Source organism: Coraliomargarita algicola, from assembly GCF_033878955.1.
Lineage (GTDB): Bacteria > Verrucomicrobiota > Verrucomicrobiia > Opitutales > Coraliomargaritaceae > Thalassobacterium > Thalassobacterium algicola.
The window spans coordinates 2,306,860-2,422,202 of the sequence record NZ_CP138858.1; the positions used below are offsets into that span (position 1 = coordinate 2,306,860).

At 53.2% G+C, this 115,343-nt stretch carries 99 protein-coding genes, 1 tRNA gene and 3 pseudogenes (2 of these 103 only partly in view); 47 read left to right on the top strand and 56 right to left on the bottom strand.

Going from position 1 to position 115,343, the window contains the following annotated elements; genetic code table 11:
• Nucleotides 1–725: pseudogene (locus SH580_RS09130) on the bottom strand (Fic family protein); its annotated part reaches 4 nt to the left of the window's first position; the annotation flags it as partial.
• Nucleotides 726–969: 244 nt separating this feature from the next.
• On the opposite strand from SH580_RS09130, the gene SH580_RS09135 reads away from it, so the two are divergent.
• Nucleotides 970–2,112, top strand: coding sequence for an ATP-binding protein (locus SH580_RS09135; RefSeq protein ID WP_319834690.1), 1,143 nt, complete (start codon nucleotides 970–972; stop codon nucleotides 2,110–2,112).
• An 18-nt stretch (nucleotides 2,113–2,130) separates the two neighbouring features.
• On the opposite strand, the gene SH580_RS09140 is transcribed toward SH580_RS09135, so the two are convergent.
• The 6 genes from SH580_RS09140 to SH580_RS09165 all read right to left on the bottom strand — a co-directional run bounded on the left by SH580_RS09140 (nucleotide 2,131) and on the right by SH580_RS09165 (nucleotide 10,725).
• A complete protein-coding gene (locus SH580_RS09140; protein WP_319834691.1) occupies nucleotides 2,131–3,588 on the bottom strand; it encodes a phytoene desaturase family protein in 1,458 nt (485 codons plus the stop codon).
• A gap of 502 nt (nucleotides 3,589–4,090) precedes the next feature.
• Complete coding sequence (locus SH580_RS09145; RefSeq protein WP_319834692.1) at nucleotides 4,091–4,534, bottom strand: hypothetical protein; 444 nt, start codon at nucleotides 4,532–4,534, stop codon at nucleotides 4,091–4,093.
• 46 nt (nucleotides 4,535–4,580) lie between these two features.
• Nucleotides 4,581–7,733: an efflux RND transporter permease subunit gene (locus SH580_RS09150; RefSeq protein ID WP_319834693.1), complete on the bottom strand. Its 3,153-nt coding sequence runs from the start codon at nucleotides 7,731–7,733 to the stop codon at nucleotides 4,581–4,583.
• 1 nt (nucleotide 7,734) lies between these two features.
• Nucleotides 7,735–8,883 carry an efflux RND transporter periplasmic adaptor subunit gene (locus tag SH580_RS09155; RefSeq protein ID WP_319834694.1) on the bottom strand — a complete coding sequence of 383 codons (1,149 nt, stop codon included), beginning with the start codon at nucleotides 8,881–8,883 and terminating at the stop codon, nucleotides 7,735–7,737.
• Nucleotides 8,884–8,887: 4 nt separating this feature from the next.
• A complete protein-coding gene (locus SH580_RS09160) occupies nucleotides 8,888–10,162 on the bottom strand; it encodes a TolC family protein (protein WP_319834695.1) in 1,275 nt (424 codons plus the stop codon).
• A gap of 143 nt (nucleotides 10,163–10,305) precedes the next feature.
• The gene (locus tag SH580_RS09165) at nucleotides 10,306–10,725 is read right to left on the bottom strand and encodes a hypothetical protein (protein WP_319834696.1); all 420 of its coding nucleotides are present in this window, start codon (nucleotides 10,723–10,725) and stop codon (nucleotides 10,306–10,308) included.
• A 171-nt stretch (nucleotides 10,726–10,896) separates the two neighbouring features.
• On the opposite strand from SH580_RS09165, the gene SH580_RS09170 reads away from it, so the two are divergent.
• Both SH580_RS09170 and SH580_RS09175 read left to right on the top strand, forming a co-directional pair.
• A complete protein-coding gene (locus tag SH580_RS09170) occupies nucleotides 10,897–12,006 on the top strand; it encodes a DEAD/DEAH box helicase (protein ID WP_319834697.1) in 1,110 nt (369 codons plus the stop codon).
• Between the two features lie 134 nt (nucleotides 12,007–12,140).
• Complete coding sequence (locus SH580_RS09175) at nucleotides 12,141–12,965, top strand: 5'-nucleotidase, lipoprotein e(P4) family (protein WP_319834698.1); 825 nt, start codon at nucleotides 12,141–12,143, stop codon at nucleotides 12,963–12,965.
• Between the two features lie 15 nt (nucleotides 12,966–12,980).
• Here the strand turns inward: SH580_RS09175 and SH580_RS09180 are convergent, their stop codons facing one another.
• The 3 genes from SH580_RS09180 to SH580_RS09190 all read right to left on the bottom strand — a co-directional run bounded on the left by SH580_RS09180 (nucleotide 12,981) and on the right by SH580_RS09190 (nucleotide 15,185).
• The gene (locus SH580_RS09180; protein WP_319834699.1) at nucleotides 12,981–13,232 is read right to left on the bottom strand and encodes a hypothetical protein; all 252 of its coding nucleotides are present in this window, start codon (nucleotides 13,230–13,232) and stop codon (nucleotides 12,981–12,983) included.
• Nucleotides 13,233–13,243: 11 nt separating this feature from the next.
• Nucleotides 13,244–14,242, bottom strand: coding sequence for a dihydroorotase (gene pyrC / locus SH580_RS09185; RefSeq protein ID WP_319834700.1), 999 nt, complete (start codon nucleotides 14,240–14,242; stop codon nucleotides 13,244–13,246).
• Between the two features lie 67 nt (nucleotides 14,243–14,309).
• Nucleotides 14,310–15,185 (bottom strand): hypothetical protein, encoded by an 876-nt coding sequence (locus SH580_RS09190; protein ID WP_319834701.1) that lies wholly within the window; start codon nucleotides 15,183–15,185, stop codon nucleotides 14,310–14,312.
• Between the two features lie 352 nt (nucleotides 15,186–15,537).
• Here SH580_RS09190 and SH580_RS09195 point away from each other — a divergent pair, with 352 nt between their 5' ends.
• On the top strand, nucleotides 15,538–15,741 hold the full coding sequence (locus tag SH580_RS09195) for a cold-shock protein (RefSeq protein WP_308983669.1): 204 nt from the start codon (nucleotides 15,538–15,540) through the stop codon (nucleotides 15,739–15,741).
• Nucleotides 15,742–15,965: 224 nt separating this feature from the next.
• Here SH580_RS09195 and fmt read toward each other — a convergent pair whose 3' ends face one another.
• On the bottom strand, nucleotides 15,966–16,937 hold the full coding sequence (fmt, locus tag SH580_RS09200) for a methionyl-tRNA formyltransferase (RefSeq protein WP_319834702.1): 972 nt from the start codon (nucleotides 16,935–16,937) through the stop codon (nucleotides 15,966–15,968).
• A 15-nt stretch (nucleotides 16,938–16,952) separates the two neighbouring features.
• Nucleotides 16,953–17,612, bottom strand: coding sequence for a 3'-5' exonuclease (locus SH580_RS09205; protein ID WP_319834703.1), 660 nt, complete (start codon nucleotides 17,610–17,612; stop codon nucleotides 16,953–16,955).
• A 771-nt stretch (nucleotides 17,613–18,383) separates the two neighbouring features.
• Between SH580_RS09205 and SH580_RS09210 the strand changes: the two genes are divergently transcribed.
• Entirely contained in the window at nucleotides 18,384–19,301 is a 918-nt protein-coding gene (locus SH580_RS09210; protein WP_319834704.1) for an ABC transporter permease, read from the top strand.
• The gene (locus SH580_RS09215) at nucleotides 19,294–20,178 is read left to right on the top strand and encodes an ABC transporter permease (RefSeq protein WP_319834705.1); all 885 of its coding nucleotides are present in this window, start codon (nucleotides 19,294–19,296) and stop codon (nucleotides 20,176–20,178) included. The genes SH580_RS09210 and SH580_RS09215 overlap by 8 nt, the downstream gene beginning before the upstream one ends.
• A 6-nt stretch (nucleotides 20,179–20,184) precedes the next feature.
• Here the strand turns inward: SH580_RS09215 and SH580_RS09220 are convergent, their stop codons facing one another.
• A complete protein-coding gene (locus SH580_RS09220; RefSeq protein ID WP_319834706.1) occupies nucleotides 20,185–20,646 on the bottom strand; it encodes a hypothetical protein in 462 nt (153 codons plus the stop codon).
• A 193-nt stretch (nucleotides 20,647–20,839) separates the two neighbouring features.
• Here SH580_RS09220 and SH580_RS09225 point away from each other — a divergent pair, with 193 nt between their 5' ends.
• The gene (locus SH580_RS09225; protein ID WP_319834707.1) at nucleotides 20,840–21,571 is read left to right on the top strand and encodes a PEP-CTERM sorting domain-containing protein; all 732 of its coding nucleotides are present in this window, start codon (nucleotides 20,840–20,842) and stop codon (nucleotides 21,569–21,571) included.
• A 233-nt stretch (nucleotides 21,572–21,804) separates the two neighbouring features.
• Here SH580_RS09225 and SH580_RS09230 read toward each other — a convergent pair whose 3' ends face one another.
• Both SH580_RS09230 and SH580_RS09235 read right to left on the bottom strand, forming a co-directional pair.
• Nucleotides 21,805–22,665: a DUF2971 domain-containing protein gene (locus tag SH580_RS09230; protein ID WP_319834708.1), complete on the bottom strand. Its 861-nt coding sequence runs from the start codon at nucleotides 22,663–22,665 to the stop codon at nucleotides 21,805–21,807.
• Nucleotides 22,666–23,083: 418 nt separating this feature from the next.
• Nucleotides 23,084–24,193 carry an AraC family transcriptional regulator gene (locus tag SH580_RS09235; RefSeq protein ID WP_319834709.1) on the bottom strand — a complete coding sequence of 370 codons (1,110 nt, stop codon included), beginning with the start codon at nucleotides 24,191–24,193 and terminating at the stop codon, nucleotides 23,084–23,086.
• A 148-nt stretch (nucleotides 24,194–24,341) separates the two neighbouring features.
• On the opposite strand from SH580_RS09235, the gene SH580_RS09240 reads away from it, so the two are divergent.
• The 3 genes from SH580_RS09240 to SH580_RS09250 all read left to right on the top strand — a co-directional run bounded on the left by SH580_RS09240 (nucleotide 24,342) and on the right by SH580_RS09250 (nucleotide 27,256).
• Entirely contained in the window at nucleotides 24,342–25,439 is a 1,098-nt protein-coding gene (locus tag SH580_RS09240; RefSeq protein ID WP_319834710.1) for a PfkB family carbohydrate kinase, read from the top strand.
• 126 nt (nucleotides 25,440–25,565) lie between these two features.
• The gene (locus tag SH580_RS09245; RefSeq protein WP_319834711.1) at nucleotides 25,566–26,189 is read left to right on the top strand and encodes a bifunctional 4-hydroxy-2-oxoglutarate aldolase/2-dehydro-3-deoxy-phosphogluconate aldolase; all 624 of its coding nucleotides are present in this window, start codon (nucleotides 25,566–25,568) and stop codon (nucleotides 26,187–26,189) included.
• Between the two features lie 74 nt (nucleotides 26,190–26,263).
• Entirely contained in the window at nucleotides 26,264–27,256 is a 993-nt protein-coding gene (locus SH580_RS09250; RefSeq protein WP_319834712.1) for a peptidylprolyl isomerase, read from the top strand.
• Between the two features lie 60 nt (nucleotides 27,257–27,316).
• On the opposite strand, the gene rlmN is transcribed toward SH580_RS09250, so the two are convergent.
• Nucleotides 27,317–28,426: a dual-specificity RNA methyltransferase RlmN gene (gene rlmN / locus SH580_RS09255; protein ID WP_308947937.1), complete on the bottom strand. Its 1,110-nt coding sequence runs from the start codon at nucleotides 28,424–28,426 to the stop codon at nucleotides 27,317–27,319.
• A gap of 91 nt (nucleotides 28,427–28,517) precedes the next feature.
• Here rlmN and radC point away from each other — a divergent pair, with 91 nt between their 5' ends.
• Complete coding sequence (gene radC, locus SH580_RS09260; RefSeq protein WP_308947939.1) at nucleotides 28,518–29,237, top strand: RadC family protein; 720 nt, start codon at nucleotides 28,518–28,520, stop codon at nucleotides 29,235–29,237.
• 114 nt (nucleotides 29,238–29,351) lie between these two features.
• On the opposite strand, the gene SH580_RS09265 is transcribed toward radC, so the two are convergent.
• Nucleotides 29,352–30,101 carry a class I SAM-dependent methyltransferase gene (locus SH580_RS09265; protein ID WP_319834713.1) on the bottom strand — a complete coding sequence of 250 codons (750 nt, stop codon included), beginning with the start codon at nucleotides 30,099–30,101 and terminating at the stop codon, nucleotides 29,352–29,354.
• A gap of 175 nt (nucleotides 30,102–30,276) precedes the next feature.
• Here SH580_RS09265 and SH580_RS09270 point away from each other — a divergent pair, with 175 nt between their 5' ends.
• The 4 genes from SH580_RS09270 (at nucleotide 30,277) to SH580_RS09285 (ending at nucleotide 36,045) form a co-directional block, all read left to right on the top strand.
• Entirely contained in the window at nucleotides 30,277–32,004 is a 1,728-nt protein-coding gene (locus tag SH580_RS09270) for a hypothetical protein (protein WP_319834714.1), read from the top strand.
• A gap of 9 nt (nucleotides 32,005–32,013) precedes the next feature.
• Nucleotides 32,014–33,588, top strand: coding sequence for a coiled-coil domain-containing protein (locus SH580_RS09275; protein ID WP_319834715.1), 1,575 nt, complete (start codon nucleotides 32,014–32,016; stop codon nucleotides 33,586–33,588).
• Between the two features lie 263 nt (nucleotides 33,589–33,851).
• Nucleotides 33,852–35,639: a PAS domain-containing protein gene (locus tag SH580_RS09280; protein WP_319834716.1), complete on the top strand. Its 1,788-nt coding sequence runs from the start codon at nucleotides 33,852–33,854 to the stop codon at nucleotides 35,637–35,639.
• Nucleotides 35,632–36,045 carry a response regulator gene (locus SH580_RS09285; protein ID WP_319834717.1) on the top strand — a complete coding sequence of 138 codons (414 nt, stop codon included), beginning with the start codon at nucleotides 35,632–35,634 and terminating at the stop codon, nucleotides 36,043–36,045. The genes SH580_RS09280 and SH580_RS09285 overlap by 8 nt, the downstream gene beginning before the upstream one ends.
• 6 nt (nucleotides 36,046–36,051) lie before the next feature.
• On the opposite strand, the gene SH580_RS09290 is transcribed toward SH580_RS09285, so the two are convergent.
• From SH580_RS09290 to SH580_RS09300, 3 genes are all read right to left on the bottom strand, one after another.
• Nucleotides 36,052–37,701, bottom strand: coding sequence for an ABC1 kinase family protein (locus SH580_RS09290; protein ID WP_319834718.1), 1,650 nt, complete (start codon nucleotides 37,699–37,701; stop codon nucleotides 36,052–36,054).
• Nucleotides 37,702–37,806: 105 nt separating this feature from the next.
• A complete protein-coding gene (locus SH580_RS09295; protein ID WP_319834719.1) occupies nucleotides 37,807–38,121 on the bottom strand; it encodes a phasin family protein in 315 nt (104 codons plus the stop codon).
• A gap of 55 nt (nucleotides 38,122–38,176) precedes the next feature.
• Nucleotides 38,177–38,767, bottom strand: a complete 591-nt coding sequence (locus tag SH580_RS09300; RefSeq protein WP_319834720.1) for a riboflavin synthase — start codon at nucleotides 38,765–38,767, stop codon at nucleotides 38,177–38,179.
• A 149-nt stretch (nucleotides 38,768–38,916) separates the two neighbouring features.
• Between SH580_RS09300 and SH580_RS09305 the strand changes: the two are divergent.
• Nucleotides 38,917–39,710: pseudogene (locus tag SH580_RS09305) on the top strand (transglutaminase domain-containing protein).
• Nucleotides 39,711–39,756: 46 nt separating this feature from the next.
• On the opposite strand, the gene SH580_RS09310 reads toward SH580_RS09305, so the two are convergent.
• The 7 genes from SH580_RS09310 to SH580_RS09340 form a co-directional block, all read right to left on the bottom strand.
• Nucleotides 39,757–40,779: a S1C family serine protease gene (locus SH580_RS09310; protein WP_319834722.1), complete on the bottom strand. Its 1,023-nt coding sequence runs from the start codon at nucleotides 40,777–40,779 to the stop codon at nucleotides 39,757–39,759.
• A 30-nt stretch (nucleotides 40,780–40,809) separates the two neighbouring features.
• A complete protein-coding gene (locus SH580_RS09315; protein ID WP_319834723.1) occupies nucleotides 40,810–41,124 on the bottom strand; it encodes a hypothetical protein in 315 nt (104 codons plus the stop codon).
• Nucleotides 41,114–41,320 carry a hypothetical protein gene (locus tag SH580_RS09320; protein WP_319834724.1) on the bottom strand — a complete coding sequence of 69 codons (207 nt, stop codon included), beginning with the start codon at nucleotides 41,318–41,320 and terminating at the stop codon, nucleotides 41,114–41,116. The genes SH580_RS09315 and SH580_RS09320 overlap by 11 nt, the downstream gene beginning before the upstream one ends.
• Before the next feature lie 89 nt (nucleotides 41,321–41,409).
• Nucleotides 41,410–42,342, bottom strand: a complete 933-nt coding sequence (locus tag SH580_RS09325; RefSeq protein WP_319834725.1) for a metal ABC transporter permease — start codon at nucleotides 42,340–42,342, stop codon at nucleotides 41,410–41,412.
• Between the two features lie 52 nt (nucleotides 42,343–42,394).
• Entirely contained in the window at nucleotides 42,395–43,714 is a 1,320-nt protein-coding gene (locus SH580_RS09330) for a metal ABC transporter permease (protein ID WP_319834726.1), read from the bottom strand.
• A gap of 8 nt (nucleotides 43,715–43,722) precedes the next feature.
• Nucleotides 43,723–44,550, bottom strand: coding sequence for a metal ABC transporter ATP-binding protein (locus tag SH580_RS09335; RefSeq protein ID WP_319834727.1), 828 nt, complete (start codon nucleotides 44,548–44,550; stop codon nucleotides 43,723–43,725).
• 71 nt (nucleotides 44,551–44,621) lie between these two features.
• Nucleotides 44,622–45,644: a metal ABC transporter solute-binding protein, Zn/Mn family gene (locus SH580_RS09340; RefSeq protein WP_319834728.1), complete on the bottom strand. Its 1,023-nt coding sequence runs from the start codon at nucleotides 45,642–45,644 to the stop codon at nucleotides 44,622–44,624.
• A gap of 263 nt (nucleotides 45,645–45,907) precedes the next feature.
• Here SH580_RS09340 and mntR point away from each other — a divergent pair, with 263 nt between their 5' ends.
• Nucleotides 45,908–46,369 (top strand): manganese-binding transcriptional regulator MntR, encoded by a 462-nt coding sequence (mntR, locus tag SH580_RS09345; protein WP_319834729.1) that lies wholly within the window; start codon nucleotides 45,908–45,910, stop codon nucleotides 46,367–46,369.
• A gap of 12 nt (nucleotides 46,370–46,381) precedes the next feature.
• Here mntR and SH580_RS09350 read toward each other — a convergent pair whose 3' ends face one another.
• Nucleotides 46,382–51,850, bottom strand: coding sequence for a lamin tail domain-containing protein (locus SH580_RS09350; RefSeq protein ID WP_319834730.1), 5,469 nt, complete (start codon nucleotides 51,848–51,850; stop codon nucleotides 46,382–46,384).
• 675 nt (nucleotides 51,851–52,525) lie between these two features.
• On the opposite strand from SH580_RS09350, the gene SH580_RS09355 reads away from it, so the two are divergent.
• The 4 genes from SH580_RS09355 (at nucleotide 52,526) to SH580_RS09370 (ending at nucleotide 59,343) form a co-directional block, all read left to right on the top strand.
• Entirely contained in the window at nucleotides 52,526–55,984 is a 3,459-nt protein-coding gene (locus SH580_RS09355) for a LamG-like jellyroll fold domain-containing protein (RefSeq protein WP_319834731.1), read from the top strand.
• 65 nt (nucleotides 55,985–56,049) lie between these two features.
• Complete coding sequence (locus tag SH580_RS09360) at nucleotides 56,050–56,883, top strand: peptidylprolyl isomerase (RefSeq protein ID WP_319834732.1); 834 nt, start codon at nucleotides 56,050–56,052, stop codon at nucleotides 56,881–56,883.
• Nucleotides 56,880–57,863, top strand: a complete 984-nt coding sequence (locus SH580_RS09365; protein ID WP_319834733.1) for a HupE/UreJ family protein — start codon at nucleotides 56,880–56,882, stop codon at nucleotides 57,861–57,863. Before SH580_RS09360 ends, SH580_RS09365 begins: the two co-directional genes overlap by 4 nt.
• 70 nt (nucleotides 57,864–57,933) lie before the next feature.
• Complete coding sequence (locus tag SH580_RS09370; RefSeq protein ID WP_319834734.1) at nucleotides 57,934–59,343, top strand: MBL fold metallo-hydrolase RNA specificity domain-containing protein; 1,410 nt, start codon at nucleotides 57,934–57,936, stop codon at nucleotides 59,341–59,343.
• 96 nt (nucleotides 59,344–59,439) lie between these two features.
• Here the strand turns inward: SH580_RS09370 and SH580_RS09375 are convergent, their stop codons facing one another.
• From SH580_RS09375 to SH580_RS09390, 4 genes are all read right to left on the bottom strand, one after another.
• On the bottom strand, nucleotides 59,440–60,330 hold the full coding sequence (locus SH580_RS09375) for a hypothetical protein (RefSeq protein WP_319834735.1): 891 nt from the start codon (nucleotides 60,328–60,330) through the stop codon (nucleotides 59,440–59,442).
• 79 nt (nucleotides 60,331–60,409) lie between these two features.
• Nucleotides 60,410–61,417: a hypothetical protein gene (locus SH580_RS09380; protein ID WP_319834736.1), complete on the bottom strand. Its 1,008-nt coding sequence runs from the start codon at nucleotides 61,415–61,417 to the stop codon at nucleotides 60,410–60,412.
• Between the two features lie 84 nt (nucleotides 61,418–61,501).
• Nucleotides 61,502–62,017: a hypothetical protein gene (locus SH580_RS09385; RefSeq protein WP_319834737.1), complete on the bottom strand. Its 516-nt coding sequence runs from the start codon at nucleotides 62,015–62,017 to the stop codon at nucleotides 61,502–61,504.
• A gap of 23 nt (nucleotides 62,018–62,040) precedes the next feature.
• Nucleotides 62,041–62,847, bottom strand: a complete 807-nt coding sequence (locus SH580_RS09390) for an ABC transporter ATP-binding protein (protein WP_319834738.1) — start codon at nucleotides 62,845–62,847, stop codon at nucleotides 62,041–62,043.
• A gap of 219 nt (nucleotides 62,848–63,066) precedes the next feature.
• Here SH580_RS09390 and SH580_RS09395 point away from each other — a divergent pair, with 219 nt between their 5' ends.
• Nucleotides 63,067–63,219 carry a hypothetical protein gene (locus SH580_RS09395; protein ID WP_319834739.1) on the top strand — a complete coding sequence of 51 codons (153 nt, stop codon included), beginning with the start codon at nucleotides 63,067–63,069 and terminating at the stop codon, nucleotides 63,217–63,219.
• A 107-nt stretch (nucleotides 63,220–63,326) separates the two neighbouring features.
• Here the strand turns inward: SH580_RS09395 and galE are convergent, their stop codons facing one another.
• On the bottom strand, nucleotides 63,327–64,316 hold the full coding sequence (gene galE, locus SH580_RS09400; protein ID WP_319834740.1) for a UDP-glucose 4-epimerase GalE: 990 nt from the start codon (nucleotides 64,314–64,316) through the stop codon (nucleotides 63,327–63,329).
• 147 nt (nucleotides 64,317–64,463) lie between these two features.
• Here galE and SH580_RS09405 point away from each other — a divergent pair, with 147 nt between their 5' ends.
• The 5 genes from SH580_RS09405 to SH580_RS09425 all read left to right on the top strand — a co-directional run bounded on the left by SH580_RS09405 (nucleotide 64,464) and on the right by SH580_RS09425 (nucleotide 68,225).
• On the top strand, nucleotides 64,464–65,702 hold the full coding sequence (locus SH580_RS09405) for a beta-ketoacyl-[acyl-carrier-protein] synthase family protein (protein WP_319834741.1): 1,239 nt from the start codon (nucleotides 64,464–64,466) through the stop codon (nucleotides 65,700–65,702).
• A gap of 46 nt (nucleotides 65,703–65,748) precedes the next feature.
• Nucleotides 65,749–66,000 carry an acyl carrier protein gene (locus SH580_RS09410; RefSeq protein ID WP_308949174.1) on the top strand — a complete coding sequence of 84 codons (252 nt, stop codon included), beginning with the start codon at nucleotides 65,749–65,751 and terminating at the stop codon, nucleotides 65,998–66,000.
• A 142-nt stretch (nucleotides 66,001–66,142) separates the two neighbouring features.
• A complete protein-coding gene (locus SH580_RS09415) occupies nucleotides 66,143–66,391 on the top strand; it encodes a type II toxin-antitoxin system Phd/YefM family antitoxin (protein ID WP_319834742.1) in 249 nt (82 codons plus the stop codon).
• On the top strand, nucleotides 66,391–66,798 hold the full coding sequence (locus tag SH580_RS09420; protein ID WP_319834743.1) for a putative toxin-antitoxin system toxin component, PIN family: 408 nt from the start codon (nucleotides 66,391–66,393) through the stop codon (nucleotides 66,796–66,798). The genes SH580_RS09415 and SH580_RS09420 overlap by 1 nt, the downstream gene beginning before the upstream one ends.
• Nucleotides 66,798–68,225 carry a phytoene desaturase family protein gene (locus tag SH580_RS09425; protein ID WP_319834744.1) on the top strand — a complete coding sequence of 476 codons (1,428 nt, stop codon included), beginning with the start codon at nucleotides 66,798–66,800 and terminating at the stop codon, nucleotides 68,223–68,225. Before SH580_RS09420 ends, SH580_RS09425 begins: the two co-directional genes overlap by 1 nt.
• Before the next feature lie 61 nt (nucleotides 68,226–68,286).
• Here SH580_RS09425 and SH580_RS09430 read toward each other — a convergent pair whose 3' ends face one another.
• From SH580_RS09430 to SH580_RS09465, 8 genes are all read right to left on the bottom strand, one after another.
• Complete coding sequence (locus SH580_RS09430; RefSeq protein ID WP_319834745.1) at nucleotides 68,287–70,512, bottom strand: NADP-dependent isocitrate dehydrogenase; 2,226 nt, start codon at nucleotides 70,510–70,512, stop codon at nucleotides 68,287–68,289.
• Nucleotides 70,513–70,569: 57 nt separating this feature from the next.
• Nucleotides 70,570–71,760 carry a pyridoxal phosphate-dependent aminotransferase gene (locus SH580_RS09435; protein ID WP_319834746.1) on the bottom strand — a complete coding sequence of 397 codons (1,191 nt, stop codon included), beginning with the start codon at nucleotides 71,758–71,760 and terminating at the stop codon, nucleotides 70,570–70,572.
• A gap of 122 nt (nucleotides 71,761–71,882) precedes the next feature.
• Entirely contained in the window at nucleotides 71,883–72,764 is an 882-nt protein-coding gene (locus SH580_RS22015) for a CopG family transcriptional regulator (RefSeq protein WP_345786258.1), read from the bottom strand.
• Nucleotides 72,765–72,868: 104 nt separating this feature from the next.
• Complete coding sequence (locus SH580_RS09445; RefSeq protein ID WP_319834747.1) at nucleotides 72,869–73,714, bottom strand: hypothetical protein; 846 nt, start codon at nucleotides 73,712–73,714, stop codon at nucleotides 72,869–72,871.
• Between the two features lie 86 nt (nucleotides 73,715–73,800).
• The gene (gene secG / locus SH580_RS09450) at nucleotides 73,801–74,319 is read right to left on the bottom strand and encodes a preprotein translocase subunit SecG (RefSeq protein WP_319834748.1); all 519 of its coding nucleotides are present in this window, start codon (nucleotides 74,317–74,319) and stop codon (nucleotides 73,801–73,803) included.
• Nucleotides 74,320–74,452: 133 nt separating this feature from the next.
• Nucleotides 74,453–75,442, bottom strand: a complete 990-nt coding sequence (locus SH580_RS09455) for an RluA family pseudouridine synthase (protein WP_319834749.1) — start codon at nucleotides 75,440–75,442, stop codon at nucleotides 74,453–74,455.
• 457 nt (nucleotides 75,443–75,899) lie between these two features.
• Nucleotides 75,900–76,997, bottom strand: a complete 1,098-nt coding sequence (locus SH580_RS09460) for an outer membrane beta-barrel protein (RefSeq protein WP_319834750.1) — start codon at nucleotides 76,995–76,997, stop codon at nucleotides 75,900–75,902.
• 147 nt (nucleotides 76,998–77,144) lie between these two features.
• Nucleotides 77,145–77,732, bottom strand: a complete 588-nt coding sequence (locus SH580_RS09465) for a tol-pal system YbgF family protein (RefSeq protein WP_319834751.1) — start codon at nucleotides 77,730–77,732, stop codon at nucleotides 77,145–77,147.
• A 128-nt stretch (nucleotides 77,733–77,860) separates the two neighbouring features.
• Between SH580_RS09465 and SH580_RS09470 the strand changes: the two genes are divergently transcribed.
• Both SH580_RS09470 and tal read left to right on the top strand, forming a co-directional pair.
• Nucleotides 77,861–78,241 carry a DUF423 domain-containing protein gene (locus SH580_RS09470; RefSeq protein WP_319834752.1) on the top strand — a complete coding sequence of 127 codons (381 nt, stop codon included), beginning with the start codon at nucleotides 77,861–77,863 and terminating at the stop codon, nucleotides 78,239–78,241.
• 86 nt (nucleotides 78,242–78,327) lie between these two features.
• Nucleotides 78,328–79,284 (top strand): transaldolase, encoded by a 957-nt coding sequence (gene tal, locus SH580_RS09475; protein ID WP_319834753.1) that lies wholly within the window; start codon nucleotides 78,328–78,330, stop codon nucleotides 79,282–79,284.
• 106 nt (nucleotides 79,285–79,390) lie between these two features.
• Here the strand turns inward: tal and SH580_RS09480 are convergent, their stop codons facing one another.
• On the bottom strand, nucleotides 79,391–79,933 hold the full coding sequence (locus SH580_RS09480; RefSeq protein WP_319834754.1) for a hypothetical protein: 543 nt from the start codon (nucleotides 79,931–79,933) through the stop codon (nucleotides 79,391–79,393).
• Nucleotides 79,934–80,320: 387 nt separating this feature from the next.
• Here SH580_RS09480 and SH580_RS09485 point away from each other — a divergent pair, with 387 nt between their 5' ends.
• Genes SH580_RS09485 through glyA form a run of 4 tightly spaced genes read left to right on the top strand, consistent with a single transcriptional unit; the run spans nucleotide 80,321 to nucleotide 84,460 of the window.
• Nucleotides 80,321–80,782 carry an acyl-CoA thioesterase gene (locus SH580_RS09485; protein ID WP_319834755.1) on the top strand — a complete coding sequence of 154 codons (462 nt, stop codon included), beginning with the start codon at nucleotides 80,321–80,323 and terminating at the stop codon, nucleotides 80,780–80,782.
• Nucleotides 80,783–80,797: 15 nt separating this feature from the next.
• Nucleotides 80,798–81,583 (top strand): 5'/3'-nucleotidase SurE, encoded by a 786-nt coding sequence (gene surE / locus SH580_RS09490; RefSeq protein ID WP_319834756.1) that lies wholly within the window; start codon nucleotides 80,798–80,800, stop codon nucleotides 81,581–81,583.
• 38 nt (nucleotides 81,584–81,621) lie between these two features.
• Complete coding sequence (locus tag SH580_RS09495) at nucleotides 81,622–83,136, top strand: hypothetical protein (RefSeq protein ID WP_319834757.1); 1,515 nt, start codon at nucleotides 81,622–81,624, stop codon at nucleotides 83,134–83,136.
• Between the two features lie 40 nt (nucleotides 83,137–83,176).
• Nucleotides 83,177–84,460: a serine hydroxymethyltransferase gene (gene glyA / locus SH580_RS09500; protein WP_308949158.1), complete on the top strand. Its 1,284-nt coding sequence runs from the start codon at nucleotides 83,177–83,179 to the stop codon at nucleotides 84,458–84,460.
• A gap of 245 nt (nucleotides 84,461–84,705) precedes the next feature.
• On the opposite strand, the gene SH580_RS09505 is transcribed toward glyA, so the two are convergent.
• A complete protein-coding gene (locus SH580_RS09505) occupies nucleotides 84,706–86,262 on the bottom strand; it encodes a PhoH family protein (RefSeq protein WP_319834758.1) in 1,557 nt (518 codons plus the stop codon).
• Nucleotides 86,263–86,395: 133 nt separating this feature from the next.
• On the opposite strand from SH580_RS09505, the gene rnc reads away from it, so the two are divergent.
• A complete protein-coding gene (gene rnc, locus SH580_RS09510; protein WP_319834759.1) occupies nucleotides 86,396–87,085 on the top strand; it encodes a ribonuclease III in 690 nt (229 codons plus the stop codon).
• A gap of 4 nt (nucleotides 87,086–87,089) precedes the next feature.
• On the top strand, nucleotides 87,090–90,557 hold the full coding sequence (mfd, locus tag SH580_RS09515; protein ID WP_319834760.1) for a transcription-repair coupling factor: 3,468 nt from the start codon (nucleotides 87,090–87,092) through the stop codon (nucleotides 90,555–90,557).
• Here the strand turns inward: mfd and SH580_RS09520 are convergent.
• Nucleotides 90,554–91,804, bottom strand: coding sequence for a uracil-xanthine permease family protein (locus SH580_RS09520; protein WP_319834761.1), 1,251 nt, complete (start codon nucleotides 91,802–91,804; stop codon nucleotides 90,554–90,556). The two genes, mfd and SH580_RS09520, sit on opposite strands and share 4 nt — an antisense overlap.
• 181 nt (nucleotides 91,805–91,985) lie before the next feature.
• Between SH580_RS09520 and SH580_RS09525 the strand changes: the two genes are divergently transcribed.
• The 6 genes from SH580_RS09525 to SH580_RS09550 all read left to right on the top strand — a co-directional run bounded on the left by SH580_RS09525 (nucleotide 91,986) and on the right by SH580_RS09550 (nucleotide 99,021).
• Nucleotides 91,986–92,792 carry an outer membrane protein OmpK gene (locus tag SH580_RS09525; protein ID WP_319834762.1) on the top strand — a complete coding sequence of 269 codons (807 nt, stop codon included), beginning with the start codon at nucleotides 91,986–91,988 and terminating at the stop codon, nucleotides 92,790–92,792.
• A gap of 39 nt (nucleotides 92,793–92,831) precedes the next feature.
• The gene (locus SH580_RS09530; protein WP_319834763.1) at nucleotides 92,832–94,157 is read left to right on the top strand and encodes an NCS2 family permease; all 1,326 of its coding nucleotides are present in this window, start codon (nucleotides 92,832–92,834) and stop codon (nucleotides 94,155–94,157) included.
• A 342-nt stretch (nucleotides 94,158–94,499) separates the two neighbouring features.
• Nucleotides 94,500–94,877 (top strand): GntR family transcriptional regulator, encoded by a 378-nt coding sequence (locus SH580_RS09535; protein ID WP_319834764.1) that lies wholly within the window; start codon nucleotides 94,500–94,502, stop codon nucleotides 94,875–94,877.
• Between the two features lie 91 nt (nucleotides 94,878–94,968).
• On the top strand, nucleotides 94,969–95,814 hold the full coding sequence (locus SH580_RS09540; protein ID WP_319834765.1) for an ABC transporter ATP-binding protein: 846 nt from the start codon (nucleotides 94,969–94,971) through the stop codon (nucleotides 95,812–95,814).
• A 5-nt stretch (nucleotides 95,815–95,819) separates the two neighbouring features.
• Nucleotides 95,820–97,451: a hypothetical protein gene (locus SH580_RS09545; protein WP_319834766.1), complete on the top strand. Its 1,632-nt coding sequence runs from the start codon at nucleotides 95,820–95,822 to the stop codon at nucleotides 97,449–97,451.
• Between the two features lie 34 nt (nucleotides 97,452–97,485).
• Complete coding sequence (locus SH580_RS09550; RefSeq protein WP_319834767.1) at nucleotides 97,486–99,021, top strand: ABC-2 transporter permease; 1,536 nt, start codon at nucleotides 97,486–97,488, stop codon at nucleotides 99,019–99,021.
• A gap of 236 nt (nucleotides 99,022–99,257) precedes the next feature.
• Here the strand turns inward: SH580_RS09550 and SH580_RS09555 are convergent.
• The 3 genes from SH580_RS09555 to SH580_RS09565 all read right to left on the bottom strand — a co-directional run bounded on the left by SH580_RS09555 (nucleotide 99,258) and on the right by SH580_RS09565 (nucleotide 101,438).
• Nucleotides 99,258–99,332, bottom strand: a tRNA-Arg gene (locus SH580_RS09555).
• 244 nt (nucleotides 99,333–99,576) lie between these two features.
• Nucleotides 99,577–100,050, bottom strand: a complete 474-nt coding sequence (locus SH580_RS09560; RefSeq protein ID WP_319835002.1) for a GreA/GreB family elongation factor — start codon at nucleotides 100,048–100,050, stop codon at nucleotides 99,577–99,579.
• Nucleotides 99,936–101,438, bottom strand: a complete 1,503-nt coding sequence (locus SH580_RS09565) for a hypothetical protein (protein WP_319834768.1) — start codon at nucleotides 101,436–101,438, stop codon at nucleotides 99,936–99,938. Before SH580_RS09565 ends, SH580_RS09560 begins: the two co-directional genes overlap by 115 nt.
• 53 nt (nucleotides 101,439–101,491) lie before the next feature.
• Here SH580_RS09565 and SH580_RS09570 point away from each other — a divergent pair, with 53 nt between their 5' ends.
• Entirely contained in the window at nucleotides 101,492–102,784 is a 1,293-nt protein-coding gene (locus tag SH580_RS09570; RefSeq protein WP_319834769.1) for an RsmB/NOP family class I SAM-dependent RNA methyltransferase, read from the top strand.
• A 9-nt stretch (nucleotides 102,785–102,793) separates the two neighbouring features.
• A pseudogene (locus SH580_RS09575) lies at nucleotides 102,794–103,464 on the top strand (DUF2293 domain-containing protein).
• Between the two features lie 58 nt (nucleotides 103,465–103,522).
• Here SH580_RS09575 and trpB read toward each other — a convergent pair.
• Nucleotides 103,523–104,734: a tryptophan synthase subunit beta gene (gene trpB / locus SH580_RS09580; RefSeq protein ID WP_319834771.1), complete on the bottom strand. Its 1,212-nt coding sequence runs from the start codon at nucleotides 104,732–104,734 to the stop codon at nucleotides 103,523–103,525.
• Between the two features lie 59 nt (nucleotides 104,735–104,793).
• Nucleotides 104,794–105,546, bottom strand: a complete 753-nt coding sequence (kdsB, locus tag SH580_RS09585) for a 3-deoxy-manno-octulosonate cytidylyltransferase (RefSeq protein WP_319834772.1) — start codon at nucleotides 105,544–105,546, stop codon at nucleotides 104,794–104,796.
• A 30-nt stretch (nucleotides 105,547–105,576) separates the two neighbouring features.
• Here kdsB and SH580_RS09590 point away from each other — a divergent pair, with 30 nt between their 5' ends.
• Nucleotides 105,577–105,897, top strand: coding sequence for a rhodanese-like domain-containing protein (locus tag SH580_RS09590; RefSeq protein ID WP_319834773.1), 321 nt, complete (start codon nucleotides 105,577–105,579; stop codon nucleotides 105,895–105,897).
• Between the two features lie 18 nt (nucleotides 105,898–105,915).
• Here SH580_RS09590 and SH580_RS09595 read toward each other — a convergent pair whose 3' ends face one another.
• The 4 genes from SH580_RS09595 to SH580_RS09610 are packed head-to-tail and all read right to left on the bottom strand — an operon-like array spanning nucleotide 105,916 to nucleotide 111,156.
• Entirely contained in the window at nucleotides 105,916–108,288 is a 2,373-nt protein-coding gene (locus SH580_RS09595) for a CHASE2 domain-containing protein (protein WP_319834774.1), read from the bottom strand.
• Nucleotides 108,289–108,296: 8 nt separating this feature from the next.
• Nucleotides 108,297–109,202 carry a hypothetical protein gene (locus tag SH580_RS09600; RefSeq protein WP_319834775.1) on the bottom strand — a complete coding sequence of 302 codons (906 nt, stop codon included), beginning with the start codon at nucleotides 109,200–109,202 and terminating at the stop codon, nucleotides 108,297–108,299.
• Nucleotides 109,203–109,204: 2 nt separating this feature from the next.
• On the bottom strand, nucleotides 109,205–109,639 hold the full coding sequence (locus tag SH580_RS09605) for a tetratricopeptide repeat protein (protein ID WP_319834776.1): 435 nt from the start codon (nucleotides 109,637–109,639) through the stop codon (nucleotides 109,205–109,207).
• The gene (locus SH580_RS09610) at nucleotides 109,633–111,156 is read right to left on the bottom strand and encodes an O-antigen ligase family protein (RefSeq protein WP_319834777.1); all 1,524 of its coding nucleotides are present in this window, start codon (nucleotides 111,154–111,156) and stop codon (nucleotides 109,633–109,635) included. The genes SH580_RS09605 and SH580_RS09610 overlap by 7 nt, the downstream gene beginning before the upstream one ends.
• Nucleotides 111,157–111,295: 139 nt before the next feature.
• Between SH580_RS09610 and SH580_RS09615 the strand changes: the two genes are divergently transcribed.
• Nucleotides 111,296–112,009: an exosortase-associated EpsI family protein gene (locus SH580_RS09615; RefSeq protein WP_319834778.1), complete on the top strand. Its 714-nt coding sequence runs from the start codon at nucleotides 111,296–111,298 to the stop codon at nucleotides 112,007–112,009.
• Here the strand turns inward: SH580_RS09615 and SH580_RS09620 are convergent.
• The 3 genes from SH580_RS09620 to SH580_RS09630 all read right to left on the bottom strand — a co-directional run bounded on the left by SH580_RS09620 (nucleotide 112,006) and on the right by SH580_RS09630 (nucleotide 114,006).
• Entirely contained in the window at nucleotides 112,006–112,638 is a 633-nt protein-coding gene (locus SH580_RS09620) for an acetyltransferase (protein WP_319834779.1), read from the bottom strand. The two genes, SH580_RS09615 and SH580_RS09620, sit on opposite strands and share 4 nt — an antisense overlap.
• A gap of 2 nt (nucleotides 112,639–112,640) precedes the next feature.
• Nucleotides 112,641–112,883 carry an acyl carrier protein gene (locus SH580_RS09625; protein ID WP_319834780.1) on the bottom strand — a complete coding sequence of 81 codons (243 nt, stop codon included), beginning with the start codon at nucleotides 112,881–112,883 and terminating at the stop codon, nucleotides 112,641–112,643.
• 91 nt (nucleotides 112,884–112,974) lie between these two features.
• Nucleotides 112,975–114,006, bottom strand: coding sequence for a 3-oxoacyl-[acyl-carrier-protein] synthase III C-terminal domain-containing protein (locus tag SH580_RS09630; protein ID WP_319834781.1), 1,032 nt, complete (start codon nucleotides 114,004–114,006; stop codon nucleotides 112,975–112,977).
• A 234-nt stretch (nucleotides 114,007–114,240) separates the two neighbouring features.
• Between SH580_RS09630 and accB the strand changes: the two genes are divergently transcribed.
• Both accB and accC read left to right on the top strand, forming a co-directional pair.
• On the top strand, nucleotides 114,241–114,702 hold the full coding sequence (gene accB, locus SH580_RS09635; protein ID WP_319834782.1) for an acetyl-CoA carboxylase biotin carboxyl carrier protein: 462 nt from the start codon (nucleotides 114,241–114,243) through the stop codon (nucleotides 114,700–114,702).
• A 9-nt stretch (nucleotides 114,703–114,711) separates the two neighbouring features.
• Nucleotides 114,712–115,343, top strand: the start of a protein-coding gene (gene accC / locus SH580_RS09640; protein ID WP_319834783.1) for an acetyl-CoA carboxylase biotin carboxylase subunit. It continues 733 nt past the right edge of the window; 632 of the gene's 1,365 nt are visible here — the first part of the coding sequence; its start codon is at nucleotides 114,712–114,714; its stop codon lies beyond the right edge, outside the window.

Genomic DNA, 115,343 nt, shown 5'->3' on the forward strand with positions numbered 1-115,343 from the left:
GCTTTAAGATAAATCTCTAAGGAGCGATCGACTGCCGCTTCGATTACTTTGCGGTAGCCATCTTTTGCCCCGCCTAACTGTGCCTTTTCCAGGCCACCGAAATATTTCAATCGATCGCGTGTTCGGATAATGGCGGGCGGATAGCCGTTCTGCATCAAAATCAAATTCATCAACAAGCGAGCGGTGCGCCCGTTGCCATCCACAAAGGGGTGAATCGTCACTAATTGATAATGCGCTTCGGCGGCCAACTCCACCGGATGCAAATCCGCGCCAGAGACGATCCATTCGATAAAGGCATCCATCAGGTCGGGCACTTTAACTGGATTGGGCAGCACAACTGGTGAGCCTGAAATGCGAACAGGGATCGTTCGATAATGCCCCGCGTTGGCATCATCAATACCGTGCAGCACGGTTTCGTGCAGCTGCAGGATGTCGAGTCCACGAACTTGACTGGTGGGCGTCCGGGAAAGGCGCAGCACATCTTTTAAGGCTTTTGCGTGATTGGTCGCCTCCAAGTGTTCGACCAAAGTCTTACCACCGACTGTAAGCCCCTTCTCCACCACCGCGGCCGTCTCTTTGCGCGTCAGCGTATTGCCCTCCAGCGCATTACTGGTGTAGGTCAACTCCACGAGAAACCACTCCTCGAGATTGCGCACAAGCGCAGATGGCAAAGGACGAAGTGCATCCAGCCGCTCTTTCTTAGTCGTTAACCTTTCAAAATTCACATGCAAACCATAAAGCGTCACTTCACGGTTTGTCTATGCTCAAAAATAAAATGGCCAAGCACGTCACGGACAGGAAAGAACATCCGTGCAAATACTCGCTTATTCTGCTGTGCGAATATTCGCTTATTGTGCAGAAGTGCGCCTTGCATGCGCATAATCGGGAAAAAACGGCGGATGAGTCACGCCGCTACGAGGTAAAGCCATTAATCTTGCAATTGGGGAATACATTCCCATTTTACAAGAAATGATTCAACGTGGCCACATTTTAGAGATAAAGCGGAAGCTTTCCCAATTTCCGGCGGTGGTCATCCTCGGCCCGAGGCAATGTGGGAAAACGACTTTAGCGCAAGACTTGGGCGGGCGCTACTATGACATGGAAACGGAAGGGAGCTCCGCTCGACTGGATGCGGAATGGAATGAGGCGGCTGCGGGTGAAGAACTGACCATTATCGACGAGGCACAGGAAGTGCCCGAAATCTTCAAACGCCTGCGTGGCACAATCGACGCGGACCGGAAACGAAACGGGCGCTACTTGCTACTCGGTTCTGTATCTCCGAGCCTCATTTCGGGAGTCTCAGAGTCGTTGGCCGGGCGAGTCGCTTTTGTGGAGATGAGTCCACTCTCGCTCTGCGAACCCACGGGGCAGACAATGGACTCACTTTGGCTCTATGGAGGCTACCCTGACGGAGGCGTGCTCGACCCAAGTCTTTTCCCCGCTTGGCAAAACAGCTATTTGACGGCCTTAACCACGAGCGACCTGCCTAAATGGGGGATGACCGCCTCGGCTCAAATGACTCGGCGGCTATTACAAATGCTAGCAGCCCATCACGGCCAGCCCTTGAACGCCTCTCAAATCGGACAGGCACTCGGGATCGACCACAAGACCGTGCAACGCTACATCGATTTCCTTGAAGGTGCCTTTCTCTTACGCAACCTGCCGCCTTACTATGCGAATATAAAGAAGCGGCTGGTGAAGCGTCCTCGCATTTACATCCGCGACAGCGGCCTACTACATGCTTTAATGCGTATTCAGGATATGGATATGCTCTACGGTCAACCTTGGCTCGGACAAAGCTGGGAGGGGTTCATCATCGAGCAGACCCTGACGGTCTTGAGCATGAAGAACAAAACAGCCACTCCCTACTATTTCCGCAGTTCGGATGGCTACGAGCTCGACCTCGTTTTAGATTGGGGCGTGGAACGGTGGGCGATCGAAATCAAACTCACCTCCAATCCATCGAAACAGGAGATTGATCGCCTCAATAAAGTCGCCGACATGGTGGGCGCGACCCAACGCATCCTCTTATGTCGTATCGAGGAAGCTTTCGGAAACGAAACACTCACCGTCACGCACCCCGAAAAGTGGCTCCAACAGCTTAGTTCATGATACAGAAAGAGCCGTTCACTACCCTTTCGCCTGCTCGTAGAGCCACTTGTCCATCTTGTTGGCGGTGATGACACCGTAATTCATGGTGCCGAGCCAGCCGGACATGATGATGCCGACGGAGCCGGCGTGGTAGAGGCCTTGGATTTGATCGGAAAGTTCCATCGAGACCTTGAGGCCTTCGAATTTGGTGCCGAAGGAGGTGCCTTGCATGGACTTGGTGTAATAGTTCACCGTGCGTGGGGTGGCGGCTTCGATGTGGTCGATTTTGTCGCGCACGCCGGGGATGAAAGTTTCCAAGCTGCTGACGCACTCTTCGCACATGCGGGCCTTTTCGGCTTCGTATTGCTCGTCGGTTAAATCGTTCCACTCGTCCCAGCGGGCGTTTAAGGACGCGACCACGGTGTAGCGTGGCTCCTTGAGGTGTGGGCGGGTTTCCGGATAATAAACGGAAAAGGTGTGGCTGCTAGTGTGGATCGATGTGAGCTCATCGATGGTGTATTCGGGGGCTTTGGAAGTAAAGACGAGGTCGCCGATGTTCGGGATGGTCTCGCCCTTCTTGATGCCCATGTAAACTTGGCAGGAACTGGTGTTGTTACGCACCGCCTTGGCCTCGGCCACAAACTCGGAGCTGAATTTATCTTCGCCCACCAGATACTCGATGGTGTTGCGCACGTTGGCGTTGGAGAGCACGGCCTTGCACTTGACGGTGCGGATCGGGAATTCTTCGCTGCCGGAGTTTTGACTGCGCACGCGCACGCCGACGACTTTGCCGTCTTCCACATCCACGCCTTCGACCAGTGCATTCTTGCGCACCTCGCAGCCGTTTTTCTCCAGCTCGGCGACCATCTTTTTGATCAAAGTATCGGTGCCGCCTTGGAAAGTGAACACTCCCTTGCTCATGAAATTGGAGAATACGATCCCGTACGTAATGGCAGGGTCGTCGATATGCGAGCCGTTGGCGTAGGAGATAGGCTCCATTAGCAAGCGATGCACATCGCTGCGGCCGGGGAAGAACTCTTCGAACATTTCACCCGTCGTCTGGGTGTTGTCGTCATAGAAATTCATCTGGCGCAGGTGGGTGTAGAAGGCTTCCACCTTCTCGCGGTCGACTTTGAAGTCGTTGACCAAAATATTGGTAAAGTCTTCGCGGTCGAAGGAGGTCCACACATCCATCTGCGGATTAATGAAACGAACATCTTTGAGCTGGTGGATGGAATCGGCGATCTCCTTGGTCCAGTATTTGCGACAGCTCTTAACCATACCATGCGGGAAGCCGTGCAAGGAGATATCGAAGATGTGTCCACCGGGACGCTTAAACCAAGTCGCGAGCCCACCAAACTGGTAGTGGTGTTCGAGCAAGAGGACCTTGTGACCGTTCTTCGCCAAGTAGTTCGCCCCGGTGAGTCCACCCAAGCCGGAGCCGATGACGACGACGTCATATTCTTCTTTAATGCCTTTGAGCCAATCCTTTGCCATAATATTTCAGTTTGTAATCAGAAAATAGAGGTCAGAAGACAGAAGGCTAAATCGACGAACCCGCAAGGTGAAAAATCTGGCCGAAGGAAAGCAGGCAATCCATCACGCGGTAGGGACGCCTCGCCGAGGCGTCCGTTCGTCCAAGCAGCCGCAAATGTGAACGAAGCTCTCGGACGCTCGCCGCGTCCCGGGACAACGGCTCTCTCGGCGAGAGAGCCCTACCAGACACGGGCAACGCCATCCGTAGGGACGCCTCGCCGAGGCGTCCGTTCGTCCAACCAGCCGCAAATGTAAACGAAGCTCTCGGACGCTCGCCGCGCCCCGGGACAACGGCTCTCTCGGCGAGAGAGCCCTACCAGACACGGTAAAGCCATCCGGTAGGGACGCCTCGCCGAGGCGTCCGTTCGCCCAGCCAGCCGCAAATGTAAACGAAGCCCTCAGATCCTCGCCGCGCCTCGGAACAACGGCTCTCTCGGCGAGAGAGCCCTACCAGCAAACTGCTTTAATGCCCGCAAATGCAGGCGTATTCCTCTAGCTGGCAGCCACCGCAGAGGTGTTGGTTCAGATAGAACTTCTCACGCACGGTTTTAGCCTCGGGAGATGGCTTGATCGAGAGCACGATCGGCATGCGAGGCTGATCCGCGAGGGGCTCTACAGAGCGCAACACGTCGCCGACACGCTCGAAGCTATATTTCACGGGTGCGGAACGATCCCCGCCGATGAGGCTCACTGTTTGTTGCTCGGGCGCAATCGCCTCACCCTCCGCGTTCAGGAAAGTGATTTGCGCGTAGCGCTCGGGGGTGAGAAAGAACTCCGCATGGGGCTCAACTTGCTCGATGACGCGGCCGCCATTGGGACCGGCGAATTCGGCTGCCTGCGCAAGCGATGCGGCGCTAAGCAGGCTGAGGCTGACTAGGAGGGCGGTGATGTATTGTTTGATTTTCATAATATTTGATTGGTTGCTTGGATTGGGTGACAAATGCCTCGCGCCACTACTCAGAAGCAGCGGATTCGAGGCGGATGGATTTCTCTGCCGACTGGCGACAGAAAGTGTAGAAAATGGCGGGCGTCACTGCGAGGCCGAGCAGCGTGGAGCTGATCAGGCCCCCGACGATGACAATCGCCACGGGATTGAGAATTTCTTTGCCGGCCTCATCGGCGGCCAGCAGCAGCGGCACCAAGGCGAGTCCGGCGGAGATAGCGGTCATCAGAATCGGCACCAGGCGCTCTTGGGTGCCACGAATCACCATGGCCTTGGAAAAGGCTTCAGCCTCGTGGCGCATCAGGTGCAAATAGTGCGAGAGCAACATGATGTTATTGCGCGCAGCGATCCCGGTGACGGCGATGAAACCGACTAAGGTGGCGATGCTGATATTGTTGAGCGTCAGGCTGGTATAGAAGATCCCACCGACCAAAGAGATCGGAATGATGGTGAGCACCACCACGACAAAGCTGAATGTTTTAAAGTAGCTATAGAGCAGGAACACGATCAGCAGCAGGATCAGCGAACACATGATCAGAATGGTGCGACGCGCCTCTTGCTGCGCTTGATACTCGCCCTCGAAGGAGACGGTGTATCCGAGCGGCAACTTCAGCTGTGTCGCCACAGCCTCTTGCAGCGCTTCCACCGCCTGATTGAGATCGCTCACGGTGGGGTTGATCGAAACCACAAAGCGGCGCAGTGTATTTTCGCGCAAAATGGTATTGGGCCCCTTGGCCTGGCGGATGTCGGCCACCGAACTGAGCGGCACGCGCTGCCCGCTCTGGGTATCGATGTAGAGATTCGCTAAACGCTCGGGCGACTCACGCCACTGTGCCGGCAGTCGTACCACCAGATCGTACACACGCTGGCCTTCGTAGACTTCGCCCACCACTTCGCCGCCCATCAATGCGGCCAGTTGCGTATTTAACTCACCGGGAGTGATGCCGTAAGCGAGCGCACGGTCGCGGTTCACCTCGATGCGCAGTTGCGGGATCAATGCTTGCTGCTCGGCGCGTGCCTCTTCCAGGCCGGGAATGGCGCGGGCGATCTCGGTGACCTCGTTGCCCAGACGTCGTAACTCGGCGAGGTCAGGCCCGTAGATTTTAACCGCAACCTTGGCGGACACCCCACTCAACATGTGTCCGATGCGATCGGCCAAGGGCGTGCTGAGCGCGCTGAAGGTGCCGGGTATGGTGCGCATGACATCGCGGATTTCCGCCAAAACTTCGTCGCGACTGCGGGCACTCTCGTCGGTAAACTCGACGTCAAACTCCACGGTCGACACCGGCACTACGTGGTCGCCCCGCTCGGCACGGCCGACGCGATAGCCCACGGTTTCGACTTCGGGTATTTGCAGCAATAAATTCTGCGCGGTTTCGGAGAGTTCGGTGGTATGCTTCAGCGAGGTGCCGGGCGCGGTGGTGGTGGCAATCAAGGCCGTGGGCTCACGAAAGGCGGGCAGGAAGTTGCCCCCCATACGAATCACCGCACCATAACCGACAAACAAGAGTACTCCTGTCAGCGCCAGCACTAACAAAGGTTGCGAGAGCGATAGACGCAACCAGGTCGCGCCATAAAAACGCTTCAAGCTGCGCACCACAAACCCATCGCGGTGCACTTTGCCCGCTGCGGGATTGAGCAATAGCGAGCACAGCACCGGAATCACGGTCAACGAGACTAGGAACGAAGCGGCCATGCTGACAATGGTCGCAATCGCGATCGGAGAAAACAAGCGCCCTTCTACCCCACTCAACGCGAGCAGCGGCAAGAAGACTAAGATGATCAACACCGTGGCATACAGAATGGAGGAACGCACCTCGGCGGAGGCCCGCGCGATGACTTCGAGGCGCGACTGCGGCCGCGCCAAGGCGGCGTTTTCCCGCAGGCGCCGATACACATTTTCCACGTCCACGATGGCATCGTCCACCACCATACCAATGGCCACGGCGAGGCCCCCCAGGGTCATCGAGTTCACACTCAAATCAAAGGCGGCAAAGACCAAAATGGTCGCAGCAAGCGATAGCGGGATCGCGGTCAAAGTGATCAGAGTGATCCGTATATTAAACAAAAATATAAATAGGATCAAAGCCACCATAATGGCTCCATCCAGCAGGGCTTCTTTCAAATTACCGACGGAAAGGTTGATAAAATCGGCTTGGCGATAGAGCGTTACAATTTCGACACCTGCGGGCAGTGCGGTTTTCAATTCTTCCAGCGCGGACTCGACGTGACCGGTGAGTGCGATGGTATCGAAGCCGGGCGACTTGGTCACACTAAGAATCACACCCGGGTAACCGGTGACCGACTCGCCGTTGGAGATCGTCTTCGAGCCCATACCGGCATCCCCGCGCATCGGCTGAATATCCCAAGTCAATTCCGCGACGTCACCGAGCCGCACGGGACGGTCGTCTTCGTAGGTCACCACCGTGTTGGCGATGTCCGAGAGTTCGGTCGTCATCGCAAGGTTGCGCACCATGATCTCTTGCGCAGACTCCGTGAGAAAGCCGCCGGTGGTGTTTTTGACCGAGTTGGCCGCCGCCGCATGAATCTGCTCAAAGTTGACATCGTGTGCGCGCATGCGATCCGGATCGGGCTGCACTTGTATTTGCTTTACGCCACCGCCCATCGAGAGCACTTCGGCGATACCGGAGATGGATTGCAGGCGGCGGCCCACGGTCCAATCCGCCAGTGTGCGCAAGTCACGCGGCGCAATCTCGCCAGTCGGATCGGCGATGCCCACCAGGAGAATGTTGCCCATCAAAGAAGCCACCGGCGTCATGTATGGGTTCACACCTTCAGGTATCGATTCGTCGGCACCGGCCAATCGTTCCTGCACGAATTGACGCGCTTGGTAGATGTCGGTGCCCCAATCGAATTCCACAAAGATCAGCGACAACCCGACATCGTTGACGGAGCGTATGCGCGACACCCCCGTCGTCGCCATCAAGGAATTCTCCAAAGGGATCGAGACCAGCGTCTCCACCTCTTCCGGCGCAAAGCCAGGCGCTTCCGTCAAAATAGTCACGGTAGGCTTGGTCAGATCGGGCAGCACCTCCACCGGCAACTCGGTCGCCGTCTTGGTGCCCAAGACCAGCACGATGACCGCGAGCAAGCAGATCAACAAACGCTGCGAGAGCGAAAAACGTATCAGTTGATTCAACATTTTAAGCCGCTCCCTCTGTTTTGCGCTGCAGCAAACGCTGCCACAGAATAATCGATACGAGTGTAATCAGCGCAGCGTAAACCATGAGGAACTGACTGGTCTTGGCCGGCTCGGCATTCGGCACGTCTCCCCGTGCCGCCCGCGCCTCCGCCGCCTTGCGTGCACGGTCAGCATCGGTCATCTCGGAGCCGTCCTCATTGTGCTCATGCCCATGCGCCGCATCCAGTGCTTCCTTCAATGAGATGCCCGCCCCCCCGCCAGCAAACATCAGTGAATACGCTCCGCGCGTCACCACTTCGTCGCCGGGAAACAAGCCGGAAGTCACTTCAACATAACGGTCATTACTTTCGCCTAAAATGACAGGTACCCGCACAAAGGCATTGTCCAAATCGAAGTCGGTTACAAACACCACGCGATTCGAAGGATCGCCCTGCACCGCCTCGCGCGGCACAGCGATCACATCCTCACGCTCTTGCAACACCACCGAAAACTCCGCCCGCATACCGGGGCGCAAGCGTCCCTCAGCATTGGGGATTTCAAAGATGCCCTCCACCGTGCCCGACTCACGATCGGCATTCACTCCGAAACGCTTCAAGCGGCCCTCGATCATCATATCGCCCAAGGCAGGCACTCGAATGTGCGCCTTCGAGCCAACCGCGACACCCGCCGCTTCCTGTTCGGGGATGCGCGCCACCGCCCACATCACTGAACGATCGGAGATGTCCATTAACTCCGAATCCGGCTCGACCGGCTGCCCCAGACGTATGTGAGAAGTCACTACCAGCCCGTCTTGCGGCGCCAGCAAATCGATCGCGGGGGGCGGATCGCCCAACTGACGGGTCTCAATACGCGCGACCACCTCACCCTTTTTAACGTAGTCGCCTTCAAAGAAATGAATCGCCTTCACCCGCCCGGCGACCCGCGTGGACAGCACCGCACGATGCGAGGGCAACTCCTCGATCCGTCCGATCGCAAAGACCGTGGTCGAAAAATTTCGATAGTCCGCTTCCTCGGTCAGGATGCGTAAATTCCGCACCCCGCTCTCATCCAGGATCACGGTATTGGCTGCACGATTGGATGCCTGCAGCAGCGGAAAAAAAGAGATCAGTGCGCCCGCCCAGCAGGCCGCTTTTGTATAAAATGTATTCATTATATTATAATCCGGCTAGCTCGACATCAGTGGCGGCAGACCAACGGATTTTAGATTTTTTAAGTTCACTCAGCACCTCGATTTGAGTGGATTGAATTTTGAGCTGTTGCTCCTGACTTTGAAACAATTCGGGCAGACTAATCTGACCATTGGTGTAGGCCGTCTGCATGGCCGCGGCATTGCGGTCCAGCACCGCCCGCAATTGCGTTTCATATTTCTCGGCCTGATGATATAGCTCACTGGCGAGCTCAGATTGTAGCTTTGCTTCAATTTGCAACTTCGAAGCGATCGACTGTAGGCGCCACTGCATTTCGTTGCGGGCCGCACGACTCGCCGCGATATTGCCCTGATTACGATCATGCAGCGGCAGTGGCACCGAGATCCCCAGTCCAAAAGAACGGCCACGCCCCAGCCCCTCGGGCGCATCCATACTGCGCTCCTCTTGATAAAAGATTTGAACAGCCACATCGGCCCACCGCTCAGCGCGCGCACTGGCGATGCGGCCTTCCGCCAGTTCTAAAAGTAGTTGCCGCAAGCGATAGCTCGGATGTTGTTCCAATCGCGCTTGACTAAACTCTGGAAATCTCGGCGCTTGCGTCGGCATGGCCAGCGGAGTGCTGAGCTCAAACTCGTAGTCCGCCGGCATCCCCATCAACTCATTCAGCGCAGCGCGGTCCGCAATCAATTGATGCTCCAAGTGATGCGCCTCTTGCTCGGTCACATACAAGGCCATCTGCAACTGGTCGACTTCCACCGTCGATGCCTCACCGGCCTGCACGCGCGACTCGATAAACTTAAGGAAATTTCGATTCAGCTCAGTCAACTGCGAGCGCAGCGCCCACTCCGCCTGCGTGGTGGCTAGCGTCACCACCGCCAGTCGCACTTGCAACTTAAGCTCACGCATCTGCTCCTCGATCTCGGCGCGCGCGACTTCGATTTCTTTCTGAGCGAGTGCCCGCTCCAGCTTCAGACGATTTGTAACCGGGAAGCGCTGCGTAAAGGCAAGTCCGAAATTCTGCTCGCCCTCATCGTTAAAGGCCTGATCGCCCTGATAGCTCAAGCCCAGCTCCGGATTGCTCAGTCGGCCCGCTTGCAATAAGCGCCCCTCTGCCTGTGCCACCACGGCTTGTGCCGCCAGCAACAAGGGCTGATTTTCCAGCGCCAATTGCACGGCTTGTTCCGAACTCAGCTGAACTTTTGATTGTGCGGACAGCTCTCCTGCCCCGATCAATAACGCAACGCAAAGCAGCGCGCGCATAAAATAAAATTTTGTATACATACGATTCCTGATACTGTTGATTAAACAGTGCCGCCAAATTCCGTAGAACTGGGGTCGACACCACAGAGCCACCGCGATGGCCAAAGTGAACACACTTTGGGGTCACATCCAACGGACAGCCGTTAAACGGGTATCAGGAAATCTCAGACGCGCAGGACCGTCGTCTGCAGATAGTCATCAGTCAGCCACGTAGCTTGCGGTGATGCACACGGCGGCTCTGGCCATTGATACACAAGCGCGAGCGAAGGCTCCGGCACTTGCAAGAAGTCGATTAAAACAGCGAGCAAGACCAAAGGCGCAACGAACTGCGCTTCAGACTGGAGTCGCGTAGGCGGCAGCTCCTCCGCAATTAGTTCGATGTCGATACATCTCTCGGCAGCCGTCGCGCAAGACGCTTCAACAGCAACCGAACAATGATCTGCCAAGCAAGAGCTCGCCTGAACAGCGTCCTCACTCACAGATCCCCCAAGGTCTTGATGAATACAAAGCAGCAAGCCTCCGAACGCGCCCAAAAGCGCATTCCAAGTAAATAGGCTAATCAGCCCAACGATGCATAGTTTCATTCTCACGACTCAGTTAGTGAGAGCTCAGACATCTAAAACTGTCAAGGGTTTCTCAGCTATTTCTCACAACTTATGAACGTATAATTAAGGCACTCCCCCAGACGCAGCGGCCCATACGATTCCTGCGTTTATGCGTCGCCTCGATCCCCCAGCTACAATTGACTGGCCAATATGTCTACTTTTCAATCACTCGGACTTTCGCAAAAACTCACTACCGAGTTAGCACGACTCAAGCTCCACACACCCTCGGATATTCAGGCGCAGGCTTGTGCGCCTCTCACTGCACAGCGCGATGCATGGCTCAGCGCCCCCACTGGAAGCGGCAAAACACTGGCCTACCTGCTGCCCTTGCTGAATCAAATCGAGGTCGACACGACAGACTTGCAGGTAGTGGTCCTAGCCCCCACCCAAGAACTCGCGGTGCAAATCCACGACTGTATTCGACAATTGGACGCGACTGGCAATCTCGCCATTCGTAGCCAGCTCTTAATCGGCAATGCATCTGCGAAACGTCAAAAAGAAAAGCTGAAACAAAAGCCACACATTGTCGTCGGCTCCTGCGGCCGCATGCTGGAACTCAGCCGCATTGGCAAACTGAAGCTGCACAAATGCCGCGCAGTCTGTATCGACGAGGCCGACAACCTACTGGCCGAAGATCACATCGAAGATCTGGAAGCTTTGCTCAAAATGATGCCCCGCGACCGCCAGCTCGTGTTCGCCTCCGCCACCGATAAGAGCGACACCTTTCGAATCGCCGAATCGCTAGGCAAAGCGGTGCAATGGATTCGCGGCCAAGCCATCGTCTCGGAAGTCGAAGTGGAGCACTTTTACATCGAGTCCAGCTTTCACCGCAAGACCGACATCTTGGGCAAGCTACTGCGACACTTGCAAGCGGCGCGCGCGCTCATTTTTACTCATCGCAATATCACCGCCGAAGAAATCGGCGAAGGGCTGGAGAAATACGAGCTAGGCCACACGGTGCTGCATGGCGGCATGAGCAAATTCGACCGCCAGATGGCGCTCAAACAATTCCGCAAAGGCACAGCCACAGTATTGATCGCCTCCGATATCGCTGCCCGCGGCTTAGACATCAAGGGTCTCACTCACATCATAAACTTCGACCTCCCCACGCTGTCCGACGACTATATCCACCGCGCCGGGCGCACAGGCCGCATGGGCGCCGCGGGCATGGCGATCTCCATCGTAACCGATGAAGATGCCAAACTCGTCCAACGCTACGAGCGCGACCTACACATCACTGTGCAAGCGCTCGACTTGTAAAGCGATCCCGGGTGCGCATAATTTTCTGTGATAAGACGCACCCGATCTTTCATCGCAATTCACCAATTGGCACGAATAGTGATGTTGAGCGAGACTCAGTAATACACCCAGCAAAAGTATTGACCACAATCGTAATGAAGAAAACTCCACACAGCCTTAAACGCCTACTCATCAGCTCTGCCGCAGTCGCCGCCAGCCTACAATTTTTGACTGGCTGCGTGACACATGCCCCGGAGCGCATCTCCGACCAAAGCACTCAAGCGGTGCTCTGGTTGCAAAACTCAGGCGAGTATCAGGCGCTCTGCTATCAGGCCTTCAACGCCGCCAAAGACGCCGTCGATCAAGCAAAGGCAAGCCAAACTAAACCCTGGGCCGTGGTCGTCGACCTGGACGAGACCATGCTCGACAACAGCCCCTATGCGGCGTGGCTCTTACACAATCAAGACAGCTATGCTTCCGCGACTTGGGCCGCATGGTGTGAGGCCGCCGAGGCCCCCGCCCTTCCGGGCGCGCTGGAGTTTGCAAAATACGTGATCGCGCAAGGCGGCGCACTTTTCTATGTGTCCAATCGCTCCGATGAGGTATTCGACGCAACTGTCAAGAACCTACAAGCGCTCGGCTTCCCCGAGCCCACTGCCAGCCGCGTATTCTTAAAAACGGATACATCCAACAAACAAGCTCGCTTCCAAAAAGTCACCGACGCCGGCTACGAGATCGTCCTAATGATCGGCGACAATCTCAACGACTTCCCCGAAATCGGCACCTGGCACCAAGCCAACGAGCCGCGCAATCAAGCCACCGCGAGCTACCAATCCGAATTCGGACAACGCTTCATCGTATTGCCCAACCCTTCCTACGGGGATTGGGAAGCCGGCATGGCTGACGGTTACCATGGCCTCAGCGCCGCAGAGAAACTCAAGCTGCGCAGCGAAAGCTTGAAGCCTTGGTCGGGAGAATAAGAAGAACCAAGCAAATCAATTACGTCCGATACCAGCGAGTTCGTCGTAAAGCGCTTGCCACTCCGTCGCGAGACTCGTGGTGCACACTGGCACCACCGCGCGATTATACCAATACTCCGCATTCCCGAGATCGCCCTCGACGCGGTGCAAGTACGCATGCACCCACGCCGCCTCGGAAGTGACCATGTCTTGCACCAAGGCGTGTGCCTTTGCCCAGTCGCCTGCCTGCTCGGCCTCCAAGGCTTGGATGTAAACGTTCTTCTCCATTTGAGTCGCGCTTAGGAAATATCTGTCACTGCCCAAGGCAAAGTCTCGCCCGCTCGATAGGGCACCACATCGCCGTAGCGCGCCGGCATGTCCATACCGATCTTTTCCAGCTTCACCGTCTTGGCAGGTGGCGTAAAACCGTGAATCCGCTGGGCATTACCACTGACAAAGGCTTGTAGATTTCCCAAGGCATCGTGTTGCTCAAAGAGTTCAACCAGAGTCGGCAAGCAAACCGGCGCGGTGAACAGCCCCGCCGCACAGCCACAACACTCCTTCTTGGAAATCGGGTGCGGCGCGGAATCACTGCCAAACATAAGCTTGGGATGCCCCGCCAGTGCAGCCTGCAACAATGCTTCGCGGTCCTCAGGACGCTTTGCGATGGGCTTACAAAATAAATGTGGATTGAGCAGCCCCCCCGCCACATCGTTCAGCGTGATCACCAAGTGATGCAGCGTGACCGTGGCATATAAATTCTCGTAGCGATCGAGCAGCTCGACCGCATCACGCGTGGTGATGTGCTCCATGGTGATTTTCAATTTGGGGAATTTCTCAGCCAGTTTAGCATACACGGGCAGAAATTCCTTTTCACGATCCATTACGAAACCGTGGGTTTCTCCATGAATCATCAGCGGGATCCCCATTTTCTCCATCAAGGCAAAGGTCTCTTCCACCTCGTCCAGCGCCTTAACGCCCGCCTCGCTGTTGGTGGTCGCACCAGCGGGATAGAGCTTGATGCCGAATATATGCTCACGCGCCGCCAGCAGTTCCGCTTCGGAATATTGACGAAAAAAGAGCATCATCAACGGGTCGAACACGTCATCACCCCGAGCCGCCTCGATTTCCTGACGATATTGCAGCAGACGCTCCAAATTATCAACCGGAGGCACCAGGTTCGGCATAATGATGGCTGCCGAGAAATGCTCGGAAGTGAGCGGCGTGACGCGCTCTAGCATGGCCCCCTCACGCAGGTGCAAGTGCATATCGATTGGCGAATTGATCGTAAATTCCATTTAGCCAAACTAGAGGAAGCAAAAGCAGGACCGCGAATAAAAAAATGACGAAACCAGCACTACAGCACTACAAGCGTGGAATGAATATCGAGGAGGCTCCGAGCAGTTCATTGGTGACCGGGTGCCTGATTTCACAAGCCGCATAGTTCTCTCGGCCACCATACTTCGCACGCTTCAACAAAAACTGTCGGGCGATTTCACGTGCTTCTACCGCATAATCAATCGGAGCGGTCTCCTTAGGTAACCAGTAAAAGACCAGCCTCTCTTCTTCCACATTCAAAGTTACAGCCTCATAGTTTTGATGGCACCAGATTCGCATCTCCGCCCAGAAAGCCGCCTCCCCCTTTTCGGTCCCCAAGCGATAGCGCGAAGTCGCTTTCGACCCCATATCCACCACGACGGGCTGCACATCGTAGCGGTCACCATGCGTCTCTTTAAACCAGCCGTAAAAGTCGGTCTCATACACAGAGAGACTCAAATAATTTCCGTCGATTCGGCAAAAAATCTCTCCGCCAGGCGACAAACCGTCCACTGAAATGGACACTCCTTTGGGAAATTCCATAAAACCAAAGTCTTGCCCATTATAGCGAATCGGCACTCGGACTGCCAACTTCAGATTCAGCGACTTCGGCCACAACTGGCGCTGCGCAGCGATCTCCTTAAAAGTAATCTTCGGCAAGGGCGCAGGTTCCACCACAACCACAGCCTCGACAGGCTCCGGTTCCGCAGGGGCGACCACAACAGGCGCAGGCTCAGGCTCTGCTTCCAACACCTCTTGTTGAGGCTCGGAAATACCGACCGTCTTGCGAATCGAGTGCGCCAGTTCAGAATCCTCGGACTTGGCAGCCCAGAATAAAACAAGCGCACAGCCCCCGCCTAGAAGCAGGAAAACCAATAATGTTTCAAAGAGTGCGATGCGTTGCGCTTTGTTCTTTTTTTTCACAATAATAAGATAAGCTCTTATTTCTATTTCCAACCACAGGTCAAGAGGACAGAGCAGATCCCGCAACAAAGAAGACGTTTAGCAGAATATTTAATAACAGTCCACAGCTCAGCCTAACGAGGCCCCAATCGCGGCGCAAAGCATGCAATCCGAAGTGATCGTCAGCTCCAAGCTAATGCTCATAAACTAAGCCCACAAGCAACACAGACGGGCTTCGCATGACGAATTCTCGCCCCAAATGAAGCCAAGATGACGATTATTAGCGACAAAGCCCAATCCTTCCGATACATCAGTAAACGCAGGTGTCCGCAAACGGCGGGTATCTGTGATTAAAATAAGACACACAAGTAATATGAGCACAGGAAATGTAAAATGGTTCGACGCCGAAAAAGGCTACGGATTCATCACACCAGAAGACGGCGGCAAAGATCTCTTTGTCCACCACTCTGAAATCAAAATGGACGGCTATGCCTCCCTCGAAGACGGCCAGAAAGTATCCTTCGAAATCGGCAGTGGTCCTAAGGGACCATGTGCAACCGAAGTTGCCCCCGCTTAACCGGACATACACCCATTTATAACAAAACGCGCGCCCGCAAGGGAGCGCGTTTTTTTATGTTTATAATCCTTAATTCAGAGGTCGGAGATCGGAAGTCATTCACTGTGAAGCAATTAGTTATAAAAATCACGGCATGCGCTATTTTCGCGAGACAGGAAGTGCCATAACTTATTAACATACAGATCTGACCTCTGTCCTCTGTCTTCTGTCCTCTGAATTAAGGTTCAAACCAACAAAGGCGCACTGGCCACGCTGGCTAAGACCTCGCCCTCTTCGATAGGATAGCCGCGCAGAAAATCCGGCGCGGGCAACATGCGCCCCCCGGGACGTTGCAATTCATGCAGCGAAACCACCCCCTCAGCTGTGGCCACCTCGACGCAGTCACCGACTGCCACCACTGTGCCCGGCTGCGCACGACTGCTACTAGCGGATACCGTGCAGCGCCCCACTTTCACCCGTGTCTCCCGATGATCGAAGTAGCCTCCCGGCCAGGGCGTGAAGGCACGCAAGCGCGCATCCAGAGCGGCTGCGGATTGATTAAAATCGAGCGCGCCATCTTCTTTCGATATTTTGCGACAGAAAGTAGTCTGGCTCACATCTTGGGGCACAAAATCGAGCTGCCCGCTCAGCGCCGCAGCCAGGTCGCGCTGTAGCAGCGGCACCACGGCCTCCCCCACCTTGGCGCGCACGATGGGACTGGTGTCGGTGCTTTCAATTCGCACAGATTCACGGTCGGCGACATCACCGGCATCCATTTCTTTCACGATCTGCATCAGGCAGACCCCGGTCTCCTGCTCCCCGAGCGCGATGGCGGTCTCGACGGGCGAGGCGCCCCGATAGGCGGGCAAGAGGGAGCCGTGAAAATTCAACATACCATGTGTGGGCGCTTCGCGCACCGACTTCGGCAAGAAGTGCCCATAGGCCATCACAAAAGCCAGCGCGACCGACTCCGCGCGCAACCACTCCGCCAGCGCGGCATCGGGCTTGTCGGGCTGCAAGAGCTGGATGCCCTGCTCGCTGGCATAGGCCGCGACGGGATTTTGCTGCAGCTTTTTACCGCGCCCTTGCCGGCGGTCGGGCTGTGTGACGACCGCCGCCAGCGTGCACAACTGCGAGCCCTGCTCGACTAGATAACGCAGCCCCGGAAGACAGATGGCATCGGAACCGAAATAAACGATTTTTGGTAAATCAGACATAGAAAAAAATCAGTGCTAGAGGAGTTCTTGTTGGCCCATGTTCTCGCGCGCGGCGTCGGAGGCGCTGCTCTGTAAAAAGAGCCAGCGCAAGGTGGCCTCGGCCAGTGTCGGCTCCTCAGAGAGACGACGCAAGAGCAAGGCCGAGGCGAGCGCATCATACAGCGCACAATGATAATGACGCCGCTCGGCCGGGCAAATCACCGCGGCCTGCGCATCCAGCGCCGCTTGCAGCTCAAACAAAGTGATCAATACCTGCAGCTTATGCTGCTCTAACTGCGGATAAATACTGCGGTAGATGTAGAGCGTGTCCAACCAAGGGCCCCAACTGGCGGTGCTTTGCCCCGGCTCCGAAAAGTTGGGCGAAGTGCGCGGATAGGACCAAACCGCGCGCAAAAAGCCGTCTTCCACTGCAGCATTGTGCGCGCAAAAGGGGCCCGTCTCACGCAGCCGCGCAAAGAGCGGCCACTCCGCATCGAAACGTGCCTCGCCCGCAGCACGGTCTTCAGAGATGCCATGTTGTCCACGGTCGATGTCAGTGATCGTGCCGATGGGCGCACAGATCCGTGTCTGCGAAGCGACAATCTCGCCCTGCTGCAGCGTGACGTAGCCGTATTCCACGACCCCGCTCTGGCGGCTGCCTTCAAAATCAATGACATGGATGGGAGTTTCGAACATGAGAAATTAATATGCGAGCGCAGGCTAACTCGGAGGCAGCCCCGCGCAAGCGCAGAGACTGTCCTTTGCTTTTTTCGCAGGGGTTTCACTGATGACAATGCCATTGCATATAAAAAATGCCTCTACTTATAGACACCAAAAAAGTTTACGCTTCCCGGGTGCCACCCCCTACAATCAGATACAATCAATGCCTTGGATCGGCTTTTTTTTGACAGAATGATTTAGGACAGAATGATTCTTAGGCTCGGTGTGATTAAAACTGCGTGGTCACCCGTTATTTTTAAGCAGAATCATTTTTAGGCAGACGGAGTTCTGACGGAGATGGCGGAGCAATCATGCCTACACAGCGCAACACGTTAGAGTGGCATGATTCTGCCTCTAATGATTCTGCCTGAATTCTTTTTTTTTACTCAAAACTGACTAAGGTGTCCGTTCGACGGGCACTCGATTCGAACTTAATTTAAAATCCACGTAGTTTGAATCACACCCTCTTAGGCTCGGCGCTCGTTCACAGCATTGCTTAAGTTAACATTATTCTGTCCTAAATCATTCTGTTCGAATCAGCATCAGGCTACGTCAGCTTGGTAATGATTGTACCTAAAGAATGCCCTCCATGAATACGATCGTCATCGCATCAAATAATAATGCGTAAACAATAATCCTAATATGCAATGGCATTGTCACTGGTGAAGCCACTACGTTTATGAATTTGATATTTGATTCACGCACACAGTCGTTCAAACAATATTCCAACTTCTCACTTCTCACTTCGTGTTTCAACTCATCCTCAGACGTCTACTGCAAGCCATCCCCACATTGTGGGTAATTGCGACAGCGACCTTTGTCCTGATGCAGCTCACGCCGGGAGGCCCCTTTGACACGGAAAAAGATATTCCGGAAGAAGTGCAGGCGCTGATCAATGCCCACTACGGCTTGGACCTGCCGATGCATGAGCAGTATCTACGCTTTCTGGGGCAACGCTTGCGGGGCGATTTCGGGCCTTCTTACAAATATGCGGGCTGGGATGTGGACGAAATTATCGCGCAGAGCTTTCCGGTCTCATTGGAGCTGGGCTGCTACGCGCTGCTGGTCGCCTTGGCAATCGGCACCCCCATCGGCGTGTTCGCCGCGCTGCGACACAAGCGGCCGTCGGAAACTGCACTCATGGGCTTTGCCATGCTGGGCATCTGCCTGCCGGCCTTTGTGCTGGGGCCCATCCTGATCATGGTTTTCAGTATGCAACTCGGCTGGTTCAATCCCTTTGGCTGGAATACAGCCAGCGACCGGGTGCTGCCCTCAATCACGCTGGGGCTCTTTTATGCGGCCTACATCGCGCGCCTGGCACGCAGCGGCATGTTGGATGTGATGCGGCTCGACTATATTCGCACTGCCCGCGCCAAGGGTTTACGCGAGCGTGCGGTGGTGTTGCGGCACGCGCTGCGCACTGCGCTCTATCCGGTAGTGGCCTACCTGGGGCCCGCTGTAGCAGGGCTGATCAGCGGCTCCTTTGTCGTGGAAACCATCTTTTTCATCCCCGGGCTGGGCAGTTTCTTTGTCAATTCCGCCTTCAACCGCGACAGCACCATGGTGATGGGCACCGTGCTGTTTTACGCAGTGCTCATTTTATTTTTCAACCTACTGGTGGACCTCATTCAAATGTGGATGAACCCACGCACCCGCCATGACTAAGCTCGAACGCGAACAGACAGCGACCGACGTACGCTCACTGGGACGCGACGCCTGGGAACGCCTGTGCGCCAACCGCATGGCACGCATCGGCGGCGGACTCTTTATCGGCATCACCCTACTCTGCTTGATCGGGCCCTTTTTTGTGCCCTACTCGCTGGAAACCACCCAGTTGGCCTACGGCGCTCAGCCTCCTTCTTGGTCACACTGGTTTGGCACCGACGAACTCGGTCGCGACTTACTGATACGCACTTTGATTGGCGGACGCATCTCCATCGGCGTCGGCTTCGCCGCGACCGCGGTGGCGCTGCTGATCGGAGTCGTCTATGGCATGATTGCCGGCTACTACGGCGGACGCATTGAAGCCGGCATGATGCGCTTCGTCGACACGCTCTACGCACTGCCCTTCACCATTATCGTCATTTTGCTCACCGTTCTACTCGGCCGCAGTATTCTATTGATCTTCCTCGCCATCGGCGCGGTGGAATGGCTGACCATGGCCCGCATCGTGCGCGGACAAACCAAGGCGCTGCGCAAGCAGACTTTTATCGATGCCGCCATCGTAAATGGCGTGCCGACTCGCCGCATTCTAGGCCGACACATATTGCCCAACCTACTCGGGCCGGTGATTGTCTTCACCACCCTCACCATTCCCGCCGTGATTTTATTGGAATCCGTGATCAGCTTCCTCGGCCTCGGCGTGCAACCGCCAATGAGCTCCTGGGGCATCTTGATCAACGAGGGCGCAGTCAAACTAGACATCTACCCTTGGATGTTGATCTTCCCCGCAGTCTTTTTCTCGCTCACGATCTTCGCGCTCAACTTTGTGGGCGACGGCCTACGCGACGCGCTAGACCCCAAGGACTCGGGCGATTCCTAGGGAAACCTAGAAGCCCTTCTTGCGCAGAACCTCTTCAAGCTGAGCTTGGAAGGACTGCACATCTTCGGGGCTAGGACGGTATTCAGGGTCATCGCCTGGGATCAGGCCGAGCTGTCCTGCAGCGCTGAGTTGCCAGCCCAGGCTGACGCCATCGCTGAACTTCACCGTGCCACTGACCAGCGCGCCCGGACGCATAATCGCATCCACATCAACAAATACGGAGCCATCGCCGCCCTCATCGACAAGTTCCGCCTCGGCGTTTTCGGCCTCCGCATCGGCGGCGTCTTCACCCGCGTCCGGCTCTTCTTCGACCACTGCGATATCCAAGTCGTCGACCAAGAAACGCACATCCATATAAGTCATGGAAATTTCAAATTCTTCGAGCAGCGAACGCTGCACATCGGCCAGCGAGCGGCCTGCTTGAACCCATTGTGTAACTGAGGCTTTTTGTTCGTCGGTAAGTTGCATAATCGGTCAAGTTGAAGATGGCGTGCCGCTCGTCAACCACGAAGCAGGAAATTGCAGGCGAGAAGAGCGAAATTAGAGAGCTTAGCGAAATAAAGAAAAAAGTAACGCTTGACGAAACTCGCACACATTATGCTGATGATAGAATACGGTATGTAATATTTACTATTACAATAAATATTCAGCAGAAAACAAAATGAAACATACATATTTAATCTCCACTCTCACGCTTGCTACGGGATTCATTCCTATGGCTTCCCATGCCGCCATAATAACATGGCTATCGCCAACGAACATCTCTGGCGATTCTGATGTCTCAACTGAAGGCGACTTCGTTTTCGCTGCCAGCTTTTACACCCTAACTACCAGTACCACAGTAAACGGTGTAACTTTTTCCGGCGGTGGAAACATTAGCGACATGGCGGACTCCAGTCCCTACGGTACGGATTTAACCTACAACTTTTACGACGCAAACGATACCGCTTTCACCTCGGCAGTCGAACCATATAGTAAATTGAGTGCGGATTACCAAACTCTCCTGCAAAGCGCGATCCTCGGACAGAATAATGGCGGGGCCTTAACTCTGACGCTTGGAGATCTGACACTTAGCCAGGAGTATCAGCTCCAAATTTGGGTCAATGATCCGCGGGGAGGTGGCGTTGCTTCTCGTTACACGACCATCACGGATGGACCAGTGCTCGAGTATAGCGTAACTGATGACTCTGGGAGTGCGGGACAGTATGTGATCGGCACTTTCACTGCTGACGCGACCACCCAGAGCATCACAATTTCTGGAGGCACAGATTCAGGCAGCTCAAGCAACCAAATAAACGCACTTCAGTTACGTGCGGTTCCCGAGCCGTCTTCGACTGCCCTACTGATCGGTGCTATGAGTAGCGCTCTTCTACTTCTCCGCCGGAGGACTTAATTCATGCAAGTGTCTGCGGAGAACAAAAGATGCCACGGACTTAAAGGGCTTTATTGATGACTTCATTTGATTGCGGCAATGCTCCGTCATTGCCGCAATCAAGGCCTAAATATCTCAAAACTAGAGGGTTGCAACGGAGTGCAACCCTCTAGCTTCTGACCAGACATCTGCTTAAATCCATGACATTCAGATATGAGCATTCGGCGCTGATGCGAGCGATTGATAACTGATTGTTAGGCTTTGTAAATTTCTTCATAGGTTAGGGCGTAGTCGCATTTATGGTAATTTGCCTTTCGAATTTGCACATGAGGATATTCAGAACGTGCTAGTGTCGTAATTCTTTCGATTTCTCTTTTCGGCGAATTAATTCCAAAATCAATCTGCAGTATTATTTCAGGTTTAAATCGTATAAAGGATCTTACTTCGCCATCGTCACCTTTCACATCCTTGCAATCAGAAGGTTGAGCAAATAAACGATACTCTTTTTCGTAACTCCAACCTTCGGCTTTTGTTCTAACTGACTCGATAATTGTTTTTTGGGTTTCCTGTATTTCAGCAGTATTTGTGAGGTCCAAGCCAGCACGTTCTTTACTATACAAAACTTTCTTTATTAAGTAGGGATGCTTTATCGAGTCATTCAGTCGAAACTTCAATCTGACTCCCGTGTGCTTAGCGGCGTAGTGTGACCACATTAGAATTTCTTCGTGAGGTAGAAGCTCAGTTGAAGTAAAGCAAGATAGCCGAAAATGCTTCTCTGCCATTATTTTGCATAACAATGGATCTGGGGTCGATATAGTGTCATAATCATCAAAATACTTTCGTGAAAGATTCTCGAACTCACTTCGCATAAATTTCTTAAAGTCCGATTTGTTTTTTATCGCTGGATTGTTTCTCTTTATTTCACGATAGAAGTATTCAGATTTCATCCGGCTTTTGATGTATCGTCGCGCCTTTGCCATGGTGATCTGCCCTTTACTCCTGTATAGAAACTCAAACGGATCATTCAACGAACTTGGCCTAGCAAGCATCAGCATTTTGTCTTTTAGTGTTTCAAATGCATGAGACGCAAAATATCTGTATAGCTCAATTTCCATTTCTTTACCCAACAGTAGTGTTAGTACTTTTTGATAGACATTGGCGCCACTAAAAATTAACGCAATAAAGATTAGAACAATAAACTAAATTACTGTATGTGAGCATAATGCAAACAATCCACCTGCGTAAAATGTTTATCCGAAATAGCGAGCACGTAGAGGAGCCTTGCTTCGCGTGTATGCGTGGGTTCGTGTCGCTTAGAATCAGCGCTTTTTGCATCAGCCATCCTATTGCTCTGGTGAATTGATATTGGACGTCCTTCCTACCTCTCGTCACCTGTTCCTAATTTGGATTCACTTACGCTTGGACTTCGACGCGGGCATAGGGTGCGGGACTGAGTGAGTGCTGGAGTCGTTCGAAGCTTTGGTGATTTTCGAATGGCGTCTAGCTGTGGGCCCCGGCGCACGCTAATGATTTTCACAGCGCTTGCTGCGTGCGGTACTTGGTTGGTGTCATGCCGGTGTCGCGTTTAAAGCTGCGACTGAAATGTGGGGCGTTGCAAAAGCCTGTGAGCGCGGCGATGGTTTCGATGGGTTCTTGGGTGGTGCTGAGGAGCTTGCGGGCTTCAGCGATGCGCCTGCGGATTAAGTATTCGCGTATGCTGCTGTGCATTTGATTGCGGAAGCGTAGCTCTAAGAGGCGACGACTCACCCCGAGGTGCTCGGCGATTTCGAGGGTGCCGATGGAACGGCGCAAATGAGTGGCGATGTAAGCCAGCGCTTGCCTGACCAGCGGGTCGGTGGCGGCCAAGGCATCGGTGCTTTGACGCACGGTGATGCCTTGCGGGGGGATCAACTTGAGGCGCTCCGCGAGGGGCTCGCCCTTTATGATTTGATCCAACATGGCGGCTCCTTCGTAGCCGATGCGCGCAAGATCGTAGCGCACACTGGAGAGTGTGACCCACTGACTCTCGCAGATCAGTGCGTTGTCATCGGCCCCCAAGAGTGCGACGTCGTCGGGAATGCGCAACCCCGCTTCGTGGCAGAGGTGCGCCAACCAGGCGGTATCGTAATCGCTTTTGGTGTAGATGGCACAGGGCTTGGGTAAATCCAGCAAGCGCTGAGTGATGTAAACGGGATCCTGCGCCTTGACGGTATCGAGTCGCACACAATCAATACCGGCAGCGGCCAGCGTGTCACGATACGCCTGATAACGAGTGCGACTGACTGGGTTGATCGCCAGCCCGAACCAGGCGCAGTTCTGGTGCCCGAGTGCTATAAAATGCTCCGCACCGAGGTGCCCCAGCGCGGTATTGTCCGCAGCTACCCGGGGCAGATCAATGTCTTCGCGCCAGATCGACAGGTCGACCGTCGGCACATCGGCTTTCAAAACAAATTCTTCCAGCTGGCGACTGAAATTCAGCGAGGTAATGATGCCGTCCCCCTTCCAGTGCTCGGGCAGCTGAAAATCCTTGAGAATACTGACGTCCAAGTGCCAGCCGTGCTGCCCCGCATAACGTGCGATGCCTTCATGCGCGGCTTGGTCGTAACTGCCCAAAACCATCAAAATATGCTTCCTGCGTGCCATTTGCGCAAAAGTGCAAATCTTTCTAGCAATATGCAATTTTTATCTTAAAGGCCTGCGGCGTATGTTGATCGTTTTTACACAATCCCGGTCGTCCTTTTTTTTAAGCAAAGGCACGGCTGCAATCAATGTCCCCACAACTAGTTCTCTTATGGCTATCGATATCAAATCCCCTGACTCATGTGAATACGGCTGCATCTCGCTCGGCGAGGTGATGCTACGCCTCGATCCCGGCGAAGGCCGCGTCCACACCACGCGCCAGTTTACAGCCTGGGAAGGCGGCGGCGAATACAATGTCGCCCGCGGCTTGCGTCGCTGCTTTGGTCTGAAGACCGCGGTGGTCACTGCGTTTGCGGACAATCCTGTCGGTCGCTTGGTAGAAGACTTCATCCTACAAGGCGGCGTCGACACTGACTTCATCAAATGGGTGGAGTACGACGGCATCGGCCGCGAGGTGCGCAACGGCCTGAACTTCACCGAGCGCGGCTTCGGCATCCGTGGTGCTGTCGGCTGTCCTGACCGCGGCAACACCGCCGCCAGCCAGCTCAAGCCCGGCGACATCGACTGGGAAGAGATCTTCGGCAAGCGCGGCGCACAGTGGTTCCACACTGGCGGCATCTACGCAGCGCTCAGCGCCACCACACCAGACGTCGTCTTGGAAGCAGTCAAGTGTGCGAAGAAGCACGGCACCATCGTCAGTTACGATTTGAACTACCGCCCATCACTCTGGAAAGACTTCGGCGGCCTCGCTAAGTGCCAGGAAGTGAATCGCGAGATTGCACAATATGTCGACGTGATGATCGGCAACGAAGAAGACTTCACCGCCTGCCTCGGCTTCGAGGTCGAGGGCGTGGATGAGAATATCTCCCACATCCCAGTGGAAGCCTTCAAGAAGATGATCGGCACCGCCATCAAGCAGTTCCCGAATTTCAAGGCCACTGCAACCACATTGCGCGCAGTCAAAACCGCCACTGTTAACGACTGGGCCGCCATGGTTTGGCACGACGGCGAATTCTACGAGTCCATGCAGTTCCCGGAATTGGAGATCATGGACCGCGTGGGCGGCGGCGACAGTTTCGCCTCGGGCCTGATTTACGGTTTCCTTACCGAAAACGATCCACAGGAAGCGGTCGACTACGGCTGTGTGCACGGTGCCCTCGCCATGACCACTCCCGGCGACACCACCATGGCCTCGCTCAAGGAAGTGAAAAAGATCAAAGCCGGCGGCGGCGCTCGCGTGGATCGCTAGAGAACATCGAACGTTGAACTTCCAACGTCGAATGCTGAACCTTGCTTCAGCACTCAAATCTAGTTTCTAAAATCTCTCATTCATTCAAAATTCAAAGTTGGACGTTCAATGTTCGACGTTTCCCCCATGTCCGATCTACACAAATTCCCAGTCATCCCTGTCATCGTGCTCGACGATGCCAACGACGCCGAGCCACTCGCCGAAGCGCTGCTGGCCGGTGGCCTCAACATTATCGAAGTCACCTTCCGCACCGCGGCTGCAGCCGAATCCATTGAGCGCATCGCGAAGGCCTTCCCAGAAATGCAGGTCGGCGCCGGCACCGTGGTGACGCCCGAGCAAGCCAAGCGCGCGATCGATGCCGGCAGTAAGTTCGGCCTCGCACCGGGCACCGATCCGGAAACGATCGCTTATTTCAAGCAACAAGGAGTGCCCTTCATCCCCGGCATTATGACGCCCAGCGACATCCAAGCCGCTGTCAAAGCAGGCTGCACTTCGCTCAAGTTTTTCCCCGCAGGCGCAGCAGGCGGTCCAAAGCTGCTCAAAGCAATGGCCGCCCCCTACGCCAACCTGGGCATTAAATTTTGCCCCACAGGCGGCGTGACGCTCGACAACATGAACGACTACCTCTCGCTACCCGAGGTCTTCGCCATCGGTGGCACATGGCTCGCCACCAAAGCGCAGATCCAAGCGAAAGAATGGGGCACCATTACCCAGCAGGTGAAAGACGCGCTGGCCAAGGCTTCGGCGTAATACCGCTTGACCGTCTAGGCACGGCTTCTATGTTCGCCTGCATATCACTTAATATGTATTGCTTGCGCACATCTATGAAGCATCTTCGCCTCTTCAGCTCTTTATTGCTCACCACCTGCTTGTTTCAGTCCAGTCTGCAGGCTCAACTCGCCCCCGATCCAGCACTCCTTCGCCTTGGAAATGGCATTGCAGCCATCGCTGAAGGGCAGATTATTACCGTCGAAGCGCTGCGCCGCGAACTGGAGCCCATTATCCCAAGATTGCGGGTCGAATCCAAGAGTGCGGAGGAATTTTCCAAGCGCATCGATCAGCTGAGTAAGGAAGTGCTGCAAAACATGATCGACCGCATAATCATCGTGAAGGCGGCCGAGGAGAAGGGGCTGATGATCCCGCCATCCTATATCGAACAGGAGTATGACGATGTGATCCAGCGCGATTTCGGGGGCGACCGTGGACGCTTTCTCGAGTATCTGCGCGCGCGAGGCGAAACTGCGCGCGACTTCCGCAAAGACATTTACAAGCGCGTGGTGGTCAACGTGATGCGCCAAGAATCGCGTCGTTCGCAGTCCGAGGTCAGTCCCGAACGCATCGAAGAATTTTACGTTAAGAACAAGATCCGTTTCTATCAGGCCGAGGCACTCCACCTGCGCCAAATCATTCTAACACCGCTCGCTGACGAAGGCTTAGTGCCACTGCGCCAGACAGCCAAGAAGGTGATCGATGAGCTCAATAGCGGAGCCAACTTTGGCGACGTCGCCCGCAAATACAGTCAGGATGAAATGAGCCGCAACGGTGGCGACTGGGGCTGGATCGAGCGCAAAGACATACGGAAAGAACTCAGCGACGCGGCCTTCAACCTAGAAGCGGGCAGCTATAGCCAACCAATCGAAATCGGAGGCACCATCTTTATTCTTTACGCAGAGGATAAGCGCGAAGAGATGATCCAGCCAATCGTACAGGTACGCGATATTATCGAGAACGTGCTGATCGGCGAAATCGCCCGTGAGACACAAGACAAGTGGCTGCAAGAAGTGCGTAACGAGGCTTACGTGCGTTATTTCATGTAGGCGATTATTAGCCGACATTCCCCCCTGCAAGCAAGTCAGCGTCCAAGGCAGCAATCTGTTTTACGAAGCCTGGCGAGTCTTCTCTGTTTGCAAGCGTAGCTGCCCACAAGCTGCGTTGATATCGTGGCCTTTCTCGCGACGGATCGTGCAGGAAACTTTCGCCTTACGCAGCGCCTCCACAAAGGCGTCCTGGCGGGGCACACTGGGGCGTTTCCACGGCAAGCCTTCCACTGTATTATAAGGAATGCAATTCACGTGAGCGTGAAGCTCGCGGGCAATTTTAGCCAATTCACGCGCCTGTTCCATGCTATCGTTGACGCCCTCGATGAGAATAAATTCAAGTGTCAACATACGGCCATGACGCTGTTGAAAGGCCTTGGCCGCAGGGATCAATTCCTCCAGCGGGTATTTTTTATTGACCGGCATAATCTGCTGCCTCACCTCATTCGTGGCCCCATGCAGCGAGATCGCGAGCCGCACGGCGATCCCCTCTTCAGCTAGCTTCAAAATCTGCGGCGCCAGCCCAGAAGTGGACACCGTGATACGGCGCGCCCCAAAATTCAGGCCCCAGTCCGCATTCAAAATACGGATAGTGCGCACCAGCGTATCGTAATTCGAGAGTGGCTCGCCCATGCCCATGAACACGATATTATCAAAGGAGGCAATCTCCTCACGAGCGCGATCCGTATGTGCGTCCTCACGACGACAGATATGCATCAATTGCGAAACCACCTCCGCAGCCATCAGATTGCGACGAAAGCCCGCCAAGCCGGAGGCACAAAATTTACAACCATAGGCACAGCCCACCTGGATCGACACACAGACTGTCTTGCGCGAATTTTCCTGCCCCACTCCCGTCTGCGGTGCGCGAATCAAGACCGTTTCAATCAAGGACTTGTCTTCCAGCTCCAGCAACAGCTTCTGGGTCACATCATTGGAGCGCTTATCGATCACAGGCGCCGTCGGATACAAGATGAACGTGTCATCCAACCAGGCACGAAAATCCTTGGGCAGATTCGTCATCGCATCCCAGGAATCGACGCGCTTTTTATAAAGCCACTCCATGACTTGCTTGGCACGAAAGCCCTTATAGCCCGCCGCTTCAATCTGCGTTTTCAGGCTTTCGAGAGTTTCGCCAAAGAGGCTCGGTTTTTGAGGTGTAAATCGCACGCAGGGGAACTTGCACGCTTTATTCAGAAATTCCACTGCAAATTTCGTGTTGCAAAAATCAGATAGTGCTCTAGCGTTCACATGTAAGATTATGAGTGTCATTTATTCAAGCAATCGCCGCATTAAAGACATGCTGGCGAGCGAGCGTCCGCAAGAGCGCTTGGAAAAGCTTGGAGTGGAAGCGCTCAGCGACCGCGAATTACTAGCGATGATCCTACGCAGCGGCCCTCCTGGTGTGGATGTGGTGAGCATGTCGGAAGAACTGCTCCACAAGGCTGGCAGCCTCACGCATCTACTGCGCTGGTCCGCCAAGGATTTTCAGCAGATACGGGGCATCGGCAAAGTGAAGGCACTGCAGCTGATCTCCGTGATGCAATTCGCCAAGCGCATCTTAACCGAAGACATGGGCAACGAGGTCATCTTCGACAGCTCGGCCATGGTTGCCCGCCATTTTCGTCCATTAGTCGCGGGCGAAGAAATCGAACGCTTTTGGGTGCTCTGCCTCGACCGCAAGAACCGCCTAATCAAGCGTGAAGAAGTGACCAAAGGGACGGCTACGAATTGCCTGGCGCACCCACGTGAAGTCTTTCGCGAGGCCATCAAGCAAGGCGCCACAGCCATCATCGCCGTGCACAACCACCCTAGCGGCGATCCAGCCCCCAGCCGCGCCGACATACAAGTCACACGCCAACTGCGCGAATCCGCCAAAGTCATCGGCATCGACCTGCACGACCACGTCATCGTCGGGCACAAGGCCCACGACCCGCAGGGTCTCGGCTACTACAGTTTCAACGAAGCCGGCCTCATCTAGCCTCCGCCCTCAAGTCTCAGCTCTCAGCCCTCAAGTCCCCGCCCTCAAGTCCCCGCCCTCAAGTCGCGGCCCTCAAGTCCCCGCCCTCAAGTCGCGGCCCTCAAGTCCCCGCCCTCAAGTCGCGGCCCTCAGCGGCTTCTGCACCACCCAAAAGCGGCAATCATCAGAAAAGGCTTCCACCTGCGCAGACTCTTGCCCCAATTCGCTGCGCATGACAGAGGCTTCGACATGGAAGCCTACTTTAGCTAGCAGCGCCTGCATCTCGGCCACTGTTGGCACGTGCATGAAATGCGCCCCATGATCGGTCGCCTCGGTGCGATCGCCAAAGTCATCCAACTCCGCCTTTTCTGTGCCGTATTGCCAGCGCAGGCTTTCGGCCTCCCAGAAGTCGCGATGCGCCGAACGCTCACGATCATGCGAAGTAAAAACAAACCAAGCGCCCGGACGAATCACCCGCAAAATTTCCCGCAAGGCCTGTTCCCGCTGCGCGAGCTGCGGGATCTGCATCAAACCATTAAAACCAAAAATCGCGCCATCAAACAGATTATCCTCAAACTCTAACTGCGTGGCATCGCACACCCGGCAGTGCATCGCATACTCCAGACGCTTGGCCAACTCGCGCGCCTGCGTCACCATACTGCGCGAATAATCCGTAGCCAACACATTCCGGTAGCCCAGCTCATACAAACCGAGCGCAATACGCCCCGCACCGCAGCCCAATTCCAAAAGCGAATCCTGCGGCGTAAAGACACGTGTGAAAATTTTCTCCTCCGACGCCCAAAGCCCCAGGTCGGCCGCAGCCTGCGCGTAATAGTCCACCACACCCTCCGAATCAAAATATGCTTTTACCTGTTTAACGTCCATTCGAGAAAATCAACAAAGGGCACAATCACTGGCAAATCGAAAGCAAAAGTTTAGCCAGAAAGGCCCCACTTCAAAGGCGGAGCGGGCTAAAAATAATGAACGACAATCGGCTGCCCCCCACTTTGTAGGGTTGCCAGTGGAACGAAAGCTAGCATTTTCATGACTCATTCGATTCATGTTGGCCATCTTCAAGACAATTACCCTCCTAGCCATCGCGCTGCTATTCGCCGCAGCTGCCTTGTTGATCCCTGCCCACTTGCGCTCAATCGATATCGCGGTATTGGAAGCCAACGCTGCAAATGGCGAAGCCGTCGATGCTGTGCTCAACGAAACCATACGCTCCGCCCACATCGGCTCCACACTACGCATTATAAAGGCCACCCGTGTCGCGCCCGCCATCGCGCAGACTTATCAGGCACAGGTACAGGCATTGATCAAACAACGCCCCAGCCTACGCGCCAGTGGCGGCTCTGACCGCACCTTGGAAGACTTCCTGGAATTGGTTCAAGCCAAGCCCCACGCAGGCATCCAACCGCTCCCGCTTTTGCCACAATTACTCCCCCGCAGTGAACGCGCCTCACTCAGCGGCATGCTTGCAGAATCCAATAATGCCAATGTCGCCGCCCTACTGGGGGCCCGCGACATCCCCGGACTCATTCGACTGCACCCCGCCAGCCATGCCGCTGGCGCGCCCTACGACGCCGGCATCCTCACACTAGCACTACTAATCGAAGGCGGACACTTCAGCCCGGCCATGGCACAGAGAATCGGCCAGACCGCCTCGCAAGCCAGCCTCGGCACCCCTGCCGCTGTTCGCGCTTTAGAAGACTTCGCCATCGCCACACTCTCCCTGGGCCGTCAACTCGACCATCGCTCACTCGCCGATTTGGCAAGTATCGCCCAAAGCCTCTCCGACTGGGGCGAAATGGCCACTCTCTTTCGCGCGCAGCCCGACCGCGTCGACGCGCTCTACACCGCGTTGCGCTTCGAGGGGGCCTCCTCGCCCATCTTTACCTACCTCGCCACCTACCCCGAAACTGGCAACCGCGACCTCGATGCGGCCCTGGCAAACGGTCCTCGGGCCACCCATGAGATCCTAAGCCAGGCACTCCCTATCTACCGCCCCGGCAGTGGTCTGGCCGCCACCGTCATTCCTTTTCTGAGTCAATACCGCCCACATGACCTCGTGCAGCTGAGCTTGGAAAGCCGCAGTACCGCACTTGCGCTCAAAGCCTGCCTATTTGTATTCTCCGGCCTAGCCTTCGCGCTCGCAATGGGAGCGGCCTGGCGCGCCAGCCTGAGCGAAGTAAAACCAATCGCCCGCAGCACGCCCTCCATCGTCGCCCGCAACTTTTTCATCAGCTTGGTCGTGGCACTCACCCTATGGGCGCTGTTCGAGCCTGAAATTCTCAAATCTAAAAACACAGACACCGACTCCGACACCGCACCACGCATCGAATTCGTGGTCGCCGACACCTTAGAATCTCTTAAATCACCCGTTAAAGCCATGCAAGAACTCAATCAAGTCACCCTACTCGTGCTCGCGCTCTTTTTTATCACGCAGCTCGTCATCTATTGCTTCTGCCTGATAAAGCTCAAAGAGATCGCCAAGCAAAAGCTCAGCGCCTCCCTCAAGCTCAAGCTGCTGGAGAACGAGGAAAACCTCTTCGACTTCGGCCTTTACTTCGGCCTAGGAGGCACCGTGCTCTCACTCATCCTGGTCGCGGTCGGCATCGTGGAGGCCAGTCTGATGGCCGCCTATGCGTCCACACTCTTCGGCATCCTTTTCGTCGCGATGCTCAAGGTGATCAACCTGCGCCCTTACCGTCGCCACCTAATCATCGAAGCCAATTCAGAAATCAAAGACCCCGACGGCTCATTGATGAAAAACATCGAACTGTAGCCTAGCTTTATGAATAAAACACTCATGCTCGTCATATGCGACTTTCTGCTCTTGAGCATGCTCGCATTGGCACGTTTCGATCCACCTGAAGAAAAAGTGGAGACCGGTCTCGGCGTGACTGAGTCCTCAGCCACCGCTGAAGCGGAGTTAATCTCACTACTGGAAGAGTCTCTGGAATCGGAGCTAAACTCACGCCAAAACCTGACGGAAGACCTGACGGAAACCCGCGAATCTTTACAGGAAAAAGCGCGCTTACTAGCCGAACGTGAAGCCGCGCTGGAACAAACTCAGTCCAACTTGGAAGCGACCACAGCCAAGGCCCAAGAGCTGGAGCAAACCAAGGCCGAAATCGAAGCCGCACAGGCCGCCCTCGCCGCTGAAAAGGCCCGTATCGAAAGCGAACGCGCCCAACTCGCAGAACGCTTCGACAGCACTCGCACGGAACTCGAAGCCACCAAAGATGAGCAAGTGGCACTCGTCTCCACTCTCGGGCAACTCAAAGCAGAAAGCTCCGTCACCAAAGAAAAGCTCAGCCAGACCGAAGAAGAACTGATTGCCCGTGAGATCATGCTTGCCGAACGCGAAGCCGCTCTCAAAGCCGCCGAAGAAGAAAAAGCCAAGCTAGCAGCCGAACGTGAAGCGCTAAACCGCCAGTTGGAAGTCGCTCAAGCTGAACGCCGCTTGCTAGAGCAAAACCTCACCTCAGAACAAGCCGAGAAGCTGCTGCTGCAACGCGAAAAGGAACAAGCCTTTGCCCGCGCGGACCGCCTCACCGAAAACGTTTCTGAACTCGGAGCCGGCGTCAGCCAACTCGGCCAAGGCGTCAGCAGCCTCGCCCAGGCATCCGAAGATATTAAGAAAGAAATCGAAGCGGCTCGTCCGCAAACGATGAGCGAGATCTTCACACGCTTTCAAAACAACCGCGCCAGCCTCCGCTTCACCGCCACCGAGGCAGGCCTATTCGGCGCTCAGAACGTGCGCAACTACGATAGCAAGAGCATTCTGATCACCGATCAGAACGGTGCCACTTTTCTGGTCACTCACAGCTCAAACTCTCCCTTCGCCTTCGGTAAAAACGCCAACAACTTACTCGCCGCCAGCCTAGAGGTGACCCTCGGCAACCGCCGTTTCCCAGTCAGCCAAATCGGCTTTCTCAGCGCCGACCCTCGCATTTTATTCATCCCCCTGCCTCAGTCCGTGGTCAATAACTCCGGCCTGCAAACCTTCCCCTTGGCATTACAACCGGAACGGTGGGAAGAGGCCGTCTTGATCAAAAACGACGAGAGTAACTTCGGCCGCACCGGCTTCCGACGCCTGACCGAAAGCGAGCGCTTTCTCAAAATGGACCGCCCCGCACTCGGCCAGCTCTTTGCCGACTTTGCCTCCTCACGAGGCGACTTGGCCTTCACCAAAAACAGCCAGTTCATCGGAATCCTAACGGACACTGAACACGCCGTCGTAATCGACGACTTCCTAGCCAGTGCCATTACCCAGCTGGGCGCGGGATTCAACACTCAGAAAAACGCAGAGACCATGGATCGCCTACGCGACCGCGTACAGCAACTGCCCGAAAAAATCCGTTAAGCGCCGCTTGGAATATCTAAAATGACGCTTGTTCTGTGGGGCAAAAAACGTAGTCTTACCATGTTCTGCCCCAATCATCCAACAATCTCCCCAGCTTCCCCCGAAAGCTGATATTACTCAGCCCCGATCTATCCGAGGAGGCCCTGCTACGTACCCATCTGGAAAAAGGCTGGGAAGATAAATACGAGCTACAACACATCCAAACACTGGAGCAACTGCGCCCGCTCCAGCTGGAGAATCTTTGCCACGCGGTCTTGATCGATATGCGCAGTGGACGCGATGATTCACTGGAGGCGATACAGTATCTAGCAGACCTGCAAAACGGCGTCGCTTTGATTGCGCTCTGCCGCGATCATGAACAACTACAGCGCTATAAAGAAGTCATCCACCATTTGGACGACTACATTCTGGCTGAACATTTGGTAGATGGCGAGCTGCCCACCCGTATCACACACGCCATACGCCGCCGAAATAAAGAACAAACTCTACTCAGCGAACAGGCCCGCTTACAATCGCTACTCAATAATATTCCCGATGCGATTTTCTTTAAGGATTTGGAAAGCCGCTTCACCAAGGTCAACAAACGCATGGAGGACATCTACGGGCAATACCATGAGACAATTATTGGAAAAACCGACTTCGACCTATTCTCCCGGGAGCACGCGCAAGCAGCCTTCGACGACGAGCAAGAAATCATACGCACAGGCAAACCCTTGGTCGCCAAACTCGAAAAAGAGACTTTCGAGGATGGGCATTTCAACTGGGTCAATACGACCAAAGTCCCGCTCACAGATAACCACGGCCACATCATTGGCACGATGGGCATCTCACGCGACATCACAGAGCTAAAGCGCGCCCAAGATACGCTGGCCCAAGAGCGCACCTTGCTCAAAACAATCATCGAACATGCACTCGCCGGCATATTTGTAAAAGATCTAGCCGGGCGCTACCTGGTAGTCAACAAGCGCCATATCAAATATCTCGGAGCTCAAAGTGAAGCCGATGTCATTGGTAAAACACTCTACGACTTTTTCGAGCAAAACGAAGCCGCACGTATTTCTGCCACCGACGCGCAAATCATGCAGAGCGGCCAAGGCATCGAAAACTTAATTGACTACCGCCAGCGAGCCGATGGCTCGGAACTATGGCTGCTCACCAGTAAGGTGCCGCTGCAAGACGATCAAGACCGCTGTATCGGCCTAGTCGGCATCTCCTTCAATGTGACAGAGCAAAAACTAGCCGAGCGCCGACTCAAAGACACCATAAAAACCCTCGAAGAAACCCGCCTCCAATTGATCGAAGCGGAAAAGCTAAAAACAGTAGGCCGCCTGGCAGCTGGTGTCGCACACGAAGTCAAAAACCCGCTCAATGTAGTGAGCCTGGGCGCCGAATATTTGGAGGGCCAAATAGAGGGCCCGGAAGAAATGCTACAAGTGGTTCGCGACATGCGTGAAGCAGTACAAAAGGCAAACCATGTGATCTTTGAACTACTCGACTATTCATCCCCCCACAAAGTCGAGATGCAAGTCGCCAACATAAACGAAATCATTAGCCAAGTGCTCGGCTTGATGCGGCACAACTTCAAAGAAGCCTGCATCCAAATCGAAGAAACACTCAGTAGCGAGATCGAGCCCGTTCGCATCGACGCCTCCAAGATAGAACAAGTCTTTATCAACCTGTTCCTCAACGCCATCTCTGTCATGAAAAAAGGCGGCACACTGACCGTGCGCACCGATGTCATACAAATGAAAAGCACCGGTGGCAATGTCTCCAGTGCCATGACTGAGCTCTTTCGCATCGGCGATACAATCGTGGTAATCGAGGTGCTCGACACTGGAACAGGGCTAAGCAAAGAAGATCAAAGCAAGGCTTTCGATCCATTTTACTCGACCAAAGCCACCGGCTCAGGCACCGGCCTCGGGCTCTCCGTGACTCGCAGCATTATCGAAATGCACCATGGCATGATCACTCTTCAAAACCGCAAAGACACTACAGGCGCGCACGTACGCATATTACTGCCCGCCGCAACCTACGATAATGACGATGATTAAATTCAGAAAATCGACTCCCGCAAAAGACGCCCGGCGTGTGCTCGTCATCGACGACGAGCCCTCCTTCACGCGCATGGTCAAACTCAACCTGGAAGGCACCGGCAACTACATAGTCGAAGCGCTCAACGAAAGTCGCAAGGCGCTGGAAGTGGCCAAAGCCTTCGGGCCTGACATCGTCTTGCTCGACGTTGTCATGCCTGAACTCGACGGTGGCGATGTCGCGCTAAACCTACGCAGTCGTAGTGCCACCAAAGACATCCCCATCATCTTCGTCTCCGCCATGGTCTCGCAACAGGAGTCTAAAAAAGGCTTCTATCAAAGTGGCGGCGAGCATTTCCTGGCCAAACCAGTGGATAAAGACACACTCTGCGGTGCCATCGAAACAGTGCTCTCAACGATACACTAAACTCACTTAATGATGCTTACGCAAAGTTGAGATCACGATATAAATACCAAGCAATCCAGAGACAAGAAAGCCGACGATACCAATCGCCGGATAGCCCCAGAGTAAGGGCGTCACCCCCGTGGTGATCACCAACGAGGAGCCCATCAGCAAGGACCCGATAATGATGCCCACCGTCAAGCGGTTCATTGAAGCATTAATCGTCTCTTCAATATTCTCCGTGCCGGTGTGATGAAAATTAATCTGCAGTTTTTCATCTTCAACCTTCTGTAATATGCGCTGCATATTTTCAGGTATCCGCTGCATACTGCGAAACATATTCAACATCGGAAACAACGTCTGACGCTGAATACTGGAGAAGCTCCAGCGCTCCTTGTTTAACTTAACCAAGTAAGGGCGCGCCACTTTCTGAATATCAAAGTGTGGATCCAAAATCCGTGCGGTCTCTTCCACGCAGAGGATAGACTTCGACAGTAAGGCGTAGTCGGGCGAAACTTCGATACCGTTACTGCCAAATAAATAGAGCATTTCCAAACCGACGGTGCCCATCTTCGTGCCCGTGGGCCCAAACTCACGGTGCTTGTTCAGCAAAAAGGTAATTTCCTTTTCCAAACGCCTACGATCGATTCGCCGATTATCGACCGACATGTGTTGAGCGACCCGTATCACTTTATCTGCATCCCGCTCTGTGATCGCAGCAAACATGTCTGCCAGATGAAAGCGCATCTGCATAGTAATCTGCCCCGCCTGCCCCCAATCAATAAAGCAAATCTTCTGATCGTCTGTAATCAGCATATTCCCAGGATGCGGGTCCGCGTGAAAAAAGCCTGTGCCCACAATTTGGTGAAAAATCGACTCTCCCCCCATGCGAGCCACCCGTTCCGCGACTTCAGGCTCTAGCGTGATTTGGTCCGGAGCAAAACCTTCGACCCATTCAGTCACCAACAGTCGGCGCGAAGTCAGCTCGCGATATACCTTCGGCGCGAAGACATTTGCCTGCTCCGTATTTAAAGCGATAAAGATCTCCGCATTGTCCGCCTCATTGCGATAGTCCAGCTCCTCCTCCAGGCGCTTCTCGGCCTCACGAACCAAGGAAGGAAAATTGTAGGGCCTCAGTTCTTCAATACGCGCATGCACCTGCTTGGCAAACCAGCCGATGATCTCCATATCTGCGGATATCGTTTTATGGATTTCGGAGCGCTGTATTTTGACAGCCACTTCAGCTCCAGTGGAGATCAATTTCGCTCGATAGACCTGTCCGAGCGAACCCGCGGCCACGGGGTTCGGATCAAACTCGGCAAAAACCTCCTCCAGTTCACGCCCCAGAGCCTTGAGTGCGACCGGCTTAATAGTCTCAAAGGGCTGCGTTTCCACATCGTTACGCAACTTCTTAAGCTCCATCACCAGCGGCTCTGGCAAACGATCCGGACGGGTGCTAAGAATCTGCCCAAATTTGACAAAAATCGGGCCCAATTCCTCACAGGCATTCCGCACACGCTCATAAGCAGTCAGGTGCGTCACCTTCTTACGCACCAGATTCTTTAATAAGAACTGCGGCGTATCCAGCTGTAGTAATAAATCTTCAAACCCCCAACGCACCAAGATCGCCACAATCTCGGGCGCACGCACTGCATTGGATAAGTAATTGAAGGGTTTCATATATTAGGTAAAGAATCCTGCTGGGGCTGCGCCGGTAAAGCCCCCTGACACGACACGGGCGTCACAAGTGAAGCCCCTACAAAAAACAAGTCGCTCGAGGCAACCTCAGTCCCCATTTGGAAACTCTTTGTGCAGACGACCTTCAAGTTCGGTCACACGAGCGGCCAGCGCATCATATTGATCCTTGGTCACCACATTAGCGCGATTCAACATATCACAAAAAAGCTTACTCGCTTCAACTTTCGCCTTTTCGGTTTCATTGCGCCCCTCTTCAACGATTTTATCCGACATCGCAGACGCCTCGTCCTTAGTGAGCTTGCCCTTGACTACCAATTCATCCAGCGACTCCAGAACTTTATCCTTCGTCACGACAGCCACGCCAATGCCGGCCAACATACTTTTCTTTACGAGATCGATCATAGTTCATGCAAGATACGCCAGTCCTTGCAGAAATACAAGAGCACAAAGCGAGTTCCTACGACTTCGCAAAGAGCTTCTCGACGTATTTTGCGATCAGGTCGTTTTCCAAATTCACTAGGTCGCCCACCTTTTTGGTGTGCAGATTGGTCACCTCCATCGTGTGTGGGATGAGCCAAATCGCAAAGCCAGTTTCATCCACCTCCGCGACAGTCAGTGAAATACCATCCACAGTTATGCTGCCCTTATGCACAATATAGCGCAACTTATCCGCATCACACTGTATACGGAAATAGAAATCTTTACCACGCGGCTCGATCGCCTCAATCACCCCCGTGCCGTCGACATGCCCCGACACAAAGTGCCCGCCCATGCGTGTGCTCGGCAGCAGCGCCCGTTCGAGATTGACCTTCCCCCCGACACCCACGCCACCAATTGAAGTCAAGCGCTTGCTCTCTTCTAAAAGATCAAACTCAATCCGATCTGCACTAAAAGCCACTGCAGTTAAGCAGCAACCGTTAACGGCGACACTGTCCCCCAGCTGTAAATCCTGCGTCACCGCATGCGCTTCCAAGACCAGACGCCATGCACTCTCGGTCTCCTCAAAAGAGATCACCTTACCAGTTTCTTCAACGATTCCTGTAAACATACTGCAAAACCTAGCCCCCAACGCCTGAAAAACAAATGCTAAAGCGAAGCGAAATATAAAATTTCACTTGATTTAGGCTCCGCACGCTCGACGTCATCCATAATCCACGACAGCTTTTCGATAATCTCTTCAAAACACACCGTATAATTATGTGGATACACGCTAGCTGCTCTCTCGATTTCAATATTACAGTGCCAAGCCCCTTTCTCTTTATGCTACGGCCACGCAGCGGCTGGCAGCAGTGGGTCGGCCGCGAAGAATACGTATTGAGCCCTCGCACACCAGTCGTCGAGTTTACAGATCCTTTTGGTAATTTGTGCCAGCGCTTGGTGGCACAACCAGGGCGGTTCTCAGTGCGCACCTCGGTAATGTCGAATGTGCAGAGTCATCGGACGTCGCCTCTGGGGCCCACTTTGTCGAGATACAGCAACTACCGGAGGAAACACTGCCCTTCCTACTCCCGAGCCGATTTTGTGAATCCGACCGCTTTAGCCAAATGGCGGCTTCGATCGTAATGGGACAAGCCCCCGGCTATGACCAATGCAGCGCAATCGTAAACTACATTCGTCAGACGATACGCTACACGCCAGGCTCTGGCATGGACATCGTAAGCGCAACTGAAGTCAACCAACGATCAGATGCAGTCTGTCGTGATCTCGCACATCTGGGCATCGCCTGCTGTCGTGCTCTTTCCATTCCAGCTCGAATGGTGGTCGGCTATTTGGAAGACTTGCAACCAATGGACCTGCATGCGTGGTTTGAAGCCTATGTCGGCGGCCGGTGGTATACCTTCGACCCAACTCGCGATCATTTACAGGGCGGACGTGTCGCCATCGCCTACGGTCGCGATGCAGCGGATGTCGCCATCTACACCCAATTTGGCGATCCGGCCGAGTTACTCGCGATGAATGTTACAGTCCAACGCATGGAGCCTCCAGTCTAGCTGACGGGCATATCTTTATGGTGAAACACGCAGCAAAAGTGATCAACTAAAGCGGTTTGACCCAGCTAGGGCGCTCTTCAATCGTGTATTCTTTGACTAGGATTTCACCATCTCGCAGGATATAAAGTTTTACCGTTCGCCCCACCCCATACAAGTAGAGCCACTTTTGAAAATCAGCCGGCGAATGTATCGGGTAGTAAGCAAAACGCAATAGGATGTCATCCACAGCCAAGCCCATCGCTGCGGCCGGACTACTCTCCCAAATATACTCAAAGGCAATCCCTCCGGTAAATTGCCCCTGCGCAACGGGAAATTGTCGACGCTCCACCTCGTTTAAGGGACGTACAGAAAAACCTGTCCAAGGAGACGCAAGGCTTTGCCGTTGCTTGATGCTATCGTAAATATTAAATGCCAGGAAAATGGGGAGGATGTGAGTCAGCTCAGCCTCGTTCGCCTGGTCGTCGTCATCTTCGGGAGGATGATAGCCGGTAAACATTCCAATCACCGAACCAGTCCGATCGAAAACGGGCCCGCCAATACCGGAACTTGGAATGTCTATCTCCGCAGCGAGCATAGTCGCCGTCAGATCCTGCTGATAGCATTCCTTGCTATTTAACGCCTCCAAGCGTCCAACGACTAAATGTGTTGAAACAGCATTCGCTTGAGTCGCTGCAAAAATTTCTTCGCCAGCAACCAAGCTATCATCTCGCAAGATCTTTGATGCTGCAAAACCTCCTTCACGCTCGATCTTTAAAACTGCAAAATTTAAAGTCGGCTCGACTCCGATGATACGCGCAGCATAGCGCGACGTGCCAGTGCCAGAATCCCAAGACACCTCAAATCGGGATAGCAGCGTGCCAGTCTCAGGCTTGGTCAAGCTTTCATAGCTGGTGAGTAAAAAGCCCTCCTCTTCAACAATAAACCCCAGACTGTGGCGCTCAATCACCTGCGGCGCACCCGGTCCATTGCTCGCGCAGATCTCCACGATACTCGGAGTCGCCACCTCTGCCAGCAAGAGTGCGGGGTAGACACAGCTAAGACTTAGAACTATGATTGCAACAAATCGCATACTGGAGATCGCTCGGATCATCATACTAGGCTATGGATTAAAATCCTGCATGTAGGGGTTAGTCAGATTTCGTTTAATACGGATAGGAGTCTCGCACGTGACATGGCAGGCATTGCATGCATTTACGATCACCTTCAAAGCATGGTCAAATTCCTCACTGGTGACCGTAGATCCTTTCTCTTTGAGCAGTGCATTCAAAGGCTGATAAGAATCGAGTGCCACACGATCGATCAGAAGTGCGATCGGCTTAGTCTCATACTCTGGAAAAACTTCCTGCATCTGTTTCAGCTTAGCAAGCGATTCATATAAATAAAACTGAGCCAAGGGAACATTCTTAGCTGCCACAGACAGCGAACAATTTATGCGTATAAATTTGTAGTTGAGTCATATGCTCCGCCAATTCCGCCTCGGGTGGCTCAATGGCAGCCAAGGAAGACAGCGTAATCGATTCGCCCCTGGAGGATGCCGCCGTCAGCAGCATCCCTAGCAAACAAATCGTCGGCCAAACACTGCGATAGATGCGAGCTACGGATGAATTCATAAACAAGAACCTCAGGCAATTTTATACAAAGTGCGAGGCAAACTCGCGCACCAAGCGCCACTTATTCAATGGAACAAGCTTGGCCCCGTTCAGACACCAGTCAGATCCCGCGCCGGCTGATCCCGACCACCACGATTACGCATAAAGCGAGCAATCAGCCCCTCATTAGGCGCGAAGATCCATGCCAAAGTGAATAAGATGCCAGCAGCAAAGGCCATCATGCCAGAACTACTGGTATCACTAATTCCAAACAGAGGTGGAATGCGGATGGCCAAATAGTGTCCCAACCATGCGGACGCGGAGCCAACGCCACAGGCTATGATAATGATTGGGACCAGTCTGCGGCTGATCAGCAACGCGGTCGCGGCGGGCACGATCAACATTGCAATCACTATGATGCTCCCTACGGATTCAAAGGCGGCGACTGTAGTGACTGCAACCATAGTCATGAGTAGGTAATGCATAAAGCCGGGCGAGAAACCAAGGGTATCAGTGAGCCCAGGATCGAATGAGCTGATCAGCAATTCCTTGAACAAAAGAATCACGACCACAAGATTGACTAACAAAATCGTCCCATTGACCGCAGCAGCACGGGGCAATTCGAAGGGCCCCAGCCTCACCATGTCGAGTGGAGTGAGCTCAATGGCACCATACAGCACACAGCTCGCATCGAGGTCGACATGGTCTGCGGCACGAACGATCAAGATGAGTCCGATCGCAAAAAGCGTGGTGAATACGATCCCCATCGCAGCTCCCCGGTCCACTTGCCCAAACTGGCTAATCCATTGTGTGAACAAGGCCGTCAGTATCCCCACGCCCGCGGCACCAATAAACATCGGCAGACTATCGCGTGTCCCCGTAGCAAAGAATGCAATCGCAAGCCCCGGTAACACGGCGTGGCTGATCGCGTCCCCCATCATGCTCATTTTACGAAGCACCAGGAAACAGCCGGGGATCGCACAGGATATCGCGCAAAGCATACCCGTCACAGCAATCCATGTATCAAAAGTAGTCCAAGACATATATTTATAAATGAGTGAGTGGTATCGTGAAATTACATGAATGATCGAGTGCTCATTTGGAACTGATCGTATGCGGGCTGCTTGAGAAATGCCCCGGGTTGCCCAGCTCGACTTCGAGCTGACGGACCATTTCAGCTCCGAGAATGTGCTCGACCATATCCGCATCGCGATCGACGTGACTCGGTGCGATGTCGGCATGGCGAATTAAATAAAGCTCCCAAAGCCGATGATTCCGCGTCATACGCGCAGCCTCTCCAAAGCCTGATTCTGACAGAAGAATCTCATCGTCGGTGCAAGTTTCTAAATGATCCTCGACTTGAGCGTGGGCAAGAAAGCGGTTAAACTCACGCCGTGACCATGAGCGATGCTCGAACAGAGAGTTTCGGTCCACTGGCACATTGGCCAGTGGGCCGGGTTGCTGCTCTAGAATTTCATAAGCGGCCCGCAACAAATGCTGACGACCGACGCGACGTTTCAGCCGGAGCTGATCCTGTAGGCGCGGCACAAGTCCCCGGGCTCGGCCAAAAAACATGCTAAACAAGAATATTGTCGCGGCGACCAGCACGATGATGGCACCGGCAGGCATATTACCAAAAATACCACTAAAGGAGGCACCCAGCCAACCACTCAGCGCTCCGATCAAAGCCGCCAATAGAATCATATATTCGAGCCGGTGCGTCCAGAAACGCGCGGCCGTGGCAGGGATAATCAGGAACGCGATAATTAAGATGAGTCCGACCGCCTGCAGGCCGATCACAGTGACACATGTGACAAGCGCAAGCATCACCACATCCAGTAAGATCACCGGCCAGCCTTGAGCGGCGGCGTAGCCATCGTCAAAGCAAATGAGAGTGAACTCTTTTTTGAACAGCACCGCTAACACGCTAATCAACAGAGCCACGCCACCGATCAGTTGTGCATCCTGAAGCACCATGGAGGCAGTTTTACCATAGATAAAAGACTCCAGCCCGGCGGCATTGGCACCGGGCATTTTCTGAACCATACCGAGCACAGCAACCCCGAGCCCAAAGAAAACACTCAAAACAAAGCCCATCGCCACATCGTCGCGCAGACGGGTAGTCGAGCGAATAGCAAGCATCAGCAGCAGCCCGAGCGCTCCGGAAATTGTCGCGCCCAGAAGCAGCCCCGGCAAACTCTTTCCAGAATAGCCCAAAGCAGTCATGGTGGCAAAAGCCAAACCAAGCCCCGGCAGCGTGGCATGAGAAAGCACGTCCCCCATCAGGGAGCGTTTACGTAGCAGTAAGAATGCTCCAATCACTCCGGATGACACCCCTAACAGCATCACGCTAATAACAACCACCCGGGTGTTATGATCCTTAAGAAAAAGGACATCAGTGATGGTATCTAGCATAGCACAATTCAAATTTGGCTCAGAGCAATGGAAGCGTTTTCGAGTAAATCGAGTTTACCACCATAGGTCTTACGTAAATTATCTCTGGTAAAGACTTCCCTAGTTGGGCCAGATGCCACCACACGCATATTCAATAACACCACCCAATCAAAATATTTGGAAACAGTCGCCAGGTCGTGATGAACGACGATGCATGTCTTCCCGCGATCGCGCAATGCCTTCAATAGCTCTACAATTGCCTGTTCCGTAGCGGCATCTACCGCGGCAAAAGGCTCGTCCATGAAATAGACCTGCGCATTCTGAACGAGAGCCCGCGCCAGAAACACCCGCTGCTGTTGCCCCCCGGAAAGCTGACTAATCTGTCGGTGCGCATAATCACCGATGCCCACTTGCTCCATCGCTTCCAGCGCACGGGCACGTTCCTTTTTACCGACCTTCTTAAACCATCCCAGCTCACGGTAAGTCCCCATCGCAACCACATCAAGCGCGCTAACGGGAAAGTCCCAATCCACACTTTCACGCTGCGGTACATAACCGACAAGGTGTCGCTGCTTGGCGTAAGGCTTGCCATACACATGCGCCCACCCGGAGGTCTTCGGAATGAGATCCAAACAGGCTTTGAGCAGTGTACTCTTGCCTGCACCATTGGGCCCGACAACCGCAACGAGACTGCCTTCCGGGATATTAAGCTCAATATCCCAAATCACGGGCTTACGATGATAGGCCACCGTGAGATCATGAATAGCCAGCGGACAATCCTTAGGGTGTTCAGGATGCGGGATAGAGGCAGCAGCTTTGCGCCTCGCTGGTTCAGTAGATAGAGAACTCGGTTTCATACGATATAAATGGATGAAAAATCAAAAGCGGCTCTGCAATCGTCCATTTTCCAGAGAGACTTCAATTCAAATTAATGAGACGTGAGCTGGCCGTTGAGCCCCTGCCGGGGGGCCTCGCCACCAAGAGCGCGAACGATGGTAGTGATATTATGATCGAGCATACCAATGTAAGTGCCTTCATAGGTGCCCGTTTCCCCCATGGCATCAGAAAACAATTCACCGCCGATTTGAACATCGTGACCTTTCGCCCGTGCGCCTTCAATCAGCGCACGTACGTTTTTCTGAGAAACGGAACTTTCGACGAATACAGCGGGAATCTGGTGATCCACCAGAAAGTCCACCAGATCATTAATATCCTTCAAACCTGCTTCCGATTCAGTGCTGATACCTTGTATACCACGCACCTGAAGTCCATAGGCGCGCCCCATGTAATTAAACGCATCGTGAGCAGTCACCAAAACACGCTGACTTTCCGGAATGGTCGCAAAGGCCCGCTTGCCGTATGCATGAAGCCGCTCCAATTCTGCCGTATAAGATTGGGTATTTTTTCGGTATAACTCAGCTTGATCCGGATCGAATCGAGCCAAGGACTCACCAATCACTTGAGTCGCTTGAATCCAGCCTCCGACATCCATCCACACATGTGGATCATAATGATCGGCTTCGTCCGTCATCACATAGCTACCATCGTTGAGTAGCGTCTCAGTAACTGCAATGACTGGCTTACCCGAAGTCGCCATGCGAACCAGCACGTCACCCATTTTTCCCTCGAGATTCAAACCACTATAGAAGATGATATCCGATGCCTGCAGAAGCTTCACATCCGAAGAAGTCGGCTTATACAAGTGGGGATCAATACCTTCGCCGATAATCCCCTTAACTTGTGCCTTTTCACCGGCCACCTTACGCACCACATCCGTGAGCATGGCCACTGTAGTGCCCACTTGATAAGGATATTCCAAACGCGGCGAAGCAACCAAATCGTCCTGCGCATCCTGCGGAACACAGCCAGAAACTAAAACAGCGACCGCTGCCAGTAGACAGCAGCTAAGTTTGCCCGCACGGTTCCAACTGATAATTGTATTTGATTCCATAAGTTGATGAACAATTCAGAGTTAACGCTAGATCTCGAAGACTTATATTAGAAATAAAATAAACCTTCAAAAATCCCCTCACATGAAGATCACACAGCCACTGAGAAGGGCTTTGACGAATTAACCTGCCTATTTGTTCCCACCAATTCACAATGTAGTCAACACTACATTATATAAATATGCATAAATAATGTTATAAATTTACACAAACCCAAAGGGAGCACTTGCCAGCGCCACACAGTTAGGCGCATATTCACAATCTCATGACGAAAACAACGAAATCAGCACGGCAATCACTGACCTACTCTCGTAGCTCCGAGGCGCAGGCAAAAGCGATGAAAGCGACCCGTGAACAGCATTTAAAGGAAACCGCTCAAGACTACCTTGAAGCCATCTTTGACCTGATAGAACAGACTGGCGAGGCCCGCGTGGTAGACCTCGCGAATCGTCTGGGCATTTCGCATGCCACAGTCATCCAGACCATACGCCGCTTGCAACGCGATGGCTTTGTCACCAGCGAGCCCTACCGCTCTATTTTCCTAACCGACGCAGGACGTGCGATTGCAGAGGATGCACGCCATCGCCATGCCGTAACTGTCGCACTCTTAAGAAAGCTCGGAGTCAGCGCGGAAATCGCAGAAGTGGATGCCGAAGGCATGGAGCATCACGTCAGTAAAGAGACACTCCAAGCCTTCGAGAACTTTGTAGGTAAGCTAGAGGCATAGCGCCCCGTGGCTTTAATTTTGCACGACTCGGATACGTGCAAACTGTGCATCCGTATCAACGATAGGTGAAGACACCTCAACCACTTCGACTTCGCCATCTGTATCTAAGACCGCGGGCGCGCTCGATGCAGCCGTCCATTCGACCAAATCGGAACTAAATTCGGCGATGTAACGAATTCCAAGCTGTGAGGCATCGCAACGTCGCAGGAAGCAGATCGAGAACTCAAGAGTCTCTCCCACTTCTTGCAATGACAACACCTCAGAGCCACGCTGCACAAGTCCGCCCTCGCCCAGCTCGAGCGTGACACCAGTGTGATTCACATCCGGATCCAAGCCGAAGGCAAACAAGAGTAAATTAGGCAGCACATTTCCATTGACCAAGGCTCCCGTGTCTTCCAGGTCCAATTCTGGATATTGCTCGACCCATGCATGATACGCCCCGCTGACAATACGTGCAATCGTGCCCGGCGAGCCGATCTCATCCGCATGATTCGCGGCCTGAAAGGCACCATTCACTCCCAGTGAACTGAGCTGCGAAACAATCGCCACGTTGAGGCCAGCCGCATTGTCAAATGTCGCATACGGGCCCGACGCGGAAGCTCCAAAAGCAACATTGGCGCGGCGGACGTTATTGGTGTCATACAGATTAACTGCATCTCCGCCGGAGCTTAAGCCCACACCCGAGCCCGAGTAGCCACCGATCTGGAGCCCCGCAGGCAGCTCGCCATCAAACCAGAGATTCACGAATGCGGTTTTCGCATCCGTGAGATTAGTCACCAGTTCTATAAAGATCACCGACTCGCCTGGCGCGATACCGGTGATTCCCATCAGCGGTACCGCGGCTACAGGCGACTCGGATCCATCATCCATCTTCCAGTCAGTAATATCGACGGTGCGTGCTCCAATATTAGTCACTTCAAACCAATCAGCACCCAGCGGACTGTTACCACTACTCCACGGAGCCACTTCCGAAATCACCAGCTGCCCCGCAGCAGCCACTCCAGGAGAACCAATTTCATTCACATCATTGGCAGCAATGAAGGCCCCCTGATATCCAGCCACACTCAATAGCTCGACATCTCCGGCATCGATCCCCTGCGAATTATCAAAAGTGGAGAATGGTGCCGTAGCAGGTGAAGCCCCAAAAGTCACACTCGCTTGCAAGGCTCCCGTTGCATCATAAAGATGCACCCCATCGCCATTAGAACTCAGCCCGATGCCAGAACCATCATAACTGCCAAGCTGCAACTCAGCAGGAGCACTGTCTCCAAACCAAGTGCTGAGGAAAAGAGCTTCAGTTGTCGGTAAGTCGTCTGTTTCTAGGAATATCACCGATTCGCCCGCAGCAATCGAACTAATGCCACTCAAAGCGACTGCATTAGCGAAACTACCCGAACCATCATCCATTTTCCAACCGGTGATATCAACCGCCGCCCCACTGGTGTTTGTGAGCTCAAACCAGTCTACCCCGATCGGGCTATCACCGCTCGACCATGGCGCGATCTCGGAGATGATCAATGCAGGAGCTGGCGCAAGCTCCACCACTTGATCCCCCACTTCCAGAGTATACGAAGTGGACACATCAGGATGGCCACCGAGCGAGCTGTCAACCACCTCGATCGTCACCGTATAAGACTCCTTTGACTCAAAATCCAAAACTGTGCCGGCCTTTAAGAATAACTCAAAACCGTCGATCTCAAAATAGGCGGCATCCGCGCCGGTGATCGTGAACTCATTGCTGCCCAAGCCGTCATCCACGATGACGACGTCTGCCAGTTTCAGCGCAAAAGTGGTGCTGCTATTCTCCAAGATAGAATAAACCGTATTCTCAAGAACCACATCTGTCGGAGCCTGATTCTCCAGAGTCGCCGGCGCATACACCCAGAGCTGTGGATGATCACTATCACCGCCACCGTTCTCGCTGACAACATAGAGATTTCCGGCCGCATCCATCGTCAAGCCCTCGTGCTGTTGGTTCGCGATGGATAAAGGATTCCCCAAGTCGGAGGTAATATTCAGTGTGCTCAAGATATTTCCCGCACGATCGATATTGACGATGCGTGCATCTTCTTGCCCTAACAACAGCAAGTTCCCTTCCTGAGCTTGGCCGCTCATCGCAGGCAAGTTTGACAAGGCAAACACATCCGCGAAATCGGACATGCCAGCCAGTGAAGGATCAAACAGATTAACTGAATTCTCGGTCGTAGCCGAACCATTCGACGCAGTGCCGGCATCGAAATCAACAGTCGTGTGAAAAATGCCCAGAGGTGAAATCTCCTTCAGACAAATGAAGCCTTCAGTCAGTGGATCATACGACAGTCCTTCAGTCCCGGTGTTATCAACAAAGGTGCCGATTTTTACCGTTTTCGTATCCGCCCGCGACAAAGTAGTGCCTGCAGCGTATGTGAACCGGACCAATTGACGGTCGCGCTCCTCTGCGAATACAAACTCTCCATCGCCAATATATGTGATCCCCTCTGGATCATAAAAGTCGGTGCCTTGAGCACTCGCGCCTAAGGCCATAGTCATGGTATCGATCAACTCCCCGGTCTTAGAGACTTGCGTAATAGAACGACCACCATCGCAAACAATGAAGAGTGTATCCGTATCCCAGTTGTAAGCGACACCAGAGGCCTCTTGCGTCAAAAGATTATGCGCGGGCGTCCCCTCGGGCAAGGCAGTGCGCGTAGGTTCAGGCAGATCGTAACGGCCGACACGCACATAGGTAGATAAGTCAACAGAGCTCACTCCAGCCACTACCGATACGGTCACTGTATCTGAATCCACACTACCCGCACTATTCGTCACGCGCGCCCAATAGTGAGTATCTTCAGCAAGCACCGAAGTGATGAATGTAGCACTAGTCGCACCAATCACGGGCTGACTAATATCTCCCGACTCTCCGATATACCATTGAACAGTGGGCTGTGGTAAACCTTCGGCACGAACTCTCAATGTCGTGACACCACCACTTGCAATGGTCGTGCTGCCAGGCTGAGCCGCGATGCTCGGTGCCACCGCGTCATCATTAATGATGGTGCCGGTACCACTGGCGTTCTTAATAATGGTGCTTCCAACACTATCCACCAGATTAGACAGAGTGATCACAATCGTCTCATCCGGCTCTGTAATTGCATCTCCATTCACAGTCACATCGATCGACTGCTCGAAAGTGCCCCCAGCCGTAAAGCTCAGCGTTCCCGCGTCTAAAGTTATATAGTCCACTCCAGCACTTGCACTGCCTCCTGTCACGGCATAGTCCACAGTGAATGCGGTATCTGAAACATTACGCACCACTGGCATAGAAAGAACCACCGTTCCCGCATCCCCCTCGGCGATCGAGGCATCTCCGATACTGATCGAGGGAATGATCACACCTTGATTTCCCGGCGAGCCGATTTCGGAAGCGGGCGCAACCGCAGTGAACGTGCCAAAGTTGCTTCCCGTAGCGGCCGTGTAACGTGGACTCTCAGTGCCCGAAGATGGCACCCAGACCAATGCGACGGTCGCATCACCGCCCCCCGCAACACCCGCATGTTCACTGGCTAGGCTCATTTCAGAACCGTCCTCTAGTTCGAAGCCACCGCCCGCATAACTGAAGAAGAAAATTTCATTACCGGCGTCATCAAAGAACGAAACTCCATCGCCCTTCCCCAAGCCCGGCGCTCCAAGCGACTGAAAAACTTGCACACTGGCATCCAAGCCCCACCACGCACGAAATACGGCGGGATCAGATTCGGTGAAAATCACAGACTCGCCTGCAGCAATTTGACTGCCCTCCGGCAAGGCCCATGCTTCAGCCGACACCGCAGAACGACCACTATCATGCCAACTATAGCCACTCAGGTCCACGGTGCTGTCCCCAAAGTTTGTCAGTTCCCAATAATCCTCAGCACCGCTGGGCGCACCATCCGACTCGCTGGTCAACACCTCAGTCAGTAATACATTGATCGATAAAACATCTCCATCATCCTCGACCACCAGATCTGCAGTGCCAGAATTCGCGTCGCTGGCAATTGCAGTCACCGTGACGGACTGCGAACCGTCTGGAAAACTATCATCGACTGCCGTGACATCGAAATCTGCCGACGCATGCCCAGCAAGAATGGTCACCGCAACAGGCACACTCGCTTCACCCGCGTCGCTGGAAGTCAGCTCAACTAATAAATCTGTAGTAGTATCCCCACTACGTGTGACGGTTCCTACAGCAGCGGGGTTAGCCGCACTCTCGGCAAAGGTGCTAGGAGACACCACCACACTCAGATCAAACGCTGGGCCACTACTCCCGGCATCCAATAGTCCACTGCGACCGGGACTACCGAAATCACTTGCATGAAGCGCAGATTCCGTAGTTGCAAAGGTATATCGCGGCGACTCGCTGCCAAATGCAGGATCGATCACCAAAGATTGAGAATCCAGTGTGCCCCCTGCCGATGGGCCCGCATGTTCACCCGCGGAGCCACTGCCATCGGATAGCGTAAAGCCCCCGGCCTCATAGCTAAAGAAAAAGATTTGATTATCCGCATCATCAAACAAAGCAACACCATCATTCTTACCGAAGCCAGGTGCGCTAGCATCGCTGAGAATTTGAACACTCTCCGCGATCCCCCACCAATTACGAAACACCGAAGCATCTGCCGCGGTAAAGATGATCGACTCTCCGGATTGAATGAATGTCCCGGCTGGGATGGGAACCACACCCGCAGTTTCACTATTATCATCCCAAGACCAAGCACCTAGATCGATCGGAAGTAATCCTACATTCGTCAGCTCCCAAAAGTCCTCCCCGGAAGCGTATTCCTGATTGGATAGCAACTCGGTCAAAATCAGAACATCTGCAAAAGTTTGTTCGCTGACAATTCCTGGAGAAGCCAAATCGCCCGCATCTATGGTCGATGCACGCGTGCCTAAAGTCAGCCCATCGGCATAGGTGTAACGCGGCGAATAAATTCCATACCTAGGATCGATCACCAACGATTGAGTTTTTGATAAACCACCAGCTGACAGCCCCGCATGATCCCCCAGAGCCGAGCTTCCGTCTGAAAGCGTAAAGCCATCCACGTCGTAGCTAAAAAACAAAACCAACTGATCCTCATCGTCAAATAAGGCGATCCCGTCGCCCCCGCCCAAGCCGGGTGCATCCGGATCCACAATCACCTGCACACTGGCATCCAAGCCCCACCAAGTGCGAAAAACAGATGCATCCGCCGATGTAAAGATGACCGATTCCCCGGGAGCGATCTGAGTGCCCTGAGGAATTTCAACGACTCCGGCGGTTTGGCTATCATCGTCCCACGACCAGCCAGATAAATCAACTGCGGCAGTGCCGACATTCGTCAGTTCCCAAAAATCCTCACCTCCAGCAGATTCCTGATTGGATAGTAACTCCGTAAGCAGAAGTTCATGAGCTGATAGCGTCGATCCGACAACAAGTGCACCTGAAATCAGAAGTGAACGGCGAAGCATATTTTGATTAAACATGAGATAAAGAACTTACAAATATTAAAACAGTGACCACCCGCAACAACACGGACAGACGTCAATTCCTCACGACCTCACTGTAAATTTTCAATCAGCAAAATAGCGATACTTGATCGATTTGAACGATTTAACGCCGGCGCCTCACAACAGTCACCAAACTGTAACCCTCGACCATTTTTTTTTTGCTAGAATCATACAGCTTACAACAATTCTCGACATTGAAGTAATCGCCGAAATAAGTGTAAGACTTGCTCTACATATTAATCTTCGCAAAGCCCTGCATATTTCATGCAGGGCCTTTTTGTGCGTATAAATCTATACTAACGCAGTCGCGGCACAAGAATGACGACCAATAAGACAGGCACTTAAGGTTCAATTAGCCCGCATCCAATCATTAAACTGAAAGTCAGCATAACAAGCTCCAGTGCGATTCATGATCACATAGAGACTTCAATTGTTTCGAATGCGTAAAGGCACCGTCCCAGCAATGTTAAGATCTAGTGAGGTTCATTTTCCGTATTGCATACCCACTACAGAATTCTGATTCACGCCCGAGTTCAATGGCAAGCTCACAAGGCACAAGAAACTGCCGAAGCGCCTCCATCCAGCGAGCTCAAAAATCTAGCTCACTCTGCTGCCTAATCATTCTCAATGACAACTCATGATCTCCACATAATGAAGCCTACATATATAAAACATACTATAATCAGTTCCCTGCTTTGCCTCGGTATCAGCGCCGAAGCCAGCTTGGTGGCTCACTACACTTTTACAGACAACTACGCTGATATTTCGGGCAACGAACATCACGCCGCACTCTCAGGTGGCACGGGATCGATCGTATCGGATATCGAGCGAGGCTCGGTCTTCAACACAGACGGCGCGTCTTATCTAGATCTGGAAGCCGAGACTGCCATTCCACACTTCCCCGCTAATTCCTCGATCACTTTAACGGCCTGGGTCAAACAAATCGACCATCCTGGCAGTAATTATACCTATATCCTTCAGCTCGGACAGAATGGAGATCAACCCATTGCCAGCCTCGGCATTATGCCGGATGGACGATTCGTCACTTACTCCGAAACATCGCAACCTGGCGGTAATCTGGACCAGGTCAACAGCTACAGCGAGGAAGCTGTCGAAGCCACCAACACATGGACCTCTTGGCACCACTTAGCCGCCGTCTATGATCGCAGCAGCGATGTGGTGACCCTCTATGTCGATGGAGCCGTCGCCGGAACCAACAGCATCGAACTACTCGATGACAGCTATGCATTCAATTGGTCACAAGCACGCATCGGGGGCGACCAAGATGGCGAGCCTTACTTTAATGGCTTGATCGATGATGTTCGCATCTACGACGAAGCCTTAAGCCAGGCAGAAATTCAAGCATTGAACCCAGTGCGATTCTTAGTCGATTTTGGACTGAGCAATGAAACAACAGAGAGTCCGGATCAATATGGATATTACTGGAACAACTTTTCAGCCACATCGATTCCGACACTCGACACACTGACAAACGTGACTAACCGAAGTGGCTCCATTGCCACTGGTGTCACCATCGAAATCACTGATTCATTCTTTAGAGCCAGCACCAATACAGATGGAAGCGAGTCAATCTACGTGCCCGCTGCAACAGGTGATTTCTTCTATATCCAAAGAAGTTCCGATGAGAGTGCGGCACTAGTGATCTCAGGACTGGATCCATCCGGAGACACCGTATACGATTTCAAATTCCTAGTGACCACGAACCGTCTGGCACCCCAAAGCTTCAAGACCGATTATACTGCAACCGGCCTCACAGCCGCATCTGTATCACTGGAGGCCGTCGGCAACATTAATAACGTGGCCTCCATTGACGGCGTTCAACCTGATGCCAATGGCGAGATTCAGGTGCTGGTTGAAATCAATGAAAATTCTTCGGATTTCGGAGCACTGAGCTTAATGGAAGTCGCAGGACGTGCCCCCACGGCCCTCCGCACTCCAGATCCGGAAATTCCCCCTACACCCGAATTGACACCTGATCCCGGTGCAGGCCCCAACACTGCCAACCCCGAAGGGCTAACTGCGTATGTATGGGAAACCGCCGATCCATACAGCGGTCGCACCGGCGCCGCAGAGTTACTACGCCGGGCGGGCTTCCACGTAGAGACGCTCGCCTTGGACCAATCCCCTTACGATAATACACAAAACCCATCTGAGGACGTGGACCTAATCTTCATCGGCTCTTTTGTTTCCGAGAGCGAAGCGTATGCCACTTACATGGCACAATACTCCGATGATCTGTATAACTTTGTCGACCGTGGCGGCCTACTGGTACAAATGGCACAAGCCGATCAAACAGAGCCCGTGCCTCCATTCTTCCCGACCACACAGAACGCTAGCCGTGTGGACGACGACTTCGCACAAGCACACGTATTGTCCCCAGAACATCCGCTGATGGCAAACATCCCCGTTTCAGGTAGCCCTGCAATTGTCGAGTTTGTCAACGGAATCGGTGGATCCTACAGCGACAATGTGGTATGGGAGAGCTTCTATACATTCTTCGGATTCGAAGTCATTCTAGCGGGCGATACAGATGCACGCTACCCAGCCCTAATGGAAGGAGCTTACGGCCAAGGTCGTATCGTGCTTGCCGCTATGGGTAACGATAAGATTCTCAAAAATGATATTGATGTCGCTCCCGAATCATTGGCCGCCTTCAACGAGCCCTTTTTTGACAACCTCTATACTCACTGCGCCGATGTCCGCGATGTCACAGCACCCGCGCTGGAAATCACTCCGCAACCCGGCAACAGTGAAATCGGCAAGGGGGCTTGGTCCCTGGTGCTGCTACCAGACACTCAAGTTTACTCGCAAAACTACCCGGGCGTCTTCAGTGCGCAGACCAGTTGGATTCGTCAACACGCGCGCACTCACAACATCCGCTACGTACTGCACCTCGGTGACATCGTGAATAACAATTCCATCCCGGAATGGGAAGCCGCTCGCGAATCAATGGGTATGCTCGACGGCGTCGTTCCATACGCAATTGTGACAGGAAATCATGACTACGGTCCCAGTGGAAATGCCGCCACGCGCGACACCCACATGAACACCTACTTCAAGCAGAGCGACTACGACGACTGGACGACATTCGGCGGAGTGATGGAAGCCAACAAAATGGACAACAGCTATCACTTATTCGAAGCAGGTGGTGTCGAATGGATTATCATTGCACTGGAATGGGGCCCCCGCGATAGCACACTGGAATGGGCACGCTCCATCTACGATCAGTATCCATCGCGCAAGGGCATTTTAATCACCCACGCATTTGTCAACAACAACGACCTGCGCTACGACATCACCGATACCGCGAACCCACAAAACTACAACCCTCACTACTACAGCACCCCCGGTGGTGTGAACGACGGGCAAGAAATCTGGGATAAGTTTATTAAAGATTACAACTTCGCATGGGTCTTTAACGGTCACGTATTAGGCGACGGAACAGGCTATCGAGTCGACAACAACCTTGCTGGCGAACCGGTCCACCAAATGCTCGTGAATTACCAAATGCGCAATCTCGGTGGCGAAGCTTATATGCGGATCTTGGAGTTTCAATCCGATGGCGAGACAGTAAAGCTCTCCTCTTACTCACCGCTCTACGACAACTACCTGACATCATCCGATCAAGACTTCGACATCAATCTACCACTGGGCGCCAGTGATTTGGATGAAGATGGCATTCTCGATTACTACGACGAAGACTATGATGATGATGGAGACGGTCTAAACAATTATCAAGAATTTGCCATTTACGGCACACACTCGGACAAGGCGGATAGCGATGGCGATGGCATCGACGATGCCGACGAAATCGCCATAGGCAGCAACCCTCTTGATAACAACCGCGCAGTGGTCGATCTGATACAAAACGATCCAACACGCTTCGGGCTCTATACCAATGATATGATTCTCGACCTCAACCCAGCTGACATGCTGATCCAAACGGACGGCAACACCGTCGAGCTAGAAGTTCAAATGAGAAAAAGTCCCGACCTGATAAACTGGACCGATGAAGGCGCCCCCCTGCAGTGGTCCATGCCTAAGGAAGCAGGCAAAGAGTTCTACCGCATCGATCTCTCCAACAACTAACCACACTCAACTGATCAGGTGGCCTGCGTGCGAAGCATGCAGGTCACCTTTCTTGATACAACTCGATGCTCAAAATCAACTCATCTGCATTCAGTAAGTATGCAAACGAACCCCTACTGCATTTTCTAGTGCTGGCACTAGTGATCGCGTGGTGGATGGGCTTGCGTGCTCATGATGAACGGCCTGTTATTCAAATTACTGAAGCCACCATCGCTGGACTGGTGGAGGCCTACGAAAGCGACCCACGAGTCACGCCGGGAAGCGTCGACACCGAGCGCTTGGTCGCACAACACCTGCGTTATGAGCTACTGTACCAAGAAGCACTCCAGTATGAGGCCTATCGTAAACCCTATCTGAGAAAGGCCCTCATACGCGAGATGCAGCGTGAACTAGAGCCAGTCATAGCCGAACCCAGCGAAGCAGACCTACGCAACTACTGGACAGAAAATGCCACCCGCTATCGTACACCCCCAAGTGTCGCCTTTGAACATGTATCCTTCCCGCCGGACCAACTGAAGATTCCAGCCGACCTCCGCAATCGACTCAATGCAGGTGAGCCTAGCGAGCACTTCGGCCAGGCGATTCGCCTAGCCAATCCGATTCCTCTCACCTTTTTACCTGCGCTCAAACTGAATCTGGGGGAATCAGCGGCAGAGCAAATCATGGCGTGCGAACCAGGGAATTGGACGGGACCGATACGGAGCAAAATCGGCACACATTTCATACGAGTCATCCGCAAAAACAGCACAGGAGAACAGCCCTTCGAGCAAATTCGTAGCACCGTTAAGGGCCATTGGATCAACGAACAAATTAAAATCAAGATGGAGCAACGCCTGGCTGAGATCGCCCGTCAGTACCAACTGGAACTACCAGCTGCGTATCAAGACCTGCGACCATGAATGCTTCATCTATATTCTTCAGCTGCTTTATTTGCTTACTGACGGTCTGCCCGGCTCTCGCGCACCAACTGGGTGTGGACCGTTTTCAAATTCAGGAGATCGCAGCATCCACATACGAATTTCGCTACGACATTCCACCCGGCGAAATCAGTAATTACGGCATCCCCAAACTCCCCGCTGGCTATACCTACGTCGAACAGCCAAGCTTGCGCGACGGGCCGCAACGACTGCGATTGACAACAAACGGAAGCTCGCTCACCGATGAGGATCAAATCGTATTACCCTGGGCCCGCAATGGCGTACTCGCCAGTGCGATCTGGCTTAACGGCACACGCTCACGGCAGTTTTTCAAGGCCGACGAATCTGGTATCTGCATTAAACTAAGCGCACTATCCGCCGGCTCAGGATCTTCACTGCAAACCATGCGCCGCTACATTGCTTTAGGCTTTGAGCACATACTCGAAGGCTACGATCATTTACTCTTCGTAGCGGGACTGGCCATGCTGGTTGCAGGCTGGCGCCGCTTACTCTTAACCGTCAGTGCATTCACACTGGCGCATAGTTTAACCCTCGGTTTAGCAATTATAGGCGTCTTACAAATCAACCCCGTGCTCGTAGAGACCTTGATCGCCTTGAGCATCGCCTTTTTGGCCAAAGAGATCTTACTCATGCACAAAAGCCAAACGACCCTAGCCAGCCGATGGCCCTGGGCGATTTCATTTGGCTTTGGGCTCATTCATGGACTCGGCTTTGCTGGCGCATTGACAGAGCTGGGCATGGATCCGGATTCGATTTTACTCGCGCTACTCGCGTTCAACCTCGGAGTCGAGCTCGGCCAACTATTGTTCCTCGCCGCCTGGATATTGATTGCCGCTGCACTCCTACAACTGGGCTTAATGCGACTACGTTGCCTACGTCCCACACTCCCCTACGTCCTAGGCACCACTGCTATGTTTTGGTTTCTAGAACGCCTGCAGTAAAACTGACATTTATATTTTGCGTTAGTCCGAATATTCGATATACATTATAAGTAGATCGGAGGACAAAATTATGGATATAAAAATTTGGTTTCTTGGGGCAGCGCGTGGTGTGACAGGTTCACAATATGTAGTGGAAGCAAACAAGCAGCGCATAATGATTGATTGCGGATACTACCAAGAGCGCGCCCTGCAAGACCGGAACTGGCAGCCATTTAAAATTCCGGCCGAGCAACTGGACGCAGTCCTGCTGACGCATGCACATCTAGATCATTGTGGCTTGATTCCGAAACTGGCTAAAGAAGGTCTGCGTGCTAAAATTTATTGCACCTCAGCGACAGGCGACATCGCAAAAATTGTAATGAACGACAGTGCTAAGATCCAAGAAGAAGACGCCGCGTATAAAAAGAAACGCCACAAGCGCGAAGGCCGTAAAGGTAAATATCCAGAAGTGCCACTATTTACGATGCAGGATGCCGAACGCGTCGGTGGCCTGATGTCCTATGCGACTTTTAAGACCCCAGTACGAATTGCAGATGGCTTTGAAGCCACGTTTTTTGAAAGCGGTCATATTCTCGGGGCCGCAAGTATACTGCTCAAAGTAACGGTCGGCTCCAAATCCCGCACGATTCTATTTTCAGGAGATATCGGCCGCAACAATGTGCCCATTCTACGCGACCCAACTATCTTTACCGGAGGTGCGGACTACGTGGTCATGGAGTCCACTTATGGCGACCGCGAACACCCCGAAGCGGGCGATATACATGAGCAACTGGCCACGGTGGTGAATCGTGCGCATGCTGAAGGTGGCAATGTCATCATCCCCAGCTTCGCGGTCGAACGCTCTCAAGAACTGATGTACTACCTCGGTGAATTGTTAGAGCAAAAACGCATCCCACCCACCATGGTCTTCGTGGATAGCCCCATGGCCGTGCGCGTGACCGACGTCTTTCGCCGGCACCCTGAACTCTTTGATGCAGAGACTTTGGAACGCCTGAACAAAGGGAACCACCCTTGCGATTTCCCCTCGCTGAAGATGAGTCGGACAACAGCACAATCCAAAGCGATCAATTCAATACGCGGTACGATCATCGTCATCGCAGGCTCCGGCATGTGCACTGGCGGACGTATCAAACACCATTTGAAAGCCAACATGGGACGCCCCGAAAACACGATCCTGTTTGTCGGCTATCAAGCACAAGGAACTTTGGGACGGCAAATCTTAGAAGGTGTACAAAAAGTGCGCTTACATGGAGAGTTTCATCCAGTACGTGCCCATGTCGCACAAATCCACGGTTTTTCGGGCCATGCGGGCAAGTCGGAGTTGATGCACTGGATCACCGCTCTGAAATCGAAGCCAAGAAAAATTTTCATCACACACGGCGAAGAAGAAGTCGCGATAAATTTCGCCCAAGCAGTCCAAAGAGAAATGGGCGTGCCCTGCCTCGCGCCTGAGTATGCTTCGCGCCACTCACTGGACTAGCACCTAAGCACAGCAAATTGTCGGAAGCACTCGCCGAGAACTCACTGGTCCTCAGCACCCGGTGCTATCCCGCCACCGCATGGGGGATCCACGGGCTTACTCTACTTCAGACGTTGCAGCATTACCCTCGTCCGGCACTGCAAGCTCCTGCAGCTGCAATGGCACCAAATCTTCGGGTGGCTGAAATAAGGAAGCGACCGCCCCGACATTCACATCACTCTTTTCTAGCACGACTCGGCTTTGCACTACGTCATTCAGAAATGTCTCCACCAGGAACGGTTCCTGCATGCCGCTCACAATACGATAATCACTATAAAGAACTTTACGCTCCTGACCATCGGGGAGCTCTTCAATTCTAGCCAATGGACGCATGTCTTTAATTTCGACATAAGCAGCCGCTCTCATTTGTCCATCCTTAGTGAGAAACTCGACCTTCACCGCAGGCGTGCCCATCCAACTACTGGGAGAAAGGCGCTCAATAATCCCCTCATCAAAAAGCAAAACACGCATAATCGGATCAAAAAAATCCCCCATCTGGGCCAATGCGAGCGCTTCATCCCCGGTTTTCACTTCATACAGCGGCGCAGCCCCCGGCATCAATAGACGTTGCCAAATCAAATCACCATTCACCACATAGGTCAGTTCATAGTTAGGAAACGTAATCGTAGTGATACTCTGATTGGGGCGACGCTTCAGTGAGAAGAATGGCAACTGCTGCCCTCCGCTCTCAAAGATTCCAGTCGCACGAACGCTCTGTAAACTCGCCAAGGCCGCCTCCCCACCGTTGGCTCGTAAATAAGCCTGCCGAAAATTAGAAAAACGCGTCAATTGCTCCAAAGTCCCATAATTCCGCACACGAGCCTCCGACTCCAGCCCTGAGCGTGGCCACATAAACCAAGCCGCCACACTGAGCAACGAGATCAGGAAGACAGTCACTGCAACAAGCCATCGCAGGCTAATCACTCGATTGGGTTGGTTCAGTTCCATACGCTATTTCGATTCATTCTTTATAAGATACTCGATAATAGTACCCAAATAGGCACCTTGTCGAATGGAACCGTTCGGCTTAGGGCGTTTGCTCGACTAGCTCTTCCGGAAGTCTAAAAACCGAAGCGGAAACATCTACGTTAGTATCGCACGAAGTCAGCCTCATATCGTAGACAAGCTCTCCTCGAACTGAAACGCGACGGCTGAACGGAATATAATATCCGTCCACACTCTGAAAATCACTGAATACGACCGAACGCTCTTCGCCACTCGCCCGAACGCGCTCAAGCATACCACGAACTCGCAAAGTTTTAGGATCCACAAACACATCAACTCGGTTCGAGTTTCCGCCACGAAGTTGAACTCGAACAGCGGTCTTGCCCTGCCACTCGCCAAACTCAATCACTTGCAATGTCCCCTCCCCCCGCAGTGCATAGGCCATCAGTGGATCAAAAAAGCGGCGGCACTCGAAGAAAGGCTCCTGCTCACTCAAACTAAGTCGCTTAAAACTCTTTTCTCCATCCGCATTCTCTGAGCTTTGCCAAAATGCTTGGCCATCATGCCCGTAAGCAGTCGTCGCGCCACCTGCTTCCAAGGTCAGGCGCATTAGATTGGAGTTCAGCTTTAACAGCTCAAAAAACTGCATCTGCCCCTGCCAGGTCACACGCCCTTTATACTGCAAAGTCTCCAGAGCAAAAAGCGCATCCCGTCCACCAGATGCACTGAGATATGCCTGCAACAGTTTCGGCTCCGATAATAATTCATATGCATCCGGCACAGAGCTGGCACGTGACGCCTCTGCCGCTCGTGCAGCCTCCAGTTGCTCCGCAAACCTACGTTCCATGCGCTCGGCATGCCCTTCGCGCGCTGCGTTCTGCCCACTGCCGCGCTCGGGGTCATAGTACAGTTTCAATATCGCGATAAACGCGACGACCACTGCAAGCATCAGTAAGATCGCCCCCATAAACCAGAGGGTCCTACTCTTTTTAGAAGCTTCAGCAGCCTCCTCACTAAAAACGGCGTCGGGTGAAAACGACCGCATCGGCTTCGGTCTTTTCTTATCTTCGATATCGCGACGGTAAAACATATAATCGATTCCTCATTCCATACTAGATCAGTCAAGCACAGAAATCGAAGATGACCACCACGACATACGCTAAAACACACAAAACTACGCCTTTTTTCGGTCAAAAACAACCAAAACCAAGCCGCTGCAATCGTGCTCAAACTTGTAAAAGTCCGCCCAAAGCCCCGCCACTAAAAAGGCAAAAACTTCATCGCGATCCTCTTCAATTCTCCCCGAACCGATCCACTTCGCGGCCTTCAAATCAAACACTCGGAAGCGCGCACCAATCGACGGTAAAGCATCCCCCACCAAGGTCCACTCAACCAGCGCCTGCCCAGCATGCTGTGGACGCTCATAATCAAAGACACTAATACGAGCCGCCAGCGGTGGGCTGGTAGACAAACGATGAGGCACGCGCTCGAAAAACGAGGTTTCACTCCCCAGATGCCAATAAAGACGCGGCGCAGCCTTCGCCGCGACATCTTCGCTCAATTGACGACGTGCCGCCTTCTTGCGGAGAAATTGCGACAACTCTTGAGCCGTGATCTCCTCTGTTGTGGGCACCGGAGTCCCTTCGTCAAACAATGAAGGCTGAACGTAATCTGATCCTATTGATCCCATATCTTCAAATACCCCCCCGATCCTTACAGCTGCGGCACCGCCTCTAGTAATTTAATGGTATAGGGGTGCTGTGGATTATTGTAGATTTCGTCTGCACTGGCTTGCTCGACGATCTTCCCCTCCGTCATGACCAGCACTTCATCGCTGATATGCTCCACCACAGCGAGGTCGTGCGCGATAAAAAGATACGTCAATCCGAGCTCCTCTTGCAAATCCTGCAACAAATTCACGATTTGTGCCTGCACGGACACGTCAAGGGCGCTCACCGGCTCATCACAAACAATAAACTCAGGCTCGACTGCCAGCGCACGGGCGATGCCGATCCGTTGACGTTGACCACCGCTAAACTGGTGCGGGTAGCGCTGCATCCAATCAGCCGAGAGCCCCACCTTTTCCAGCAGGTCCGCCACTCGGGCCTGCTTCTGCGCTTTCGACCACGCCTTAAAATGTATGTCCAACGGCTCCGCAATAATACTATATATCGTCATGCGTGGATTAAGTGAACCGAAAGGATCCTGAAAGATGACCTGGATCTTTTTTCGATAGCCAAAAAACTCGCCGCGAGAAAGCGTAGCAAGATCACGACCGCCATACTGCACAGAGCCTGCGGTGATCGGCACCAGACGAGCAATCGCCCGCCCGGTGGTGGTCTTACCACTGCCACTTTCACCCACTAAGCCAACAGTCTTACCACGAGGCACATCAAAACTGACACCATCGACTGCCTTCACCACATCTACCGTGCGCTGGAGCACCCCTCCCTTGACAGGGAAATGCACCTTCAAATCACGAACAGAGAGCAAAGTTTCGTTGGTCAAAATTTCGGACATATCCATGCGTTATAGGATAAAATACGTGGCGTGCAATACCCCGCACAGAAAAGTGTGCCATTAAGCGGAGAAAGATTCAAGCTACGCCCCCAACCAGCCCCAGAAGCACAGGCCGTGCGAACTAGAGCTTTACACTTGCGGCACACCCGACAAAGTCTGCTAGACGACATGGTCTTATATACGGCGCGAGCCATAGATCTCTCAAACCCAAGGAATCGAATGAAATCAAGACTCTCAAAACTCACTCTTTGCCTATGCTTTGCCACAGCCTTACTATGGCTCTCTGCCTGCGGTTCTACCCGCACGGAAAACGGAGTCACCATCGAAGAAAGCAGCAGCCTCAACCCATTGAATTACATACCCGGATTCTAGCAATCGCCGACCTCTCGACGAAGTCGACGATCTGAAGATTTCAGCCCGGCAAGAAACTCAGCCCAAGGGCCAAGAGTCTCCATTGCCTTCATAGCCGACGCCCCCTCCTAGTCCGCAAAGCCTTCTGGGTTGGCTTGGTGCCAACGCCAAGCGGTTTCGATAATATCTTTGACCTCGGTAAATTTAATTTCCCAGCCGAGCTCATTTTGCGCCTTACTGGAGTCTGCATACAGCGCAGGAGGATCCCCAGCCCGACGCTCGTCTTCCACCACAGGCACTTTAAGCCCTGTCACCGCTTCAACGGCATCAATGATCTCGCGCACAGAATTCGGGCGTCCCGTTCCAAGATTATAAAAGTGGCCCGCGCCGGGTGTTTCTAATTTCTCAAACACTGCAATATGCGCCCGAGACAGATCATCCACATGCACATAATCCCGCAGGCAAGTGCCATCGGGCGTATCGTAATCGGTGCCAAAAATCTTAATATTCTCCCGACGCCCCGTAGCCGCATCGATGACTAGTGGAATCAAGTGCGTTTCCGGCTGGTGGTCCTCACCAATAGTGCCATCCTCAGCCGCGCCCGCAGCGTTAAAATACCGGAATGCCGCAAAACTCAGCCCATACGCGTGCGCGAAGGCCTTCAGACAGTTTTCCACATCCAACTTTGTTTGACCATAAGGGTTGATCGGTGCTTGTGGCAAAGTTTCCACAATCGGCAGCGTTTCCGGCTCGCCATAAGTCGCACAAGTAGAGGAAAATACAAACTTCTTCACTCCATTATCCAACATCGTTTCCAACAAGCGGAGCGTCGCCACGAAATTATTCTCGTAGTATTTGCGCGGCTCCGTCACAGACTCCCCCACAAAGGCAAAAGCCGCAAAGTGCATCACCAACTCGATCTTCTCATCGCGCAGAATAGGTGCAACCGCTTCTGGATCGCCTAAATCACAATTATAAAAAGGAATCCCCTCGCCCACCGCCGAACGGTGGCCAAAGACCAAATTATCCAGCACTACGGGACGATGCCCCGCAGCCACCAATTGACGCACACAATGGCTACCGATGTAACCCGCTCCTCCGACAACTAATACGTTCATGCGAACCAGATAGACAGCCTCGCATTTTTTTCCAAACTAAAAAATCAATACTCCGCGAAAATCCACAATCTACATTTGCCCCTCAGGTAAAAACTTTCCACTATTGACAGTTCCACCTCTACTCGTGGTATCCCTTACCGCTTACCTATGCAGCATTCACGCATCGTCATCACAGGCGTCGGCCTGACCTCGCCCAACGGCAACACTCTCGAAGAGTATCGTAAGAACCTCCTCGATGGTGTCGCACGTATTCAAATGGTTGATATGCGCTATATGGGTGAAGTGCCCGCTGGCATCTGCGACTACGATCCCAAGAAGTATCAAACCCGCAAAGAACTTCGTGTGGGCACACGCGCTGGCAGTGTCGCCATCTACTGCGCACGCGAAGCGATTGCCGACAGCGGCCTGGACTTCGAAAACTACGACAAGAGCCGCATCGGCGTTTACGTAGGCACCACCGAGCATGGCAATGTGGAAACCGAGCACGAGGTCTACAACATCTCGAAGTTCGACTACGACACCAAATTCTGGACCCACCACCACAATCCGCGCACAGTGGCCAACAATCCGGCCGGCGAAATCACTATCAACATGGGCATCACGGGCCCGCACTACACCATCGGTGCCGCCTGTGCCGCTGGAAATGCGGGCCTCATCCAAGCCCTGCAAATGCTGCGCCTGGGAGAAGTGGACTTTGCACTGGCCGGTGGCGTGAGTGAAAGCACGCAATCTTTTGGCATTTTTGCCGGCTTCAAGAGCCAAGGCGCCCTCGGCACTCATCCAAGCGACGTCAATAAGACCAGCCGCCCCTTCGACAAGAGCCGCAACGGGATCGTCGTCTCCGAAGGTGGCTGCATTTACACCTTAGAGCGCCTCGAAGACGCACAAGCACGCGGCGCCAAGATTCTCGGCGAGATCGTGGGCTACCGCATCAATTCTGACGCCTCCGACTATGTGCTCCCCAACCCCGAGCGCCAGGCCGAGTGCATGCGTCAAGCACTCGCAGTCGCGAGCATGGAGCCTGGCGAGGTCGACATCGTCAACACCCACGCCACCTCCACTCCAATGGGCGACATTCAGGAGATGAAGGCCATCGCCGAGGTATTTAACGACTGCCCCAGCACCTATATCAATAACACCAAGGGCTATATCGGCCACTGCATGGGCGCCGCCGGCGCACTGGAACTCGCAGGTAACCTCCCCTCCTTTCAGGATAATATCATCCACCCCACCATTAATGTGGAAGAGCTCGACCCCGAGTGTGATCTGCCAAATCTCGTCATTAACGAGCCGCGCAAGGTTGACGCCGTCAAAGTTATCCTCAACAACTCATTTGGAATGCTCGGAATCAACTCCGCACTCATTATCAAAAAATTTGAAGACTAAGCAACCCGCTCTGTCATAAATCATTATTCATCTGCTATTTAATACCATGACCGAAGACCAAGTAAAACAAATCGTAATCGACATTATCGACGAAATCGCACCTGACGAAGACACCACCGGCCTCAAGCCAGAAGTGAATCTTCGCGACCAAATGGACCTCGATTCCATGGACTTCCTCGACATCGTCATGGAGCTCCGCAAGCAACACGGCATCGAAGTGCCGGAAGAGGATTACCCCAAGCTGGCGTCGCTCGACAGCTGCGCGGAATACCTGACGCCTAAGTTCAACGCGAAATAATTTCAAGCGACCACGCTCGCTCCATTCACAAAGCACAGGCCTCCCAGCCTGTGCTTTGTTGTTTCTGCGTCCATAGGTTTCGTACAAAACGTACAAAATTGACAAAACAGCGGTTTCGTACATTTTCATAAGGATGATCACCATGTCCTCCACTGAAGCCCGGGCAAATTTCGGCGCCTTTCTCGACAAAGGCAGTCGCGAACCTGTCATCGTCAAACGCCAGAACCGCGAAGTTGGCGCCTTTGTGCCAATGGAAGACTTGAAAGCGATCCATCGCTTGAGGCTACGTGAGCTGCGCGAAGCGACCGCAGAGCTGTCCGAAGAAGGCCGTAAAAATGGCATGACGGAAGAAATTCTGAAAGATATACTTGAAGAGGTAAACCCCTCCTAGTGCTCATATTCGACACAAACATCTGGGTCAGCTACTCGATGATTCCCAATAGTCGAGTAGCAATACTTGTCGATGAATTGATCGAAATCGAATCCTACGCGATGTCAGAGATGAGCTTTTCAGAGCTTAACGACGTCATGATGCGGCCCAAATTCAACAAGTATTTTTCATACGAAAAACGCAAATCTGTATTAAATAAAATCGCAGCAAAAGCCGAATGGTTCACCCCGACCGAGACCATCCACGACTGCCGCGATCCGAAGGACAATAAATTCCTCGAACTCGCCGCGGCATCCAGGGCAGACTTCCTCATCACGGGCGACGACGATCTGCTCGTGCTCCATCCCTTTCGACAGACCCACATTTTGACTCTTTCCGCATTCGCCGAACAACACCTCTCTAAATAATGCCTCCCTCCCTCGACCAACAACACTACGAAGTCGTCATCATCGGTGCCGGCATGGCTGGACTGGCCGCCGGTATTCGTCTCGCGCTGGCTGGTAAGAACGTCATCATACTAGAGCGTCACAATGCCTCTGGTGGGCTCAACTCCTTTTACAGTCAGGGGGGGCGTAAATTCGACGTGGGCCTGCACGCCATGACCAATTACGTGCCCAAAGGCACCAAGGGTACACCGCTGACCAAGCTACTACGCCAGTTGCGCATCCCCTACGACGCACTGGACCTCTGCCCGCAAAATGGCTCCAAAGTCGCCTTCCCCGGCTGCGAGCTAGGCTTTAACAATGACTTCGCCTTTTTCGAATCGGAAGTGGCCCGCGCCTTTCCAAAACAGATCGACGGTTTCCGCGCGTTAGCGGAAGAGGTCCGCACGCTCGACGCTTTTAACCTCGGCTCCATGCCCAGCTCCGCCCGCGAGGCGGTGCAGCGTCACATATCGGACCCTCTACTGGAAGATATGCTCTTCTGCCCAGTCATGTATTACGGCAGCGCGCAGGAGCACGACATGGACTACGGCCAGTTCGCCATCATGTTTCGTTCGCTCTTTTTCGAAGGCTTCGCCCGCCCACTGGACGGCGTGCGTGTGATCATCAAACTCTTGCAGGATAAATACCGCTCGCTGGGCGGCGTGCGCAAGATGAAGTGCGGCATTCAAAAGATCCATACCAGCGGCAACAACGCCTCCGCCATCGAACTGGACAGCGGTGCTGTCCTCACCGCCGATAAGATCATCTCGACCGCTGGTGCGGTCGAAACCGCCCGCCTGTGCGAGGATCAGCCAGCTGACGCCGCCAGTGACAATATTGGCCAGCTCAGCTTTACCGAGACCATCACCGTGCTGGATCAACAGCCCTCCGATTTCGGCTGGGACGACACCATCATCTTTTTCAACACCGCCGAGCGCTTCCGCTACGCGCGCGTCGAAGACGAACTCGTCGACCCGACGAGCGGCGTCATTTGCTTTCCCAACAATTATCAATACGGCGAGGGCCGTCAATTGGACGAAGGCTACCTGCGCGTGACCGCCATGGCCAATCACGACAAGTGGTGCGCCCTCTCAGAGGACGACTACCTTGCACAAAAAGCCTACTGGTATGAGGAGCTGCAAAAAGTCACGCTGGGCTTACTGCCCGCCAGCAAACTCGATTTAAACGCCCACCGCATCGCCAGCGACATGTTTACCCCACGCACAGTGCGTAAATACACCGGCCACCTAAACGGCGCAATCTATGGCGCCCCCAACAAGATCAAAGACGGCCGCACCCATTTAAATAACCTCTATTTAGCCGGCACCGATCAAGGCTTTCTCGGCATCGTCGGCGCCATGCTCAGCGGCATTTCGATGGCCAACTTGCACGTATTGCAGGGGAACTAAAACAAATGAGGCCGTCCCGAGCGGGACGGCCTCATGGTAAAAAAGACTGCGAATCGACGTCTTAGAGCGCAGCTAACAGTGCATTAAATGTCGCACTCGGCCGCATGGCTGCCTGCACTTTTTCCAATACCGGGCGGTAGTAGCCTCCGATGTCCATCGCGACACCTTGAGCCGAGTTGAGCTCATCCACGATCTTTGCCTCATCCGCGAGGAGTGCTTGCGCCAATGGTGCGAAACGAGCCTTCAAGTCGGCATCCTTATCTTGCGCAGCCAGGGCTTCCGCCCAGTAGAGCGCGAGGTAGAAATGACTGCCACGATTGTCGAGTTCGTTCACCTTACGTGAGGGCGACTTGTTCTCGGTCAAGAACTTGGTGTTGGCCACGTCCAAGGTATCTGCAAGCGTTTGCGCCTTGGCATTGTCAAAGACCGCCGACAAGTGCTCCAGAGACACACCCAGCGCCAAGAACTCGCCCAGCGAATCCCAACGGAGGTGGTTTTCCTTCTCAAACTGCTGCACGTGCTTCGGTGCCGAACCGCCCGCGCCTGTTTCGAAGAGACCGCCACCATTCATGAGTGGTACGATCGAAAGCATCTTAGCACTGGTGCCCAGCTCTAGAATTGGGAACAAATCAGTCAGGTAGTCACGTAGTACGTTGCCTGTTACAGAAATGGTGTCCTCACCAGCCTTGGCGCGCTCCAGCGTGACACGTGTCGCTTCAACCGGGCTAAGGATACGAATATCCAAACCTTCGGTATCGTGATCCTTCAAGTAAGTGTTCACCTTCTCGATCAGTTGTGCATCGTGGGCACGCGCTGCGTCGAGCCAGAAAATGGCTGGCGCTCCGGTTGCACGAGCACGATTCACTGCAAGTTTCACCCAGTCACGGATCGGAGCATCTTTGGCTTGGCAAGCACGCCAGACATCGCCCTTTGCAACCTGATGCTCGAAGAGCACATTACCCGCAGCATCCACCACGCGCACCGTGCCATCGGCAGGGATCTCAAATGTCTTATCGTGCGAGCCATACTCCTCTGCTTTCTGAGCCATCAGACCGACATTGGGCACAGTGCCCATGGTCTTCGGATCAAAAGCGCCGTTCTTTTTGCAGAAATCAACGGTTTCCGCATACACCCCAGCGTAGCAGCGATCTGGAATCACAAAATTAGTATCTTGCTGCTCCCCTGCGGCGTTCCACATTTGGCCCGAGCTACGGATGGCTGCCGGCATAGACGCATCGATGATCACATCGCTCGGCACATGTAGATTGGTGATGCCCTTGTCGGAATCAACCATCGCGATCGCAGGACTGTTACTGTAGACAGCGTCTAGATCAGCCTCAATCGCCGCTTTCTCTTCAGCAGGCAAAGTTGCGATTTTAGCATAAAGGTCGCCAAGACCGTTCTTCACATCCACACCGAGCTTTGCGATGGTGTCGGCGTATTTCTCAAAAACGTCTTTATAGAAGACTTCGACTGCATGGCCGAAAATGATGGGGTCCGAAACCTTCATCATAGTCGCCTTCATGTGTAGTGAAAAGAGCACACCCGCTTTCTTAGAAGCTTCGATTTGCTCCGCGAGGAACTTGCGTAGCGCTTGCACACTCAGAAAAGTGCCATCGAGCACTTCGCCCGCTTGCAGAGCCAAACCCTCTTTCAAAACAGTGGTGCTACCGTCGGCAGCGACCAACTCAATCTTGGCAGTGGTCGCCTCAGGCAGTGTGACCGACTTTTCGTTGGCATAAAAATCAGAATCCGGCATGCTCGACACAGTCGACTTGGAATCCGCAGACCAAGCACCCATGCGGTGTGGATTGTTTTTAGCGTATTGCTTAACTGCAGCCGCCGCACGACGATCCGAGTTACCTTCACGTAGAACCGGATTCACCGCACTGCCACGCACTCGGTCGTAGGCAGCCTGAATCGCTTTTCCTTCATCAGTCTTGGCATCACTCGGATAATCCGGCAATGCAAAGCCCTGTGCCTGCAACTCTTTGATGCACGCAATCAACTGCGGCATCGAAGCTGAAATATTTGGCAACTTAATGATATTAGCGTCCGGAGCCTTCGCAAGCGCACCCAATTCCGCCAGGTGGTCGGGAGTCTTTTGATCAGCTGGCAAAAACTCAGACAGGCTCGCAAGCACACGCCCCGCGAGAGAGATGTCGCGCGTTTCCACGGAAACTCCAGCAGCAGCGGTGTAAGCCTCAATAATAGGCAATAACGAGTGCGTGGCCAGAGCCGGCGCTTCGTCTGTGATAGTATAGATGATTTTTGCTTTGTCGCTCATAGTAAAAAAATAATGTCTCTATCGAATGGCTAAAATAGTAAGCAGGTTCGATACCGCTTAGCCCTTTAGTTGTGCGCAGAACTTAACCAATCGCCCAAGTCCCTTTTCAATGACCTCGTCGGAAGTCGCATAGCTCAAGCGAATATAGCCCGGCGCACCAAAGCCCTCGCCAGGAACCACGGCAACCTTTTCCTCCTCCAATATACGCGCTGCAAAATCAGCCGCGCTGAGACCGAGCTTTTCAATGTTTGGAAATAAATAGAAGGCCCCCTGCGCTCGTGCACACTCCATGCCCTCGATTCCACGCAAGCCATCCAACAAAGTTAGGCGACGGCGATCAAAGACCGTCAACATCTCATTGACGGCAGCCATCGACCGATCCCAATTTTGCATCGCTGCCAATGCCCCATACTGCGCAAAAGTAGTGGCATTGGAACTCGTCTGACTTTGCAGGTTCGCCACAGCTTTAGCCACAGGCAAAGGTGCCATCAGCGTGCCGAGGCGCCACCCCGTCATCGAAAAAGTTTTGCTAAAGCCGGCCACCGTGATGACGGCATCGGCCGCTTCCTTAGAAAACGAAGCAGGGCTCACATGCTGCACACCATCATAGAGCAAATATTCATAAATTTCGTCCGACATGATGTAGATGCCCGCTTCGAGAGCGACCTCAGTCAGCGCCTGCAATTCCTCAGGCGAGTAAATCGCGCCTGTCGGATTGGAGGGACTATTGATGACGACCATACGCGTCTTCGGTGTGATCGCTTCACGCAATTGCTCAGGCGTGATCTTAAAGCCGTTGTCCAAACCAGCAAAGATAGTCTTCGGCACCCCACCCGCCAATTTAACCATCTCGGGATAGCTCACCCAATAAGGAGCTGGAATAATCACCTCATCACCGGGGCTAATCACTGCGAGGATTGCCAGATAACAGGAATACTTCCCCCCCGGACTCACCACACACTGGGCGGCCGTCACACCATCGACCCCTTGTTTGCGATATTTTTCAGCCAGCGCATCGCGCAACGCTGGAATACCAGGAGCCGGTGCATATTTAGTCTTCCCCTCGCGGATCGCCTCAATGCAGGCCTCTTTAATGAATTCAGGCGTATCAAAATCGGGCTCCCCTGCACCGAAGCCGCAAACGTCTTCGCCCGCAGCCTTCAGTTCTTTGGCTTTGGCATCGACCGCTAGAGTTGGAGATGGAGCGATGTTACTCGCCCAAGTAGAGAGTTTAGCTTGCTGTGACATAGGTAGAAAAATAAAAAAACGCTCCCGTCTCCACTGAATTTAACAGTGCGACGGGAGCGCAGAATCAAAACTTCTGCGTGGGCAAAAGCAAGCCTAGCCTAAGATTCCTCCAAAAAGTGAATTCACTTCTTCGAAGCCTTTCGCTTAGCCGACTTCTTCTTGGAAGCCTTCTTAGCCACCTTTTTTGAAGCCGTCTTTTGAACGGACGGGGCCTTCGCAGCCTTAGCTGCGCGCTTCTTTACCGACACTTTTTTGACTGCTTTTTTGACTGTCTTTTTGGCGACTTTCTTGGCTGCCTTTTTCTGAGCGACTTTCTTAACCGCGCGCTTTTTGACAGCCGTTTTTTTAGCCACTTTCTTCTTTGCAGCTTTCTGGGCCACCTTAGGAGCGACAGTTTTCACGGCCTTCTTACTTGCCCGCTTCTTCACCGCGGTTTTCTTTGCGGCCTTTTTCTTAACCGCCTGCTTCTTAGCGACAGTCTTCTTAGCAGCTTTCTTCGCGGCTACCTTTTTCACCGCAGTCTTTTTGGCTACCTTTTTCACCGCTTTTTTAGTAGCCTTTTTCACCACTTTCTTTGCGACCTTCTTCTTAACAGCCTTTTTCTTGGCTGGAACTTTGCGAGCTGCCTTTTTGGCAGCAACTTTCTTCTTTGTTGTTTTTTTCTTAGGCATAGTAGTTTCGGGACTGAACCCCGGAAGTTCGTCTGGTAGAGAATCCAACGCCGCCCTCAACAAAACACCTACGCTGACTTTTTTTTGCTTGCTCAGCCGAACCAGTCGTTGACGCAGCTCATCCGACAAACGGACAGAGATCTGGCGGTGCGATACGTTAGCAATTTCCAATTCAGATAGATCCAAATTACTAACTGCATAACGAACAACTTCGCTTAAGGAGCGTGCTCCGGTTTTTAATTGAATCTCTTTCAGCCTAACTAGTAAGTCTTGCTGAAGATCAAAAGTTAATGGTGTCGTAGTTTTACTGCTCATACTCAATGCCTTACGCATGCCTATAAGCTGTTTTTTATATACACCAAGTCAACAATAATTCTAATAGCCCCACAAAGCGCAACTACAACGACATCCAACAACAAAATAACGCCCCAATCAACCTACAAATTTTCCATCGGCCACTGCTTATAATCACTCGCAGGCCGCATGGACACTGGAGAAAAAATCTCGCGCTCCAGAGATATGCCAACCGAAGCCGACTCGACATCGAATGTGGTCCGATCCTTCCCCGGATACTCCGTCAAAGTAATACGCTTAACAATGTACTGTTCCTGAACCTTCTGAAAACTCTCAACCGCGAAGCGAGAAGCGACCTCCCCCTGAGTATCCATGACCTCAATACGCCACAATGCATTATACGTATCATCCAGCCCCACACGCACCCCCGCAATACCGCGCTCCGCACTCGCAGACCCTTCCGGCGGATGCATCAAGAACTGCTGCGCTACCCGAGTCGCCCCCACCAAAGTAGGCCCCTCGTAGGTAAACTGCTCCCAATACACAAATGGCATCTGCAAATCAAAGGGCGAATAAAGTAAGCCCGGTAATATAGGCTCAAACAAAGCCTGCCCCTGCACCAACTGAAAAGACTCACTCTCGGAACGCCGAATCCACACCTGAGGCGCCACACCATTCTGGATAATAAGCTCCACCGCTGCTTGCACAGAATCGAACTGCGGATCCAACTTTGAGCTCGCGGGCTCCACCCGAAAACGAGTAATCGGCCCCAGCTCATTCCACGAGCCCCACATCATTCCATTATAACGCACTGTGCGCGCACGACGCGGCTTATGCTCAAGCTCAAACTCAAAACAAAAGTCACCGTCCAAGCGCTGCCGGCGAAAAGCCTCTAAGCGCTGCGCCCCCTCCTCCGCATCAATTCGCTGCATCAAGCGCGAAGCGCGATCGTCCCGATCACCCCCGGCTCGCTGGGCGCTCAACGGCATACAGACACAAAAAAGGCCAGCCACGGATAAACCGCATATGGCTGACCTTTGAAAAAGAGAATGAAAAAACGTTTTCTTAAATTGCATTAATTCGTGGCGGGCTGCAGATCACTCGCAGCGGCATCGACGGATTCGACAGCCTCTTGGACCTGAGCTTCAATCTCAGCAGCACCCGCTTCTACAGACTCGACAACTGCGTCCGAAGTTCCCTCTACCTTATCAACCGCAGCAGCAACATCAGCAGTCACAGCCTCCGACACACCCGCAGATTCAACCACCTCGGTAATTGTTTCCGCTACAGATTCCTCTTCCTTAGCAGAAATCAGCGTGCTCATATCCACCTCAGCAACTGCATCCGCAGCCTGCGCCTGATAGAGTAGATAAAGCCCCAGCGCGACTAAGAAGAAAGCAATAATTCCATAAACCGTGCCCTTGGTCAGAATATTGTTTGTATCCGAACCGAAGGCAGACTCCGCAGCTCCGCCACCCAGCGCAGCTCCCATACCGCCACTCTGACTGGTGCGCTGCATCAGCACGATTAAAATGACAAATGCCGAAATCAGCAAAAGGACGAGAGTTAAAAGACTGATGAGTAATGTGCTCATAATGGTAAGCCGTTGATAATGAGAAAAGCAGGGTAAAATGCCTAGCCTGCGACTGAGTTCAAGCGAAAAGGAAGGATTGAACGTCGAACATCAAACGTACAGTGGTAAATGGCGAACAAATCACATCTCCAGCCTAGAGCTTCCCCACACGTAAACGCTCCTCTAGCATCTGCATATCGCCGGGAATTTTAGACTGAAACTTAAGCTTCTTGCCACTAACCGGATGTATAATACCAATCGTCGCAGCGTGTAGCGCCTGTCGTTTAAAACCATAAGGAAGCTTCGCCCCCTTCTTTGCCACCGCCTTCTGCGTGCTCGGGTGATAAATACGATCCCCCACCAGTGGTAGTCCATTGGCAACGGCTTGAATGCGAATCTGATGCTTCAACCCCGTCTCTAAGCGAATGCGTAGCTTGGAAACATGGTGACGCTCAAAAACCTCTTCCACCTGATAGTGTGTAATCGCCTGAGTCGCCCCATCCGCGGGCCCGTCAACCAGTTGCTGATTATAACCACGCTCATCCAACTGCAAGTAATTCGTCCAAGTGCCCTGCGGCTCGACTGCATCCCCATCGCCATAGGCAATGTCCTCACGCAGAAAATCATGACTCCGCAGCTGCTTAATCAGATTCTGTCTCGCAGTATCATTCAGCGCCACGCACAAGAGACCACTGGTATATTGATCCAAACGATGGACCGGAAGTGGCTTCACTGCGTCGGGCGAACCAAAGAAACTGCGTCGCGTGGCCTCACCACGTGAATCATTCAAATAGTTGGCCAAGACCTCAATGGCCGAAATCTTCCCCTGCTTCTCCGTCGGAACCGAAAGCAAGCCCGACTCCTTATCCACAATCGCCAAATCGCTATCGAGGTAAACCAAGACCAGCTTTGGATGAATCCGCTTGCGGTGCCCCCAGGCCACGGCCGACTTTTCTGGCGTGCCGAGCGTCAAGGAAGCGCCCGGATCTGACAAACGCAGCCCCGCCTTCGTCACAACACGCCCGTCCAAGCAGAAGCGCCCCGACGCGATCCACTCCTTCAGTCGCTTACGTGGGGAATCAGGGCATAGCCGCGCCGCCCAATCAAGGAGCGTCTTTTCGTTTTGGTTAGAGTCTTCTGTCATCAATACACAGTGCGCCAAGTCTAGCGCAGGCAAGCAAGCTCATTCAGCCAAAGACCTAAAGACCCGGCTAGCGTCGCATCGCCACAACCAATTGAATCCCGTTGATGACAGCGAACTCGAGTCAGCGAGATCTCGGGGAACGTCGAGCATCCAACGCTCAACATCCAATGCTGAATTCCAAGACGCGCCGACGCGACCGGCGTCGCATCGCTACAAAAAAACTGCACCGTAGCGAGGTCTCGAGGAACGTCGAACATCCAAGGTTCAATGTTGCACTCAAGGACCCTACAGACGCGACTGGCGTCGCGTCGCTACAAGCAACTGAATCCCGTAGCGAACTCGCGCCAGCGAGGTCTCCGGAATCTCGCGAAACCAGACACACATAAAAAAGCCCCCTCGGCGAACCGAGAGGGCTTTGAAAATAAGATTTCTTTACGATCTAATTTGGTAAACCAAATTAGAAGGAGAAGATAAGCTCAACTGCACCTTGAAGGCCGTCGAAGTCATCACCTGCGAAAGCAGCGTTGTCTGTGTCGAACTCACCGTCAACATAGCTAACTTCAGTCACAAGGAAGAGGTTATCTGTGAAAGCATAACCGTGAGCCAATGTGAACTTCATTGCATCAGCTTCAAGATCGACTGCTGTGCCAGCAACATCGAGGTCAGCTTCATGATCTGTGTATGTGAAACGACCTGTGATAGATGCTTGATCGCTGTAAGCGAAGTTAGCCATCAAGAGGAATTGAAGCACTTCTTCGTTAGCTGCAAAAGTATTTGCAGAAGTACCGAAGCCAGCGTCGATAGCTGTTTCAACACCGATTGCACCCAATGTAGCACCCGACTCCAAGTCACCGTAGTTGACTTCAGCAGCGAAGATCCAAGCACCTGTTTCGAAAGTAACGTATGCGTTGATTGCGTAGTTGTCTACGTCATCACCATTCTCGTATACACCACCCAAGAAACCAGTGAGGCCTTCAGCGAGGATCACAGAACCAGCAGCTTCAACAGCGTATGTCGAATCGGGGTTACCACCGAATGCGTCGCTACCGTTGTCGTAAGCTTCGTCTTGAAGAGAAAGACCGAAGAATGTAGTGTCTGATTCGTGTGTGTATTTAACACCTTGTGCATAGCCAGGAAGCACAGATGTATCACCGATCAACATATCGTATCCGAAGGAATACTGATACAAACCAGTTGGCTCAAATGCTTCGAAACCGAGCATAGAAGCGTAACGACCTGCAGTCACTGCGCTGCCACCATCCATGTGGTATGTAACGAACGCTTGCTCAACTTCTGTTGTGGAATCATCATTGTCTTCGTAATCGAAGTCAATTTGAGCTGTAACAGTGTCGAAATCGAACAACCAGCTGATCTCAACCTGATCGATTGCGAAGCTGTTTTCGTTACCCTCATCACCAGCGAACTCGCTGTCAGTGTGAGTGTAAGACATATCTACGAAGCCTTCGAAAGAAAGGAAGTCGTTTACAACGATTTCCGCAGTCGAAAAGCTAGAAGCTGCAACAAATGCAGATGCGATAGCAATTTTGTTTTTCATATTGTATGTTTGTTTTTGTGTTTTGTTTGTTTGTTCAACCTCAGCCATACCAGCGAAAGTGCTCACACGATTGAGGTTAAAAGTAATTTAGCTATAATTATGTCCGATCCAATCGATAGCAAATAATAGCCAATAAGTTAAGAAAACTTAGGGTAAACGCTGCCTTGTAACCGCACTCTTGTTGACTGCGGGTGCCGCACTAAAGTCAGGCTTTTCGACCGCGACGACCTTCCCCTTTTTGAAAGAAATTTTACCATGCATACCACTACTGGTATCGCGCAGGCTGGTTTCGTACCAATACACTTTATCGACGCGCGGCTTAAGAGAATCTACGGAACGTGGCGGATACCCTAGCAATTCGATGACCTTCTCCTCTGTCACACCGCGCTTCACCCCGTCCCATTGCTCTTCCTGAGTCCAACGAAGATTGCGCCACGCACTACCGGCAAGAATGTCGAAAGTAGCACCATTCCCTAAGATCGAAGCTTTCGAACTCCCAGAAGACGCAACAGTATTAACCGTATTAACCGTATTGGCCGCCAAGACCTTAACCTCCTTAGTCTCTTGCTCTGTGTCCGCTAGACGCTGTTCCAATTGGAGGAGACGCTGTTCGAGCTGCGCAATGCGAGCTGCATCTGAACCAGAACCTGCATCTGCGAAAGATGACTGCAGAGGTAGGGCAAGGGAGACAACAGATGCCGCGAGGGCAGATAAATTAAATAAACTGATACGCATATTTTCCCTCACCTTCATGGTTAGTACCGAAATTAACGCAAGTAAAAAGTATGCCCTGCAATGGAAAGGAACGGCACTCTTAGAGAAAAAATTGACCCGTTAGACATCGACCAATACCACTGACTCTTATGAGCACTCAGCGTACATTTATACTACTCGCCGGCCTATTTGCCCTGACCGCCGTCATACTAGGAGCCTTCGGCGCCCACGCCCTGCAAAGTCGACTGGAATCCGCTGACACACAAGCCACCTGGGACACGGCGGTGAACTATCAAATGTGGCACGCACTGGCTCTCCTCACCTTAGCCAACTATACGCTCTCGGGACGCACCTTTAAGGTCGCCCTCTACTGCCTAAGCCTGGGCATCCCACTCTTTTCAGGCTCACTTTACTGGCTAGCACTCGACGGCCCTCGCTGGCTGGGGCCCATCACACCGCTCGGCGGCCTGCTATTTATAATTGGCTGGGCTAGCGTCACCCTAGCCGCATTCAAAATGAGAAATGAATAAGATTGGAGCTAGCCATGTGTTAAAGTCATGCAAAACCCACAAAACAAATTTGCCCCCAATAGCTTCCCATGCAAAGTATGCCGTCTATGTCAAACACACTCGATTCCCTCAAAGAACTCACCACTGTAGTCGCAGATACTGGCGACTTTGAAACACTCGCAGCCTATACGCCACAGGATGCGACCACAAATCCGTCGCTCATCCTCAAAGCACTGCAAAAAGCGGAATATGCCAGCGTTTTAGACGACGCCATCGAGTCCACAAAGGAATCCACAGCAACTGGCGAAGAACGTATCGACCTCGTCATCGACCACCTACTGGTCGGCTTCGGCCTCAAGATTCTAGAGATCGTGCCAGGGCGTGTTTCGACCGAAGTCGATGCCCGCCTGTCTTTCGACACAGAAGCCACCGTAGCCAAAGCACGCGAATTGATCGCTCTTTACGAAGCCGCAGGCATCCAGCGCGAGCGCGTGCTGATCAAAATCGCATCCACTTGGGAAGGCATACGCGCTGCTGAAATACTACAGAAAGAAGGCATACGCTGTAACATGACACTCCTCTTTTCGCTCGCCCAAGCCGTGGCCTGCGCCGAAGCGGGCGCACAACTCATCTCCCCCTTTGTCGGACGCATCCTAGACTGGTATAAAGCCAACACCGACACCAGCTACGACCGCTCCAACGACCCTGGCATTCTAAGCGTCAAGGAAATCTACACCTATTACAAGAAGTTCGGATATGAAACCGAAGTTATGGGAGCCAGCTTCCGCAACCTCGGCGAGATCTTGGAACTGGCAGGCTGCGACCTACTCACGATCAGCCCGAACCTACTGGAAGAGCTACAAGGAATGGACGAAGCCGTCGAACGCAAACTAGACGCTCAAAGCGCCAAGAGTGCCGACATCGAGCGCCTGGACGTAAGCGAGAAATCCTTCCGTTGGCTCATGAACGAAGACGCCATGGCGACCGAAAAGCTCTCGCAAGGCATCCGCGTATTCGGTCAGGACATGGTCAAAGTGCGCGAAATCGTAGCGAATAAACTGTAGCGACCTCGCGCTAGCGAGGTCACGGGGAACGCTCAACATCCAATGTTAAATTCCAGGCCGCACGGACGCGACTGGCGTCGCATCGCTACACCCAATTTCCCAACATTTACGCGCTCAAATGCTTCTGGTAAGCCTTCCAAAAATCTTCCCAGAAGTGCACCTTCCTCGGGTCCAACTTAGGATATCCTGGGAAAAGTGCACCCGCATAAGGCCATTCCCGCCAGTCTTCAACCAGTTCAGCCCGCTCGGCGTTACGCAGAATATAAACAGCCACAGGCGCAAATGCTTCGCGAGAACGATCGGACTCACGCAACACACTCTCATAAGGTTGGTGCTGCAGTTTTAAAGGCGACAGCAACAGGTTCCACTCGCGTCGCATCCAACGAATGGCTGCCCGTTGTTGAGCTCGAACATCATATCCAACCAACAGAAAATGACCATGATCCGGCATCAGGCAGTAAGCCGGGCAACATAAAAACTCACGAGCGAATGCGTGTAGGCAAATCTCACGCAAAGCGGCATGATGGACTGGATCTAGCCAACCCGTCGCCTGGCCCTTCAAACACATCGTCCAATGGACAAAACTAATGCCCTCGTAATAGCTAGAATCCAGACGCCTCAAGCCACCCTTATATTCTGGCTCGTCCATGCAGATAGGCTCCAGAAATCCGATAATAACTCAAGCCTAAAGGAGCGAAGATAAGGGACGCGACTGGCGTCGCATCGCTACAAAAAAAACCGGCACTGTAGCGAACTTGCGCTAGCGAGGTCTCGAGGAACGCCGAACATCCAACGCTCAACGCCCAATGTTGAATTCCTGGCCGCACAGGACGCGACTGGCGTCGCATCGCTACAAAAAAAACACGGCACCGTAGCGAACTCGCGCTAGCGAGGTCTCGGGGAACGCCGAACATCCAACGCTCAACATCCAATGTTGCATTCCTGGTCCGCTCGGACGCGACCGGCGTCGCATCGCTACAGACAAAAATGACTCCTAAGATTGCCTTTCGCGTCAGCAACGGCATCACTGCCACGCATGCCTTACGAACACACTTCCACCCGCCGTATCGAGTTTTCGGAAACCGACATGGCGGGACTTGTCCATTTCTCTAATTTTTTTAAATATATGGAGACGGCTGAACGCGACTTTTTCGAAGCAGCCGGCGTGGACCTCATTCGCACCAAACCCGGCGAACTGGTCGGCTGGCCACGCGCCCGAGCGGAGTGTAAATTCTCTGCACCACTACGCTTTGGCGATACCATCGACATCCATCTCGCAGTCAGATCGGTTAAAGATCGAGCCATTGATTACCAGTTCCGCATCTTCCGCCGTAATCCAGACGGCTCCCGCACACAGGCTGGTAAAGGACATATGACCACCATTCTCGCACAACTCTGCGAAGACGGCGCGCTCAAATCAATAGAGCTACCCGACGACGTGCGCGCACGCATCACTGAAGCACCGGCCGAAGTGCTCCAACGACCTAAGGGGGTTTAAGCCCAATATAAACCAATGAAACCACACGCACTCATCACCAACGACGACGGCATCCAGTCCGCCTTCCTTCACCGCCTCGTCGAGTCGCTGCTCCCGCATTTTCGTGTTTCGGTGGCTGCGCCTGCCTTCGAGCAAAGCTGGACCGGACGTTGCATGACTCGCCACGGCGAGATTGAAGTCATCGACAGCCCATCCTATTTCGCAGATGGCGTGCAGGCTTGGGCCATTAGCGGAACCCCCTCAGACTGCGTCAATATAGCACTGGGTAACTTACTCCCCGAAAAGCCAGACATTGTGCTATCGGGTATCAATATCGGGTTTAATACCACCGAAACTTTAATCCTCAGCTCGGGCACAGTCGCTGGTGCGATCGAGGGCGTGTTATGGGATTTACCCGCGATTGCCTTTAGCCAGAGCGTCCCCAACCACCTATTCGACTCCATTCGCGATGCAAATGGTCAAGGCAACGAGGCCTTCAATGCATCACTGAAGGAAGCCGCAAACCATGCCGCCCAAATGGCGCTCGACACGCTCCAAGACAAATCCGCCTATATCGGCAGCGTCATCAACATCAACTTCCCACTAGAGACGACAGCCGATACGCCCGTCGTCGAAACCTTCCCAGCCAAGCTACAACTCGGTAGCCTCTTCGCTGAAACGAGCCCAGGCAAATACAACTTCCGCTACTCGGACGGCACTGTAGTCGATCCACACCCAAATTCCGACCGTGCAGTGCTCGAAAGTGGGCGCATCAGCCGCAGTCTACTAAACTTCTCCCGAATCGGCAGGCCTCACGAATAATTCTTGCCTGTTGTGACTGTGAAAAATAGGCACTAGATATGATTTCATTCTCCGCGCAGAGATGCACACTAATTTTCCGATCCTTGGCCGCCCTCTTCTGCGGCCTGCTGATCTCCAGCCTACTCAGCTTAAACGCTCACGCACAAAGTAGCGACGAGCTCTTTCGCGGCACTTGGCAAATCGAGACTCCGAACCAAGGCACCCTTGTCATGATCGTAAAGGGGCAAGGTCGCGCCTCTTACTTCTGGGGCGACAACAGTGACCGCAGCGTCTACCAAGGCAACTGGACCAGCACCGAAGAAAGCGCCACTCTCCGATGGTCCGACGGCAGTCAACATCGCATTCAACGTGACAAACTCGGCTTCGTCATCATCCATATCGACAACAGCGGCTCCGAGCGCTACAGCGCCAAGGCCCAACAAGTGCCCGCGGAAATCCTCGGGCAGTGGGCCAAACCTCCCGCCAAAGAAAATGCACTCGCCTCGGATCGCGACAGAGCCAAGGGCTACTTCGGCATCTGGAAAATCGGCTCCGATGACGCATCCGCCGAGTACGTATTCATCGAATCAGATCGCTCCGCGGCCACCACCGCGGGCGCCCAAGGTGGCTTACGCGGCTCTTGGGCCAAACAAGGCAGCGAACTCCACATCGCCTGGGACAGTGGACAATACTCGATCCTTCGCCCCAATAAACGTGAATTTAGCTATAAAATCATCGAGCCCGGACAAATCATTGAAGACGACGAGAGCGAAATGCGCCCCGCAGCCCGCACCATCGAAGACAAAGTGCCCAGCGCGTGGATGGCCAACTACAAAGCAGAGCGCACCGTCCACACCGGCGGCATCGCCTTTTCCAGCCGTAAAAACGCCCTCGCCTTCTACCGCGGCGACTGGATCATAAAACTCTCCGAAAACTCATTTGAACGCGTCGAAATCGCTCGCTTCGGCAATCTCAACACTTCCCTCGACCGCAACCTCGAAGGCGACTGGAAGATGCAAGGACAAGACATTTTCATGCGCTGGGACGACGGCATGCGCAAAATCTTAAGCCCCATCGGCCGCGGCTTCGTGGTCTACGAATACAAACCAGGACGTCCACTGGATGGGGTGCCCACACGCACACGAGCCGCCACCCCCACCGACAGCAGCAAACTCGCCGCACACTTAAAAGGGCGTGAAGATGTAGGCCAACAAATGATTCATCTCGCCGAAGCCGCTGGCATCGACGCTGCCCAACAACAAGAGGCGGGCTGGGGACGCACCTTTGCACGCTGGGCATGGCCCTTCGGTGAGAATGAAAGCGCCACTTCTCCCGACGCCATGCTGGCAGCTGAATACGAAGGAACTCATGTGAGCGACCCATGGTGGTGGCCTTTCTGGAGCGAAAAAGCCGCAGCCACAGCACCCGATAGCACTACCGATGTCGAAACTGCCGCGGCCACAACTGCCGTAGAAACACCCGCTCCAAGTCCCGACGCCGCGCCCCCAACAGCCGAGCCAGAAGCTCCCACTGCGAAAAAATCCTCCGCCCGCGAATGGATCTGGCCCTTCTAAACCAACCTCGCCCAAGCACTATTTTCAAACCACTCAAACAATGAGCACAGCAACATCCAATCCCGCCCTCAACGCCAACCCGATCGCCGCAATCGATCCTGAAATCGCCGCCGCCATCGCTGCGGAGCGTCAACGCCAAGAAAGCCACATCGAGCTCATCGCGTCGGAAAATTTCACTTACCCAGCCGTCATGGAAGCTCAAGGCAGCATCCTGACCAACAAATACGCTGAAGGCTATCCCGGCAAACGCTGGTATGGCGGTTGCGAACACGTCGATGTCGTCGAGCGCCTCGCCATCGAGCGCGCCAAAGAACTCTTCGGCGCAGATCACGCAAACGTGCAGCCCCACTCTGGCTCGCAAGCTAATTTCGCAGTGTACACCTCCGTGCTCCAACCAGGCGACAAGGTGCTGGGCATGAACCTCGCCCACGGCGGACACCTCACACACGGCAGCCCCGTCAATTTCTCGGGCAAACTCTACGAATTCGTGCAATACGGCGTCGGCGAAGACACCGGCCTGATTAACTACGACGAACTCGCTGCAGTGGCCGAAAAGGAAAAGCCCAAAATGATCACTGTAGGCGCATCCGCTTACTCACGCATCATCGACTTCGAACGTATGGGCGAAATCGCTCGCTCCGTCGGCGCCTATCTCTTCGCCGACATTGCTCACATCGCAGGGTTGGTTGCCGCAGGCGTTCATCCTTCTCCTGTGCCACACGCCGACTTCGTCACCACCACCACGCACAAGACCCTACGCGGCCCACGTGGCGGCCTGATTCTTTGCAAAGCGGAGCACGCAAAAATCATCGACTCTGCAATGTTCCCAGGCGGCCAAGGCGGCCCGCTCATGCACGTCATCGCAGCCAAAGCAGTCTGCTTCGGTGAAGCCCTCAAGCCCAGCTTCAAGGACTACGCCGCTCAAATCGTCAAAAACTCGCAAGCACTCGCGGCAGCCATGATGGAACGTGGCTACAAGCTCATCTCCGGGGGCTCCGACAATCACCTCTTCTTGGTCGACCTACGCGAAAACCTGCCTGACCTCACAGCCAAGGTCGCGCAAGAGACGCTCGATCGCGCGCACATCACTTGCAACAAGAACACCGTGCCCTTCGAGACACGCTCTCCTTTCAAAGCATCCGGTATTCGCCTCGGCACACCGGCGGTCACCAGCCGCGGCTTCGTTGAAGCCGACATGGTCACCATCGCCGACTGCATCGATACCGTGCTGAAAGCCATCGACACCGACGGTCTGGACGCAGCACTCGAAGACGTCAAAGCACGCGTTGCTGAGCTTGCCGCAAAATATCCACTGCCTTACTAAGGCAGCGCTTATAATTTAAATCCAAGGCGGACCTGCGAAAGCAAGTCCGCCTTTTTTATATAACTTGGGAACGTTGAACGTCCAACGCTCAACTTCCAATGTTGAATTGCACCGCGCACGGACGTGACTGGCGTCACATCGATACACCTCAATCTGTAGCGAACTCGCGCCAGCGAGGTCTCGGGGAACGTCGAACGTCCAACGTTGCATTCCAGGACTCCACAGACGTGACTGGCGTCACATCGCTACAACAGATCTGCCGCCAGGTCCGCCAACTCGGAGCGCACACCTGTCGCTAATTCCAAGTGAGCAGTGATCTCCGTGCCCTTCAGTCGCTGCGCGGTGTGCACCAATCCATTGGACCACGCATCCAAGAACATACTGTCCACTTGATACGGATCCCCGAGCAGGATCACCTTCGAGCCCTCAGCCATGCGGCTGACAACTGTCTTGGCCTCATGCGGTGTTAGATTCTGCGCTTCATCGATAATAAAAATCGTATTCGAGAGCGAACGGCCGCGAATGAAGGTCATAGCTTCCACCTCGACCATGCCGTAATCAAATAGGAACTGAAAGGGCTTGCGCGGCTTATTATCCTCTTCGGCGCTCTCCTGCTTTGAGGGCTGCTTAGCCAGTTTCGCCATCGCCTTCTTGCGCTTACGCGTCGAGGTAATCCGGTTAATGTGCGAATCCTCATTGGCGGGCTCTTCCTGCTTCACCACCTTGCGATTACTGAAGAGCACTTCCAAATTATCAAAAAACGGCGCGATATAGGGTGCCATTTTTTCTTCCAGCGTCCCAGGCAAGGCGCCGGTATCTTTACCAATATGCACCAGAGGACGCGTAATAAAGACACGCTCATATAAGTTGTCCTCTCCGATGGTTTGAAACAGTGCCATCGCAATCGAGACCAGAGTCTTCCCCGTGCCCGCCTTACCACTGCAGGTCACGAGCTTAATATCTTCATCCAACAACGCATCCATCAGCATCCGTTGCTCTGAATTGAGCGGATGAATACGAATCCCTTTGGGAATTTTCACCCCCACATCCGAGCCTAGAATTAAGGCATCGATCTGACCATCGCCTCGGTAGCGGGCTGGCTCGCTAAACTCACCATTGCTGATGTAAATATACTCATTCAGATACAAGTGACTGGTCAGCTCAGGCGAGAGGTCGACCCCCTGCTCTTCCAGAAAACGCTCATAGTCCGCATCCTCCACTACGATCGTCTTACAACCACCGCCCAGTTTGGCAGTGGTCACCTTGTCATTCATGTAATCCTGCACTTCCAAGCCGAGCGCAATGCCCTTGAGTGCCATATTGGCATCTTTGGTCACTAGAATAACACGACTATCAGGACATACATCCTTAAGAAAAAAGACAGACGCCAAAATCCGGCTGTCCATTTTCTCCATATTTACCAGCGTAGCCTTCAGTCGGTTGAGTCCTTCGTTCTCACTCTCGCCAGTTACCATGTAATCATTGATCACCACCACCAAGCGCCCGCCGTTCGGCAGGTCCCGGCTCAGCGCCGAGCTGCCCTTACCATTGAGTTCCGGCGGCGTTTCCAAGCCTTCGTCAAAGAGCGCACGCAAGTCGCGGTGTATTTTACGTGCGGAAAACCCGAGCTCCCCGGGAGCCGATTTCTTACCATCGAGTTCCTCCAAGACCTCGACTGGAATCGCAATCGTATTATCCTCAAATTTATGGAGGCACTGCGGATCGTGCAAAAGAACATTAGTATCGAGGACAAAGATCTTGGCCTTGGACTCGGAGGACGTGGGCGATTTTTCTTTTAACAAGGTATTTGTATAAATGAGAGCGAAATACAATTCCGGTATTTGCAGCCGGACCGAAATGAACTAGAACTAAGCTGAATTGCCCCCTCCTCCAGCGCAAGCGGTAAACCGACATCGCCGAACTTTTTCACATAAAATGCACAGCTCCAACCAAATCTTCGAACCGATCACTCAACACAGTTTTCAGGATGAAGCCTTGCTCAGACTCGCACTCACCCACTCCAGTTGCGATCGAGCAACGGGCGATAATCAGCGTCTGGAATTTCTCGGGGACGCCGTGCTCGACCTGGTGATCGCCGAAACACTCTACCAAAAGTTCCCACAGGCCGACGAGGGCACACTCGACCGCTCACGCGCCAGTATTGTCAATGGTAAATCTCTCGCGCGTGTCGCACGCAGCAATGATCTCGGCAAATATCTGGAAGTCAGCGAAGCGCATCGCCAACATCAGGCCGAACCGAGTAAGGCGATGCTCGAAGACGCACTCGAAGCACTCATCGGCGCCGTGTACCTCGACGCCGGCCTCGACGCGGCACGCCAAGCAATCCGCCAGCTCTTCGGCGATCAGATCGAAGCCATCGAGCTCACCGCCAGCAGCCAAAACCCAAAAGGCAAATTACAAGAGTGGTCGCAAAAACACCACGCCGGCGAAGTTCCCCGCTATCAAGAATTGCCCGCCGAAGGTCCGGACCACGACCGTCACTACAACGCCGCCGTTTTTCTGGGAGACAAAGAGCTCGGGCGTGGCACCGGTAGCTCTAAAAAGACCGCCGAAGCCAATGCCGCCCAAGCCGCGCTCAAGCATTTAGAGTCATTCAACAGCTAACGCAGTGCCCTCGAAATCAACAGTAGCCACTCCGAAATCGACGCTTTACCACGGCGTTTGCACGGAGGCACGTGCGCCGCTACTTCACTCTCTGGCGCAACACGCAACAACAGAGCTCACCCTCGCACTCGTGGCCGACCCGCGCCGCGCCCAAGAATTAGCCGCCGAAGTCGATCGCTATGTTCAATGGTCCATCCACAAGGCCCCCGTGGAAGTGCTTTACTTCCCGGAAGATCCGCCCCCCGACATCGATGCGCAACGACGCGCCGACCGCATATGCGATCGCCTGGCAGTGCTCAGTGCACTGTTGCAAGCTCCCCCGCATAAGCGTCTACTCATCGCCACCCCCGAAGCCCTACTGGGCAACTGCCCCGCGAAAGCAGACTTCGCACAAGGCCAAATCACTCTGGAAGTGGGCCAAAGCCATCCCTTCCGACAATTAATTGACAAGCTCACAACCGAGCTCGATTACGACTCCGAAGCACTTTGCGAACAACCCGGTCAAATCGCCACCCGTGGCGGCTTGATCGACCTCTACCCCTACGATGCGCACTGCCCCTATCGCATCGACTTCTTCGGCGACGAAATCGAAAGCATACGTAGTTTCGACCCCACTACCCAACGCACTCAAGACGACGTCAGCACCATTCGCATCGCCGCCGGCATGCCGAACTCCGATGCCGGTGCGGCCATCACTGAAGGCGCGCTCATTCACTACCTGCCCACAGCAGCCGTGCAATGGATATTCGAAGACCCCGCCGCACTTGTGCGCGAGCACCCCTATCGATTCGAGAAGTTAGCGATTGCTCGTAGCGACCTCACACCAATGACGCCGCCCGGCACTTCACAAGACGCCCCGAGCACGGCATCTCTACGCTCATTTTACCAAGTAATCGCCCAACGCAAGCAACGCGACACGCTGACTGGTATTTGTGAATTGGATACAGACTCCGAACTATTTCGAGACGCCGAACGCATCGAAATAGACTCTGAGCCGACCAGCAATTACCGTTTCCATACCGAGCTGGCACAGATCGGCTACGACCGTTTTGAGTCCGAACAGGATGCTCGCATTAAATTTGAAAACCAAATTGCAGACTGGTCGAGAAAGGGCTTCGCCATCACGTTGATTACTGCCGGCGAGAGCGAGAGCAAACGCATACAAGAACTCTTAAAGGAAAACCCTAAAACCGCGCGCCTCAAGCCACACTTCATACAGGGCACACTTTCTGGTGGCTTCATTTGCCACAACTCTCCCAATTACAAACCGCCCCTCAAAAGCGGTAAGAACGGATTCGCCCTGATCACCGACACCGAGTATTTCGGACGGCGCAGCCGCAAACTGAACCGCCGCGAAGAACGCGCGCGTCCCACAATTTCTCAAGTGGATCAATTGCTCGACTTTACCGAGCTCGCGGATGGGGATCCACTGGTGCATTTGCAACACGGCGTTTGCCTCTTTCGCGGACTCACACAGCTAGAAATACAAGGTGGCTCCAAAGAGGTGATCTCCGTCGAGTTTGCGGAGCAAATGACGGTGCATGTGCCGCTGCAAGAATCGCACCTACTCACCCGCTACGTCGGCCTCACCAAGTCCAGCCCCAAGCTCGCAAAAGTGGGCGGCGCGACTTGGGATAAGACCCGTGCCGCGGCCGAGCGCGCCACACTCGATTACGCAGCAGAAATGCTGCAACTTCACGCCCGTCGCAGTCAAGCGGGCGGCTTTGCATTTCCACCCGACCACCCTTGGCAAAAAGACTTTGAAGCCGCCTTTCCATTTAAAGAAACGCCCGACCAGCTCGCAGCGATCGAAGCCACCAAACAAGACATGGAAAAGCCACAAGCCATGGATCGCCTGATTTGTGGCGACGTGGGCTTCGGCAAAACAGAGGTCGCCATTCGCGCGGCTCTCAAAGCGGTGCTCGCGGGCAAACAAGTCGCCATCCTAGTGCCCACCACTGTGCTCTGCCAACAGCACTTTAACACCTTTTGCGAGCGCATGGCTCAATACCCGATCATTGTCGACATGATCAGCCGGTTTCGTAGCACGAAACAAAATAAAGAAAGCATCGCACACCTCGCAGCCGGTAAGGTTGACATCGTCATCGGCACCCATCGTTTGCTCAGTCACGACGTTCATTTCCAAGATTTGGGACTACTCGTCGTCGACGAAGAGCAACGCTTCGGTGTAAAGCAAAAAGAGCGAATCAAACAGCTACGCGCCGATGTCGACATCCTCACCCTGAGTGCCACTCCCATCCCACGCACGCTCTACCTCGCCATGGCGGGCGCACGTGCCATGAGTGTCATTGAAACACCACCCGTCGACCGCCGCCCCATCGAAACCATTGTAAAAAGCTACGATGAAAAGCTAATCAAATCCGCGATCCAAGCCGAGACCGATCGCGGAGGACAAGTATTTTACCTACACAACCGAGTCGACAGCATTCTAGGCGTCGCCGCTAAGATCGAAGCCATGCACCCCAAGCTCAAAGTCGCCGTCGGCCACGGACAGATGACTGAGGGCGCGCTGGAAAAAATCATGACGAAATTCGTAGCGGGAAAGTTCGACGTGTTAGTCTGCACGACCATCATCGAATCCGGCATCGATATCCCCAATTGTAATACATTGATCATCGAAGGTGCTGACCGTTTCGGACTCGCGCAGCTGTATCAAATCCGCGGGCGCGTGGGCCGCTTCAAACGGCAAGCCTACGCCTACTTATTATTGCACCGTCACGCCGCGGTGGTGGAACAAGCGCAAAAGCGCTTAAACGCGCTCAAACAACACAACCAGTTAGGGGCCGGTTTTCGCATCGCCATGCGCGACTTGGAATTACGCGGCGCCGGCAACCTGCTCGGCTCACAGCAGAGCGGACACATCGCCGGCATCGGCTTTGAACTGTATTGCCAACTACTCAAACAGAGCGTGGCTCGTCTCAAAGGCGATCCGGGAGCCGACCGCATACGAGCGGAAGTAAAACTCGACTTCATCACCACCGGCTTGGGCGGCAGCCGTGCCCGCAGCACCAGCGGCTCCTTTAGCTTTGCCGCGATTAAGGACGCTGAGTATGGCAACCGCAAAGGCGAGCTAATTGAAGCGTCCTTGCCCAGCGAATACATCGCCGAGCCCCGCTTGCGCATCGACTTCTACCGCCGCCTGGCCTTAGCTGAAAAGCTAGAAGACGTGCTCAACATCGCCGAAGAGTTGGCCGACCGCTTTGGCAAGCGTCCCCTGCCCACCGAAGCACTGATCGCCGTCAGCCAAGTGCGCATCCTCGCTGAGCTCGCCGGTGTGCGCCGCGTCGAGAGCGAAGGCGATCGCCTGATCTGCAAGCTCGCCATGCCGGGGAAATCGGGCGAATTCCTAAAGTCCGGCAGCCGTTTCCCGCGGCTCAAAGCCAAAGACCCCATCAAGCGACTCAACGAAATCCAACGCTGGTTACGTAAGCACCCCAAGGCACCAGCTTAGGCCTCGTCTTTTTTCGGCTGGGTGCGCGGCAGCACCAAATTAAGAGCAATGCCACAGATCGCACCGAGCCCGATCCCACTCAGTGAGACAAAGCCTAGGTCCAAGCTCATCCCACCAATCGCACTGACCAAAATCACGGAGCTTATGATCAGATTGCGTGAATCGTTATAGTCGACCTTATGATCCGCAATGGTTTGAATGCCGATACTGGCGATAATTCCGAACAATAAGATCAACACACCTCCAATCACGGGCACAGGGATAGTCGCCAATAAACCGCCCAGCTTAGCGACAAATGCCAATAAGATGGCGAAAAGTGCCGCCCAAGTCATGATGGCTGGATTGAAGGCTTGCGTGATTTTAACCGCCCCGGTGACTTCGGAATAAGTCGTATTGGGCGGGCCGCCCATCGACGCCGCCAGGCAGGTGGCCACACCATCGCCCAAAAGTGTATTCTTAAGGCCTGGCTTTTCCAGATAGTTTTCCTTAGTCGCGCTGCTGATCGCGAGAATGTCGCCGAGATGCTCGACCGCAGGTGCAATTGCAATCGGTAGCATATACAAGATCGCTTCTAAATTAAACTCAGGCGCCGTAAATGCAGGCAGCGCAAATAAGGGCGCACTCGATACCGCCGCAAAATCCACCACTCCCAGCACAACCGAAAGCGTATAACCGGCCACGATGCCGCACAGCACAGGCAGTAGCTTGAACATGCCCCGCCCTTTTAAGATCACCACGATCGTGACCATCAGTGAAAGTAAAGAAATCGACATCGCTTGCGGCAAAGGCACCAGCTCAACGCTACCATCCCCCGTTTTGCCCATCGCCATATTCACCGCAACTGGCGCGAGAATCAGGCCGATGGTGATAATCACGGGCCCCACCACCACGGGCGGCAGAATATAGTGCAACCAGTCCGCACGTCGCAGTCGCACTAAGAAGCTAATTAAAACATAAAACAAACCCGCCGCGATCAGGCCCGACAATGTACCCGGCAGCCCCCAAGTTTGCACACCATACATAATAGGTGCAATAAAGGCAAAAGACGATGCCAGGAAGATGGGCGGCACCTTTTTGCGATTGATACATTGAAAAGCGAGCGTTCCGATGCCTGCCGTAAACAAGGCCACGTTGGGGTCTAAGCCAGTCAGTATGGGCACTAGCACCAGCGCGCCAAAGGCCACAAAAAGAAACTGTAAGCCAATGATGCTATCTTTCAGGCGAAATTTATAGTCGGTTGCTGCCATGGGGCGGAATCATTTGTGCCGCATGGCTGCGCGCGAGTTAAAAAAACCGAAACAAGTAACGAGAAGCACGTTTTGTCGCATGATTCGTGCTACTAATAGATCACACTCACATTTCAACTACTTCTAGGACATGCAGAAATAGCGTTGGACTCGTTCCCCGATTTCGATGCTTTGCCTGTTCATGAAAACTCTACAGAGACTCATTCAAACATCCACACTAGTTAGCATGCTCACGCTTGCGCCCAATTTGCAGGCGGAAGAGGCTCCCCTTCAGGAAGACTCTGGTAGCTGGGCTCCGCAGTGGATCCAGTGGCAAGACTTCAGCCTATCGTACCTCTATGGCGGCAAATACCGCGTCGATGCGGAAGATCAGCAAACCGTCACCTTCGAGCATGTCAGTGCCTGGAGCTTTGGAGACAGCTTCACATTTATCGACTACCTCGATTATCTGGACACAGATGGCGAAGAGTCCGCCTTCTACGGGGAATTCTCCCCACGCTTCAGCTTCGGAAAAATCACAGATCGCGAATGGAGCCTCGGCCCGATTCAGGACGTCTTAATTGCCACCACCTATGAATTCGGCGAAGACGACGTCGAGAGCTTACTCTACGGCATCGGCATCGACCTCGATCTGCCGGGCTTCGACTACTTTCACCTGAATCTCTATTATCGTGACCCGCAAAACACTAACTCACGCGGCTGGCAATTGACACCTTGCTTCGGCTACACCCTCCCATTTGGCCAATCAGAAATCATCATCGACGGCTATATTGATTATGTCTTCGCCTCCGAAAACTCGGGCTACGAAGAAAACCTGCACATCAACCCACAGATCAAATACAACTTGGGCAAACTACTATGGGATGAGTCACAACGCCTCTACGTAGGCGTCGAGTACGACTACTGGAGCAACAAATACGGCTTAAAAGATCTGCCCTTCCGCACCGACCAAAGCGCCTGCAGCTTCCTGCTCAAATACCACTTCTAAACATCGCCACAGCACTCAAGAATCTCGAACCAGTCAAACATGCTAAAATTCTTTAAATTCGGAGAACACAAGACCAACCTCAAGACAGAGCTCATCGCCGGCATCACCACCTTCGCTGCGATGTCTTACATCCTGGTCGTCAATCCGATGCTGCTCGGGAACGCGGGTATGGACCCGCAAGCTGTGATGATGGCAACTGCCATCGCGGCGGCCATCGGGTGTTTCCTGATGGCCTTCATGTCAAACTATCCCATCGCCCTCGCTCCGGGCATGGGGACCAACGCCTACTTCGCCTTCATCATCGTGCTAGGCATGGGCATACCATGGCAAGGCGCCTTGAGTCTCACCTTCTGGAACGGTATCATCTTCCTCGTCCTCTCCGCGTCCGGAGTTCGCAAACAAATCATCGAATCCGTGCCCAAGGGGCTCCAAGTAGGTATCCAAGCCGGGATCGGCTTCTTCATCGCACTACTCGGCTTGAAGGCAGCTGGCTTGGTCGAAGCCAGTCCCGCCACCATCATCACCCATGGAGATTTTAGCGACCCCATCGTATTACTCGGACTGGGAGGCTTATTTGCCATCTGCACCTTAACCGTCTGGCGCGTGCCAGGCGCGATTATCATCAGTATGCTAGCACTCGCGATCAGCGGTCTATTCGTACTCAATCCAGCCAGCACAGAAGGCGCGCCAGAGATGTTGACCACCCTGCCCGAGAGCTTTTTCGCCCTCCCCTCCGGACTCGGCGAAACCTTTTTACAACTCGATTGGTTCTACCCCTTCACCAACCTCGAATCACTGCAAGTACTCTTCGTCCTGCTGATTCTAGATCTATTCGACTCTGTCGGTACCATCATCGGGCTCTCCCGCCGCGCCCAGCTCTTAGATGAGAACGATCAATTACCTCGAGCCAACCGGGCACTGAGCGCCGACGCCCTAGCCACAGTCTGCGGCGCAATGCTCGGCACCTCCACCACTACCTCCTATGTCGAATCCGCCGCAGGGATCGAAGCAGGCGGCCGCACAGGCTTTACCAGCGTAGTGGTCGGCGTTTGTTTCTTAATCGCACTCTTTTGCTATCCATTAATCGCCGCAATTCCCGCCATTGCCACCGCACCCGCTCTCATATTTGTCGGACTACTCATGGGCGAAGGGCTACGACACGTGCCCTACGAAGAATACACCGAACGCGTAACAGCGATCTTAACTGCAATCACCATCCCCCTATTTTTCAGCGTCACCCACGGCATCGCGATCGGTTTCCTACTCTATATCTTCTTACGCGTCACCAGCGGCAAAGCCAAACAACTGCACTGGATGACCTATGCCATCGGCGCGATCTTTTTGCTATTTTACATCATGGAGTGATCCAACTCGACAGAATCACCCCAGCGCCCCCTGCAACGCTTTCCTAAAAGCGAAAGCTAGTGTGCCCACGAATCCCCGCCGCCGCAAGCGACGACACCACACTTCTCAACAACGTAGCGGTCCGCTCGCGGACGCCGGTCTATCGAACTTCAGACGCCCGTCAGCTCACCAACACAAAGAACGCCATTCCCTTCCCTCAAAGCGAGAGCAAGTGCAGCTACGAAGTCAGAGATGCGCGATCTTTCCCGTAGTTTTAATCACCCCCTCAAGTATACACCTACAAAGAAAAGGCTTGCCATTACGTCCCAAGTGTAACATGCATACTGTTACACCAAAAACACCATGTTACCCTTCTCCATACATATTGAGGATGGCGCTCCAGTATCTGAGCAACTCACACAAGCAGTCCGGCGAGCTATTTTGAAAGGCGACTTGCAGGACGGGGATCGCTTTCCGTCTGTTCGCTCACTGAGCGTTGAGTTGCGTATCTCACCGACAACAGCACACAAGGCGGTATCGGTTCTCAAATCTGAAGGCCTACTCGGATCGCAACCAGGCGTCGGCATGGTGGTACGCACAGACGAGCTCCCCTCGACAAATCAACGCCTGGAACAGCTCTCCCCCGCGCTCAAACAAATACTCACCGAAGCCAAATCCTTACAACTAAGCGATGAAATGCTCTGTGCACACATCCAGAAGCTCTGGAAGGAACACAGTTAAAAATCCCCCCTCCGAAAAAACAATGCCAGCGATACAATTCAACAACGTAAGCAAACACTTCAAAAGAGCTGCCGCTGTACAGAACCTGACAATGATGGTTCCTGAAGGACGCATCACCGCCTGCCTCGGCTCCAACGGTGCGGGAAAAACGACGACAATCAAGCTGCTACTAGGACTGCACCATCAAGACTCCGGCAGTATTGAAGTGTTGGGTGAAGACTCTCGTAAACTCTCACGTGCTTCTTTCCAAAACATTGCCTACGTATCCGAAAATCAACTACTCCCACTGTGGATGACGGTTGAGCAACTACTCAAATTTAGCCGACCACTCTACAAAAATTGGGACATCAACTTAGAAGCCAACCTCCTAAAGCGCTTCGAGCTCGACACTAGGCAAAAGTTAAAAAACCTTTCCCGCGGTCAACAGATGAAGGCGGCCTTACTGGCCAACTTAGCCTACCGCCCGAAGCTGGTCGTATTGGATGAGCCCTTTTCAGGCCTCGACCCACTCGTTCGCGATGAATTCATTAAAGGCCTACTCGAGCTCACGGAGGACGAAGGCTGGAGTGTCTTCATCTCCTCCCACGACATTGAAGAAGTCGAACGACTAGCAGACCAAATCGCGATTATCGACAAAGGACACCTCAAACTAAACGAGTCCACCGATGCATTACTATCCCGTTTTAGGGAGGTAGAAATCCGACTAGCTGACAGCGCTGAAGTCCCAGCAGCTCTGCCCGACACATGGCTCAACCCCCAGCAATCTGGGCGTATATTGCGCTTCACTCATTGTGAATGGAAGGATGTATCCAGCATAGAAGAATGCGCCGTCGCCATTAATGGAAAGCTCAGCAGCGAACCCTCATGCCGTACACTGAGCTTACGCGAAATTTTCATTCAGTTAGCTCAAAACTACCGCCTCGACCTGCAATCCTAGCCACTATGAAACTTCTATTTCATTGTCTTAAGCAAGAGATCCGTCAGCATCGAAGCGGACTGGCTCTATTGATCTCGCTGCTAGTCATACACGCATTCGGCCTCACACTAGGTTCCTTTAGATCGATCACGTCGCCATGGTTCTACGATTTCATGGCCTATCTCACCATCGCCATTCAGCTATTGTTTATAGGACTCGCTGCCTATATCGGATACTGCCAATCCTCATTTAGTAAAGAGCGTTACCTCGCAACAGCTCCAGTGCCCACCGTCGCCAATTGGGGCGCATTGTTCACACTGGTGACCCTACTCACTAGCCTATTCTTACTTTCGGAATATTTCATTGCAACTTGCTGGGGGCTACCTAAGGACCAGATCGCTCCCCAATTCGTCCCCTATTTATTTGTCGGCTGGACGACATTACTGTTCGGCTCGCTGTGGGCAACTCCTGCCGCATTAGGCTATGGCTTACTCGTGATTTCGCCTATTTCGTTTCTGGCGACATTGGCATACGCCACTATCGTTGAGAAAAATATTCTCGGGCTATATGACTTCCACTTCACCGCATTCAGCATCGCACTCTTCTTCGGTGTCGCAGTCATTTACCGAGCCGCAACTAAAATACAGCGCCCGCTGCATCCGATACTACTGGCATCCTACGCCATCGTAATATTTTCAAGCCTGCTAATCGCCAGCAATTTACCCCCAAAAATGACAGAGGCGTCCGACAGCATACAAGACGAGGTATTTGCTAGAAAACTAAAAGATAACATTCAGATTTACGGGAGCAGCACGGAGCGTAAAAGCTACGCGCGAGCGCTGAGTGTCGACTGGGATGCGATCAATCAGCCCTATATCGTGGATCCGATCGCACGCACACTCACCGCGAGGCATGCAGGCAATGAATTCTTCCGTGCGACTCAGAAATGGGAAAACAACAATAACGACTTCGGAAGGCGCGTCCGCGAGGTGCAGTATCTACTCAAGCCATCCTTACACCCACAACAGATTCAATACATCAGCGAGCAGTACGCAGGTGAATCTTTTCTAAAGCCTAAGCAGTGGTATAAATTTTTAGACACCATCCCCCTACCAATTGACATTACTGATGGTGATGTCACTTACTCCATTCAGCTCAGCCATAAGATCGCTCAGTTCAAAAAGATCGCCCGCATCCCACTCCAGCTGGGAGCGTCGGTTTCAATAGAGAATGGCACGATCACCTTGGTCCGAGCCGAGCTTCGATACATACAACAATATGGCGCTGGCAACCTTTGGTTCAACATTAGGAGCAACGACGGAACCCCCACAAACCAATGGGACCAGTCACGCACCTATGTGCTACAATCAGACTCGCAAGATATAGCTAGCATTGGAGAGGGACAAGTAAAAGACATCCCCAGCATGGGCCCCTTGAAGCAGTCACTTAGCCGAGTAAAGCTCTACATCAAATCGGCCGACGATGAGCCACTCAAAGTAGAGGAATCATTCATCGATATCTACGAATGGGTCTATCATGGCATCAGCGATCACCCTCCTGTCGAAGTCACAAAATCAGTTTCAGAGCTATTCCCGGTTCAATCAAACGAGGCTCATCCGACTCGGACGTATCCATTACTCCATTCTTCGCAATATTAGGCGCATCCAATCATACACATCTTTGAGAATCACTATGCATACGATATTTCATCTACTGAAATGGCAGATTCGTGAGCACCGCATATTACTATGCGTCAACTCCGCCCTTCTCACCGTTTTGCTGGCAATCCCCTTACTGACCGACTCGAGTGCACTTACCGAGATCACCTTACTGCTAAAAGTTTGCCTACTAGTCAGCTGCGCAGTGCTGTGCACACGTATCACCCATGCACAACCCTACACTGGCAGCGAGTCCTTCTGGATGACGCGACCACTCTCACGGCGCGCCCACCTCGCTTCGCAACTGCTACTACTGAGCCTATTTATTCTACTACCCACACTCGCGGGCATGCTAGCGATGACCATCCATATGGACGGAGAAGCAACTCACTATCTAGCAGCGCTACTTAGCTGGGGCATTTATGTAGGCAGCTTCCTGTTTCTCTTCGCATTGACCTGCACCACATCAACTGCCTCCGGTGCCATCATCCTGATCATCGCAATTTTCACACTGGCGGGCATACTGGGCAGCACCGCCACCAGTAATTTTTCGAATGGCTCGCGCCCAAATCCCGATGCGTTGGTCATCTTAATGCCAACCCTTGGCATCCTGGCGCTCATATGCATCACCGTATTTATCAAACGGATCACTCAAACTAGGATCGTCCTTATTCTATTGGGCGTAGCCATCCTGCCATTATTATCGGTCATTCAGTCTTTCAAGCTCGGCTCCACAGCCGAAGCACACATAGCAAACGCTCCAAAAATTAAGCTTTTAACTCAGCCACCGCAGGAGTTAAACCGCAGCCAATCCAGCTACTATCATCCCCTGCTGCTCACATCCGAAAATCCCCGAAGGGTCACAATTCCCAATCGCCTATCCCTTGAGACTGAAAACGGCACATTCATTCGCAAATATTTCAGGACCAATAACACTCAATTGAACCCGTTGTTTACTGACAAAATCATGGCGGCCTTTCCAGCAGCCGTAGAAGTCGTATCCACAACCAATATAGCACCCTTTTTAAAGGTCGCAGGGAACGAATTTATCGACATACAAAACGAGGTCATTGATTCATTCACCCTCGAAAACGAACGTAGCGCGACCCTTTGCCTGACTGATTATTCGATTCAGCAGATAGGCGCACTCCCACTGACTGCAGATGCAAGTAAAAGTCGATCCGGACTGCGATTCTCGATTCACGCTGTTAAATCCAGCCAACACGGGACACAGGTTCAATACAGCCTGCAACGCAGCATCACCAAGGATATAAATAATAAACAACGTTGGGCAGAGGTGTACATGGCGCTTTACGATCCCCAAAGTAAGCGTCTCATCGTCCAACTCAGCAAAATAGCACACTACCCTTTAACGGAAAAATCGTCCTTAACCACACACCACCAGAGCAATACTTTCAACATTCCGACTGACCTACTAACACCCAGCACCGAGCTACATATTTTCATAATCAAGAAAGAGAAGTATTACTGCATGCCCACCAGCTTGGCTCCAGGCGTCTATTATTCGTCAGTTGAGAGCGCAAGGAAGCCGCCCCCACGAAAACTCTAGTAGTTCAAGTATCGTGACCTCTCGCCAAATTGGCGAAACATTCAAATTATACAAATGCATGCTCTTGCGTCTTTTGCGCCTTTTGCGGCCATTCACTCATCTCTTTAGGTAAAACTCAGGCCACTATCGAAAGCTATGGCAGTTTCGATATACCATGCCAAATACTGCAAAAGTCCGGCTACATTTCATTACGCCGGGACAGGCTTCGTTCGCCAAAACAAGTTATGGACGAAGCCTGGTGCTCCCGGGCAGATTCGAACTGCCATTTGCGGCTTCGGAGACCGCCGCTCTATCCATTGAACTACGGGAGCAAGTGTTGTGCTGGCTAGATTCGCGACTACTCAAGCAGGGTCAACGCGAAAAAGAGTAGATCGCTGCGACTTACGGTGATTTCCAAGCTCACAGGCTAAATGCACTCCAGTGCTGACACTCCTCCCCCCCGGAACAGAGTTCCGAGGCTACCAGGCTGACACTCCTCCGGAACAAAGTTTCGTGGCTATGCATAAAAAAGGCGCTCCCTTTCGGAAGCGCCTTTTGTTTAAATTGCTTATCGCTCTACTTGGCGTCGAGCCAACGAGCGATGCTGAGGATCGTCCATTGCTCCTCATTGCCGCCAATCTTGGTGCTGACAGTCGCGCCTGGCTCTTTACCCAGCAGGGCTTGAGCGAGGGGGGTCTTGTAAGAGAGCACATCGTTGTCGGGATCGCTATCCCAGGCACCGAGAATGGAGTAGCGCTGCTCTTTACCAGTGGAGCCTTCCTTCAGATGAACGATACAACCAATGCCGACGTTGTCGGTGGTGGCTTCAGTGAAGTCGGTGACGCGGGCGCGGGAGAGATCGATCTCCAGCTCACTCTTACGAGAAAGGAGGATGTCTTGATCCTGGCGAGCCATCTTGTATTCGGAATTTTCCTTCAAGTCACCGTGGTCGCGAGCGACTTGGATGGCGATCTTGTTCTCAGGAATCTTGGTGGAAACGAGTTCTTCGTATTCGGCCTTGGCTTCGTTGAAGCTTTCTTGCGATACGATAAGCGCCTCGTCTTCGGAAGTCTCGGCGGCTTGACCTGCGAGGAGGGCTTGGACAGTTGGGAATTGCTTGATGAAACGAGCAAGCAGCGCGATTTCTTGGTCAAATCCTCGAAGCCTTGATTGAGCAAGAGGGTTTGTGCGAGATCGTTGGCGGTCTCGACATTGGCTTCTGCCAACAGGTCGGGAATCAATGTGACGTCGTCGCTGAGCAGATCGGCCAATGGGATGCGGCGCGTGCTGGCATTTTGTAGTGCCTCGTGGTCGATCGCGTAGAACATCGCAGCGAGCAAGCGAGGGTTGACGAGGGGCTCGATGATGGAACCGTATTTCTTAGATGCGCGGTTTTTGACCACCCAGAAAAGAAGTGGGCCCTTGATTGTTTGCTCCTTAAGCCAGCGATCGAGGCAGTAGCTGATGCGCTCCTGCATCTCTTTCTCGAGCATGAAGTTGATACACTCGCTGGTGAATTTACCGCTGGAGTTACGCAGCAGATCTTCGACCATCGCTTGCCATTTCTCTGGATAGGTGCGGCTAATGAGATCGAGGTAGCGCTTGAAATATTGAGCTGGCAAGTTGGCTGCGAGCTCGGAGTAATCGTTGGTGGCATCGAGAATCGAAGCTGAAGACGGCTCGAGTGTTTCGACATCTTCGTGCAGATCGCGGGCCAGATTGTTACGCACCCACACGCCATGCAGACGATCGGCTTGGCTGAGGCTCTTCGCATTGGCGATTGCATCGGTGAGCTCTTCCAAGATGGAAGGCATCTCTTCGCGAACGACAGAAATGTTTTCTGACAGGGCGTAGAGTTTTTCGCCGAGCTCGATTTTTTGCTTCGAGTTCTTAGTGGCGCGGAATTGCTCGAGGATTTCATCCTCTGGTTTCACAGGCTCTTCACGGTAGATGTATGGGTCGCTCTTTTTAAGCGGCACACCGATACGAGGATCTTTGACCAATACCTTCTTGGTGGCGGTCCACCACTTTTTGTATTTAATCGGTCCGATTACACGAGAAAGTCGACGCTCGATCTCTGTCGCCATCATCGCATGATTCTCGTTGGAGGAAATCATCTCACAGATCAAATCCGCCGGACGCTTTTTAATCATTTCCTCAATCACATCTGCTTCGATACGAGAACGTACGAGCAAGTCGTTGGGCAGCAGGATTTCTAGCTTGTCCACGCAAAAAGCAGGAGCCATTGCGTGGCCTTGCTTACCATCTTCAAAGTCGATGATTAAACGGTCGTCCGCAGCGTTATAATCCACAATTTTACCGAACCCCCAGCTACGGTGTAGGCAGTAGTTACCAGTTACCATAAGCTCGAGCTTTGCGCGTTGCGAAGCCAGTTTTGGGTTCTTTTTGATGAGAGCGTCAATGGACTCTTTATTCATAATGATTGCTTGTCTTAGTCGTAAACTATCCACTATGGACAGTTTCCGCGCCAATGAGAAGTATTAAGTTTAGCTTATCCAGAAAGTCCACAACAGGCTGGGATGCTGCTGTACACTTGACAGAAGTGTATCTGTCAGGAGACCGAAAGGCCGACCAATTGTTGGACGAATTACCTATAGAATTTATAGGTGATCGGCGCGCCGCGTGCCAATCACTTTTTTTAGGCGCCCTACGCCATGGGCATCGCACCCAAGCCGCGCTGCAGGGGCTTTTGCGTAAAAAAGCAAGGGCGGGCGTCGAAGCGATACTACTGGTTTCCGGCTACGAGTTACTCGATGCGGACGCGGAGCGACACCCCAAGATCATCCACCACGCGGTAGAGCGCAGCAAGCAACTGATCAACCGTTTCGAACAGGGCTTTCTCAATGCGGTGTTACGCAAGCTGCCCGACGCCCTGGCTGGCATCGATGCCGAACAAGCACCCGCCGCCTACTACAGCCACCCAGCGTGGTTGGTCGCGCATTGGCAAAAGGAATTCCCCGAGAGCTACCGGGAACTGCTGGAATGGAATCAGGAAATACCGGCGACCTACCTTAAAATTTACGACGAGTCCATTCAAGGCCCCGCAGGCCTGGAAGCGACGAATTGGCCGCAGTTTTACCGCATCACGCCCCAAATATCCTGGCAAGTGGACCTCCACCCTCTGCTGAATCAGGGCAACGCCTACATAAAAGACCCATCCACACGACTCGCGCCTGCCCTACTTGCGCCGCAGGCCGGTGAGTCCGTGCTCGACCTCTGTGCCGCCCCCGGCGGCAAAGCCTACGACATGGCCCACGCGATGAAAGGAAGCGGCCTCATCGTCGCCGTGGACCTGCCTGGCAATCGTATCGCCCGGCTCGATGCGAATTTGTCCACCCTGCGCTCCGCAGACTTGCAATGCAAAATTATCAAATCCGACCTACTCGAACTCGACGCGGCGACCTTTGAAGCTCAGGATCTGCCACTGCGCTACGACGCCGTCATGCTCGACGCGCCTTGTTCAAACACGGGCGTCATCCAGCGCCGCACCGACGTCAAATGGCGCCTACGACCGAAAGACATCGCACAGTGTGCAAAGCTCCAACTGCAATTGCTCCACTCCGCAGCTCGATTTGTCAGAGCTGGCGGACGCATTGTATACAGCACCTGTAGTATCGAAGCCGCCGAGAACCAGCATGTGGTGGACGCCTTCCTGAAGAGCAAATCCGGCCAGGCATTTGAGCTCGAAGACTCCGCGCGCAGCCTGCCATGGGAGACCGGCCACGACGGGGCCGGCGCATTTCGACTACGCCGCAACAGCTAAAATTGCACGATGCCCGAATCACTCATAGTCCGCCCGGCCCCCAAAGCACGCCACGTCTTCAGCGCTCAAGGCGAATTACTCGCAGTCCCCAAAGGCTGGGCCCTGTTGCCCCCCGGTGATGCCGCACTTAGCCGACGGATCAAGCAGGACGGCCCCTCTTGGACAGTCAAAGAAAAGAAGGGCCGCAAGGAATTTTCACACGGCATATGGGCCCCGGCACACCGAATCGAAGCACTGCAAGCAGCACGCGAGCTCGAAAAAAAGATCCGGCCTACACAAAAAAACTGGAAGCCGGCCGCACTCGACGTGCTCAAGCGGAACTCGCTTACAGTGAGGATTTCACCCAGGCCTTGCGCGATTACCTGAACTTTCATCCACGCTATGAACTTCTAGCAGGCCGCCTCAGCCAACTCATCGCCGCGCATGCGACGCCAGTCGGCAGTGGCACTGTCGCCCGCACCAAACGCATTCCGATCGAACAACGCGCCGAAGCGGCCACCATCGCCTGGATGCGTCATCAGACCACCGCTTACGATCACATGGACATCCCGCGTGCGAAAGGCGCGCGCCGCGAGGTGCGTCGTATGCTCGCGAAAGAATCGAAACGACTACTGGAATCTTACCGGCGAGGCACTCGTATCGACGTCACCAACTGTCCCCTACAAAAAGCGATCCGATAGCCGCGCGGCACGCAGCAGCGAGGCGTAAGAACCGGGCAAGCAGGCAACGAAGCTGGGGCTACATCTCGCCTAAGACGCGGGCAGCTTCTTGCACGTCCTTATCACCACGGCCGCTGAGATTGCCGATAATGATTTGATCGGGCGACATTTCGCGGGCGCGCTTCATCGTGTATGCGATGCCATGGGAGGATTCCAGCGCGGGCACGATGCCTTCGATGGCACAGAGATCTTGAAAGGCTTGCAAGGCTTCCTGGTCCGTTGCGTAACCAAAATCAATGCGGCCTTTTTCTTTATAATAGGCGTGCTCGGGGCCCACTGCGGCATAATCGAGGCCCGCCGAAACAGAGTGCGTCAGGTCAATTTGTCCTTCAGGGCTCTGTAGTATCCATGTTTTGGCCCCCTGTAACACGCCGAGCTGACCGCCTTCGAAGCGAGCCGCGTGATGTCCACGCTTGATCTCGCGACCACCGGCTTCGACGCCGGTCAGGCGCACGCCTAGATCCTTAAGAAAGGCAAAAAAGATACCGATCGCATTGGAGCCACCTCCGACACAGGCGGCGACTTCGTCAGGCAAACGACCTTCCTTTTCCATAATTTGGCGGCGACACTCCTCACCGATCACGCGATGAAAGTCGCGCACCATCATGGGGAAAGGATGCGAGCCTAGCGCAGAGCCAATGATATAATGAGTGGTGCGGATATTCGTCACCCAATCACGCATGGCTTCGTTTACGGCCTCCTTCAGAGTCTTTTGCCCCGCGGAAACACCACGCACCTCGGCCCCACAGAGACGCATGCGATACACATTGAGCGATTGTCGACGCATATCCTCCTCGCCCATGTAGATGACGCACTCGAACCCCATCTTAGCACACATCGCGGCAGTCGCGATACCGTGCTGGCCCGCCCCAGTCTCTGCGATGATACGCTTTTTGCCCATGCGTTTGGCCAATAGGGCCTGCCCGAGGGCGTTATTGATCTTGTGCGCTCCGGTGTGCAGCAGATCTTCGCGCTTGAGATAAATTTTGGCACCACCGCAATGCTCTGTCAGGCGATCCGCGAAATAGAGATTGGTCGGACGTCCGGCAAACTCACGTAGTTGAAAATCCAGCTCCTTTTGAAACTCGGGATCTTTACGCGCGGCATGATAGGCCTCTGTCAGCTCAAAGAGCGGCGTCATTAAAGTCTCAGGCACATACATGCCTCCATAGGGCCCGAAGTGGCCGCGGGCATCAGGGAGACTAAGTGGATCGACTTCGAGTTCTGGCATGACGGTTTGCATACAATAAATACGGCTGTGAGCGGACGGTTTTGTCAAGCAGGCATGTATCACACCGAAGGCAGGCGCGCTTCAAACTCACCAATATCCTCTGGCGTATCGATGCCGATAGTCGCTTGATCGGTCATGCCGACGTGTATGCGATAACCATGCTCCATGGCGCGAAGTTGTTCAAGTTTTTCAATCTGTTCCAAGAAACCAGGCTCCAGGCCCGAAAAGGCACGAAGAAAATCTGCTTTATACGCATAGAGACCGAGATGTCGATAACAAGGGTTCTGCGCCAACCATGCCGCATCCACTTGGCCCCCGGCATCGCGGACAAAAGGTATGGGCGAACGCGAAAAATAGAGGGCGTAACCTGAGCGATCACGCACCACTTTCACTTGATTGGGATTTGCAAAATCCTGCGGGCGCTCAAAGGGGACAGCTAATGTCGAGATCGCAGCCTCGCCAGAGAGTCCCGCAGCCAGCGCACGGATCTGCTCTCCTGTGACCAGCGGCTCATCGCCTTGCACATTGATCACTGCGGACGCACCAATCGCAGCATTGGCCTCAGCCAAGCGATCTGTGCCACTCGGATGATCGGGACGCGTGCGCACTACATTAAAGCCCGCCTCGCTGAGGCAACGCTCCAAGGCCTCATCATCCACCGCAAAGTAGAGCGGGAACTCAGGCGCGACTGCACGAATACGCTCGGCCGTCCACAATACGATAGGCTTGCCTCGAACAGGATGCAGCAGCTTTTGAGGAAAACGTGTCGAAGCGAGTCGAGCAGGCACAATAATAGAAGGTGTCTTTGACATATCGCCTAACATCATCATGAAACTTTGCCAATGAACAAGGAAATCAGTGCAAGCGATGCGGCAATTTTACGGGCAAATGATCCCCAAACAGTCTTTCTCGATGTGCGGGAAGACTCTGAACTGGCGATCTGCCGTATCGAGGGCGCACTCCACATACCAATGGGCGAAATCCCGGAACGCCACAGCGCTCTGCCCCAGGACGTGCCTTTGATTGTATTATGCCACCACGGGATGCGCAGCATGAATGTAATCCAATACCTCCGTGCAAAAGGCTTCGACAACACCATTAACTTAAGCGGCGGCATCCACGCTTGGGCGCTCGAAGTAGAGCCTGAGATGCGTCGCTACTAGCAGCGCATTGATGAAGAACTACTTCGAGGTCATCACGTAGGCCCCGTCCCAGTTTGCCGGGCCACCGGACCTCAAAAACTCTCGGCAACGTGCCGCAAGCAGTGTTGAGGGCGTCGTCGGCGCAAAGTTGCGAAAGGGCTCATCGAGCTCCGATGCCTCAAAACCTTTAAGCGCAGCCTCCCAGTCCCCCTTAAAGTAATCTAGCAAAGCCGCCTCGTAGGTCGCTTTACAGGCAGCGCTCTGCGCAGTAACGACCGAGTCCTCCCAAAGTTCATACATTTCAACAGGCTGACGACGTCCCTTCACGACCACCCGATCCAGCTTACGATAATTCAAGGCGGTGCCCTCCACCAGCGCGGCCTTCAATGTCGTCTCCGTAACCATGGTATACACACCGTAAATCTTCGCCCCACTTTCGCATCGCGCGGCTAAATTAACCGAATCCCCCATCATGGTGTAATTAAAGCGCATCTCGCTCCCCATGTTTCCAATCACGGCACGGCCGGTATTGACACCGATACGCGTGCGCATACTCAACACGCTCTCAGGCCATTGCCCCGACTCAGCCCACTTCACACGTAAGGCAGCGTGACATTCCTGCATCTGCACAGCCGAAACGCAGGCCCGCGAAGCATGATCCTTCACTGGCACTGGCATGCCAAACATTGTGACGATTGCATCGCCAATATATTTATCCAAAGTGCCCGATTGCAACTGGAAGACTTCTGTCATGGCGCCGAGGTATTCATTCATCAAAGAAACCAATTGGTGCGGGCTCAATTCCTCAGACAACGCGGAAAAACCTTCCACATCCGAAAACAACGCGGTGATCTCGGTATCGGTGCCGCCCAACTGTGGGTCACGCTTCGATTCCACCATTTCATCGACCAACTTCGGGGCCACATACGCCCCAAAAAGCGCTTTGATACGACGACGTTGCCACTCTTCAGAACCGAGCTTGAGCAAGACCACAGACACAATCGCGGTCAAGGACGAGCCAATAGGCACCAGTAAGGGCAATATCCAATTAAACAGTGCAAAGGCGACAAATACCCCTCCCCCGTATGCGAGCAATAGCAACAACGAAAACATGCGCCGCGCACCACTGTTATATGCCAATAAGGACACCGAGAGAGTGAGCATACAGACGATCGCCACACAACTGACATGCCCCGCTCGCGTGATATAAGCTTCATTCTGGATGGTATGGTAAAGATTGGCATGCAGCCCGACCTTGGGCACTGGCTCGCGATTAAATGGCGTGGGCGAAATATCTTTAAGCTGCGGGTCCACCGGGCCGACAAAAACGACTTTGCCCTGAAAACGCGCGAACCAAGCCTCCAACTCCGCCACTTGCGCAGCCTCCCCTGCGGCTGCAGCATCCGACAGTGCGTCGGCCTTGCGTAAGACTGTCTGCATACTCACATGATTCTGCCCCCCGGAGATCTCCCAGCCCTCAAACCAGTTCACTTCAATCGACTGCTGCTCAACTAGCGGAATCCGTCTAAAAATCTCACCGTCTCGACGAATCGTTAGCGCCTCTGCGCTGATCTCAACTGCGTCTTCATTTAATCCATGGGCAATCAGAAAGGTCTCTAAGCCCAGCGTAAAAATCGTCATCTCATGCTGCTTAGGATAATGTTTAACCTCAAATCCATCCAAATCCGTCAGCACCACAACATCCCCCACGACATCGATATAGGGCTCGTTCATGAAATGCGCCTTATCCCGCAGCACTCCGTCCATCAAATGGAAGCTATAGCGTGGACTATTTAATTCGACAAAGCCTGGCACATAGTAAGGCACCACGCCACCACTCAAAGCTTCATCGACATTGGCCAAGCCCAAACGCCCCAGCTCAAAATCTATAATCGGATACGTAGGTGCTTCGGGAAAAGGCGAAAGCTCTGGATCGTAAACCCCATTACGAATCAAAGGCAGTTCCGAGGCTTCCTCCGTCAACGCTTGTATCGCCCCCGTGTAAGCGGCGGCCAGCACGACCCGGTCGGCATATGCTTTGACAGCCCTCCCAAGGTAGGCGTCCCCCTCACGCGCTCGATCCCAATCAAGCAAAGAGCCACCGCCAAACTTCGAAAATATAATATCTACGCTGACGGCCTGGGCAGCTCCCGGCCCCAACAAGGCATAGAGCAAAACCCCAAACTCGCGCCGATCCCAGGGCCGATCGCCCATATAAGAAACAGTCTCCGCATCTAAATCGACATAGACGATCGGAGCAGTCGACTCCAGCTCTCCACGGGCCAGATAGCGCCAACGTAGTGTCTCCTGCTCAAGCCCATTCAAGACGCCAGAAAGCATTAACAGCAGCCATATTGTCACCGAGAGCGCGATCAGCCCCAGAGACATCAGTAACTGCTTTGAAATCTTCACGAGCTTACTTAAAACAAATCTGCCTGGTAGGCCGATGGTGGCTTCAATTCCCCTCGGAACGGCGTGACAGGTGCGGGCTCATCTGCATACTCGATAACGATAGGCCGACGCGTCATCTCAGTTTTTCGCCTGGCAGGCACTGCGGCGGATTGACGGGCCGCTTGATCTATAGACTGCAAATGATCCAGATACTGCGCCAAGTCATTCACTGCCTTGGCATGCTGGTCCAAGATCACCTTAAAGCGTTGAATTTGCTCCAAAGAGCGGTCCGTTCTCTCACCGATCTCAATCGAGGGCGTGGCGCGCGCGCCAGCTCCCGCCAGCCGCTGCCCGGCACGTAAAGTGTATTGCTGCCCTTGCAAATCAGTAAAACGCACACGGCCATCGCTACAATTAATGGTGAAGTCAAAAATTTGGCTGCGAGGGTCGAATTCTATACGCATTTGCCAAAGCGCCCGCTTAACAGTCAGACGTCCAAGCGGGGTCTCGATCAAACACTGCGAAGCTTCCAGCATATTCCGGTTATCAACAATAATGTCGCCCGATCGGAAGTTAACGATCATCCGACTTTGCCCCGTCTCTGTTTCTGCCGACTCCCAAATGTCCACATTGGGCATCATCTGCTCAAAGCGCTCAATTGAAAAACTGCCCTCTCCTTGAAAATAAATACGAGTCCGATTTGAAGTGCTCAAATAGGCAGCAGAGCCGTATGCAGCCTCGCAATCAATGAGCCCCGGCTCGGAGACTGGCACCTGCTCCGCAGTCAGCATCACGGGCGCTCCCCCGAGCTTCTTCAGTGCTACTTCACCCGAGACTTGATGCAAGGTAATCGCACCACTGACCCAAGTCTCCGCACCTAATGGAGACGCTAGAGGAAGCAGCACGACTGCAAGAACTTTTATAAAATGTGTCACTGTTATAGAATGAGAAGTTTCTGCTGTAAGCGACGTGCCGCCGCATTATTAGGATTGATTTCCAATGCACGCTGTACCGTGGCCAAGGCCTCATCGCGTCGCGTATTCATGGAGCTCAAATAAGCCGCATAATAATAATGAGCATTACTATTGTTCGGCGCGAACTCAAGCGCCTTTAATAAGGCAGATTCAGCCAGTTGGGCTTCACCATAAAAAGCTCGCGCGACTCCAAGTTGAGCCCAGCTCTTCCAATAATCAGGGCTCATCTCAACGCCGCGCTCTGCACATCGCACCGCGCGCTCAGCTATCTTTTCAAACTCTGCGGGGCTCCTAAAATACAATTGGCACACCGCCGCACTCAATCCGATCCAAGCGTCGACATTCTCCGAGTCCGCGACTACGGCGTCCTCATAGCGCTCAATCACCCGATCTAGCAAAATAGTATTCCCCGACACATGCACCCGCATATCCACAACATGCTCCAACTGCTGACGCGCACGCAATTCCAAAGCCTGCGACTCAAGTTTAGTCGCGCCCAATATGTAAAAAGCCCCCCCGCACAAGTCGCCAACAGAAGATAACAAATGCGATGAAGCCAGTGCTCCGGCAGTGTCAGGCGACGATTGAAACTGCTCTTCAACAATATCGCAAAAGCAAGAACCCCATAAAGCGTCAAAGCGGGCACATAGAAGACAAAGCTCGCCCCCATGCACAAAGCAAATGCGAGCGAGACGGACAACCCGAGCGACAAGAAGAAACGCTGCGGCGGCATAATAGTCCCCTCCGCACCACGCAGCTTCACAGCAAAGGGCTCATTGCGCCAACGTCTCCAAGCCTGAAAAAACACATATAGGCAGGGCAGGCCAAACAAGAGCGCCCCCACAATACCTAATTGGCTCAAGACCAAAAGATAATCATTGTGCGGGCTAAGCGGCGACTCTGCCAGCGCCACCCGAGGGCTTTGCTCAAAAGCTGCACCAAATCCGCCCGCCCCAATTCCAACAACTGGACTCTCTCGAAACAAAGCCAGCGACTCTCGCCAGAGAACTAAGCGTACGCCTTCTCCGTCGCCCGAGATCACCCCATCCAATTCCTCCTTGAAGACCGGATGGTTAAGCAGCAGCAGGGTAAAAATAACCGAGGCCGTAAAGATGCCGATCACGGAAAACAGAAAGCGTCGCTTGATACTACGAAAACAAAACCACGGCACGATGGCTAAAATCACAAACGACAAAATGGCTGCCCAAAGCGATTGTGTAAACGCAACTCCGGCCAGAAACATCAACGCAATATAGAAAGACAATAAGCGCAAAATCCTGGGCAAACGCCTGACAGCCGCGACAATCAACAGCAAGGGCAACAGCAAAAGCAAAAAAACTGCAAACGAATTGGGGTCTGCAAAAACTCCTGTCGCACGTCCCAAAAAGACTTCGTTGAGCTCCAAACCGTAATCAGTCATGGCACTCACAATCCGATCAGGACGTTGGAAGAATTGATAGAAGCCGTTAAAAACTGCAATCGTTGCAGGTGACAGGCTCATAAGAATCAAAAGCCACAAGTGTGCGCGAGTACGCACATTATTAGCAATTACCCACAAGATAATAAAGGCCTCCAGGGCATAGATCATCTCATACCAACCACGCCACGGCACCGGCGAGAACCACAAAATACTGGCCAGCATCCAGAGTAATCCAGGAACCAACCAGAACGGATACTGACTCAAACGCTTCGGCGACTCCCGATCCACCGCAAGCCACAAACCATGCAGAAACAGTAGCACAACATACAAAGGCAGCAGCGCCAAATGTGTATCTGGACGCACCCCTCCAAGTGAAACGGTGGTCAAAAAGAAGATCAGCCCCAGACACAGCGTAACAAGCCAGTCGACAAAATTCCCCCAACTCACACGTCCGAAAAATGCGATGTTACCGTTTTTATCAATAATAGTGGCCATAGAGAATGAAGAGCTCGTCAGTTAAATTCCAAATCAGCAGGCAATACAGTGAATCCAACAAGGTAAACTCATATTTTAGCCTAAGACTTGAACCCGTGGACAAACTAGCTTTGTTTGTACAATCCTCCATACTCTACCAATGAAAAAAATACTTCTCTTCATCGCCGCGACCCTACTCATTAGCAGCTTAGGCCTGCGCGCCTATTTCGCTTTTGTGCCCCCGCCCGCAGCGACCCTCGAAGAACCGCTGGCAATTATCGTCCCCGAAGTACTTAATGGCTGGCAGATTAAAGACTTGGACATGGCCGAATCGCCCGAATCCAGCGCCCGTATCAGCGAATTTCTCAACTTTGACGATGCGCTCTTCCGCGTATTCCAGAAAGGAGAGACCTTTGTCGGCCTATACATCGCCTACTGGACCCCAGGAAAAGCCTCCTACCGCTGGGCAGGAGCCCACACTCCCGACACCTGCTGGGTGCTAAATGGTTGGACACGAGAAGACCGCAAATACTCGATCCCCTTTGTTTACAACAAAATCCGCCTGGAACCCGCAGAATTTGGCGTATACTCCAAAGATGGCTCCTCACAAAATGTATATTTTTGGCACTTAGTGGGCGGTGAACCATTCGGTTACGACCAAAAAGGAACCCCCAATATTCTAGGCGCTCTGCTAGATGTAAAAGAATACGGACTGAATCTACGTGAGGAACAGTTCTTCATTCGCCTATCTAGCAACAGAACACTCGATGAGCTAAAAAAAATAGGAGGTTTTGAAGCAATCATTAAAAGCCTAGTAAAAATCGGACTAGAAGAAGAAGTATACTCCTCCTCTCCCGAAGTCGCCCTTCGCTAAAAAGCGCGGGCTGGATTGCCAAAGACACGGCCACCTTCAGGCACGTGTCGAATCACTACAGAGCCTGCCCCCACACGGGCATAAGCTCCAACATGCTTACTGGGAACAACCCGAACTCCCGAACCAAGAAATGCCCCCTGACCGACCCGAACTCCCCCCGTCAGATCGCAATGCCCGCTAACGGTGACCCACTCTTCGATAACAACATCGTGTCCGGCAGAAGAATGACAGTTGATCATCGCCATATTTCCAACCTCAATATCACACGTGAGTGTCACCCGTGGGCAAAGCACCACTCCTCTGCCGATCCTGACATTATGCCCAACTAACGCAGTGGGATGAATTAGAGTAACAAACTCAGCACCATTGGCTACCATAGGTTCACAGAGCCGACGCTTCAACTCAACATCGCCAATACCGCAAACAAAAACCGCATTCGAAAAATCCGGTAAAGCCTTAAATCCAGCAACGATTCTACAATCGATATCAGTCTTATCCAACGCACCCTCGGCATCGTCTATAAATCCTCGAAGCCGATAACGCTTTAATATCTCTTTCTCATCATCCAACCACTGAAAAACTTCCCGACCAAAACCACCAGCACCGACTATATATAAATCTTTCATCATGGTTAACTACCGCTAGTGAGTTTCGACTCCACTATTTCGTACAAATCACGAACGGTTTGAGCGTTTGCATAATCCACACGGGTGAGCAGTACCGAAAAATCAGCCTCAATCGCATCAGTGACTGTCAAGACAGCCAACGAATCCCAGGCTGGAAGCTCCTTAAAAACAGTGTCCGCAGAAACTTCTCGAACATCAACATCATCAAAGGCCCCCGCAAAGGCATTCACGAATTCTTCTATTTTCATATGTATATAATTAGAGGGTAAAAGTTAAATATAAGATCAGGCGATCGACTCTCAGTAGTCAATTAATTCACAAATCGATAACTCTCCGATCTCAAGCAGTGCACTGGCCCAAGAGAGCCCCACTCCAAAACCTGAAAGCAGCATTTTCTTCGACTCTCCGCCCGCAAACACCGTTCGCCAATTCACCACAAATCGCTGAAGGAATTGAGGCGGAGCTCTGGTTGCCATAGTGCTCAACCGTCTGCATCGGCACTTTAGCAGGGTCCAGCTTGAGACGCTTCGCAATATTACCGAGAATATAGCGATTGGCCTGATGAAAGACAAAATAATCAACCGCATCTGCATCGGAGCCCGCATATTCGAGCAGGCCCTGAACCGACTTCGGCTCTTCAGTAATCGAAAAATTGAAAATCTCCGCACCATCCATGTAAATATTTTCCAGCGAACGAAAATTCCCCGCCTCATCCTCGGCAACCACGGCCGTTTCCGCCGAACGGGGCTGACGTGCGCCCCCAGCTGGCACAATTAATTTATCGTAGCCCGCGCCATCCGTTTGCAGACTAAAATACGCCGTGCCCACACCAGCCCCACGCTCAATCAAGGTAGCGCTGCCGCCATCACCAAACAAAGGTGCCACAGCACGGTCTTTTGCATTTACCAAACGGCTAATCGTATCGCCCGCCAGCAATAAAACATGCTCACTGGCACCACTCGCCACCAAAGAGTGCGCCAACCAAAGCCCATACACGTAACCCGAGCAGCCAAGCCCCACATCAAACGACGCACATTCCTTCGAAAGCCCAAGCCGCCCCTGCAAAACCGCCGCATTACAGGGTTGCGAGTAATCGGACGTCTGCGTCACGCATATTAAAGTGTCAATTTGCTCCCGCTCAACAGCGCCTGCCGCCAGCAAATGACGCGCAGCCTGCTCACAGAGATCCGCGGCAGTCGTATTCTCGTCGACCACTCGACGCTTAGACAGGCCAATCGTTTTCTTTAAACGCTCCAGCTGTTTGACATTTCCGCCGAATAGCTCCAGCTCATCATCAATCGATTTTTCCTCGGTCGGCACACAGGTAACAATCCCTGAAATCTTCACATCATTAAAGCGGCACTTAGACATATTGAACCAAGATGATCCGAGAAAAGCACGAGATAAAGCCCATTCTTCCACAACATCCTCGATAAAAACGGAGTCCAGCGTCCGAATTCCCCACATTACCCTAAAGTAACAAAGTCGTTGCACATCGCGAAAAGCTAGCCTTACATACTCTTTACTTTGAATTGACCGCCGACGAGAAATCAACGGCGACACAACATACTACAAACCAACCAACGCTGTAAGAAAGGACATACCTTGGACATCAAACTCATCAAACAAGTCGTCGACCTCATGAAACGCTCGGACATTTCCGAATTCGAATTCGAGGAGGATGGCTTCAAGCTACGCCTTAGCAGCAAAGGTGCCGACGCCCCACAAATCATTCATGCCGCCGCCCCCGTAGCGGCAGCGGCACCAGCACCTGCTACAGCCGCACCTGCCGCTGCCGCAGCCGCACCTGCTGCCGAAGAAAAGGGTATTTCCATCATCAAATCGCCCATGGTAGGCACATTCTACCGCGCAGCTTCGCCCGAAAGCCCCGCATTTGCCAATGTCGGCACCAAAGTCGGTAACGACAGCATTGTTTGCATCATCGAAGCCATGAAGGTCATGAACGAAATCCAAGCGGAAATGAGCGGTGTCGTGACCGAAGTACTCGTCGAAAACGGTGAAGCAGTCGAATACGGCCAGCCTCTGTTTAAAATTAAAACCGCCTAATCCTACCGGATGATTAAAAAGGTACTCATCGCAAACCGCGGCGAAATTGCGCTTCGCATCGTCCGCGCCTGTAACGAACTGGGGATCAAGACGCTCGCCGTCTATTCCGAGGCCGACGAACAGTCGCTGCACGTGCAACTCGCCGACGAGGCGATTTGCATCGGCCCCGCCGCCAGTAATCTTAGCTACTTGAAGGCAGACCGCATCATCGCAGCCGCCGAAATCGCCGATGTCGACGCCATCCACCCAGGCTACGGCTTTCTGGCAGAAAATGCCGACTTTGCGGAACAATGCGCGCAGTGTAACATCAAGTTCATTGGCCCGGGCAAGGAAGCAATCGTCAACTTCGGCGACAAAGCCAAGGCACGGGAAATGGCCATCAAAGCCAAAGTTCCAGTGATTCCCGGCAGTGATGGCACCGTCGACAACGAAAAGGAAGCCCTGGCAGTCGCCAAAAAAATCGGCTACCCGGTCATCATCAAGGCTGTGGCCGGTGGTGGCGGCAAAGGCATGCGCACCGCTCACAATGCGGTCGCGTTCGTAAAGGAATATAACAACGCCCGCAACGAAGCCGAAAAAGCCTTTGGCAATGGTGCCGTCTATTTGGAACGTTTCCTGGAAGCCCCTCGCCACATCGAGAT

Coding starts and splice junctions, on each gene's coding strand:
- SH580_RS09135 (WP_319834690.1), top strand. CDS start 970: ATGATTCAACGTGGCCACATTTTAGAGATAAAGCGGAAGCTTTCCCAA.
- SH580_RS09140 (WP_319834691.1), bottom strand. CDS start 3,588: ATGGCAAAGGATTGGCTCAAAGGCATTAAAGAAGAATATGACGTCGTC.
- SH580_RS09145 (WP_319834692.1), bottom strand. CDS start 4,534: ATGAAAATCAAACAATACATCACCGCCCTCCTAGTCAGCCTCAGCCTG.
- SH580_RS09150 (WP_319834693.1), bottom strand. CDS start 7,733: ATGTTGAATCAACTGATACGTTTTTCGCTCTCGCAGCGTTTGTTGATC.
- SH580_RS09155 (WP_319834694.1), bottom strand. CDS start 8,883: ATGAATACATTTTATACAAAAGCGGCCTGCTGGGCGGGCGCACTGATC.
- SH580_RS09160 (WP_319834695.1), bottom strand. CDS start 10,162: ATGTATACAAAATTTTATTTTATGCGCGCGCTGCTTTGCGTTGCGTTA.
- SH580_RS09165 (WP_319834696.1), bottom strand. CDS start 10,725: ATGAAACTATGCATCGTTGGGCTGATTAGCCTATTTACTTGGAATGCG.
- SH580_RS09170 (WP_319834697.1), top strand. CDS start 10,897: ATGTCTACTTTTCAATCACTCGGACTTTCGCAAAAACTCACTACCGAG.
- SH580_RS09175 (WP_319834698.1), top strand. CDS start 12,141: ATGAAGAAAACTCCACACAGCCTTAAACGCCTACTCATCAGCTCTGCC.
- SH580_RS09180 (WP_319834699.1), bottom strand. CDS start 13,232: ATGGAGAAGAACGTTTACATCCAAGCCTTGGAGGCCGAGCAGGCAGGC.
- pyrC (WP_319834700.1), bottom strand. CDS start 14,242: ATGGAATTTACGATCAATTCGCCAATCGATATGCACTTGCACCTGCGT.
- SH580_RS09195 (WP_308983669.1), top strand. CDS start 15,538: ATGAGCACAGGAAATGTAAAATGGTTCGACGCCGAAAAAGGCTACGGA.
- fmt (WP_319834702.1), bottom strand. CDS start 16,937: ATGTCTGATTTACCAAAAATCGTTTATTTCGGTTCCGATGCCATCTGT.
- SH580_RS09205 (WP_319834703.1), bottom strand. CDS start 17,612: ATGTTCGAAACTCCCATCCATGTCATTGATTTTGAAGGCAGCCGCCAG.
- SH580_RS09215 (WP_319834705.1), top strand. CDS start 19,294: ATGACTAAGCTCGAACGCGAACAGACAGCGACCGACGTACGCTCACTG.
- SH580_RS09220 (WP_319834706.1), bottom strand. CDS start 20,646: ATGCAACTTACCGACGAACAAAAAGCCTCAGTTACACAATGGGTTCAA.
- SH580_RS09225 (WP_319834707.1), top strand. CDS start 20,840: ATGAAACATACATATTTAATCTCCACTCTCACGCTTGCTACGGGATTC.
- SH580_RS09230 (WP_319834708.1), bottom strand. CDS start 22,665: ATGGAAATTGAGCTATACAGATATTTTGCGTCTCATGCATTTGAAACA.
- SH580_RS09235 (WP_319834709.1), bottom strand. CDS start 24,193: ATGGCACGCAGGAAGCATATTTTGATGGTTTTGGGCAGTTACGACCAA.
- SH580_RS09240 (WP_319834710.1), top strand. CDS start 24,342: ATGGCTATCGATATCAAATCCCCTGACTCATGTGAATACGGCTGCATC.
- SH580_RS09245 (WP_319834711.1), top strand. CDS start 25,566: ATGTCCGATCTACACAAATTCCCAGTCATCCCTGTCATCGTGCTCGAC.
- SH580_RS09250 (WP_319834712.1), top strand. CDS start 26,264: ATGAAGCATCTTCGCCTCTTCAGCTCTTTATTGCTCACCACCTGCTTG.
- radC (WP_308947939.1), top strand. CDS start 28,518: ATGAGTGTCATTTATTCAAGCAATCGCCGCATTAAAGACATGCTGGCG.
- SH580_RS09265 (WP_319834713.1), bottom strand. CDS start 30,101: ATGGACGTTAAACAGGTAAAAGCATATTTTGATTCGGAGGGTGTGGTG.
- SH580_RS09270 (WP_319834714.1), top strand. CDS start 30,277: ATGTTGGCCATCTTCAAGACAATTACCCTCCTAGCCATCGCGCTGCTA.
- SH580_RS09275 (WP_319834715.1), top strand. CDS start 32,014: ATGAATAAAACACTCATGCTCGTCATATGCGACTTTCTGCTCTTGAGC.
- SH580_RS09280 (WP_319834716.1), top strand. CDS start 33,852: ATGCGCAGTGGACGCGATGATTCACTGGAGGCGATACAGTATCTAGCA.
- SH580_RS09285 (WP_319834717.1), top strand. CDS start 35,632: ATGATTAAATTCAGAAAATCGACTCCCGCAAAAGACGCCCGGCGTGTG.
- SH580_RS09290 (WP_319834718.1), bottom strand. CDS start 37,701: ATGAAACCCTTCAATTACTTATCCAATGCAGTGCGTGCGCCCGAGATT.
- SH580_RS09295 (WP_319834719.1), bottom strand. CDS start 38,121: ATGATCGATCTCGTAAAGAAAAGTATGTTGGCCGGCATTGGCGTGGCT.
- SH580_RS09300 (WP_319834720.1), bottom strand. CDS start 38,767: ATGTTTACAGGAATCGTTGAAGAAACTGGTAAGGTGATCTCTTTTGAG.
- SH580_RS09310 (WP_319834722.1), bottom strand. CDS start 40,779: ATGCGATTTGTTGCAATCATAGTTCTAAGTCTTAGCTGTGTCTACCCC.
- SH580_RS09320 (WP_319834724.1), bottom strand. CDS start 41,320: ATGAATTCATCCGTAGCTCGCATCTATCGCAGTGTTTGGCCGACGATT.
- SH580_RS09325 (WP_319834725.1), bottom strand. CDS start 42,342: ATGTCTTGGACTACTTTTGATACATGGATTGCTGTGACGGGTATGCTT.
- SH580_RS09330 (WP_319834726.1), bottom strand. CDS start 43,714: ATGCTAGATACCATCACTGATGTCCTTTTTCTTAAGGATCATAACACC.
- SH580_RS09335 (WP_319834727.1), bottom strand. CDS start 44,550: ATGAAACCGAGTTCTCTATCTACTGAACCAGCGAGGCGCAAAGCTGCT.
- SH580_RS09340 (WP_319834728.1), bottom strand. CDS start 45,644: ATGGAATCAAATACAATTATCAGTTGGAACCGTGCGGGCAAACTTAGC.
- mntR (WP_319834729.1), top strand. CDS start 45,908: ATGACGAAAACAACGAAATCAGCACGGCAATCACTGACCTACTCTCGT.
- SH580_RS09350 (WP_319834730.1), bottom strand. CDS start 51,850: ATGTTTAATCAAAATATGCTTCGCCGTTCACTTCTGATTTCAGGTGCA.
- SH580_RS09355 (WP_319834731.1), top strand. CDS start 52,526: ATGAAGCCTACATATATAAAACATACTATAATCAGTTCCCTGCTTTGC.
- SH580_RS09360 (WP_319834732.1), top strand. CDS start 56,050: ATGCTCAAAATCAACTCATCTGCATTCAGTAAGTATGCAAACGAACCC.
- SH580_RS09365 (WP_319834733.1), top strand. CDS start 56,880: ATGAATGCTTCATCTATATTCTTCAGCTGCTTTATTTGCTTACTGACG.
- SH580_RS09370 (WP_319834734.1), top strand. CDS start 57,934: ATGGATATAAAAATTTGGTTTCTTGGGGCAGCGCGTGGTGTGACAGGT.
- SH580_RS09375 (WP_319834735.1), bottom strand. CDS start 60,330: ATGGAACTGAACCAACCCAATCGAGTGATTAGCCTGCGATGGCTTGTT.
- SH580_RS09380 (WP_319834736.1), bottom strand. CDS start 61,417: ATGTTTTACCGTCGCGATATCGAAGATAAGAAAAGACCGAAGCCGATG.
- SH580_RS09385 (WP_319834737.1), bottom strand. CDS start 62,017: ATGGGATCAATAGGATCAGATTACGTTCAGCCTTCATTGTTTGACGAA.
- SH580_RS09390 (WP_319834738.1), bottom strand. CDS start 62,847: ATGTCCGAAATTTTGACCAACGAAACTTTGCTCTCTGTTCGTGATTTG.
- SH580_RS09395 (WP_319834739.1), top strand. CDS start 63,067: ATGAAATCAAGACTCTCAAAACTCACTCTTTGCCTATGCTTTGCCACA.
- galE (WP_319834740.1), bottom strand. CDS start 64,316: ATGAACGTATTAGTTGTCGGAGGAGCGGGTTACATCGGTAGCCATTGT.
- SH580_RS09405 (WP_319834741.1), top strand. CDS start 64,464: ATGCAGCATTCACGCATCGTCATCACAGGCGTCGGCCTGACCTCGCCC.
- SH580_RS09410 (WP_308949174.1), top strand. CDS start 65,749: ATGACCGAAGACCAAGTAAAACAAATCGTAATCGACATTATCGACGAA.
- SH580_RS09415 (WP_319834742.1), top strand. CDS start 66,143: ATGTCCTCCACTGAAGCCCGGGCAAATTTCGGCGCCTTTCTCGACAAA.
- SH580_RS09425 (WP_319834744.1), top strand. CDS start 66,798: ATGCCTCCCTCCCTCGACCAACAACACTACGAAGTCGTCATCATCGGT.
- SH580_RS09430 (WP_319834745.1), bottom strand. CDS start 70,512: ATGAGCGACAAAGCAAAAATCATCTATACTATCACAGACGAAGCGCCG.
- SH580_RS09435 (WP_319834746.1), bottom strand. CDS start 71,760: ATGTCACAGCAAGCTAAACTCTCTACTTGGGCGAGTAACATCGCTCCA.
- SH580_RS22015 (WP_345786258.1), bottom strand. CDS start 72,764: ATGCGTAAGGCATTGAGTATGAGCAGTAAAACTACGACACCATTAACT.
- SH580_RS09445 (WP_319834747.1), bottom strand. CDS start 73,714: ATGCCGTTGAGCGCCCAGCGAGCCGGGGGTGATCGGGACGATCGCGCT.
- secG (WP_319834748.1), bottom strand. CDS start 74,319: ATGAGCACATTACTCATCAGTCTTTTAACTCTCGTCCTTTTGCTGATT.
- SH580_RS09455 (WP_319834749.1), bottom strand. CDS start 75,442: ATGACAGAAGACTCTAACCAAAACGAAAAGACGCTCCTTGATTGGGCG.
- SH580_RS09460 (WP_319834750.1), bottom strand. CDS start 76,997: ATGAAAAACAAAATTGCTATCGCATCTGCATTTGTTGCAGCTTCTAGC.
- SH580_RS09465 (WP_319834751.1), bottom strand. CDS start 77,732: ATGCGTATCAGTTTATTTAATTTATCTGCCCTCGCGGCATCTGTTGTC.
- SH580_RS09470 (WP_319834752.1), top strand. CDS start 77,861: ATGAGCACTCAGCGTACATTTATACTACTCGCCGGCCTATTTGCCCTG.
- tal (WP_319834753.1), top strand. CDS start 78,328: ATGTCAAACACACTCGATTCCCTCAAAGAACTCACCACTGTAGTCGCA.
- SH580_RS09480 (WP_319834754.1), bottom strand. CDS start 79,933: ATGGACGAGCCAGAATATAAGGGTGGCTTGAGGCGTCTGGATTCTAGC.
- SH580_RS09485 (WP_319834755.1), top strand. CDS start 80,321: ATGCCTTACGAACACACTTCCACCCGCCGTATCGAGTTTTCGGAAACC.
- surE (WP_319834756.1), top strand. CDS start 80,798: ATGAAACCACACGCACTCATCACCAACGACGACGGCATCCAGTCCGCC.
- SH580_RS09495 (WP_319834757.1), top strand. CDS start 81,622: ATGATTTCATTCTCCGCGCAGAGATGCACACTAATTTTCCGATCCTTG.
- glyA (WP_308949158.1), top strand. CDS start 83,177: ATGAGCACAGCAACATCCAATCCCGCCCTCAACGCCAACCCGATCGCC.
- rnc (WP_319834759.1), top strand. CDS start 86,396: ATGCACAGCTCCAACCAAATCTTCGAACCGATCACTCAACACAGTTTT.
- SH580_RS09520 (WP_319834761.1), bottom strand. CDS start 91,804: ATGGCAGCAACCGACTATAAATTTCGCCTGAAAGATAGCATCATTGGC.
- SH580_RS09525 (WP_319834762.1), top strand. CDS start 91,986: ATGAAAACTCTACAGAGACTCATTCAAACATCCACACTAGTTAGCATG.
- SH580_RS09530 (WP_319834763.1), top strand. CDS start 92,832: ATGCTAAAATTCTTTAAATTCGGAGAACACAAGACCAACCTCAAGACA.
- SH580_RS09535 (WP_319834764.1), top strand. CDS start 94,500: ATGTTACCCTTCTCCATACATATTGAGGATGGCGCTCCAGTATCTGAG.
- SH580_RS09540 (WP_319834765.1), top strand. CDS start 94,969: ATGATGGTTCCTGAAGGACGCATCACCGCCTGCCTCGGCTCCAACGGT.
- SH580_RS09545 (WP_319834766.1), top strand. CDS start 95,820: ATGAAACTTCTATTTCATTGTCTTAAGCAAGAGATCCGTCAGCATCGA.
- SH580_RS09550 (WP_319834767.1), top strand. CDS start 97,486: ATGCATACGATATTTCATCTACTGAAATGGCAGATTCGTGAGCACCGC.
- SH580_RS09565 (WP_319834768.1), bottom strand. CDS start 101,438: ATGAATAAAGAGTCCATTGACGCTCTCATCAAAAAGAACCCAAAACTG.
- SH580_RS09570 (WP_319834769.1), top strand. CDS start 101,492: ATGAGAAGTATTAAGTTTAGCTTATCCAGAAAGTCCACAACAGGCTGG.
- trpB (WP_319834771.1), bottom strand. CDS start 104,734: ATGCCAGAACTCGAAGTCGATCCACTTAGTCTCCCTGATGCCCGCGGC.
- kdsB (WP_319834772.1), bottom strand. CDS start 105,546: ATGTCAAAGACACCTTCTATTATTGTGCCTGCTCGACTCGCTTCGACA.
- SH580_RS09590 (WP_319834773.1), top strand. CDS start 105,577: ATGAACAAGGAAATCAGTGCAAGCGATGCGGCAATTTTACGGGCAAAT.
- SH580_RS09610 (WP_319834777.1), bottom strand. CDS start 111,156: ATGGCCACTATTATTGATAAAAACGGTAACATCGCATTTTTCGGACGT.
- SH580_RS09615 (WP_319834778.1), top strand. CDS start 111,296: ATGAAAAAAATACTTCTCTTCATCGCCGCGACCCTACTCATTAGCAGC.
- SH580_RS09620 (WP_319834779.1), bottom strand. CDS start 112,638: ATGATGAAAGATTTATATATAGTCGGTGCTGGTGGTTTTGGTCGGGAA.
- SH580_RS09625 (WP_319834780.1), bottom strand. CDS start 112,883: ATGAAAATAGAAGAATTCGTGAATGCCTTTGCGGGGGCCTTTGATGAT.
- SH580_RS09630 (WP_319834781.1), bottom strand. CDS start 114,006: ATGTCTAAGTGCCGCTTTAATGATGTGAAGATTTCAGGGATTGTTACC.